This is a genomic window from Sphingomonas crocodyli (genome assembly GCF_004005865.1).
In the GTDB taxonomy this organism is placed as follows: domain Bacteria; phylum Pseudomonadota; class Alphaproteobacteria; order Sphingomonadales; family Sphingomonadaceae; genus Rhizorhabdus; species Rhizorhabdus crocodyli.
The window spans coordinates 224,645-334,834 of sequence record NZ_SACN01000001.1 but is presented as its reverse complement, the minus strand read 5'-3'; the positions used below and the strand labels follow the sequence as shown (position 1 = coordinate 334,834).

116 protein-coding genes, 1 pseudogene and 1 riboswitch (2 of these 118 only partly in view) are annotated in these 110,190 nt (G+C 65.9%); of the genes and pseudogenes, 56 read left to right on the top strand and 61 right to left on the bottom strand.

All coding sequences use genetic code 11. From position 1 onward, the window contains the following. Positions 1-1,301: the 5' portion of a DNA mismatch repair protein MutS gene (gene mutS, locus EOD43_RS01715; RefSeq protein ID WP_206363472.1), read on the bottom strand. The gene continues 1,282 nt to the left of window position 1, outside the view; 1,301 of the gene's 2,583 nt are visible here — the first part of the coding sequence; it begins with the start codon at positions 1,299-1,301; its stop codon lies off the left edge, out of view. Positions 1,302-1,448: 147 nt separating this feature from the next. On the opposite strand from mutS, the gene EOD43_RS01710 reads away from it, so the two are divergent. Next, the gene (locus EOD43_RS01710) at positions 1,449-3,710 is read left to right on the top strand and encodes an NADP-dependent malic enzyme (RefSeq protein ID WP_127740490.1); all 2,262 of its coding nucleotides are present in this window, start codon (positions 1,449-1,451) and stop codon (positions 3,708-3,710) included. A gap of 7 nt (positions 3,711-3,717) precedes the next feature. On the opposite strand, the gene EOD43_RS01705 is transcribed toward EOD43_RS01710, so the two are convergent. Further along, positions 3,718-4,161: an acetyltransferase gene (locus EOD43_RS01705; RefSeq protein ID WP_127740488.1), complete on the bottom strand. Its 444-nt coding sequence runs from the start codon at positions 4,159-4,161 to the stop codon at positions 3,718-3,720. Further along, positions 4,158-4,877, bottom strand: coding sequence for a hypothetical protein (locus EOD43_RS01700; protein ID WP_240653042.1), 720 nt, complete (start codon positions 4,875-4,877; stop codon positions 4,158-4,160). The genes EOD43_RS01705 and EOD43_RS01700 overlap by 4 nt, the downstream gene beginning before the upstream one ends. Positions 4,878-4,940: 63 nt before the next feature. On the opposite strand from EOD43_RS01700, the gene recF reads away from it, so the two are divergent. The 3 genes from recF to EOD43_RS01685 all read left to right on the top strand — a co-directional run bounded on the left by recF (position 4,941) and on the right by EOD43_RS01685 (position 9,130). After that, positions 4,941-5,993: a DNA replication/repair protein RecF gene (gene recF, locus EOD43_RS01695; protein WP_127740486.1), complete on the top strand. Its 1,053-nt coding sequence runs from the start codon at positions 4,941-4,943 to the stop codon at positions 5,991-5,993. 46 nt (positions 5,994-6,039) lie between these two features. Then, positions 6,040-8,520, top strand: a complete 2,481-nt coding sequence (gene gyrB / locus EOD43_RS01690; protein ID WP_127740484.1) for a DNA topoisomerase (ATP-hydrolyzing) subunit B — start codon at positions 6,040-6,042, stop codon at positions 8,518-8,520. Between the two features lie 154 nt (positions 8,521-8,674). Continuing rightward, entirely contained in the window at positions 8,675-9,130 is a 456-nt protein-coding gene (locus EOD43_RS01685; protein WP_127744574.1) for a YaiI/YqxD family protein, read from the top strand. Here the strand turns inward: EOD43_RS01685 and EOD43_RS01680 are convergent. Next, entirely contained in the window at positions 9,108-9,638 is a 531-nt protein-coding gene (locus EOD43_RS01680; RefSeq protein WP_127740482.1) for a DUF1993 domain-containing protein, read from the bottom strand. The genes EOD43_RS01685 and EOD43_RS01680 overlap by 23 nt on opposite strands. Positions 9,639-9,766: 128 nt before the next feature. Here EOD43_RS01680 and EOD43_RS01675 point away from each other — a divergent pair, with 128 nt between their 5' ends. Further along, the gene (locus EOD43_RS01675) at positions 9,767-10,363 is read left to right on the top strand and encodes a DedA family protein (RefSeq protein ID WP_127740480.1); all 597 of its coding nucleotides are present in this window, start codon (positions 9,767-9,769) and stop codon (positions 10,361-10,363) included. Here EOD43_RS01675 and EOD43_RS01670 read toward each other — a convergent pair. Then, the gene (locus EOD43_RS01670; protein ID WP_127740478.1) at positions 10,343-11,125 is read right to left on the bottom strand and encodes a DODA-type extradiol aromatic ring-opening family dioxygenase; all 783 of its coding nucleotides are present in this window, start codon (positions 11,123-11,125) and stop codon (positions 10,343-10,345) included. The two genes, EOD43_RS01675 and EOD43_RS01670, sit on opposite strands and share 21 nt — an antisense overlap. Positions 11,126-11,174: 49 nt before the next feature. After that, a complete protein-coding gene (locus tag EOD43_RS01665) occupies positions 11,175-11,780 on the bottom strand; it encodes a TlpA family protein disulfide reductase (RefSeq protein WP_240653041.1) in 606 nt (201 codons plus the stop codon). On the opposite strand from EOD43_RS01665, the gene argH reads away from it, so the two are divergent. From argH to galU, 4 genes are read left to right on the top strand one after another with little or no spacing between them, the layout of a single operon-like run. Continuing rightward, positions 11,740-13,116, top strand: coding sequence for an argininosuccinate lyase (argH, locus tag EOD43_RS01660; RefSeq protein ID WP_127740474.1), 1,377 nt, complete (start codon positions 11,740-11,742; stop codon positions 13,114-13,116). The genes EOD43_RS01665 and argH overlap by 41 nt on opposite strands. Next, positions 13,113-13,355 carry a lipoprotein gene (locus EOD43_RS01655; RefSeq protein ID WP_127740472.1) on the top strand — a complete coding sequence of 81 codons (243 nt, stop codon included), beginning with the start codon at positions 13,113-13,115 and terminating at the stop codon, positions 13,353-13,355. Before argH ends, EOD43_RS01655 begins: the two co-directional genes overlap by 4 nt. A gap of 9 nt (positions 13,356-13,364) precedes the next feature. Beyond that, positions 13,365-14,636, top strand: coding sequence for a diaminopimelate decarboxylase (gene lysA, locus EOD43_RS01650; RefSeq protein WP_127740470.1), 1,272 nt, complete (start codon positions 13,365-13,367; stop codon positions 14,634-14,636). Positions 14,637-14,644: 8 nt separating this feature from the next. Continuing rightward, positions 14,645-15,511 carry a UTP--glucose-1-phosphate uridylyltransferase GalU gene (gene galU, locus EOD43_RS01645; RefSeq protein ID WP_127740468.1) on the top strand — a complete coding sequence of 289 codons (867 nt, stop codon included), beginning with the start codon at positions 14,645-14,647 and terminating at the stop codon, positions 15,509-15,511. A gap of 57 nt (positions 15,512-15,568) precedes the next feature. Here the strand turns inward: galU and EOD43_RS01640 are convergent, their stop codons facing one another. Then, positions 15,569-16,561, bottom strand: a complete 993-nt coding sequence (locus EOD43_RS01640; RefSeq protein ID WP_127740466.1) for an aldo/keto reductase — start codon at positions 16,559-16,561, stop codon at positions 15,569-15,571. 83 nt (positions 16,562-16,644) lie between these two features. On the opposite strand from EOD43_RS01640, the gene EOD43_RS01635 reads away from it, so the two are divergent. Then, positions 16,645-17,388, top strand: coding sequence for a precorrin-2 dehydrogenase/sirohydrochlorin ferrochelatase family protein (locus tag EOD43_RS01635; protein WP_127740464.1), 744 nt, complete (start codon positions 16,645-16,647; stop codon positions 17,386-17,388). Continuing rightward, positions 17,388-18,296 (top strand): zinc transporter ZntB, encoded by a 909-nt coding sequence (locus EOD43_RS01630; RefSeq protein ID WP_240653040.1) that lies wholly within the window; start codon positions 17,388-17,390, stop codon positions 18,294-18,296. Before EOD43_RS01635 ends, EOD43_RS01630 begins: the two co-directional genes overlap by 1 nt. 133 nt (positions 18,297-18,429) lie before the next feature. On the opposite strand, the gene EOD43_RS01625 is transcribed toward EOD43_RS01630, so the two are convergent. Beyond that, positions 18,430-19,473, bottom strand: a complete 1,044-nt coding sequence (locus EOD43_RS01625; RefSeq protein ID WP_127740460.1) for an enoyl-CoA hydratase/isomerase family protein — start codon at positions 19,471-19,473, stop codon at positions 18,430-18,432. Continuing rightward, positions 19,470-20,129, bottom strand: coding sequence for a YggS family pyridoxal phosphate-dependent enzyme (locus EOD43_RS01620; protein WP_127740458.1), 660 nt, complete (start codon positions 20,127-20,129; stop codon positions 19,470-19,472). The genes EOD43_RS01625 and EOD43_RS01620 overlap by 4 nt, the downstream gene beginning before the upstream one ends. A 21-nt stretch (positions 20,130-20,150) precedes the next feature. Between EOD43_RS01620 and EOD43_RS01615 the strand changes: the two genes are divergently transcribed. Beyond that, positions 20,151-20,684 (top strand): thiamine phosphate synthase, encoded by a 534-nt coding sequence (locus tag EOD43_RS01615; RefSeq protein ID WP_127740456.1) that lies wholly within the window; start codon positions 20,151-20,153, stop codon positions 20,682-20,684. Here EOD43_RS01615 and EOD43_RS01610 read toward each other — a convergent pair whose 3' ends face one another. Then, on the bottom strand, positions 20,685-21,398 hold the full coding sequence (locus EOD43_RS01610) for a porin (RefSeq protein ID WP_240653039.1): 714 nt from the start codon (positions 21,396-21,398) through the stop codon (positions 20,685-20,687). It lies immediately after the preceding gene. 228 nt (positions 21,399-21,626) lie between these two features. On the opposite strand from EOD43_RS01610, the gene EOD43_RS01605 reads away from it, so the two are divergent. Genes EOD43_RS01605 through holA form a run of 4 tightly spaced genes read left to right on the top strand, consistent with a single transcriptional unit; the run spans position 21,627 to position 26,192 of the window. After that, complete coding sequence (locus EOD43_RS01605) at positions 21,627-22,067, top strand: DUF3576 domain-containing protein (RefSeq protein ID WP_127740454.1); 441 nt, start codon at positions 21,627-21,629, stop codon at positions 22,065-22,067. A 37-nt stretch (positions 22,068-22,104) separates the two neighbouring features. Beyond that, positions 22,105-24,636, top strand: a complete 2,532-nt coding sequence (gene leuS, locus EOD43_RS01600) for a leucine--tRNA ligase (protein WP_127740452.1) — start codon at positions 22,105-22,107, stop codon at positions 24,634-24,636. After that, a complete protein-coding gene (lptE, locus tag EOD43_RS01595) occupies positions 24,633-25,163 on the top strand; it encodes an LPS assembly lipoprotein LptE (RefSeq protein WP_127740450.1) in 531 nt (176 codons plus the stop codon). The genes leuS and lptE overlap by 4 nt, the downstream gene beginning before the upstream one ends. A gap of 9 nt (positions 25,164-25,172) precedes the next feature. Further along, positions 25,173-26,192 carry a DNA polymerase III subunit delta gene (gene holA / locus EOD43_RS01590; protein ID WP_127740448.1) on the top strand — a complete coding sequence of 340 codons (1,020 nt, stop codon included), beginning with the start codon at positions 25,173-25,175 and terminating at the stop codon, positions 26,190-26,192. Positions 26,193-26,198: 6 nt separating this feature from the next. Here the strand turns inward: holA and EOD43_RS01585 are convergent, their stop codons facing one another. From EOD43_RS01585 to EOD43_RS01560, 6 genes are read right to left on the bottom strand one after another with little or no spacing between them, the layout of a single operon-like run. After that, positions 26,199-27,089 carry a ParB/RepB/Spo0J family partition protein gene (locus tag EOD43_RS01585; protein ID WP_127740446.1) on the bottom strand — a complete coding sequence of 297 codons (891 nt, stop codon included), beginning with the start codon at positions 27,087-27,089 and terminating at the stop codon, positions 26,199-26,201. 43 nt (positions 27,090-27,132) lie between these two features. Beyond that, entirely contained in the window at positions 27,133-27,912 is a 780-nt protein-coding gene (locus EOD43_RS01580; RefSeq protein WP_127740444.1) for a ParA family protein, read from the bottom strand. Then, entirely contained in the window at positions 27,909-28,538 is a 630-nt protein-coding gene (gene rsmG / locus EOD43_RS01575; protein ID WP_127740442.1) for a 16S rRNA (guanine(527)-N(7))-methyltransferase RsmG, read from the bottom strand. The genes EOD43_RS01580 and rsmG overlap by 4 nt, the downstream gene beginning before the upstream one ends. After that, positions 28,535-30,382, bottom strand: a complete 1,848-nt coding sequence (mnmG, locus tag EOD43_RS01570) for a tRNA uridine-5-carboxymethylaminomethyl(34) synthesis enzyme MnmG (RefSeq protein WP_127740440.1) — start codon at positions 30,380-30,382, stop codon at positions 28,535-28,537. The genes rsmG and mnmG overlap by 4 nt, the downstream gene beginning before the upstream one ends. 52 nt (positions 30,383-30,434) lie before the next feature. After that, positions 30,435-31,709, bottom strand: a complete 1,275-nt coding sequence (gene mnmE, locus EOD43_RS01565) for a tRNA uridine-5-carboxymethylaminomethyl(34) synthesis GTPase MnmE (protein ID WP_127744572.1) — start codon at positions 31,707-31,709, stop codon at positions 30,435-30,437. A 19-nt stretch (positions 31,710-31,728) separates the two neighbouring features. Further along, entirely contained in the window at positions 31,729-31,971 is a 243-nt protein-coding gene (locus EOD43_RS01560) for a DUF6489 family protein (RefSeq protein ID WP_127740438.1), read from the bottom strand. A 122-nt stretch (positions 31,972-32,093) separates the two neighbouring features. Between EOD43_RS01560 and EOD43_RS01555 the strand changes: the two genes are divergently transcribed. Together EOD43_RS01555 and EOD43_RS01550 are read left to right on the top strand one after the other, a co-directional pair. Further along, positions 32,094-32,789: a dienelactone hydrolase family protein gene (locus EOD43_RS01555; RefSeq protein WP_127740436.1), complete on the top strand. Its 696-nt coding sequence runs from the start codon at positions 32,094-32,096 to the stop codon at positions 32,787-32,789. After that, positions 32,786-33,763: a quinone oxidoreductase family protein gene (locus EOD43_RS01550; protein WP_127740434.1), complete on the top strand. Its 978-nt coding sequence runs from the start codon at positions 32,786-32,788 to the stop codon at positions 33,761-33,763. The genes EOD43_RS01555 and EOD43_RS01550 overlap by 4 nt, the downstream gene beginning before the upstream one ends. 50 nt (positions 33,764-33,813) lie before the next feature. Here EOD43_RS01550 and EOD43_RS01545 read toward each other — a convergent pair whose 3' ends face one another. The 5 genes from EOD43_RS01545 to hemE all read right to left on the bottom strand — a co-directional run bounded on the left by EOD43_RS01545 (position 33,814) and on the right by hemE (position 38,821). Then, on the bottom strand, positions 33,814-34,845 hold the full coding sequence (locus EOD43_RS01545) for a collagen-binding domain-containing protein (RefSeq protein WP_164857054.1): 1,032 nt from the start codon (positions 34,843-34,845) through the stop codon (positions 33,814-33,816). A gap of 341 nt (positions 34,846-35,186) precedes the next feature. After that, positions 35,187-35,831: a TerC family protein gene (locus EOD43_RS01540; RefSeq protein ID WP_127740430.1), complete on the bottom strand. Its 645-nt coding sequence runs from the start codon at positions 35,829-35,831 to the stop codon at positions 35,187-35,189. Positions 35,832-35,902: 71 nt separating this feature from the next. Further along, complete coding sequence (gene rho, locus EOD43_RS01535; RefSeq protein ID WP_127740428.1) at positions 35,903-37,159, bottom strand: transcription termination factor Rho; 1,257 nt, start codon at positions 37,157-37,159, stop codon at positions 35,903-35,905. Positions 37,160-37,311: 152 nt separating this feature from the next. Next, on the bottom strand, positions 37,312-37,764 hold the full coding sequence (locus EOD43_RS01530; protein WP_127744571.1) for a CopD family protein: 453 nt from the start codon (positions 37,762-37,764) through the stop codon (positions 37,312-37,314). 7 nt (positions 37,765-37,771) lie between these two features. Beyond that, positions 37,772-38,821: a uroporphyrinogen decarboxylase gene (gene hemE, locus EOD43_RS01525; protein ID WP_127744570.1), complete on the bottom strand. Its 1,050-nt coding sequence runs from the start codon at positions 38,819-38,821 to the stop codon at positions 37,772-37,774. Between the two features lie 309 nt (positions 38,822-39,130). Between hemE and EOD43_RS01520 the strand changes: the two genes are divergently transcribed. The 10 genes from EOD43_RS01520 (at position 39,131) to EOD43_RS01475 (ending at position 45,318) form a co-directional block, all read left to right on the top strand. Continuing rightward, positions 39,131-39,958 carry a pyruvate, water dikinase regulatory protein gene (locus EOD43_RS01520; protein WP_127740426.1) on the top strand — a complete coding sequence of 276 codons (828 nt, stop codon included), beginning with the start codon at positions 39,131-39,133 and terminating at the stop codon, positions 39,956-39,958. A gap of 1 nt (position 39,959) precedes the next feature. Continuing rightward, entirely contained in the window at positions 39,960-40,556 is a 597-nt protein-coding gene (locus EOD43_RS01515; protein ID WP_127740424.1) for a nucleoside triphosphate pyrophosphatase, read from the top strand. Further along, positions 40,553-41,401 carry a shikimate dehydrogenase gene (gene aroE / locus EOD43_RS01510; RefSeq protein WP_127740422.1) on the top strand — a complete coding sequence of 283 codons (849 nt, stop codon included), beginning with the start codon at positions 40,553-40,555 and terminating at the stop codon, positions 41,399-41,401. Before EOD43_RS01515 ends, aroE begins: the two co-directional genes overlap by 4 nt. Next, positions 41,398-42,039 carry a dephospho-CoA kinase gene (gene coaE / locus EOD43_RS01505; protein WP_127740420.1) on the top strand — a complete coding sequence of 214 codons (642 nt, stop codon included), beginning with the start codon at positions 41,398-41,400 and terminating at the stop codon, positions 42,037-42,039. Before aroE ends, coaE begins: the two co-directional genes overlap by 4 nt. Beyond that, positions 42,000-42,707: a DNA polymerase III subunit epsilon gene (dnaQ, locus tag EOD43_RS01500; protein ID WP_127740418.1), complete on the top strand. Its 708-nt coding sequence runs from the start codon at positions 42,000-42,002 to the stop codon at positions 42,705-42,707. The genes coaE and dnaQ overlap by 40 nt, the downstream gene beginning before the upstream one ends. Positions 42,708-42,772: 65 nt before the next feature. Then, the gene (gene hpf / locus EOD43_RS01495; RefSeq protein WP_127740416.1) at positions 42,773-43,354 is read left to right on the top strand and encodes a ribosome hibernation-promoting factor, HPF/YfiA family; all 582 of its coding nucleotides are present in this window, start codon (positions 42,773-42,775) and stop codon (positions 43,352-43,354) included. 20 nt (positions 43,355-43,374) lie between these two features. Then, a complete protein-coding gene (locus EOD43_RS01490) occupies positions 43,375-43,860 on the top strand; it encodes a PTS sugar transporter subunit IIA (RefSeq protein WP_127740414.1) in 486 nt (161 codons plus the stop codon). Position 43,861: 1 nt separating this feature from the next. After that, a complete protein-coding gene (locus EOD43_RS01485; protein ID WP_127740412.1) occupies positions 43,862-44,341 on the top strand; it encodes a PaaI family thioesterase in 480 nt (159 codons plus the stop codon). Continuing rightward, positions 44,338-44,667 carry a DUF1491 family protein gene (locus tag EOD43_RS01480; RefSeq protein WP_127740410.1) on the top strand — a complete coding sequence of 110 codons (330 nt, stop codon included), beginning with the start codon at positions 44,338-44,340 and terminating at the stop codon, positions 44,665-44,667. The genes EOD43_RS01485 and EOD43_RS01480 overlap by 4 nt, the downstream gene beginning before the upstream one ends. A gap of 162 nt (positions 44,668-44,829) precedes the next feature. Next, entirely contained in the window at positions 44,830-45,318 is a 489-nt protein-coding gene (locus EOD43_RS01475) for an MmcB family DNA repair protein (RefSeq protein ID WP_127740408.1), read from the top strand. On the opposite strand, the gene EOD43_RS01470 is transcribed toward EOD43_RS01475, so the two are convergent. From EOD43_RS01470 to EOD43_RS01445, 6 genes are all read right to left on the bottom strand, one after another. After that, positions 45,315-47,378 (bottom strand): NAD(+) synthase, encoded by a 2,064-nt coding sequence (locus EOD43_RS01470; protein ID WP_127740406.1) that lies wholly within the window; start codon positions 47,376-47,378, stop codon positions 45,315-45,317. The genes EOD43_RS01475 and EOD43_RS01470 overlap by 4 nt on opposite strands. A 63-nt stretch (positions 47,379-47,441) precedes the next feature. Further along, positions 47,442-48,464, bottom strand: a complete 1,023-nt coding sequence (locus tag EOD43_RS01465; RefSeq protein ID WP_127740404.1) for a GGDEF domain-containing protein — start codon at positions 48,462-48,464, stop codon at positions 47,442-47,444. Positions 48,465-48,546: 82 nt separating this feature from the next. Further along, the gene (locus EOD43_RS01460) at positions 48,547-48,762 is read right to left on the bottom strand and encodes a DUF2842 domain-containing protein (protein ID WP_127740402.1); all 216 of its coding nucleotides are present in this window, start codon (positions 48,760-48,762) and stop codon (positions 48,547-48,549) included. Next, complete coding sequence (locus EOD43_RS01455; protein ID WP_127740400.1) at positions 48,762-49,340, bottom strand: 5-formyltetrahydrofolate cyclo-ligase; 579 nt, start codon at positions 49,338-49,340, stop codon at positions 48,762-48,764. The genes EOD43_RS01460 and EOD43_RS01455 overlap by 1 nt, the downstream gene beginning before the upstream one ends. A 203-nt stretch (positions 49,341-49,543) precedes the next feature. Next, positions 49,544-49,870 (bottom strand): cell division protein ZapA, encoded by a 327-nt coding sequence (locus EOD43_RS01450; protein ID WP_127740398.1) that lies wholly within the window; start codon positions 49,868-49,870, stop codon positions 49,544-49,546. Beyond that, positions 49,870-50,118 (bottom strand): hypothetical protein, encoded by a 249-nt coding sequence (locus EOD43_RS01445; RefSeq protein ID WP_127740396.1) that lies wholly within the window; start codon positions 50,116-50,118, stop codon positions 49,870-49,872. The genes EOD43_RS01450 and EOD43_RS01445 overlap by 1 nt, the downstream gene beginning before the upstream one ends. 115 nt (positions 50,119-50,233) lie before the next feature. Here EOD43_RS01445 and tkt point away from each other — a divergent pair, with 115 nt between their 5' ends. The 6 genes from tkt to thiE all read left to right on the top strand — a co-directional run bounded on the left by tkt (position 50,234) and on the right by thiE (position 56,601). Further along, the gene (gene tkt / locus EOD43_RS01440; protein WP_127740394.1) at positions 50,234-52,201 is read left to right on the top strand and encodes a transketolase; all 1,968 of its coding nucleotides are present in this window, start codon (positions 50,234-50,236) and stop codon (positions 52,199-52,201) included. A gap of 17 nt (positions 52,202-52,218) precedes the next feature. Then, on the top strand, positions 52,219-53,229 hold the full coding sequence (gap, locus tag EOD43_RS01435; RefSeq protein WP_127740392.1) for a type I glyceraldehyde-3-phosphate dehydrogenase: 1,011 nt from the start codon (positions 52,219-52,221) through the stop codon (positions 53,227-53,229). A gap of 58 nt (positions 53,230-53,287) precedes the next feature. Next, the gene (locus EOD43_RS01430) at positions 53,288-54,478 is read left to right on the top strand and encodes a phosphoglycerate kinase (RefSeq protein ID WP_127740390.1); all 1,191 of its coding nucleotides are present in this window, start codon (positions 53,288-53,290) and stop codon (positions 54,476-54,478) included. After that, complete coding sequence (locus EOD43_RS01425; protein ID WP_127740388.1) at positions 54,478-54,900, top strand: VOC family protein; 423 nt, start codon at positions 54,478-54,480, stop codon at positions 54,898-54,900. The genes EOD43_RS01430 and EOD43_RS01425 overlap by 1 nt, the downstream gene beginning before the upstream one ends. A gap of 28 nt (positions 54,901-54,928) precedes the next feature. Then, positions 54,929-55,828 carry a fructose bisphosphate aldolase gene (locus EOD43_RS01420; protein WP_127740386.1) on the top strand — a complete coding sequence of 300 codons (900 nt, stop codon included), beginning with the start codon at positions 54,929-54,931 and terminating at the stop codon, positions 55,826-55,828. Between the two features lie 71 nt (positions 55,829-55,899). Then, positions 55,900-56,601: a thiamine phosphate synthase gene (gene thiE, locus EOD43_RS01415; protein WP_127740384.1), complete on the top strand. Its 702-nt coding sequence runs from the start codon at positions 55,900-55,902 to the stop codon at positions 56,599-56,601. Between the two features lie 1,241 nt (positions 56,602-57,842). Here the strand turns inward: thiE and EOD43_RS23930 are convergent. After that, positions 57,843-58,901: pseudogene (locus EOD43_RS23930) on the bottom strand (S8 family peptidase); the annotation flags it as partial. A gap of 167 nt (positions 58,902-59,068) precedes the next feature. Here EOD43_RS23930 and EOD43_RS01405 point away from each other — a divergent pair. Together EOD43_RS01405 and dapD are read left to right on the top strand one after the other, a co-directional pair. Further along, entirely contained in the window at positions 59,069-59,740 is a 672-nt protein-coding gene (locus tag EOD43_RS01405; protein WP_127740382.1) for a pyrimidine 5'-nucleotidase, read from the top strand. Beyond that, complete coding sequence (gene dapD, locus EOD43_RS01400) at positions 59,737-60,558, top strand: 2,3,4,5-tetrahydropyridine-2,6-dicarboxylate N-succinyltransferase (RefSeq protein WP_127740380.1); 822 nt, start codon at positions 59,737-59,739, stop codon at positions 60,556-60,558. Before EOD43_RS01405 ends, dapD begins: the two co-directional genes overlap by 4 nt. A gap of 51 nt (positions 60,559-60,609) precedes the next feature. On the opposite strand, the gene EOD43_RS01395 is transcribed toward dapD, so the two are convergent. Further along, the gene (locus EOD43_RS01395) at positions 60,610-60,909 is read right to left on the bottom strand and encodes a hypothetical protein (RefSeq protein WP_127740378.1); all 300 of its coding nucleotides are present in this window, start codon (positions 60,907-60,909) and stop codon (positions 60,610-60,612) included. A 149-nt stretch (positions 60,910-61,058) separates the two neighbouring features. Here EOD43_RS01395 and EOD43_RS01390 point away from each other — a divergent pair, with 149 nt between their 5' ends. The 4 genes from EOD43_RS01390 (at position 61,059) to EOD43_RS01375 (ending at position 65,089) form a co-directional block, all read left to right on the top strand. Then, positions 61,059-61,325 carry a DUF3297 family protein gene (locus EOD43_RS01390; protein WP_127740376.1) on the top strand — a complete coding sequence of 89 codons (267 nt, stop codon included), beginning with the start codon at positions 61,059-61,061 and terminating at the stop codon, positions 61,323-61,325. Further along, complete coding sequence (locus EOD43_RS01385; protein WP_127740374.1) at positions 61,322-62,194, top strand: aldose 1-epimerase family protein; 873 nt, start codon at positions 61,322-61,324, stop codon at positions 62,192-62,194. Before EOD43_RS01390 ends, EOD43_RS01385 begins: the two co-directional genes overlap by 4 nt. A 299-nt stretch (positions 62,195-62,493) precedes the next feature. After that, positions 62,494-62,892, top strand: coding sequence for a peptide-methionine (R)-S-oxide reductase MsrB (gene msrB, locus EOD43_RS01380; RefSeq protein WP_127740372.1), 399 nt, complete (start codon positions 62,494-62,496; stop codon positions 62,890-62,892). Positions 62,893-63,037: 145 nt separating this feature from the next. Beyond that, a complete protein-coding gene (locus EOD43_RS01375) occupies positions 63,038-65,089 on the top strand; it encodes a transglycosylase domain-containing protein (protein WP_127740370.1) in 2,052 nt (683 codons plus the stop codon). Here the strand turns inward: EOD43_RS01375 and EOD43_RS01370 are convergent. Genes EOD43_RS01370 through EOD43_RS01360 form a run of 3 tightly spaced genes read right to left on the bottom strand, consistent with a single transcriptional unit; the run spans position 65,065 to position 66,804 of the window. After that, on the bottom strand, positions 65,065-65,766 hold the full coding sequence (locus EOD43_RS01370) for a M48 family metallopeptidase (RefSeq protein WP_240653038.1): 702 nt from the start codon (positions 65,764-65,766) through the stop codon (positions 65,065-65,067). The two genes, EOD43_RS01375 and EOD43_RS01370, sit on opposite strands and share 25 nt — an antisense overlap. Further along, entirely contained in the window at positions 65,756-66,154 is a 399-nt protein-coding gene (locus EOD43_RS01365) for a YcgN family cysteine cluster protein (protein WP_240653215.1), read from the bottom strand. The genes EOD43_RS01370 and EOD43_RS01365 overlap by 11 nt, the downstream gene beginning before the upstream one ends. A 41-nt stretch (positions 66,155-66,195) precedes the next feature. Further along, the gene (locus EOD43_RS01360) at positions 66,196-66,804 is read right to left on the bottom strand and encodes an SCO family protein (RefSeq protein ID WP_240653037.1); all 609 of its coding nucleotides are present in this window, start codon (positions 66,802-66,804) and stop codon (positions 66,196-66,198) included. A 70-nt stretch (positions 66,805-66,874) separates the two neighbouring features. Here EOD43_RS01360 and EOD43_RS01355 point away from each other — a divergent pair, with 70 nt between their 5' ends. After that, positions 66,875-67,504 carry an ankyrin repeat domain-containing protein gene (locus tag EOD43_RS01355; RefSeq protein ID WP_127740364.1) on the top strand — a complete coding sequence of 210 codons (630 nt, stop codon included), beginning with the start codon at positions 66,875-66,877 and terminating at the stop codon, positions 67,502-67,504. Here EOD43_RS01355 and EOD43_RS01350 read toward each other — a convergent pair. Beyond that, positions 67,501-67,866, bottom strand: a complete 366-nt coding sequence (locus tag EOD43_RS01350) for a hypothetical protein (protein ID WP_127740362.1) — start codon at positions 67,864-67,866, stop codon at positions 67,501-67,503. The two genes, EOD43_RS01355 and EOD43_RS01350, sit on opposite strands and share 4 nt — an antisense overlap. A 92-nt stretch (positions 67,867-67,958) precedes the next feature. Here EOD43_RS01350 and EOD43_RS01345 point away from each other — a divergent pair, with 92 nt between their 5' ends. Beyond that, on the top strand, positions 67,959-68,960 hold the full coding sequence (locus EOD43_RS01345) for an adenosine kinase (protein WP_127740360.1): 1,002 nt from the start codon (positions 67,959-67,961) through the stop codon (positions 68,958-68,960). A gap of 21 nt (positions 68,961-68,981) precedes the next feature. On the opposite strand, the gene EOD43_RS01340 is transcribed toward EOD43_RS01345, so the two are convergent. From EOD43_RS01340 to hisB, 8 genes are all read right to left on the bottom strand, one after another. After that, positions 68,982-70,520 carry an amino acid permease gene (locus tag EOD43_RS01340; protein WP_127740358.1) on the bottom strand — a complete coding sequence of 513 codons (1,539 nt, stop codon included), beginning with the start codon at positions 70,518-70,520 and terminating at the stop codon, positions 68,982-68,984. A gap of 113 nt (positions 70,521-70,633) precedes the next feature. Further along, on the bottom strand, positions 70,634-71,014 hold the full coding sequence (locus EOD43_RS01335; protein ID WP_127740356.1) for a histidine triad nucleotide-binding protein: 381 nt from the start codon (positions 71,012-71,014) through the stop codon (positions 70,634-70,636). 10 nt (positions 71,015-71,024) lie between these two features. Beyond that, positions 71,025-71,345, bottom strand: coding sequence for a phosphoribosyl-ATP diphosphatase (locus EOD43_RS01330; RefSeq protein WP_127740354.1), 321 nt, complete (start codon positions 71,343-71,345; stop codon positions 71,025-71,027). Positions 71,346-71,387: 42 nt separating this feature from the next. Beyond that, the gene (locus tag EOD43_RS01325; protein ID WP_127740352.1) at positions 71,388-71,600 is read right to left on the bottom strand and encodes a hypothetical protein; all 213 of its coding nucleotides are present in this window, start codon (positions 71,598-71,600) and stop codon (positions 71,388-71,390) included. Between the two features lie 129 nt (positions 71,601-71,729). Beyond that, a complete protein-coding gene (hisF, locus tag EOD43_RS01320; protein ID WP_127740350.1) occupies positions 71,730-72,491 on the bottom strand; it encodes an imidazole glycerol phosphate synthase subunit HisF in 762 nt (253 codons plus the stop codon). Then, on the bottom strand, positions 72,488-73,219 hold the full coding sequence (gene hisA, locus EOD43_RS01315; RefSeq protein WP_127740348.1) for a 1-(5-phosphoribosyl)-5-[(5-phosphoribosylamino)methylideneamino]imidazole-4-carboxamide isomerase: 732 nt from the start codon (positions 73,217-73,219) through the stop codon (positions 72,488-72,490). Before hisA ends, hisF begins: the two co-directional genes overlap by 4 nt. Further along, positions 73,220-73,831: an imidazole glycerol phosphate synthase subunit HisH gene (gene hisH, locus EOD43_RS01310; RefSeq protein ID WP_127740346.1), complete on the bottom strand. Its 612-nt coding sequence runs from the start codon at positions 73,829-73,831 to the stop codon at positions 73,220-73,222. Position 73,832: 1 nt separating this feature from the next. After that, positions 73,833-74,420: an imidazoleglycerol-phosphate dehydratase HisB gene (gene hisB / locus EOD43_RS01305; RefSeq protein WP_127740344.1), complete on the bottom strand. Its 588-nt coding sequence runs from the start codon at positions 74,418-74,420 to the stop codon at positions 73,833-73,835. A gap of 108 nt (positions 74,421-74,528) precedes the next feature. Here hisB and EOD43_RS01300 point away from each other — a divergent pair, with 108 nt between their 5' ends. After that, the gene (locus EOD43_RS01300; protein WP_127740342.1) at positions 74,529-75,011 is read left to right on the top strand and encodes an SspB family protein; all 483 of its coding nucleotides are present in this window, start codon (positions 74,529-74,531) and stop codon (positions 75,009-75,011) included. Positions 75,012-75,073: 62 nt separating this feature from the next. Further along, on the top strand, positions 75,074-76,462 hold the full coding sequence (gene fumC, locus EOD43_RS01295; RefSeq protein WP_127740340.1) for a class II fumarate hydratase: 1,389 nt from the start codon (positions 75,074-75,076) through the stop codon (positions 76,460-76,462). Between the two features lie 83 nt (positions 76,463-76,545). Here fumC and pepN read toward each other — a convergent pair whose 3' ends face one another. Beyond that, the gene (gene pepN, locus EOD43_RS01290) at positions 76,546-79,143 is read right to left on the bottom strand and encodes an aminopeptidase N (RefSeq protein ID WP_127740338.1); all 2,598 of its coding nucleotides are present in this window, start codon (positions 79,141-79,143) and stop codon (positions 76,546-76,548) included. A gap of 72 nt (positions 79,144-79,215) precedes the next feature. Here pepN and EOD43_RS01285 point away from each other — a divergent pair, with 72 nt between their 5' ends. Beyond that, complete coding sequence (locus tag EOD43_RS01285; protein WP_127740336.1) at positions 79,216-80,055, top strand: Rossmann-fold NAD(P)-binding domain-containing protein; 840 nt, start codon at positions 79,216-79,218, stop codon at positions 80,053-80,055. Here the strand turns inward: EOD43_RS01285 and EOD43_RS01280 are convergent. Genes EOD43_RS01280 through EOD43_RS01260 form a run of 5 tightly spaced genes read right to left on the bottom strand, consistent with a single transcriptional unit; the run spans position 79,965 to position 87,512 of the window. Continuing rightward, positions 79,965-80,912: a DMT family transporter gene (locus tag EOD43_RS01280; protein ID WP_127740334.1), complete on the bottom strand. Its 948-nt coding sequence runs from the start codon at positions 80,910-80,912 to the stop codon at positions 79,965-79,967. The two genes, EOD43_RS01285 and EOD43_RS01280, sit on opposite strands and share 91 nt — an antisense overlap. After that, positions 80,909-81,841 (bottom strand): DMT family transporter, encoded by a 933-nt coding sequence (locus EOD43_RS01275; protein WP_127740332.1) that lies wholly within the window; start codon positions 81,839-81,841, stop codon positions 80,909-80,911. The genes EOD43_RS01280 and EOD43_RS01275 overlap by 4 nt, the downstream gene beginning before the upstream one ends. Then, positions 81,838-82,839, bottom strand: coding sequence for a threonine aldolase family protein (locus EOD43_RS01270; protein WP_127740331.1), 1,002 nt, complete (start codon positions 82,837-82,839; stop codon positions 81,838-81,840). Before EOD43_RS01270 ends, EOD43_RS01275 begins: the two co-directional genes overlap by 4 nt. A 31-nt stretch (positions 82,840-82,870) precedes the next feature. Continuing rightward, the gene (locus EOD43_RS01265) at positions 82,871-84,172 is read right to left on the bottom strand and encodes a hypothetical protein (RefSeq protein WP_127740329.1); all 1,302 of its coding nucleotides are present in this window, start codon (positions 84,170-84,172) and stop codon (positions 82,871-82,873) included. Continuing rightward, positions 84,162-87,512, bottom strand: a complete 3,351-nt coding sequence (locus EOD43_RS01260) for a glycosyltransferase (protein ID WP_127740327.1) — start codon at positions 87,510-87,512, stop codon at positions 84,162-84,164. The genes EOD43_RS01265 and EOD43_RS01260 overlap by 11 nt, the downstream gene beginning before the upstream one ends. A gap of 95 nt (positions 87,513-87,607) precedes the next feature. Here EOD43_RS01260 and EOD43_RS01255 point away from each other — a divergent pair, with 95 nt between their 5' ends. Continuing rightward, a complete protein-coding gene (locus EOD43_RS01255; RefSeq protein WP_127744568.1) occupies positions 87,608-87,886 on the top strand; it encodes a hypothetical protein in 279 nt (92 codons plus the stop codon). Here EOD43_RS01255 and EOD43_RS01250 read toward each other — a convergent pair. From EOD43_RS01250 to EOD43_RS01210, 9 genes are all read right to left on the bottom strand, one after another. Continuing rightward, positions 87,853-89,148: a hypothetical protein gene (locus EOD43_RS01250; RefSeq protein ID WP_127740325.1), complete on the bottom strand. Its 1,296-nt coding sequence runs from the start codon at positions 89,146-89,148 to the stop codon at positions 87,853-87,855. The genes EOD43_RS01255 and EOD43_RS01250 overlap by 34 nt on opposite strands. Positions 89,149-89,318: 170 nt before the next feature. Continuing rightward, positions 89,319-91,418 (bottom strand): sodium-translocating pyrophosphatase, encoded by a 2,100-nt coding sequence (locus tag EOD43_RS01245; protein WP_127740323.1) that lies wholly within the window; start codon positions 91,416-91,418, stop codon positions 89,319-89,321. Between the two features lie 149 nt (positions 91,419-91,567). Then, positions 91,568-92,503 (bottom strand): thiamine-phosphate kinase, encoded by a 936-nt coding sequence (gene thiL, locus EOD43_RS01240; RefSeq protein WP_127740321.1) that lies wholly within the window; start codon positions 92,501-92,503, stop codon positions 91,568-91,570. Continuing rightward, positions 92,500-93,270, bottom strand: coding sequence for a sulfite exporter TauE/SafE family protein (locus EOD43_RS01235; RefSeq protein WP_240653036.1), 771 nt, complete (start codon positions 93,268-93,270; stop codon positions 92,500-92,502). Before EOD43_RS01235 ends, thiL begins: the two co-directional genes overlap by 4 nt. Continuing rightward, a complete protein-coding gene (gene nusB, locus EOD43_RS01230) occupies positions 93,267-93,722 on the bottom strand; it encodes a transcription antitermination factor NusB (protein ID WP_127740319.1) in 456 nt (151 codons plus the stop codon). Before nusB ends, EOD43_RS01235 begins: the two co-directional genes overlap by 4 nt. A 5-nt stretch (positions 93,723-93,727) precedes the next feature. Next, positions 93,728-95,017, bottom strand: coding sequence for a histidinol dehydrogenase (hisD, locus tag EOD43_RS01225; protein WP_127740317.1), 1,290 nt, complete (start codon positions 95,015-95,017; stop codon positions 93,728-93,730). Further along, a complete protein-coding gene (hisG, locus tag EOD43_RS01220; protein ID WP_127740316.1) occupies positions 95,001-95,672 on the bottom strand; it encodes an ATP phosphoribosyltransferase in 672 nt (223 codons plus the stop codon). Before hisG ends, hisD begins: the two co-directional genes overlap by 17 nt. A gap of 12 nt (positions 95,673-95,684) precedes the next feature. Continuing rightward, the gene (locus EOD43_RS01215) at positions 95,685-96,251 is read right to left on the bottom strand and encodes a TMEM165/GDT1 family protein (RefSeq protein ID WP_127740314.1); all 567 of its coding nucleotides are present in this window, start codon (positions 96,249-96,251) and stop codon (positions 95,685-95,687) included. A gap of 1 nt (position 96,252) precedes the next feature. Continuing rightward, positions 96,253-96,443, bottom strand: a riboswitch (yybP-ykoY riboswitch). Between the two features lie 38 nt (positions 96,444-96,481). After that, on the bottom strand, positions 96,482-96,982 hold the full coding sequence (locus EOD43_RS01210; protein WP_127740312.1) for a Dps family protein: 501 nt from the start codon (positions 96,980-96,982) through the stop codon (positions 96,482-96,484). Between the two features lie 246 nt (positions 96,983-97,228). Here EOD43_RS01210 and rpmG point away from each other — a divergent pair, with 246 nt between their 5' ends. Further along, the gene (gene rpmG, locus EOD43_RS01205; RefSeq protein WP_127740310.1) at positions 97,229-97,396 is read left to right on the top strand and encodes a 50S ribosomal protein L33; all 168 of its coding nucleotides are present in this window, start codon (positions 97,229-97,231) and stop codon (positions 97,394-97,396) included. 82 nt (positions 97,397-97,478) lie between these two features. Here rpmG and EOD43_RS01200 read toward each other — a convergent pair whose 3' ends face one another. Continuing rightward, positions 97,479-97,889 carry a response regulator gene (locus EOD43_RS01200; protein WP_127740308.1) on the bottom strand — a complete coding sequence of 137 codons (411 nt, stop codon included), beginning with the start codon at positions 97,887-97,889 and terminating at the stop codon, positions 97,479-97,481. Between the two features lie 89 nt (positions 97,890-97,978). Between EOD43_RS01200 and EOD43_RS01195 the strand changes: the two genes are divergently transcribed. Genes EOD43_RS01195 through EOD43_RS01175 form a run of 5 tightly spaced genes read left to right on the top strand, consistent with a single transcriptional unit; the run spans position 97,979 to position 101,206 of the window. Beyond that, entirely contained in the window at positions 97,979-98,233 is a 255-nt protein-coding gene (locus EOD43_RS01195; RefSeq protein ID WP_276318182.1) for a DUF3572 domain-containing protein, read from the top strand. Further along, positions 98,230-98,862, top strand: coding sequence for an HAD family hydrolase (locus EOD43_RS01190; protein WP_206363471.1), 633 nt, complete (start codon positions 98,230-98,232; stop codon positions 98,860-98,862). The genes EOD43_RS01195 and EOD43_RS01190 overlap by 4 nt, the downstream gene beginning before the upstream one ends. Positions 98,863-98,893: 31 nt before the next feature. After that, the gene (locus EOD43_RS01185) at positions 98,894-99,361 is read left to right on the top strand and encodes a RidA family protein (protein WP_127740302.1); all 468 of its coding nucleotides are present in this window, start codon (positions 98,894-98,896) and stop codon (positions 99,359-99,361) included. Then, complete coding sequence (locus tag EOD43_RS01180) at positions 99,339-100,079, top strand: glycerophosphodiester phosphodiesterase family protein (protein WP_127740300.1); 741 nt, start codon at positions 99,339-99,341, stop codon at positions 100,077-100,079. Before EOD43_RS01185 ends, EOD43_RS01180 begins: the two co-directional genes overlap by 23 nt. Next, positions 100,073-101,206 (top strand): GNAT family N-acetyltransferase, encoded by a 1,134-nt coding sequence (locus tag EOD43_RS01175; protein ID WP_127740298.1) that lies wholly within the window; start codon positions 100,073-100,075, stop codon positions 101,204-101,206. Before EOD43_RS01180 ends, EOD43_RS01175 begins: the two co-directional genes overlap by 7 nt. Positions 101,207-101,317: 111 nt before the next feature. Here the strand turns inward: EOD43_RS01175 and EOD43_RS01170 are convergent, their stop codons facing one another. Both EOD43_RS01170 and panC read right to left on the bottom strand, forming a co-directional pair. Beyond that, the gene (locus tag EOD43_RS01170; RefSeq protein ID WP_127740296.1) at positions 101,318-101,614 is read right to left on the bottom strand and encodes a hypothetical protein; all 297 of its coding nucleotides are present in this window, start codon (positions 101,612-101,614) and stop codon (positions 101,318-101,320) included. A gap of 144 nt (positions 101,615-101,758) precedes the next feature. Continuing rightward, complete coding sequence (gene panC, locus EOD43_RS01165) at positions 101,759-102,613, bottom strand: pantoate--beta-alanine ligase (protein WP_127740294.1); 855 nt, start codon at positions 102,611-102,613, stop codon at positions 101,759-101,761. Positions 102,614-102,714: 101 nt separating this feature from the next. Here panC and EOD43_RS01160 point away from each other — a divergent pair, with 101 nt between their 5' ends. From EOD43_RS01160 to EOD43_RS01145, 4 genes are all read left to right on the top strand, one after another. Beyond that, on the top strand, positions 102,715-103,506 hold the full coding sequence (locus tag EOD43_RS01160) for a division plane positioning ATPase MipZ (RefSeq protein ID WP_127740292.1): 792 nt from the start codon (positions 102,715-102,717) through the stop codon (positions 103,504-103,506). Continuing rightward, a complete protein-coding gene (locus EOD43_RS01155; protein ID WP_127744566.1) occupies positions 103,503-103,904 on the top strand; it encodes a J domain-containing protein in 402 nt (133 codons plus the stop codon). The genes EOD43_RS01160 and EOD43_RS01155 overlap by 4 nt, the downstream gene beginning before the upstream one ends. A 70-nt stretch (positions 103,905-103,974) precedes the next feature. Continuing rightward, the gene (gene pgmG / locus EOD43_RS01150; protein ID WP_127740290.1) at positions 103,975-105,360 is read left to right on the top strand and encodes a phosphoglucomutase/phosphomannomutase PgmG; all 1,386 of its coding nucleotides are present in this window, start codon (positions 103,975-103,977) and stop codon (positions 105,358-105,360) included. A gap of 135 nt (positions 105,361-105,495) precedes the next feature. Continuing rightward, positions 105,496-107,904 carry a ligase-associated DNA damage response DEXH box helicase gene (locus tag EOD43_RS01145; protein WP_127740288.1) on the top strand — a complete coding sequence of 803 codons (2,409 nt, stop codon included), beginning with the start codon at positions 105,496-105,498 and terminating at the stop codon, positions 107,902-107,904. A 95-nt stretch (positions 107,905-107,999) separates the two neighbouring features. On the opposite strand, the gene EOD43_RS01140 is transcribed toward EOD43_RS01145, so the two are convergent. Both EOD43_RS01140 and EOD43_RS01135 read right to left on the bottom strand, forming a co-directional pair. Next, a complete protein-coding gene (locus tag EOD43_RS01140) occupies positions 108,000-109,043 on the bottom strand; it encodes a helix-turn-helix transcriptional regulator (protein ID WP_127740286.1) in 1,044 nt (347 codons plus the stop codon). A gap of 85 nt (positions 109,044-109,128) precedes the next feature. After that, positions 109,129-110,190, bottom strand: partial view of an AMP-dependent synthetase/ligase gene (locus tag EOD43_RS01135; RefSeq protein WP_127740284.1) — the 3' portion only. Its footprint extends 708 nt past the window's final position; 1,062 of the gene's 1,770 nt are visible here — the last part of the coding sequence; the start codon falls outside the window, past its right edge; the stop codon is at positions 109,129-109,131.

Here is a 110,190-nt window from a genome sequence, read left to right as displayed (position 1 = left end):
TCCCCGCCCGCGCCGCGCAGCGCATCGAGCGCGGCGTCATAGCCTTCCGCAATATAGCCGCCCGACGCCGCATCGATCGGCGGCATCGGCACCAAAGCGCGCTTGAGATGATCGACCAGTGCGCCGTGGCCAAGGAATGCGGGGAGCAGTTGTACGAGCAAGGCCGGGCTCGGTTCGATCCGGCGTAGCAGTTCGTGAAGCGCATAGCCCTGATCGAGGCCGTCGCGCAGCTGGCCGAGGTCGCGCGGTGAACCGCGCCCCGCCACGATCCGGCCGAGCGCACGGCCGATATCGGGAAGCGCGCGCAGGGTGCCGCGCATCCGATCGCGCAACGCCCCGTCGCGTTCGAACAGTTCGACCAGATCGAGCCGGTCGATGATCGCTTGTGTATCCGTCAGCGGCGCCGACAGATCGGCCGCCAGCAACCGCGCACCCGCGCCCGTCACCGTGCGATCGACCGCGTCGAGCAGGCTGCCCTTGCGCGTGCCGGCCTGCGACTGGGTGATTTCCAGGCTTTCGCGCGTCGCGGCGTCGATCATCATATGATCGGCGATGACGCGGCGGCGCGGCGGCTGCAGGAAAGGCAGGCTCCCCTGCCCCGCGCGTTCGAGATAGGCGATCAGCGCGCCCGCCGCCGCCAGTTCAGGCCGCCCGAACGCGCCGAAACCATCGAGCGTCGCGACGCCCAGCAGGCTTTTCAGCCGCGTCTCGCCCTTCAGCGAATCGAAATTATCGCGCGGCCAGCCGATCGCCTCATCAGGGGCGCCCGCCATATCGTCGGGGACGAGCAGTTCGGCCGGATCGAGCCGGGCGAGTTCGGCGTCGAGCGCGCCTTCGGGCAGCGACACCACCTCGAACCGCCCCGTCGAGATATCGGCGGCGGCGATACCGTAAGCGCCGCCCACATTCGCCACCGCGACCAGCCAGTTGGCGGCGCGCGCATCGAGCAGGGATTCCTCGGTCAACGTGCCCGCCGTCACCACGCGCACGATCGCGCGGCCGACCAGCGCCTTCGATCCGGCGCGCTTCTTGGCCTCTGCCGGACTTTCGGTCTGTTCGGCCAGCGCGACGCGGTGCCCCGCCTTGATCAGCCGCGCGAGATACATTTCCGCCGCATGCACCGGCACGCCGCACATCGGGATCGGCGCGCCTTCATGTTCGCCGCGCGACGTGAGCGCGATATCGAGCGCGGCAGCGGCCGCCTTGGCATCTTCGAAGAACATTTCGAAGAAGTCGCCCATGCGGTAAAATAGCAGGCAATCGGGCGCGGACGCCTTCAACGCCAGATATTGCGCCATCATTGGGGTCGGCCCAGCCGCCCCTTCTTTCACATCACCCCGAGCCATTTTCCGGCTGATAGCGGCTTGTGGGCGGAGCGGCCATGCCCCAAAAGGCCATGCACGAACGCGATCGGCCGCAGCCGATCCAATAAGGGGCGGGAATATCCGATGAGCGACAGCAAGGTTCAGTTTTCGGATCGCGAGGCGCTGCACTTCCATTCGACCGGGCGCCCCGGCAAGATCGAGATCGTCGCATCCAAGCCGATGGCGACCCAGCGCGACCTGAGCCTGGCTTATTCGCCCGGCGTCGCGGTGCCCGTCCGCGCGATCGCCGAAGATCCCGCCACCGCCTACGACTATACCGCCAAGGGCAATCTGGTCGCCGTCATTTCGAACGGCACCGCGATCCTGGGCCTGGGCAATCTGGGCGCGCTGGCATCCAAGCCGGTGATGGAAGGCAAGGCCGTCCTGTTCAAGCGCTTCGCCGACGTCGATTCGATCGACATCGAACTGGCGACCGAAGATCCCGATGCGATCATCGAGGCGGTAGCGCTGATGGAGCCGAGCTTCGGCGGCATCAACCTTGAGGACATCAAGGCCCCCGAATGCTTCATCATCGAGCAGACTTTGCGCGAGCGGATGAACATTCCGATCATGCACGACGATCAGCACGGCACCGCGATCATAACCGCCGCCGGCCTGATCAACGCCGCGCATCTGACAGGCCGCAAGCTCGACGAGATGAAGGTGGTCGTGAACGGCGCCGGCGCCGCCGCGATCGCGTGCACCGCGCTGATCAAGTCGATGGGCGTGCGCGCCGACAACGTCATCATGTGCGATCGTACCGGCGTGATCTATCAGGGTCGCGAAGAGGGCATGGACCAGTGGAAGTCCGCCCACGCCGCCAAGACCGACAAGCGCACGCTGGCCGAAGCGCTGGTGGGTGCCGACGTGTTCCTGGGCCTGTCGGCCAAGGGCGCGCTCAAGCCCGAAATGGTCAAGGAGATGGCCGACCATCCGATCATCTTCGCGATGGCCAATCCCGATCCCGAAATCACCCCGCCCGACGCCAAGGCGGCCCGCCCTGACGCGATCATCGCGACCGGCCGTTCGGACTATCCGAACCAGGTCAACAACGTGCTGGGCTTCCCCTTCATCTTCCGCGGCGCGCTGGACGTGCGCGCGACCGCGATCAACGAGGAGATGAAGATCGCGGCTGCTCAAGCACTCGCCGAACTGGCGCGTGAGCAGGTGCCCGAGGAAGTGGCCGCAGCTTATGGCGGCGCCGCACCGCGCTTCGGCCGCGACTACATCATCCCCGCGCCGTTCGATCCGCGCCTGATGGAGGTGGTGCCCGCCGCCGTCGCGCAGGCCGCGATGGACACCGGCGTCGCGCGCAAGCCGATCCTCGACATGGACGCCTATCGCCAGGGGCTGAAGGCGCGGCTGAACCCGACCACGTCGGTGCTGACCAACGCCTATGAAAATGCGCGCGCCCACCCCAAGCGCGTCGTCTTCGCCGAGGCGGAGGAAGAGGTGGTGCTGCGCGCCGCCATCCAGTTCAAGAATCTGGGGTATGGCACCCCCGTCCTCGTCGGCCGCGACGACGTGCCCGAAAAGCTCAAGGCGCTGGGCGTCGAGGATCCCGAGAGCTTCGAGCTGCACAACAGCCGCATCTCGCCGATCGTCCCCAAGATGGTCGACTATCTCTACGATCGCCTGAAGCGCCGCGGCTATCTGCGCCGCGAGGTCGAGGTTCTGGTCAATCAGGATCGCCACATCTTCGGCGCGCTGCTGCTGGCACTGGGCGAAGCCGATGCGATGGTGACGGGCACGACCCGCTCCTACGGCCAGGTGTTCCGCCAGGTCCGCCGCGTGCTCGATCCGGCCTCCGGCCAGCGCCCGTGCGGTATCCACCTGTTCGTGAGCCAGAACCACACGACCTTCATCGCCGACACCACCGTCAGCGAGCGTCCGTCGGCGAGCGACCTGGCCGACATCGCCGAGCAGACGGCGGCGGTCGCGCGCAAGATGGGCCACGAACCGCGCGTTGCCTTCCTCAGCTATTCGACCTTCGGCAATCCCGAGGGCAGCTGGCTCGAATCGATCCGCGGTGCTGTGGCCCTGCTCAACGAGCGCGGCGCGAGCTTCGAATATGAAGGCGAAATGGCGCCCGACGCGGCGCTGAACCCCAAGGTGATGGAGCTTTATCCGTTCAATCGCCTGTCCGCGCCCGCCAATGTGCTGGTGATGCCGGGCCTGCAGTCGGCCAACATCTCGGCCAAGTTGCTGCGCGAACTGGGCAAGGGCACGATGATCGGCCCGATGCTGGTGGGGATGGAAAAGCCCGTCCAGATCATGACCATGTCGTCGAACGCGAGCGAGATCCTGACCCTCGCCGTGCTCGCGGCCTCGGGCATCGCCAGCTGATAATCGATCAGGGCACCGAGCGCAGATGGATCAGGGGATAAGGACGCCCCTGCCCGTCGCGCTCGGACCGGCCGGTCGGCACGAAGCCCAAATGCTCGTAGAAGCCGACCGCCTGCGCGTTCTGTTCGTTCACGTCGGTTGAAATCGTGCCGTGCTGCGCGAGCGCGTGCTGCACCAGGGTCCGCCCGACGCCTTTGCCCCGGCTGCCCGGATCGATGAACAGCGCCTCCATATGCGCATCGTCCATCAGCATGAAGCCGAGCGCACGATCGCCAGCATCGACCGCCAGCAGCAACGGCGCACCCGGCAGGAAATCGCGCAGTTCCTGTTCGATCGCATCACGATCCTCGGACGCGAGGAAATCGTGCGTCGCATCGACGGCATCGCGCCATATCCGCAGCACGATATCGCCATCGGCCACGGTCGACGGCCGGATACCGATGTTGCTCATCGATGCGCGTCCTCGGCCTGTTCTGCCTTCATAGAGGCGGCGAGCTGATCGACGGTCTGCGGCGTCGCGGGCAGCTTGAGGCGATTGGCGGGCACATCGACCGTCTCGACGCTGTCGAGCAGGAAGCGGCCGCCGACGTCGATCGGGGTGCCCAATGCGAAGATCGCACGCGTTTCGGCGATGATCGTCTTGACCGCAGGGCCGACCAGAGGCGCCGCCGGCACCAAAGCCGCATTCATGAAGCGTTCGAGCGCGCGGCCGACGGGGACGAGCGACGCTTCGCGGCTGATCACATAATCGACCGTCTTCGCCGGATCGGACGTGTCGATGCCCTTCACATGATAGATCGTGCCGGTGCGCCCGCCGACCGTGCGCCCGCCATCGGGCGTGAGCGTGAGGCTGGTCGCGATCGCGGTGGCATCGGGCGTGCGCAGCATATCGCCGAAGATCGGCGGCACGATCCGGTCGATCGCCGCGCCCACATCGGCGATGTCGGCAACCATCGGCACGCCTTCCTTGTCGCCGATCACATAGAATCGATCGCCGATCATCAGGCCGTAATCATTGCTGTCCGCCTCGCTGATCCGCGCGTCGCCATTGTCGGCGACCTCGATCACCAATGCGCGCGTCTTGCCCGCGTCGAAATAGGTCGCGCGCAGCCCGGCTTGGGCGGGCGCCGCCAGCGCAAGCATCAAAACCAACAACGTCGCGCGCATAGCATCCCTTTACGATTTTCAGCCCGACTTCCCCCAAAGCCCGAAATCGCGCAAGGGGCAGTGATGGCCGTCACCCGTCTCGCGCTGACCGATTTCCGATCGCACGGGCGTCTTCTGATCGAGCCCGGCCCCGGCCTGGTCGTGTTGACCGGCGAAAATGGCGCGGGAAAGACCAACCTGCTCGAGGCCTTGTCGCTGCTCGCCCCCGGCCGCGGCCTGCGCGGCGCGGCGCTGTCGGAAATGGCGCGCACCGGCGGGCCGGGCGGCTTCGCGGTCGCGGCGCGGCTCGACGCCGGCAGCGGCGAACCCATCGACATCGGCACGGGCACCGAAGCGCAGGCGCCCGAACGCCGCGTGGTGCGGATCAACAGCGCGCCCGCCGCCGCCAACACTTTGGCCGAATGGCTGTCGCTCGTCTGGCTGACCCCCGCGATGGACCGGCTGTTCGTCGACACGCCCGGCGGGCGGCGGCGCTTTCTCGACCGGCTCGTCCTCGCGCTCGACCCCGCCCATGCCGCGCACGCCACGCGCTACGAAGCCGCGGTGCGCGATCGCAACCGGCTGTTGAGCGAGGAGACGCCGCCCGACCCCGTCTGGCTCGACGCGCTGGAGGCGGCGATGGCCGAGCATGGCGATGCCGTGGCGCAGGCGCGCGCACGGCTGGTCGCGGCGCTGAACGATCGGATCGCCGCCGAACCCGAAGGGCCGTTCGCGCGGCCCACGCTGGACATCGGCGGGTGGAACGGCAGCGATCTGGCGGTCGAGCTGCGGCAGGGCCGCGGACGCGATCGCGCGGCGGGACGGACGCTCAGCGGCCCGCATCGCAGCGACCTGATCGTCACCCACGCCACCAAGGGCCAGCCTGCCGCGCGCAGCTCGACCGGCGAACAGAAGGCGCTGCTCCTCAGCCTGATCCTCGCCCATGCCGATCTGGTCGCCGAGCGGAAAGGCGCGCGGCCGATCCTGCTGCTCGACGAGGTTGCCGCCCATCTCGATCCCGGCCGTCGCGCGGCCTTATTCGAGCGGCTGGCAGCAGGCGGCGGGCAGATCTGGATGACGGGAACCGAACCGGCATTGTTCGAAGGCGCCGACGCGTGGCGAATGCAGCTTCCCTGATGCCATTTCGCTTTAGTTTTGCGGCGTCTCTTCTTATATAATCGGCATGTCTGAGAACGAACCCCAGAAGACCGAAAACCCCAACAGCTATGGCGCGGACTCGATCAAGGTCCTCAAGGGGCTCGACGCGGTCCGCAAGCGCCCCGGAATGTATATCGGCGATACCGACGACGGATCGGGCCTGCACCACATGGTGTTCGAGGTTTCCGATAATGCGATCGACGAGGCGCTGGCCGGCCATTGCGACCGGATCGTCATCACGCTGAATCCGGACGGCTCGGTCTCCGTGGAAGATAATGGTCGCGGCATCCCGACCGGCATCCATCCTGAAGAAGGCGTTTCGGCGGCCGAGGTCATCATGACCCAGCTGCACGCCGGCGGTAAGTTCGACAACACCAATGATGCCAACGCCTATAAGGTGTCGGGCGGCCTGCACGGCGTGGGCGTGTCGGTGGTGAACGCGCTGAGCGACATCCTCGATCTCACGATATGGCGCGACGGCCAGGAGCATTACATGCAGTTCGCGCGCGGCGACGCGGTCGCACCGCTCAAGGTCGTCGGACCGGCGCCCGAGGGCAAGAAGGGGACCAAGGTCACCTTCCTGCCGAGCGCGGACACGTTCAAGATCACCGAGTTCGATTTCGAGAAGCTCGAGCATCGCTATCGCGAACTCGCCTTCCTCAATTCGGGCGTCCGCCTGTTCCTGACCGACGCGCGCCATGCCGAGCCGCATGAGGTGGAGCTGTTCTACGAAGGCGGCATCGCGGCATTCGTGAAGTGGCTCGATCGCGCCAAGACGGCGCTGATGCCCGATCCGGTCGCGATCACCGGGCAGCGCGACGATGTCGGCATCGACGTCGCGCTGGAATGGAACGACAGCTATTATGAGCAGGTTCTCTGCTTCACCAACAACATCCCGCAGCGCGACGGCGGCACGCACCTGGCGGCGTTCCGCGCGGCGCTGACCCGTACGATCAACAATTATGCGGAAAAGTCGGGCCTCCTGAAGAAGGAGAAGGTGACGCTGACCGGCGACGACATGCGCGAAGGGCTGACCGCGATCGTCTCGGTCAAGTTGCCCGATCCGAAGTTCTCGTCGCAGACCAAGGACAAGCTCGTCTCGTCCGAGGTGCGCCAGCCGCTCGAAAGCCTGATGGCCGACAAGCTGGCCGAATGGCTCGAGGAAAATCCGGCGCATGGCCGGTCGATCGTCCAGAAGGTGATCGACGCTGCCGCCGCGCGCGAAGCCGCCAAGAAGGCGCGCGAACTGACGCGACGCAAAGGCGTGATGGATATCGCCTCGCTGCCCGGCAAGCTGGCCGATTGTCAGGAGCGCGATCCCAGCAAGTGCGAACTCTATCTGGTCGAGGGTGATTCGGCCGGCGGATCCGCCAAGCAGGGCCGCAACCGCGAAAATCAGGCGATCCTGCCGCTGAAGGGCAAGATCCTGAACGTCGAGCGCGCGCGCTTCGATCGCATGCTGTCGTCCAAGGAAGTCGGCACGCTGATCCAGGCGATGGGCACCGGCATCGGCCGCGACGACTTCAACCTGGAAAAGCTGCGCTACCACAAGATCGTCATCATGACGGACGCCGACGTCGACGGCGCGCATATCCGTACCCTGCTGCTGACCTTCTTCTATCGCCACATGCGGCCGATCATCGAGGCGGGGCATCTCTACATCGCCCAGCCGCCGCTGTTCAAAGTCGCCAAGGGCCGGTCCGAAGTGTACCTGAAGGATGCGGCGGCGATGGACGCCTATCTGATCGATGCGGGCCTGGGCGCGATGGTGCTCGAAAGCCCGGCCGGCGCGCGATCGGGCGAGGATCTGCGCGGGCTGGTCGATCATGCCCGCCGCATGGCGACGCTCTTCGCTTATGTGCCGCGCCGTTACAATTTTGCTGTGGTCGAGGCGCTGGCGCTGACCGGTGCGCTCGATCCGGCGCTGCCGGTCGATCAGCGCGCCGCCGTCGCAACGCGCGCCGCCGAATGGCAGGGCCGCGCCGACACCGAGGCGCAGTGGAGTGGCGAAGCGACGACCGAGGGCGGTTACCACTTCAAGCGGCTGTGGCGCGGCGTAACCGATCACCACATCGTCGATGCGGCCTTCGTGGGTTCGACCGAGGCGCGCAAGCTCCACACGCTCGCCGGGGAACAGGCCGAAGCTTATTCCGTGATCGCACGCCTCGTTTCGTCCAAGTCGGCCGAAGTCGCATCGGACGATGACGAGCCGGTCGCGCCCACCAAGGGCACCGTGGTCACGCGCCCGTCCGAACTGCTCGAGGCGATCTTCGCTGCGGGCCGCAAGGGCCTGTCGATCGCGCGCTACAAGGGTCTGGGCGAAATGAACGCCGAACAGCTCTGGGAAACCACGCTCGATCCCGCCAACCGTTCGATGCTGAAGGTCGAAGTCGCGCAGGCCGACATGGCCGACGAGATCTTCACCCGGCTGATGGGCGACGTGGTCGAACCGCGCCGCGAGTTCATCCAGCAGAACGCGCTGTCGGTCGCCAATCTGGACGTTTGATCGTGTCCCCTGAACAATCCTCCCCCGGAGGGGGAGGGGGACCGGCGCAGCCGGTGGAGGGGTATTGGCCGGCAGCGAGGCGCGTGGGGCGAGTACCCCTCTACCACGCCTTCGGCGCGGTCCCCCTCCCCCTCCGGGGGAGGATCTGATGTCGATCCGCATCCTGGTCGATGCCGACGCCTGTCCGGTGAAGGACGAGATCTACAAGGTCGCGTGGCGGCACGAGGTGCCGGTGACGATCGTGAGCAACCAGCATCTGCGCATCCCCGCCCACCCGCTGATCGGGCGGCAGGTGGTGAGCGATGGGTTCGACGCGGCCGACGACTGGATCGCCGAGCAGGCGGACCGAAAAGCCATCGTCGTCACCGCCGACATATTGCTGGCCGATCGGTGCCTGAAGGCGGAGGCGACCGTGCTGTCGCCTGCCGGCAAGCCCTTCACGTTGCAATCGATCGGCGCGCAGGTGGCGACGCGCGCGATCATGGCCGATCTGCGCGCAGGCGCGGTGGGCGATGCGATCGGCGGGCCGGCGCCCTTTTCCAAGGCCGATCGATCGCGCTTCCTGTCCGCGCTGGACGAGGCGATAATCAGGCTGCGGCGGGCGTCCTGACGATCACGTCCTGCAGCTGTAGATAATCCATCTTGCCCAGCGGCACGCCCTTCATCCGCATGATCGCGTAAGCCATTGATGCGTGGAAGAAGAAGTTCGGGAAGACGAAGCTGGCGAGGAAATCCTCGGCCGCGAAGCGCAGTTCGGCCCCCGGCAGCTTGACCAGCACTTCGGTGCCGGCCTTCGCATCGACGGTGGCCGGATCGACCGTGTCGAGATAGTCGATCGTGCGCTGGACGCGCCCGCGCAGTTCGGCGAAGCTCGCTTCGGTGTCCACCATCGACGGCGGCTCACCACCCGTCAGCCGCCCGCCTGCCCCCTTCGCCGCGTCGCTCGCGATCTGATATTGGCGGGTCAGCGGGTGCATGTCGGGCGCCAGCCGCGCATCGAGCAGCTCGCTTTCGGGCAGCCCCTTTTCCGCGCACCAGGCAACGCCCTTGTCGAGACAGGCGATCATGTTGACGAGGCCCCGGCGCAGGACCGGGATCGAGAGAGCGTAGAGCGACATGGAAAGCACCCCTCCGGTGATCTGGATCGGGCGCCATCGGCCACTTCCGGCAGCCTGCTGTCAAGCGTTGAAACCCGTGGCGAATGCGGCCCGTATCCCTATGTTGGGGGCGACACATCAGGAATCTCATGGCCGGCTTCGACCATCTTCTGGAATATGGCGCCTGGGCGATTGCGCTGGGCGCGGGATTCGAGGGCGAAACCGCCGCGATCGCCGGCGGGGTGATGGCGCATCGCGGCGTGCTGACCCCGGTCGAGGCGTGGCTGGCGATCGCGTTCGGCGCGCTTGTGGCCGACGAACTCTTCTTCCTGCTCGGCCGCCGCTTCCGCGACCGCCCCTTCGTTCAGCGCGCACGACAAAAGCCCGCCTTCGCCAAGGCGATCGGCTTCGTCGAACGTTATCCCAACGCCTATGTCCTGCTGTTCCGCTTCCTCTACGGATTGCGGATGGTCAGCCCCATCGCGATCGGCCTCACGCGGATGCGCTGGCGACGGTTCGCGACGCTGAACGTCATCGCGGCCCTGATCTGGTCGGCGATCTTCGTGACGATCGGCTATCTGTTCGGCCCGGCGGTCGATCGGTTGCTCGCCAGCCTTGCGCCCTACAAGACCGAATTGATGATCGCCTTCCCGATTCCGGGCACCTGCTTCCTGATCTGGCTGTGGTGGCGGAAACGACGCGAGAAACGCCGCGCCGCTCTCGTCTCAATCGAAGCGGAAGCCTGAGATCGAGGCTTCGAGCACGCGCTCGCCATAGATATGCGTGCCCGCGCCCGATGCGGCGCCGGCGGCGACCATCATCGGCAGCAGATGCTCCTCACGCGGATGCGCGACGCGGGCGGCGGGGGCGCGACTCCACGCGATCAGGCGGTCGCGACGTTCGGCAGGATTGGCGGCGGTTTCGACCAGCCAGTCGTCGAACAGCTTCGACGGATCGTTCGCCTGCGCGCGGCCATAGAGACGCAGGTCGTGAAAGCTCATCCCCGCACCGATGATCAGCACGCCTTCGTCGCGCAGGGGCGCAAGCGCCGCACCCGCATCGAAGGCCAAGGCGGGATCGAGATCGCGGTCGAGCGACATTTCGACCACCGGTACGTCCGCATCGGGGAAAGCCACCTTCAACGGCACGAACACGCCATGATCGATGCCACGTTCGGGATCGACGCCCGCATCGAACCCCGCCGCGTTCAGCAACGCCGCCGCGCGCGCCGCCAGATCGGGATCGCCGGGCGCGGGATAGGTCAGCTGATAGGTGTGCGGCGGAAAATTGTAATAATCGAAGATCAAGGGCGGCTGCGCAGCGCCCGTGAACTGGAACCCGCGCGTTTCCCAATGGCCCGACACGATCAGGATCGCGCGCGGCCGTTCGGCCAGCGTGCCCGGCAGGTCGCGCAGGAACGCCTCCATCCCCGTCCAGACGCCCTTGGGATCGTCCATGAAGAAACAGGGGCCGCCGCCATGCGGGATGTAGAAAGTGGGCTGTCGCATGACGTTTAGATCGTGACGGGGCCGACTGCTTTCAAGCGTGTCAATTGACTCAGGCGGCCGGCCCGATCGCCCCGTCGATCAGCGTTTTCGCCTTGTCCCCGCTCCAGTCCATCGCACCCAGCACGCGCCACTGCTCCTTGCCCGCCGCGTCGAAGAACACCGTGGTGGGCAGAGTTTCGGTCTGGAACGCCTGCATCAGCACGTTCTGCGGATCGAGATAGGGCTTGAGCGTCCTGAGCTTTTCCTTGGCGAAGAAGGGGCCGACCATCTTCTGCCCCTCCAGATCCTGGCTGACGACGATCAGCTGGAAACGATCGTCGCTGCCCGCCAGTTTTTCCAGCGTCGGCATCTCGGCGATGCACGGGCCGCACCATGTCGCCCACAGATTGACCATCAGCGGCTTGCCGCGGAAAGCGGTCAGCGTGGCGGGGCCACCGCCGGGCGCGACGAACGGAATGGCGGGCATATCCTGCCCACGCTTCGAAATATCGACCTTGCCGACCTGTTCGGGCGGGATGGCTGCTTGCGACTGTTCGGCGGGCTTAGTATCGCAAGCCGCCAGCGAAAGCGCGAGGAGACAGGCGATTACCGGCCGCACCGACGATGCGAATACCATGTGGGGCGGGCGTTTCGCCGAAGGCCCGGCTGCGATCATGCGCGAAATCAACGCCTCTATCCCTTTCGACAAGCGGCTGTGGCGGCAGGACATAGCGGGTTCGAAAGCCCATGTCGCCATGCTGGGGAAACAGGGAATCGTGAGCGCGGCGGATGCCGAGACGATCACCGGCGGCCTCACCACGATCGAGGGCGAATATGCCGAAAAGGGCGTTCCGGTCGATCTGGCGCTCGAAGACATCCACATGGTCACCGAGACGCGGCTAGCCGAGCTGATCGGCCCCGCGGCCGGCCGGCTGCACACCGCGCGCAGCCGCAACGATCAGGTTGCGACCGATTTCAAGCTGTGGGTGCGTGACGCGATCGATTCGGTCGAGGCGGGCCTGAAGGCGCTGCAGACCGCGCTCGTCACCCGCGCGGGCGAACATGCCGCGAGCGTGATGCCGGGCTTCACCCATCTGCAGGTCGCCCAGCCGGTGACGCTCGGCCATCACCTGATGGCCTATTATGAGATGATCGGGCGCGACCGCAGCCGCTTTGCGGACGCGCGCGCGCGGCTGAATCGCTGCCCGCTGGGTTCGGCGGCGCTGGCGGGCACCGGCTTCCCGATCGATCGGGCGATGACGGCGGCGGCGCTTGGCTTCGACGCGCCGACCGACAATTCGCTCGATTCGGTCAGCGACCGCGATTTCGCGCTCGATTATCTGATGGCGGCGACGCAGGCGTCGCTCCACCTGTCGCGGCTGGCCGAGGAATTCATCATCTGGGCGAGCCAGCCTTATGCCTTCGTCTCGCTGCCCGACAGCTATTCGACCGGCAGTTCGATCATGCCGCAGAAGCGCAATCCCGACGCGGCCGAGCTGGTGCGTGGCCATTCGGGGCGGATCGCGGGCTGCATGATGGCGCTGACCATGACGATGAAGGGCCTGCCGCTCGCTTATTCGAAGGACATGCAGGACGATAAGCCGCCGGTGTTCGAGGCGCACGATCTGCTCGCTTTGTCGATCGCGGCGATGACCGGGATGGTCGAAAAGGTCACGTTCAACGCGCCCCGCCTGCGCCAGGCGGCCGAAGCCGGCTTCTCCACCGCGACCGATCTGGCCGACTGGCTGGTCCGCGTGGCCGACGTGCCCTTCCGCGAAGCGCACCACATTACGGGAACGGCCGTTAAGCTTGCGGAGCGCGAAGGGCTGGCCCTCGACAAGCTGCCGATCGAGGCGTTGAAGGCGATCGACGCACGGATCGACGATCGCGTCTATGATGCTTTGTCGGTCGATGCTTCGGTGGCCAGCCGCCGCAGCCACGGCGGCACCGCGCCCGATCAGGTGCGGGCACGAATCGCGGAGGCGAAAGCCGCATTGGGGATCGACGCATGAAGACACGCATCGCCCTGCTGGCCCTGACGGTCGCGCTTGCCGGTTGCGGCCAGCGCGAGGCGCTGAAGCCCGCCGCCGGCCAAAGCCTGCCGCAGAAACCGGCGACGGCCGCCGTTCAGCCGACCGTTCCACAATTGCTGACGCCCAATGTCGACACGCGGCCGCGCCGCACCGACGATCTGCTGACCCGGTCCGAGGAACGCCCCGACGACCGGTTCGATCTGCCCCCTCCCGGCTGAGTTTTCACGATGGACCATTTCGATATCAAGGACGGCGTCCTCCACGCCGAGGATGTGGCGCTGCCCGAAATCGCGGCTGCGGTGGGCACGCCCGTCTATGTCTATTCGACCGCAACGATCGAGCGGCATGCGCGCGTCTTTTTGGACGCGGTGGCCGACGTCGAATCGACGCCCGAAAAGCCGCTGGTCGCCTTTGCGGTGAAATCGAACCCCAATCGCGCGGTTCTGGCGATCCTGACCAAGCTGGGCCTTGGCGCCGACGTGGTGTCGGGTGGCGAGCTGCTGCGCGCACGCGCGGCCGGAATCCCGGCCGATCGCATCGTCTTTTCGGGGGTCGGCAAGACCGCCGACGAGATGAAGCTGGCGCTGCGCGAAGGCATCTACCAGTTCAACGTCGAATCCGAGCCGGAAGCCGAGATGCTGAGCACGGTGGCGATCGAACTGGGAACCACCGCCCCGATCGCCTTCCGCATCAATCCGAACGTCGTCGCCGGCACCCACGCGAAGATTTCGACCGGCGGATCCGAAGACAAATTCGGCGTCGCTTATGATCGGGCGATGGCCGCTTATGCCCGCGCGGCCGAACTGCCCGGCCTGAACGTGCGCGGCGTCGCGGTGCATATCGGCAGCCAGCTGACCAACCTCGATCCCTCACGCGCGGCATTCGAAAAGGTCGGCGCGCTGATCGCGGATCTGCGGGCGGCGGGCCATGATATCGTCACCGCCGATCTGGGCGGCGGCCTAGGCGTCCCCTATGATCCCGCCAAGCCCACGCCCCCCCTGCCCGACGTCTATGGCGCGATGGTGCGCGAAGTGACGGCGGGCTGGAACGTGCGCCTGTTGTTCGAACCGGGCCGGGTGATCGTGGGCAATGCCGGCGTGCTGCTGTCGAAGGTGATCCGCGTGAAGCCGGGCGTCACCGATCCGTTCGTGATCGTCGATGCGGCGATGAACGATCTGATGCGGCCCAGCCTGTACGACGCCTATCACGAGGTACGGAACGTCGAACCCGACGGCAGCCGGATGACCGCGCACATCGTCGGCCCCATTTGCGAATCGGGCGATACCTTCGCCAAGAATCGCGAAATGGACGCAGTGGAGGCCGACGATCTCGTCACCTTCATGACGGCAGGCGCCTATGGCGCAACGATGGCAAATACTTATAATTCCCGCGCATTGACGCCCGAAGTTCTCGTCTCCGGTAACAATTGGGCGCTAGTCCGGGAGAGGCAGCCGATCGAAAGCCTGATCGCGGCAGATAAGCTGCCGCCCTGGTTGTAGGAGTGAGCATGAAGCCCGTTCGCAAGGCCATCTTCCCCGTCGCCGGTTTCGGCACCCGCTTTCTTCCCGCCACAAAAGCCGTTCCCAAGGAAATGCTGCCCGTCGTCGACCGGCCGCTGATCCAATATGCGGTCGACGAGGCGAAGGCCGCGGGGATCGAGCAGATGATCTTCGTGACCGGACGCAACAAGGGCGCGATCGAGGATTATTTCGACCGCGCGTTCGAGATCGAGACCGACCTTGCCGCCAAGGGCAAGCAGAGCTTCATCGACCTGCTCGAAACCACCCGCCTCGCCCCCGGCAAGGCCGCCTTCGTCCGGCAGCAGCAGATGCTGGGCCTGGGCCACGCGGTCGCCTGCGCGCGGTCTTTGGTCGGTGACGAGCCGTTCGCGGTGCTGCTGCCCGACGAGCTTCTGTGGAATCCGGCCTCGCCCTGCCTGACGCAGATGACCGAGACCTATGAGAAGAAGGGCGGCAATGTCGTCGCGGTGCTCGAAGTGCCCGCCGACCAGACCCACAAATATGGCATCGTCGATCCGGGAGCGCAGGATGGCCGCGCGACCGAGATCAAGCGGATGGTGGAAAAGCCCGCGCAGGGCGCCGCGCCGTCCAACCTCGCGCTTGTAGGCCGTTATATCCTGCAGCCCGAAATCTTCGACCTGCTCGACAAGGGCGAGCGTGGCGCGGGCGGCGAGATCCAGCTGACCGACGCGATGGAAAAGCTGATCGGCGTCCAGCCGTTCCACGCCCAGACTTTCGACGGCACCCGCCACGATTGCGGCGACAATGCCGGCTTCATCCAGGCGAACATCGCGCTGGCGCTCGAACGGCCCGAAATCGCCGGTTCGATCCGGGCGTTCATCGCGAACATCTGACGCCGCCTACAAAGTGCGGAAAGTTTCCTATGGGAAACTTTCCGCACTTCAGGATGCTCAGGCGAACTCTTCGGTCGACACCATCGACTGCATCGCCGGCGTGTAGCGGCTGCCCGAGACGGTCGTCTGGTTGATCAGCGCATCGAGTTCGGCGATCCGCGCGGGCGACAAAGCGACGTCCTGCGCGCCCATATTCTCGTCCATATGCGCCGCATTGGTCGTGCCGGGGATGGTGACGATCGCGGGATCGCGCGCCAGCACCCAGGCGATGGCGAGTTGCGCGATCGTGCAGCCCTGATCGGCGGCGACGGCACGGAAGGCATCGAGCAGCGCCAGATTGGCGGCGAGGTTCGGCGCATTGAAGCGCGGCATCGGTCCGCGCATGTCACCCTGTTCATAGGTCGTCGTCGCATCGACAGCGCCCGCCAGGAAGCCACGCCCGACCGGTGAGAAGGACACGAAGGTCACGCCCAGCTCGCGACACGTATCGAGCAGGGCGATCTCCGGATTGCGCGTCCATAGCGAATATTCGGTCTGGATCGCGGCGATCGGATGCGTCGCATGCGCACGGCGCAGCAGGTCCGACGAAATCTCCGACACGCCGATCGAGCGGATCTTGCCCGCCTCGACCCCGCGCGCGAGCGCGCCGATCGACTCCTCGATCGGCACGTTGGGATCGCGCCGGTGGAGATAATAGAGATCGATGTGATCGACACCGAGTCGTTCGAGCGACTGATCGAGCGTCAGGGCGATTCCTTCAGGGGTGCCGTCGATCGCGCGGCCGCCTTCGCGGGTGGCGCCCAGCGCGCATTTGGAGGCCAAAGTGAACTCGTCGCGGCGATGGCGCAGCGCCTTGCCCACCAGCCGTTCGTTCGCGCCCATGCCGTAGGCTGCGGCGGTATCGAGGAAATCATAGCCGATATCGATCGCGTGATTGAGCGCGGCGATCGCGGTCGCTTCATCGGGGCGGCCGCCATAGCCGTGGCTGAAACCCATGCAGCCGAGGCCGATCGGGTTGATCTCGAACTGCCCGATTTTGCGTTTAGCCATTCTCGACTCCGTCGCTAGACAAACCCTGCCCTCCCCTCCTGCACCGCTTGGCAAAATCTGTCACGCGCGTAACAAGGCGATCGATGCACAGCCTGCCGATCTTCGTCGCGCTGAAGGGCCGCCCGGTGATCCTGATCGGCGCCGGCCCGGCCGCCGACGCCAAACGCCGCCTGCTCGAACGCGCGGGCGCCGATATCGTCGATGAAAGCGCCACGGCGGCGCTGGCGATCGTTGCGGATGGCGATGAGGCTGCGGCGGCACGGCTGCGCGCGCGCGGCGTTCTGATCAACGTGACCGACCGGCCGGATCTGTGCGACTTCACTTTGCCCGCGATTGTCGATCGTGATCCGGTGCTGATCGCGATCGGTACCGGCGGAACATCGGCGGGGCTCGCGAAAGTCCTGCGTCAACGGATCGAGGCACTGTTGCCCGCGACATTGGGCAAGCTCGCGACCGCGCTCTACGCCGCCCAGCCCCGCATCCGCGACCGCTGGCCCCAAGCCGACGATCGCCGCCACGCGATCGATGCCGCGCTCGCCGGGCCGCTCGATCCGATCCACGGTAAGGGCGATGTCGATGCATGGCTCGATGCCTCCAAAACGCCCGCCGAAACCGGCCTCATCCGATTGCATCTGCGATCGGACGATCCCGACGATCTGACGTTGCGTGAGGCGCGGCTGCTGGGGCGTGCGGACCGCATCTATCACCGGCCCGAAGCGCCGGCCGCCATCCTGAACCGCGCGCGCGCCGATGCCGAACGCATCGCATGCGCCGCGCCCCCGGACGCGCTTCCGCCGGGCCTGTCGATCGATCTGGAGACTGCATAGTGGGAACCGGCACCTGGCATATCGGCAATCCCCCCAATCTGTGCTGGACCCATCTCGACGGGCGCGATCCGGAATCGGTGACGTGGCTCGACGCGCAGGATCTGCCGCTGACGGCGCGGATGGCGCTGACCGCAGTCGAGACGCGCCCGCGTTGCCAGCCGTTGGAAGAAGGCACGCTGATCAACCTGCGGGGCTTGCGCAAGGTGCAGGACGAGGAGGGCGATGCGCTCGTCTCGATCCGCATCTGGGCCGAGCCGGGGCGCGTCATTTCGGTCAGCTTCCGCCAGCTCGCGGGCCTCGACGAACTGTGTGAGCATGCTCACAAACATGAGTATAAGGATCCGGGCGACCTGATCGCCGCGATCGCGATCATGATCACTAAACAACTCGATCCTGTGGTCGCCGAACTGGGCGACAAGGTCGACGATTGCGAACTCGCCCTCGACGCCGATCGCGTCCACGAGCAGCGCCGCGAGATCACGAAGGCGCGATCCGAGGCGATCAGCTTCCGCCGCTTCATCGTGCCGCAGCGTCAGGCGCTGGAGACGATGAGCACGCTGCAGACCGCCTGGATCGAGGATGACGACCGCATCCACATCCGCGAAGCCGCCGATCGCTTCGCGCGCATGGCCGAGGAACTGGAGGCGGTGCGCGAACGATCGGCGCTGCTCCACGAACAGATCACCGATCTGCGCGCCGAAAAGATCGATCGCCGGTCGCTGGCCATCGCGGTGGTCGCGATGATCTTCCTGCCGCTGACCTTCGTCACCGGGCTGCTGGGCATGAATGTCGACGGCATACCCTATGCCCACCACCCCTACAGTTTCTGGGTGGTGACGGCCTTCTGCGCCTTGGTGGGCATCAGCGTGACCGCCTATTTCGTGATCCGGAACTGGTTCAAGAGCTGATCGGTCCTCCCCCGGAGGGGGAGGTGGCAGTCCGCAGGACTGACGGAGGGGTATTGGCCGGCAGCAATGCGCTTGCGGAGAGCTACCCCTCCACCGGCTGCGCCGGTCCCCCTCCCCCTCCGGGGGAGGATTTTCAGAGCGGCTGCGGGCTCCAGCCCTGCCCTTCGGGAAGCGGCGCGAAGACGGCGTCGAGCATTTCGTCGGTCACCGCCTCGGGCGTCGGCGGGCGCCATTTGGGCTCGCCCGTCTTGTCGATCAGCAGCGCGCGCACGCCTTCGTGGAAATCCTGCGCGACCGCGACACGCGCGGCGAGCGTGTATTCGAGCGCCATTTCGGCCGCGAAATCGGGCACCGCCTTCGCTTCTTTCAGCAGGCGCAGGCTGATCTTGCACGATGACGGCGACTTGTGGCTGAGCGTCGCCAGCTCCTTCGCCGCCCAAGCGGATGAATCATCGGCGAGCGCAGCGAGAATATCCTCGTAACGCGGCAGGCCGAACAGCCGATCGATTCGGTCTCGATTGCCCAATATGCGCGCCGCGGGCGGCTCGACCGAGGCGGCCGCCAGAATCGCGTCGATATCGCCCGGATTGGCGGCGATCGCGGCCTTCACGTCGGCCAACGAGTCCGACGGCAGATAATGGGTCGCGAGGCCGAGCGCCAAACACTCCGCACCGTCCAGCCGCGCGCCGGTGAGTGCGAGGAAGGCGCCGACAGCGCCCGGAAGCTGCGCCAGATACCAGCCACCGCCGACATCGGGGAACAGGCCGATCGTCGTCTCGGGCATCGCAAGCCCAGTATTCTCGGTCGCGATCCGATAGCGTGCGGGGGCGGAAATGCCGACGCCGCCGCCCATCGTCACCCCGTCCATGAACGCCACGATCGGCTTGGGATAGGTGAACATCAGATGGTTCAGCCGATATTCGGTGTGGAAGAAGGCGCGTGCATCGTCCTCGCTGCCTTCGGCCACCAGCCAGCGCACGTCGCCGCCGGCGCAGAAGCCACGGCCTTCGCCATGATCGACGATCACGGTCGTCACCTGAACATCGCCGATCCATTCGACCAGCTGATCGAGCATGGCCTGGCACATTTCGAGGTTGAGCGCGTGGATCGCCTTGGGGCGGGTCAGGCTGATGCGGCCAACGCCGCCTTCGACCGCGAAGCGCACCAGATCGGTCATGCCCTGTCCCCAAAAAGCGCGGTGCCGACGCGGATATGCGTTGCGCCCACCATGATCGCGGTTTCGAAATCGCCCGACATGCCCATGCTGAGCCCGGTCAGCTCATGCCGCTTCGCCAGCTTGGCGAGCAGAGCGAAATAGGGCGCGGGTTCGGTATCGAGCGGCGGCACCGCCATCAGGCCGATCACCGGCAGCCCGGCATCGCGCGCGCGGGCGAGGATGACCGGCAGATCGTCGATCGCGCAGCCGCCCTTCTGATCCTCCGCGCCGATATTGACCTGAATGAAGCAATCGGGGCGCTTGCCCGCCGCATCCATCGCCTTGGCCAGCGCCTCGATCAGCGAAGGGCGGTCGACCGAATGGATCGCATCGAACATCGCCACGGCTTCGCGCGCCTTGTTCGACTGAAGCTGGCCGATCAGGTGCAAGCGCACATTTTCACGCGGCAGGCCGGGCCATTTCTCCTCCGCCTCCTGCACGCGATTTTCGCCGAAGCTCAACTGGCCTTCGTCGATCAGCGGGCGGATCGCCGTGGCGGGCTTCGTCTTCGAAACGGCGATGAGTTCGATGTCGGACGCTTTGCGCCCGGCTATGTCGGCGGTGTGCGCGATGCGCGCGCGGATATCGGCCAACGGGCTGGTGTCGATCGCGATCATGTCGCTGCTATAGGGGGGGTGATGAAGCGCCGCCACCCTTACCCGCAGCTGTGGATGATGACCGACGAGCGGCAGGGCGACGCATTGTTCGCCGCCGTCACGAGAATGCCGCGCGGCGCGGGCGTGATTTTCCGGCATCATGCGACACCGGCCGCAGAGAGGCGTGCGCTGTTCGATCGGCTTCGTACTGTGTGCCGGCGGCGCGGGCTGGTGCTGTTCATCGCGGGCGACGAGGCGTCGGCACGACAGTGGCGCGCCGACGGGAGCCATCACCGCCGCCCCGGACCGCCCCGTCCCGGTACTGCGCCGGCCCATGATCTGCGCGAACTGCGTGCGGCCGAACGATCGGGCGCGGCTTTGATCCTGCTATCCCCGGTTCACGCGACGCGATCGCACCCCGGCGCACCGGCGTTGGGCCCGATGCGGTTCGCAGCGCTTATGCAAGCGACGCGGACGCCAGTGCTGGGCTTAGGCGGCATGAACGCCAAGCGCGGGCGGATCGCGATGCGGCTCGGCGCTTATGGATGGGCGGCGATCGACGCCTGGACCCACTGATCAGAAGCGGAAGGCAGTGCCGATATAGAGCGCCTGGCTGTCGAGGCGCTGATCATTGCCCAGGTCGAGCCGCTCACGCTGCGACTTGTAGCGCAGGCCGCCGGTGACCTCGAGATTCTTGGTCACCGAATAAGAGCCGCCCAGATCGACCGACAGGCTCTGATCGACGCCAGCGATCCGCGTCTGATCGTTCGAAGCGCGTTCGGCGCCGAACAGCAGGCGGGTGCTCCACTTGTTGCCGGTATAGCTGAGGCCCAGATCGGCGATCTCGCGGCTTTCGGCGATCAGGCCGCCATCGACCCGTGCGACATCGCCGGCGAGCGCGAAACGCTTCCAGCCGACCGAAGCGCCCAGGCTGTAGGCCGAGGGTTCGAGGCCCGCGACCGTCGCACTGAGCGGCGCACCGTTGCGCGTGGGGGTGAACTTGGTGTTGCGCGCACGCACCGCGACAGTGACGGCGCGGCGATTGCCGCTGCCCGACGGGGTGAAGCGGAAACCGGCATCGCCCATGTCGAGACCCGCCTGCGCGAGCGAGGCGGCGCGGGCCGGGTTCGATGCGGCGGGGGTGAAGAAGCCGATATTGGCGCGCTTGCGGACGATCTTGACCTTGGCGTCGGCCTGCTTGGACAGGGCCGGCGTAACAGGCGCGAGCAGGAACAGCGACGCAGCCGCAGCGGCGCCAGCCAGTCTTGCTATGATCCCCCTGTTCGTCATCGTCTTAAAAGACTCGCCTGTACGGAAATCGGCTTATCGTTCCGCCGCGCTTAGCACGCGTTTCCGCGCGAATGCCAGCCGCCCGAGTCCGAATTCCGCACCCTGTTGCACATATTCCACAACCCGCGTCCGCGCGCATGGTTGCAGCGTGCAAACGCCCGCGCTCTTGCGGGGGCGGGCGGACCAACTATAACGGCGCGACATCGAGATCCCGAGGACGTTCCGCGCATGAAAATCCAAGCCCGCACCGCGATTGCCATCGCGCTCATCGCTGCCCTTGCCGGCTGCGGCGGCGGCAACAAGAAGGCGCGGGTCGCGTCCGACATCGCGGCGTCGAAGGTCACCACGATCGGCGTCAACGCCTATTTGTGGAAGGCCGCGCTCGAAACCCTGTCGTTCATGCCCATGCTGCAGACCGATTCGAACGGCGGCGTGATCGTGACCGACTGGTATGTGAACCCCAATCAGCCGGCCGAGCGCATGAAGCTGACCGTCACGATCCTCGACGCCGATCTGCGCGCCGATGCGGTGCGCGTGTCGCCGATCCGCCAGGTGCTGCAGAACGGCAACTGGGTCGATGCTTCGGTGCAGGCGGCGACCGCGCAGAAGCTTGAAGACATCATCCTCACCAAGGCGCGCGATCTGCGCCGCGTGACGATCGGGGGCTGATCGCCGCCCCTTCTCTGACGGATTTTCGGAAATATTGATGAACGCGCGTTTCAACCATGTGAAGGCGGACGCGCACTGGCAGCGCGTGTGGGAAGAGCAAGGCAGCTTCCACGCCGACGATACCAGTGCGAAGCCCCGCGCCTATGTGCTCGAGATGTTCCCCTATCCGTCGGGGCGCATCCATATGGGCCACGTCCGCAACTATACGATGGGCGACGTCCTGGCCCGTTTCCGCCGGATGCAGGGGCATGAAGTGCTGCACCCGATGGGGTGGGACGCGTTCGGCATGCCCGCCGAAAATGCGGCGATGGAAAAGAAGGTGCATCCGGGCGACTGGACCCGCGCCAATATCGCGGCGATGCGCGAGCAGCTGAAGCGCCTCGGCTTCGCGCTCGACTGGAGCCGCGAACTGGCGACCTGCGAACCCGATTATTACGGGCAGGAACAGGCGCTGTTCCTCGATCTCTATGCCGCCGGCCTCGTCTATCGCAAGGAATCGGCGGTCAACTGGGATCCGGTCGATATGACCGTGCTGGCCAACGAACAGGTGATCGACGGGCGCGGATGGCGTTCGGGCGCGCTGGTCGAACGGCGCAAGCTGAGCCAGTGGTTCCTCAAGATCACCGATTTCGCCGAAGATCTGCTCGACGGTCTCAAGACACTCGACCAGTGGCCTGAAAAGGTCCGGACGATGCAGGAGAACTGGATCGGCAAGTCGCAGGGCATGCGCTTCCGCTTCGCGCTCGATAAGCCCGTTGGCGACATCGACGGGTTCGAAGTGTTCACCACGCGCCCCGACACGATGTTCGGCGCAAGCTTCTCCGCGATCGCCGCCGATCATCCGATCGCGCAGGCGCTGGCGGCGAACAATCCCGAACTCGCCGCCTTCATCGAGGATTGCAAGCGCACCGGCACCGCCGCTGCCGAGATCGAGACCGCCGAGAAGAAGGGTTTCGACACCGGCCTTTCGGTGACGCATCCGCTCGATCCGACGTGGAAGCTGCCGCTGTTCGTCGCGAACTTCGTGTTGATGGAATATGGCACCGGCGCGGTCTTCGGCTGCCCGGCGCACGACCAGCGCGATCTGGATTTCGCGCGCAAATATGCGCTGCCCGTCACCCGCGTCGTCGCCCCCTCGCCTGAGGAAGCCGACGCGCCGATCCATGACGAGGCCTATGTCGGCCCCGGCAGGATCGTGAACTCGCGCTTCCTGGACGGCCTGTCGGTCGACGAGGCGAAGGCGGCGGTGATTGCGCGCGGCGAAGGCGAAGGCTGGGGCACGGGCACCACCGTGTGTCGCCTGCGCGACTGGGGCGTCTCACGCCAGCGTTACTGGGGCACGCCGATCCCGATCATCCATTGCGAGGCGTGCGGCCCGGTCGCGGTGCCCAAGGCGCAGCTGCCCGTCGTCCTGCCCGAGGATGTCAGCTTCGACATTCCCGGCAACCCGCTGGATCGCCATCCAACGTGGAAGCATGTTGCCTGCCCGTCCTGCAACGCCCCGGCAGTGCGCGAAACCGACACGCTCGACACCTTCGTCGATTCGAGCTGGTATTTCATCCGCTTCGCCAGCCAGCCCGACGATCAGCCGTTCGATCGCGCGATCGCCGAAAAGTGGCTGCCGGTCGGCCAGTATATCGGCGGGGTCGAGCATGCGATCCTCCACCTGCTCTACGCCCGTTTCTGGACGCGCGCGCTGGAGCGGATCGGCAAGATCAGCGTCAAGGAGCCGTTCACCGGCCTGTTCACGCAGGGCATGGTGACGCACCAGAGCTATTTCACCACCGATCCGGCCGGCCATGTCACCTGGTACGAGCCATCGCAGGTCGTGATCGACGGATCGACGGCGACTGAGCGTGACACCGGCATCCCGATCAAGATCGGCCGCATCGAAAAGATGTCGAAGTCGAAGAAGAACACGGTCGATCCGGGCCCGATCGTCGACCAATATGGCGCCGATGCGGTCCGCTGGTTCATGCTGTCCGACAGCCCGCCCGAGCGCGATCTGGAATGGACCGAGAGCGGGATCGAAGGCTGCTGGCGCTTCGTGAACCGGCTGTGGCGCATCACCGAGCCGGGCGAGGCCGCAGAGGGCGAGGACAAGGATCTCGACCGCAAGCTGCACCGCGCGATTGCGGGTATCGCCGCCGATATCGACGCGCTGGGCTTCAACCGGGCGGTCGCGAAGCTCCATGAACTCGCCAATGCGATCGAGAAGGCTTCGCCTTCCGCAAGCCGTGATGCCGCCGCACGCACGCTGATCCGCCTTGTCGCGCCGATGGTGCCGCATCTGGCCGAGGAAGCCTGGGCGCGTCTGGGCGAGAGCGGTCTTGTAGCCGACGCGGCGTGGCCCGAACATGACCCCGCCTTGCTGGTCGACGACGAGGTCACGATCGCGCTACAGGTGAACGGCAAGCTGCGCGATACTTTGGTCGCCCCCAAGGGCACCGATCGCGCCGCGCTGGAGGCGATGGCGATGGCATCGGAAAAGATCGTCCGTTCACTCGACGGGGCCAGCCCGAAGAAGGTGATCGTCGTGCCCGATCGTCTGGTGAATATCGTCGTATGAAGCCGCTTCGTCCGCTCCTGCTCGCCGCAACCCTGAGCACGGGGGCTCTGCTGCTCAGCGCATGCGGGCTGCGGCCGCTTTACGGCACCGGCGAAGCGGGTTCGACCGCATCGGCGCTGAACGCCGTCGAAGTCGGCCCGATCGAGGGGCAGCGCGGCTGGCTGGTGCGCACCGCGCTCAACGATCGGCTTCATCACCGCGATACGACCGCGCTCTACCGGCTCGAAGTCGAACTTGACGATTCGATCACCGGCTTCGGTATTCGGCAGGACAGCGCCGTCACCCGCGAACGGCGGCAGCTGCGCGCGCGCTATCGCCTCGTCGACGTCGGCACGGGCAGCGTGATGCTCGATCAGACCGCGTCGGCCGACGCAGGCATCGACGTCGTCAGCTCCGAATATGCGACGATCGCGGCCGAACAGACTGCGCTCGAACGGCTCAGCACGATGCTCGCCGATCAGATCGTAGCGCGCGTTGCCACCTATCTGCGCCGCCAGGGCGACCGCGCCGCCGCCAGCAGCCAATAAGGTCGCGGCGTGAAGGCCAACGCCGCGCAGATCGCACGCGCGCTCGACGGCGCCGATCCGGCCTATCGGCTGTTCCTGCTCTACGGCCCCGACGAGGCCGGTTCGCGCGATCTGGCCGCGCGCCTGCCAAAGAAACTGGGCGCCGACGCCGAACGCATTGATTTTACGGGCGCGCAGCTCAAGGCGGACCCTGCTCTGCTGGCCGACGAGGCCGCATCGATCTCCCTGTTCGGCGGCGCGCGCTATATCCGCGTCGAGCCTGCGGGCGACGAGATGATCGAGGCGGCCGAAGCCCTTCTGGAGGCGGCCTCCGCCGGCAATCCGGTGGTCGTGATCGCGGGCAATTTGCGCAAGGATTCCAAGCTGGTGAAGCTGGCTCTTGCGCACGATTCGGCGATGGCCTTCGCAAGCTACGCCCCCGAAGGCGTGAAGGCCGATCAGGCGGCGATCGAGATCGCCCGTCCGCTGGGTATCCAGCTGCATCCCGAGGCCGCCCGGCGTATCGCCGCCGCCACGGGTGCCGACCGCGCGCTGATGGCGCGTGAACTCGAAAAGATCGCTCTGTACGTCGATGCCACGCCCGAGGCCCCTCGCCCCGTAGAGCCGCAGGTTCTCGACGCGATCGGCGCTGCGATCGACGAAAGCGACATGTCAGCGGTGATCGACGCCGCACTATCGGGGCAAATCGCCCGCGCAAGCGAGGAACTCGCGCAGATCGGCGATGCGGAGGGCATTCCGCTGATCCGCGGCCTGCTGCGCCGTCTCGCCCAGATTCAGCCGCTGCGCGCCGAGGTTGACAGCGGCAAGACCGTCCAGGCCGCGATGGCATCGGCCGGGCGCGCAATCTTCTGGAAGGATCAGGATCTGCTGGCGGGCATGACGGCGCGCTGGTCCTCCGACGCGATCGCCACCGCCACCCTGCGCCTCGCCGCCGCCGAGCGCGAGCTGAAGCGCAGCGGCACGGCCGGCTTCGCGGCTGTCGGTGAAGAAGTCATCGCGATCGCACGGGCGGCGGCCGCGCGGCGTTAAGACCGCTTAGATCGGTTCGCCGCTAAGCCGCTGACAGACCAGGTCGAGCTGATCGAGCGTCGAATAGCCGATCGTCACGCGACCGCCCTTCCCCTGATGCTCGATCTGGACCTTGAGGCCAAGAATATCGCCCAGATGGCGTTCGAGCGCGCCGATATCGGCGTCCATGCTCTTATATTCGATCGGCGCTTCGGCCGAACCGCCGCGCTTGGCCGGCGGACGGCCGCCGCGCGCGAGCTTTTCGGTCTCGCGCACCGACAGGCCACGATCGACCACCTCACGGGCAAGGGCTTCGGGATCGGGCGCAGTGATCAGCGCGCGGGCATGGCCCATGTCGATCGTGCCGCTCGCCACCATCACCCGAACGCTCTCGGGAAGTTCGAGCAGACGGAGCAGATTGGCGACATGGCTGCGCGATTTGTTGACGAGCTTGCCCAGCGCCTCCTGCGTATGGCCGAATTGCTTAGTAAGTCTTTGATAAGCCTCAGCTTCTTCGATCGCATTGAGATCCTGTCGCTGGATGTTCTCAATGATTGCGAGCTCGAGCGTCTGAACGTCGTCCAGTTCACGCACGATGACAGGAACTTCGTGCAAGCGCGCGCGCTGGGCCGCGCGCCAGCGGCGTTCGCCGGCGACGATCTGATAACCGTGCCCGCGCGGGCGGACGACGATCGGCTGAATCAATCCGCGCGACGCGAGCGAGGCGGCAAGTTCGTCCAGCGCTTCATCATCGAAATGGCGGCGCGGCTGATCGGGGTTCGGGCTGATGGAGGCGATCGACAGCATCTGCACGCCGGCCGGGCGATGCGCGTCGGGCGCCAGCGGCTGTTCGCGCTGAACCTCGCCGAGCAATGCGGAGAGCCCGCGTCCCAATCCGCGCTTGGGCGCCTCGCTCATCGAATATCTTCCTTCCCGAACTTCATAGAGGGTGCGAGGCGCTTCATGCGGCCTGTGCAGTCTTGGTCAACCGCGTGATGCATTCGCGGGCGAGCGCGATATAGGCTTCCGACCCCGGGCAGCGATGATCGTAGATCAGGGCCGGCACGCCGTGGCTGGGCGCTTCGGACAGGCGCACGTTGCGCGGGATCACCGTGTCGAACACGACGTCGCCCAGCACCGCACGGACATCGGCCGCGACCTGCTCCGACAGGCGATTGCGACGATCGTACATCGTCAGCGCCACACCCAGGATCGACAGCTGCGGATTGAAGCGCGCGCGCACCCGCTCGATCGTCTGGAGCAGCTGGCTCAAACCTTCGAGCGCGAAGAACTCACACTGGAGCGGCACGATCATCATGTTCGCGGCCACCAGCGCGTTGACCGTGAGCAGGCCGAGCGACGGCGGGCAATCGATCAGGCAGACGTCCCACTGCCCTTCCGATGCGGCAAGCGCCTCGTGCAGACGGTGCGTGCGGCGTTCGACCTCGATCAGTTCAATCTCGGCGCCCGACAGATCGACGGTGGCCGGAACGATATCGAGCCGCGGCACACGCGTCGCGACCACGGCCTCGGCCAGCGTCGCGTCACCGCGCAGCAGCTCATAACTCGAACGCTCACGATCGGTCTTCTCGACGCCAAGGCCGGTCGATGCATTGCCCTGCGGATCGAAATCGATCAGCAGCACGCGCCATCCAGTAGCGGCGAGCGCGGTCGCGAGATTGATTGCGGTGGTGGTCTTCCCCACCCCGCCCTTCTGGTTCGCGATCGCAATGCGGATCATCGACGTCCCTTCGGCTGAACATGGTCGGCGACGATGATCGCCGCTTCCGGATCGGTCACACTCGGCACGATCCGGAACTTACCTTGCCACGAAGTCTGAACTGCTTCCAGTTCATTGGCAGCTCCGCGCCCTTTCGGCAGCACCCAGACCGTGTCCGGTTTCGAGAATCGATGCGCGAGCGGCAGCAGACGATCGAGCGGGGCGAAGGCGCGCGCGCTGATCGCGTCGAAGGGCTCGCTTGGCACCGTCTCAAGCCGCGCACCGGCCACGCTGACATTGGCGAGATTGAGCCGCTTGGCGACATGGAGAAGGAAGTCGACGCGACGACGACGCGATTCGACGAGCAGGACGGGAATCGCCGGCCGCATGATCGCTATCACCAGACCGGGAAAGCCCGGCCCCGAACCCAGGTCGATCCAGTTCTTTGGCGTCCCTGCGTGATCGAGCAGCTGAACCGAATCGACGATGTGGCGTGCGAAGAACTGATCGAGCGTCGACCGGGCGATCAGGTTCTGGTTCTCATTTTCCGTGGCAACGAGATCGCGCAATGTGTGAAGCGCGACGAGTGTTTCACGTGAAACATCACCCCGCGCGTCGAGCCAGTCGAGCGCTTCCTGCTCGGTCATGCGGCGCGCCGGGCATGAAGCATGATCGCAGTCAGGGCCGCCGGCGTTACGCCACGCACCTGAGATGCACGCCCAAGATCGGTGGGCATCGCCTTGTTCAAACGCTCGATCATCTCGTTCGAAAGCCCCCCCACCGCGCGATAGTCCGCGATCCGATCGAGCCGCAGCGCACTGTCGGCGCGAAGCCTCGCCAGTTCCTGCTCCTGCCGCTCGACATAAGGGGCATAGCGCGCATCCTGTGCCAGTTCCGCGACAATATCGTTCGCGACCGGTGCACTGCCCTCGATCGATGCGGCGATGTGCGAAGGCCCGACTTCGGGGAATCGAAGCCAGTCCCAACCGCTGCGCCGCACGCCGCTATCGTCATTGACCTCGGCACCGATGGCGCGAAGCTCGCGCGATGAAATGGTAGCATCCTGCCATGCCGTGCGAAGCTGTTCGCGCGCCGTCTCACGTTCCACGTGGAACATATATCGGGCGTTCGAAACAAGCCCCTGCTCCGCTGCCCAACCTGTCAGGCGTGTACCGGCATTGTCCGCCCGCAAGCGCAACCGATACTCCGCCCGCGCGGTAAGCATTCGATAGGGTTCGGTCACACCCTGCAACGTGAGATCGTCGATCATCACGCCGATATAGCTGGTCGCCCGATCCCAGAGGATCGGCGCGCGACCGAGCGCGAAGGCTGCGGCATTGGCCCCGGCGACGAGGCCCTGCGCAGCCGCCTCCTCATAGCCGGTCGTGCCGTTGAGCTGGCCGGCGCAATAGACACCCTCCATCGCGCGGAGCCGCAGATCGGGATCGAGCGCGCGCGGATCGATATGATCATACTCGACCGCATAGCCGGGACGGACGATTTCCACCGCCTCCAACCCCTCCATCGATCGCAGCATCGCATGCTGGACATCGAGCGGCAGCGAGGTCGAGATGCCGTTGGGATAGATCAGATGATCGTCAAGCCCCTCGGGTTCGAGGAAGATCTGATGCCCATCGCGATCGCCGAAGCGCAGCACCTTGTCCTCGATCGACGGACAGTAACGCGGACCCGACCCCTCGATCGCTCCCGAAAAGAGCGGCGATCGATCGAGACCCTTGCGGATCACGTCGTGCGTCTCGCTGTTCGTCCGCGTGATGAAGCAGGCGAGCTGCGGCAGAACGCGCTGCGGCGTCATCGCCGAGAAGGTCCAGGCATCATCGTCCGATGGCTGGCGCGCGAGACGCGACCAGTCGATCGTGCGACCATCGAGGCGCGGCGGCGTTCCCGTCTTCAGACGCGCCATCGGCCGGTCGAGATCGCGAAGCTGAACCGCCATCGCCGTCGCGGCCCGCTCCTCGATCCGACCACCCTCGACCGAATCCAGACCGAAGTGGAGCCGCGCACCGAGGAAGGTGCCGGTGGCGAGGACGACGGCGCGTGCCGTCAGTCGCCGACCATCTTCGAGTTCGACGCCCTCCGCCCGCTCACCCTTGACGATCAAACGCGCAGCCATCCCCTCGACGATTTCGAGATTGGATTCGGCCGCAAGCATCGCCTGGACGGCGTCGCGATAAAGTCGCCGGTCGGCCTGCACGCGCGGCCCCTGCACCGCAGCGCCCTTCGAACTGTTGAGCATGCGATGGTGGATCGCCGCGGCATCGGCGGCACGCGCCATGATTCCGTCGCAAGCATCGACCTCGCGAACGAGATGCCCCTTCCCCAATCCGCCGATCGCCGGGTTGCACGACATCACGCCGATCTGGCGGCGGTCCATGCTGAGCAGCGCCACCCGCGCACCCATACGCGCGGCAGCGGCAGCGGCTTCGCTTCCGGCATGGCCGCCGCCGACAATGATCACATCGAAGTCCATGCGGCCCGCTATCGCAGCGGGGGGATTCGGTCAAAGCGTTCCACGTGGAACATCACTTTCCGATGCAGAATGCTCCGAACAACGCATCGAGCATGGCCTCCGCCCCTGCCCGTCCCGTCAGCGCATCGAACGCCTGACGCGACGCACGAAGTGACTCTGCCTGAAGCAAGGGATCCGATTCAGATCCAGCGAGCGCAATGGCATCGCGCGCCTCGCTGATCAGCACCGCCTGCCGCGCGTTCAATCCCGCCTCGTCGGCGCGTGGCGAAAGCTCGGCCGCCCTCGCGACGAGCCACGCGATAAGCTCCTCGAGTCCTTCGCCTGTATGTGCCGACAGACGGAGATCAATATCGCTCCCATGCGAAATTCGGTCCGATTGCGCACCAATCCGCAATGCGCCCTCCGGCGCCTCGCCCGGATCGCCGAGCCAGAGGACGACATCGGCGGCCGCCACCGCACGGCGCGCGCGGTCGATCCCGATCGCCTCGATCACGTCGCCGCTGTCATCGCGCAGCCCAGCGACATCAATCAGGACGAAGGCATGACCGCCCAGCTGGACAGGCGCCTCGATCATGTCGCGCGTCGTGCCGGCAATGTCGGACACGATCGCCGCGTCACGGCCGAGCAGCGCGTTGAACAGCGACGACTTGCCCGCATTGGGCGGCCCGGCCAGCACGACGCGCAGGCCGTCCTTCAGCCGCTCGGCGCGCGGCCGGTTGAGCCAGGTGTCGAGTTCGGTCCGCAATACCCGGAGGTCGCCACCGATATCGACGCCATCCCCCACATCGTCCTCGTCAGAGAAATCGAGGACGGCCTCGAGCCGGGCCGACAGCGCAAGCAGGGTCGCCTGCCACCTCTCGACCGCGCGGCTCAGCGCGCCGTCGTGCATCATCAGCGCATGGCGCCGCTGCGCCTCGGTCTCGGCGCCCAGCAGATCGCCCAGCGCCTCGGCCTCGATCAGGTCGATACGGCCATTGAGCAGCGCGCGCCGCGTGAACTCGCCGGCCTCCGCCGCGCGCAGGCCGGGTTGCCGGGCAAGGCAATCGAGGACCGCCGCAATCACCGCGCGGCCGCCGTGCACGTGGAACTCGGCCAGATCTTCGCCGGTCGCGGTCGCCGGCCCCGGAAACCACAGGACCAGCGCCTCATCCAGCAACCGCCCGTCGCGCGGATCGATCAACGGACGCAGCGTAGCGCGGCGCGGCTGCGGTAGCGGTCGGGCGGTGAGCGCCGCGATCACGTCGCCCGCCTGCGGTCCGCTGATCCGCACCACGCCGATCCCTGCCGGCGGCATCCCGCTCGACAGGGCGAAGATCGTGGGGGTCAGGACAGGCCCGGCGTCGGGATTATTTGGAGGACGTTCCGGCACGGCCGATCTGGTCGAGCAGCGAGCGCCACATGGACATGCCGGCTTCGCCCATCGGCATCCACTGGCCGATCATGCTCTGCAGCGCATCGGGGGTGATCCCCTCTTCCATCATCCGCTTCATCTTGTCGGTATAGGCGTCGTGGATCGCCGTCATGTCGGGCAGGCCCATCAGCCGGCGCGCTTCTTCCGGCGTGCAATCAACGTCCACAGATACCTTCATCGCCGCTCCGATCATAAGACATTGAAACGACGCAAGGCCGCGTTAGGCTTATCGCAGGCATGCCGCTTGCGCACAAGCGAACCGACTCATCCTGGCGCTTGTGCCCTCAAGGAGAGATTTTCATGGGAAAGATGATTGATATCAAAGCCTTGGATGGCAGCACCTTTCCCTGTTACCTCGCCGAGCCCGCAGGCGCTCCGCGCGGCGCGATCATCGTCATCCAGGAGATTTTCGGCGTGAATCCCGGCATCCGCGCCAAAGCGGACGAATGGGCTTCGCAAGGCTATGTCGCGCTCGCCCCCGACCTGTTCTGGCGGATCGAGCCTGGCATCCAGCTTGATCCCGATGTCGAACCCGAGCTGCAGCGCGCGTTCGAACTGTTCGGCCAGTTCGATCAGATGAAGGGCATCGAGGATATCGAAGCGACGATCCATGCGGCACGCGAGCAAGCCAAGGGCGGCAAGGTCGGCGCGGTCGGATACTGCATGGGCGGGCGCCTCGCCTATATGACCGCCGCGCGGACCGATATCGACGCGAGCGTCGGCTATTATGGCGTCGGCATCGACGGGCTTCTCCATGAATCGCACGCGATCGCCCACCCGCTGATGCTCCACATCCCGACCGCCGATCATTTCGTCGGCCCCGATGCGCAGAAGGCGATGCACGACGGGCTGGATAGCCATCCCAAGGTCACGCTCCACGATTATCCCGGCCTCGATCACGGCTTTGCGACCACGATGGGCAATCGGCGTGACGACGCGGGCGCCAAGCTGGCCGACGGGCGCACGGCCGCCTTCTTCGCCGAGCATATCGGATGAGCGACTGGCGCCTTTCGGTCGCGGCCTATGGCGGGCCTGAGGCGATCGCACGCGAGGATCTCGGCACGCTGCGGCCGGGACCGGGCGAAGTCGTCGTCCGGCACCGTGCGATCGGGATCAACTTCATCGACACCTATCACCGCACCGGCCTCTATCCGGTGCCATTGCCGGCGGGGCTCGGCGTCGAGGCCGCGGGTATTGTCGAGGCGCTGGGTGAGGGCGTGGACGGGTTCAGCGTCGGGGAACGGGTCGCCTATGTCACCCGCACTCCCGGCAGCTATGCCACCGCACGGACGATCGCCGCTGCCGAGCTGATCAGCTTGCCCGACGATGTCGACGACGATCTGGCGGCCGCCGCCCTGCTCAAGGGTCTCACCGCCGAGGCACTGATCTTCCGTTGTGCGCGTATCGAGAAGGGCGCCACCGCGCTCGTCCATGCCGCTGCGGGCGGCGTCGGCCAGATTCTCGTCCAATGGCTTCACGCGGCGGGAGTCACCGTGATCGCGCATGCCGGATCGGCGGAGAAGGCCGAGATCGCGCGCAAGATGGGCGCCGATCATGTGCTGCATGGTGGGTTCAACACGCTTGCGGAGGATGTCCGCGCGCTCACCGACGGGCGCGGAGTCCATGTCAGCTTCGACGGCGTGGGCGCGGCAAGCTGGACCGCGTCGCTCGATGCGCTCGCGCGGCGGGGCATGATGGTCACGTTCGGCAATGCCTCGGGGCCGGTACCGCCCTTCTCCCCGCTCGAATTATCGCGGCGCGGATCGCTGTTCGTGACCCGGCCGACCCTGTTCGACTATATCGTCACGCCCGAGGAGCGGCAGGCGGCGGCCGATCGGCTGTTCGCCGCACTTGCCGACGGCACGGTGAAGATCACGATCGGCCAGCGTTTCGCGCTGGGCGACGCTGCCGACGCGCACCGCGCGCTTGAGGCCCGGCAGACCACCGGATCGACTTTGCTGATCCCCTGAATGAAAAAGGGGGCCTTGCGGCCCCCTTCCCGTTCGATTGCCCTGCCCGATCAGGCGCGGGCGAGAGCCGGTCCACGCTGGCGGCGCATCACGCTGCCGACCATGCCGAAGCCGAGGATCAGCATCGCCCAGGTGGTCGGCTCGGGCATTGCCGAGACGCTGCCACCGACCGACGAGAGATCGCCCTGGAAGTTCAGCGCATGGACTTCGCCGTAGAGCGAGACGTTGTTGGCGATCAAATTGCCTTCAAGGTTGCCGCGGCTGTCCTTCACGAAGGTCGCCTTGGGCGCCAGGACGGTGCCCTGCCAGTCGCCCAGCGTCAGGTCGGTCGCTTCGTAGAAGTTCCAGATGATGTTCTGCGCCGATCCCGTGTTCGCCATGTTGGCGTTGATCGACCCGCTGCTCAGATTGCCGGCGACGTTGATGATCGTCGTCTTGCCGGTGCCCGAGGTGATGCTGATCTGATCGCCGATGCTCTTGAGCTGGTCGACCGTGGTGTTGATCACGTTGAACGAACCGGTGGCGTTATAGGTGAACTTGTTGTTCGCCGTGCTCGCCGTGCCGGTGCTGGCCAGCGCCTTCAGATTGTCCGACAGGCTGGTCATGTTGTTGATCAGCGACGCCTTCTGGGCGTTCAACGCGGCGGTGAAGTTCGGGTTGCTCTGCGCCAGGCCCGTCGTCGGCGACAGATTGTTCTGCAGGCCGGCGCTGTTGGTGCCGCCGACATAGACGGTCGTCCCGTTGGTCTGGCGCTCCAGCTGGTAGGTACCCTGATTGCCGCCGACCACGAGGTCGCCCTGCTTGAAGTCGATCTTCTGGCCCGCCGTGTTGCCCACGACGGTCAGCGCGCCGGTGCCGTTGGCCGAAGCCGAGGTCGCCGTGAAGTTATACTGGCCGTTGGTCGCCTGGATGTTACCGCCGACGAAGGTACGACCCTCGATCTCGCTGTTCATCTGAACGATGTTGTTGAACGCGATGAGGTTCCATTCCTTGAGCTGGGCGGCCGTGTTCGTCACCGGCGTCGCGATCATCGCGGCCTGGGCCGAGCCCGCTGCGGCGAATGCCAGCAGGGCAACACTCATGTTCCGAACCATCTGCGTCCAGCGCATCGTCATATTCCCTGTTCGCGCCGGTATTGCCCACCCGCGCCTCGTCCCCTCCGCGCTTATCCAAAACGGAGGCAAAGAAACAGTGAATTCGCCGAAGGGCTGACAACAGAATATGTAAAAAAATCCGACATTATGTCCGCTTGAAGAACAGATTCAGTATCGTTCAAGCTTAGGATGATCGGAATCGCGCTTGTCCGTGTAAAAAGCGCCGACAAGGCTTTGCGAATTTTTTACAATTGAGATGCGCAGCGGGGCTCCGGAATGCGCACATCCGGAGCGCCAAGCCAGCAAATCGACGAATCAGCGGTGACGAATCAGCCGAACAACGGGACGAGCTGATGCCCGCCTTCGTAGATCATCTTGATCGCGACATAGACGATCACGATCAGACCGACATAGCCGATCCAGCGATACCGCTCGATATAGCGCGCGATCAGATTGGCGGCGACGCCCATCAGCGCGACCGACAGCAGCAGGCCGACGACAAGGATGCCCGGATGCTCACGCGCTGCGCCAGCGACCGCCAGCACATTGTCCAGACTCATCGACACGTCGGCCAAGGCGACCGACCAGGCGGCGCCCAAGAAGGTCTTGGACTGCGGCACGCCGTCATGATCCTCGGGCGCGCCCTCGCCCGTATGGATGCGCAATTCGCGGAACATCTTCCACGCGACCCACAACAGCAACAGACCGCCGGCGAAGACCAACCCGACGATGTTCATCAGCGCGCTGACGCCCAGCGCGAAGACGATGCGCAGCACCAATGCCGCGACGATGCCGATCAGGATGACCTTCTTGCGCTGCGCCGGCGGCAGGCCCGCCGCGAGCGCGCCGACGACGATCGCATTGTCGCCCGCCAGCATCACATCGATCATCAGCACCTGGACGAAGGCGGCCAACGCGGACGGAGAGCCGATATTGGAGAAATCGGCGACGATGTGGTTCCAGAGGTCGATCATAGACCGCTGTTAGGATGCCAGCGCGCGGCTGTCGATGGCCCCCTGAGAGCTATCTAGAGCTATCCGCCGCCTTACTGGTTCATCGAGTCGAAGAAGTCTTCGTTGGTCTTCGAATCCTTCATCTTGTCGAGCAGGAACTCCATCGCATCGATGGTGCCCATCTGCATGAGGATGCGGCGCAGCACCCACATCTTGCTGAGCTTGCCCTTGTCGACCAGCAGCTCTTCCTTGCGGGTGCCGGACTTGCCGACGTCCATCGCCGGGAAGATGCGCTTGTCGGCCACCTTGCGGTCGAGGACGATTTCGGAGTTACCGGTGCCCTTGAACTCTTCGAAGATGACTTCGTCCATGCGGCTGCCGGTGTCGATCAGCGCGGTCGCGATGATCGAAAGCGAACCGCCCTCCTCGATATTGCGCGCGGCGCCGAAGAAGCGCTTCGGGCGCTGCAGCGCGTTGGCATCGACACCGCCGGTCAGCACCTTGCCCGACGAGGGAACGACGGTGTTGTAGGCACGGCCGAGACGGGTGATCGAGTCGAGCAGGATCACGACGTCCTTCTTGTGCTCGACAAGGCGCTTGGCCTTTTCGATCACCATTTCGGCAACCTGGACGTGGCGCTGTGCAGGCTCGTCGAAGGTCGAGCTGATGACCTCGCCCTTCACGCTGCGCTGCATGTCGGTGACTTCTTCGGGCCGCTCGTCGATCAGCAGCACGATCAGGAAGACTTCTGGATGGTTGTCGGTGATCGCCTTGGCGATGTTCTGCAGCAATACCGTCTTACCCACGCGCGGCGGCGCGACGATCAGCGCGCGCTGGCCCTTGCCCTGCGGCGCGACGATGTCGATCACGCGCGCCGACTTGTCCTTCACGGTCGGATCGAGCGTGTCGAGGATCAGCTTCTGCTCAGGATAGAGCGGGGTGAGATTGTCGAAATTGACGCGGTGGCGGACCGCATCAGGATCATCGAAATTGACCGAGATCAGCTTGGTCAGCGCGAAATAACGCTCGCCATCCTTCGGCCCGCGGACTTCGCCTTCGACCGTGTCGCCGGTGCGCAGGCCGAATTTGCGGACCTGATTGGGCGAAACGTAGATGTCGTCGGGGCCGGCGAGATAGTTCGCCTCCGGGCTGCGCAGGAAGCCGAATCCGTCGGGCAGCACCTCGATCGTGCCCAGCCCCATGATCTGCTCGCCATTCTCGGCCTCGACCTTCAGGATCGCGAACATCAGATCCTGCTTGCGCATGGTCGATGCGCCTTCGACGCCCAGCTCCTCGGCCATGCTGACCAGTTCGGCGGGGGTCTTTTTCTTGAGGTCTTTCAGATGCATGCGAGTCGGAGTCCTGGGGGCTTCGGGAGGATCGGTAGCGGCAATCTGCGCGCGTAAAACCAATGCTGTCAGTCGGGAAGAGGGCCTTGCTCGAACGGAAGGCCTTGTTCTGACGCGCAGCTAAGCAGCGTGGGCGCCTAAGTCAAGGAGACTCAGAACGGCCGGACGATCACCAGGATGACGATGATCGCGGTCGCGATACCCGGAATCTCGTTCATGAAGCGCAGCGATTTGTCCGACGGCGCGCGATAGCCCGAGGCCATCCGCTTGCCATAACCGACCGCCCAGCCATGAAAACCCGAAAGCGCGAAGACGGTCGCGAACTTGGCGAGGAACCAGGGCGTCGTCCACAGCCCCTGATCGAAGGCCAGAGTCAGCCCGAAGATCCACACCATCGCCATCGACGGCACCATGATGATCGATCGCAGCCGACGCTCGCGCTCGATCCACGCCTTGTCCTCGGCCGATCCGGGGGCGGACGCCCAGTGGTAGATGTAGAATCGCGGCAGCATGAACAGCCCCGCCATCCAGAAGATGACGAAGATCAGGTGCCCGGCCTTCACCCAGGGATAAGCATTGCCCAGGAATCCGATGTAGGCGTCCATCAAAGCCTCAACCCCGCAGCCGGCCCAGAAGTTGCTCGACATGCGCGATCGGCACGTCGGGCGTGATGCCGTGGCCAAGGTTGAACACATGCGGCCGCGTCGGGAAAGCCCCCCTGATCGTGTCGATCGCCGCGTCGAGCGCGTCGCCGCCGATCAACAGCGCCATCGGATCGAGATTGCCCTGCACGGGCAGATTTTCGGGCAGGCTGGCATTCGCCCAGACCGGATCGACCGTCTCGTCGAGCCCAACCGCGCTGACGCCGGTTTCGCGGGCATAGGCCGGCAGTTTGCCGCCCGCGCCCTTCGGAAAGCCGATGATCGGCGTATCGGGATGGCGACGACGCAGTTCGGCGACCATCTTCGCGGTCGGCGCGATCACCCAGCGTTCGAACTCGCGCGGCGCCAGACTGCCCGACCAGCTGTCGAACAGCTGCACCGCATCGACGCCCGCTTGAATCTGCTTCGACAGATAATCGACCGTGGCATCGACCAGCGTATCGATGATTGCCCCGAAGGCCGCGGGATCGCGATAGGCCATGCGCCGCGTCTCGGCCTGCTCGCGGCTCCCTTGCCCTGCGACCATGTAGGTCGCGACCGTCCAGGGGCTGCCCGCAAAGCCGAGAAACGTCGTCTGCTCGGGCAAACTCGCACGAACCTTACGCACCGTGTCGTAGATCGGATCGAGCCGATCGGCGACGGGCTCGAGCACCGACAGCGCATGATCCACCAGAGTCGGCGACAGGCGAGGCCCTTCGCCGGCCTCGAAGCGCAGATCCTGACCCAGAGCGTGGGGAATCACGAGGATGTCGGAAAAGAGGATCGCGCCGTCGAATCCGAACCGGCGGATCGGCTGCAGCGTGATCTCGGCCGCCGCGTCGCTGTCATACGCCATCGCCAGGAATCCGCCCTTCTCGGCCCTGAGCGCGCGATATTCGGGCAGGTAACGCCCCGCCTGCCGCATGAGCCACACTGGCGGCGGATCGCGACGCTCACCCCGGAGCACGGCAAGCAAGGGACGATCGATCACCTGGCCGGCATTTTCATGACGCGTCGCCATCATCTTCATGACTCTCTTAAGGAACTAAAGAAGGGAAGTAGGAGTTTGTAGGGGTTCGGGAAGCGGGGTTTATTCACAAGCCGCCCGATTGCCAACAGCTTGACTCCTGCCGCGCTGCGATCCGCCGCCGAGTCCCTGACGTCATTCCCGTTATCCACAGCCCTGTCGGTTTCGTGCATCACCTGTGGACGAATCGATGAAGTGAGTCAGCGTCAGCGGGGAGCGATGCAGCGCTTGAAACGATACCCGCCGTTCGGCTAGCGCGATCCCCATGTTTTTCCACAGGCTTGTCCAGCAGGCACGACGCCTATGATCCGCCTCCACCTCCATCTGCTGTCGGATTCGACCGGCGAGACGCTGGAAAATATCGCCAAGGCCGGTCTCGCCCAGTTCGAGAATGTCGAGACGATCAAGCATTTCTGGCCGATGGTCCGATCGGTCGGCCATCTCGACCGGATCATGCTCGAAATTGCGCAGCGCCCCGGCCTCGTCATCTTCACGCTGGTGAACAACGAGGTGCGGCGGCGGCTGGAGACTCGGTGTCATGCACTCGGGCTGCCGATCGTCTCGGCGCTCGATCCGGTGATCGAGGCGCTGTCGCGGCTGCTGGGACAGGAGGCGATCGCGCGGCCGGGGCGTCAGCACAGCCTCGATGCGGCCTATTTCGCCCGCGTCGACGCGATTCAATATACGATCGCGCATGATGACGGGATCGCCGCGGAAGATTGGGAGGAGGCCGATATCGTCCTCGCCGGCGTTTCGCGATCGTCGAAAACGCCGACGTCGATCTATCTCGCCAATCGCGGATATAAGGTAGCGAACATTCCCCTGGTGGTCGAATCCCCGCCGCCGCAAAGCCTGTTCACGCTCGTCCATCCGGTCGTCGTCGGGCTGACGACCAGCCCCGAACGGCTGATCCAGATCCGCCGCAACCGGCTGCTCTCGCTCAATCAGACGCCGGAGACCGCTTATGTCGATCAGGAGGCTGTCGCGCGCGAACTCGCTTTCGCGCGGCGGATGTTCTCGGATCAGGGATGGCCGGTGATCGACGTCACCCGCCGCTCGATCGAGGAAACGGCGGCGGCGATCATCAATCTGGTCAACGAAAAGTCCGGCGGCGCGGGCGGGGGAGTTTGAAGTGCGACTGATCCTGGCCTCGCAATCCGCTTCGCGCCGCGCGATGCTCGATGCCGCAGGCGTGCCGTTCGAAGCGATGGCGGCGGCGGTCGACGAGGAATCGGCCAAGGCGTCGTTGCGGGCCGAAGGCCGCGATGCCCGCGCGCTCGCCGATGCGCTCGCCGAACTCAAGGCGACCAAGCTGTCGCGTAAATATCCGCAGGATCTGGTGCTTGGCTGTGATTCCACGGTCGCGCTCGACGATGGCGAGATGATCGACAAGGCGCCTAGCCGCGCGGCGGCGGCCGATCTGCTCCGCCGCATGGCCGGCACGCGCCACCGCCTGTTCAGCGCGGCGGTGATCTGCGAGGGCGGCGTGCCCGTCTGGCGCTTCGTCGATGTCGCCAAGATGCACATGCGCGCGATGAGCGACGAATTTGTCGACTCCTATCTCGATGCCGAATGGCCGGCGATTTCGGGCTGCGTCGGCGGCTATCGGATCGAGGGGCCGGGCGTGCAATTGTTCGACAGGATCGAAGGCAATCAGTTCACGATCATGGGCCTGCCGCTGCTCCAGCTGCTCACCTATTTGCGCGATCGGGGGGTGATGCCGCGATGAAAGCCTATGCCGAGGTGATCGGCGATCCGATCGCCCATTCGAAATCGCCGCTGATTCACCGCCACTGGCTGGCCGCCGCCGGCATCGATGCCGATTATTTCGCAACCCACGTCAAACCCGACGAACTGGCCGGCTTCCTCGCCAGCCGCCGCGCCGATCCGCAATGGCGCGGATGCAATGTCACGATCCCGCACAAGCAGGCGATCATGCCACTGCTCGACCGGATCGATCCGGCGGCCGCGCGGATCGGTGCGGTCAACTGTGTCGTGCCGGAGGGGGACGAACTGGTCGGCTACAACACCGACTATGCCGGTTTCCTCGAGCCGCTTCAGCCGATGCTGGCCGAGACGCACCTGTTCCGCATGGCGCGGATCTTAGGTGCGGGGGGCGCGGCCAAGGCGGTCGCGCTCGCGCTGCACGATCAGGGATTCACGATCGTCGTCGGCGCGCGCAATCTCGATCAGGCGCGGGCGCTGCGCGCCAATTTCGCGCCGGATGAGAAACTGATCGCCCCGCTCGATCATTTCGCGACCCCGATCGCCTTTGACTGGGACAATCGCGACGGGATTCTCGACGTCGTCGTCAATACGACGAGTCTGGGCATGAAGGGCTATCCGCCGCTGCCGCTGGATTTCAGCCATGTTCCGCCGAACGCGATCATCTACGACATCGTCTATGCGCCGCTCGAAACGCCGTTGCTGGCGGAGGCGAAGCAGCGCGGGCTGCGCGCGATCAACGGCCTCGCGATGCTGATCGGCCAGGCCGCCGACGCCTTCCGCCGATTCTACGGGGTCGATGCGCCGCGCCAGGATGACGAGGCGCTTCAGGCCAAATTGCTCGCATGATCATATTGGGCCTCACCGGATCGATCGGCATGGGCAAATCGACCGTGTCGAAAATGGCACGGCGGCTGGGCGTGCCCGTTTATGACGCCGATGCCGAGGTGCATCGGCTGCAGGGGCCGGGCGGAAAGCTGGTCGAGGCGATCGATGCGCTCTTTCCGGGCGTCGGCGGTGAAGCGGGCGTGGATCGCGTCGCGCTCGGCCGGCACGTGCTGGGGGACAAGGGGGCGCTCGCGCGACTCGAACGACTCATCCATCCCGTCCTCGTCGAGTCGCGCCGTGACTTCCTGCGCCGGCACCGTTCGCGCCGAGTCGTGATCCTCGACGTGCCGTTGCTGTTCGAAAAAGGCGGGTGGCGTTCGGTCGATGCGTCGGTGGTCGTATCGGCCCCGGCGTGGAAGCAGGCGCGCCGCGTGCTCGCGCGGCCAAACATGAACCCGTTGAAATTGCGCAATATCCGTCGACTGCAAATGCCTGATCATATCAAACGGCAACGCGCCGACTTCGTGATCGACAATGGCGGCTCGGTTCACCGCACCATGTCACAGCTTCGTCATCTGCTGGCTTGCGTGTCGGCTCACGGAGTCCGATATTGTCGCTCATGCGGGAAATCGTCTTCGACACCGAAACGACCGGCCTGAACCCTCTCACCGGGGATCGGCTGGTGGAGATCGGCTGTGTTGAAATCATCAACCGGGTCGAAACCGGCAACAGCTTCCACTGCTATTTCAACCCCGAACGGTTCATGCCGGCGGAGGCGGAAGCGGTGCACGGCCTGTCGGACCGATTCCTGTCGGACAAGCCCTTGTTCGCCAGCCAGGCGGCGGCTTTGCTCGACTTTCTGGGCGATGCGCCGCTCGTCGCGCACAATGCGACCTTCGACTTCGGATTCCTGAATGCGGAGCTGAGCGCGGCCGGTTTGGAGCCGATCGCGATGACCCGGATGGTCGATACGCTCGCCATCGCGCGCAAGGCGCATCCGGGCGCCAAGCACAGCCTCGATGCGCTCTGCAGCCGTTACGGCATCGATCGCAGCCACCGCGTCAAGCATGGTGCGCTGCTCGATGCGCAGCTGCTCGCCCAGCTCTATGTCGAATTGACCGGCGGCCGCCAGATCGGCCTCGGCCTCAAGGTGGATACGATCGTCGCGACCCCGGAAGCGGTCGTCGCGGCGAGCGTCCGCGTGGCACCCGTGGTTTTGCGGGAGCCGCGTCCCCATAAAGCAAGTGAGGAGGAACTCGAAAGGCATCACGCGTTTATTCAAGGGCTTACGTCGGCCCTCTGGTTGGAGGACGCCGCCGCAAGCTGACCCAAGGCAGGCACCGGCATCATCGGGTCTGCCCAATGACTGCCAAAGCAGACTGGAGGTTGGATATGGACATCCGTGTTTCGGGACATCAGGTCGAAACTGGTGAGGCTCTGCGAACCCATGTCGAGGATCGGCTACAGGCCATCGCCGACAAATATTTCTCCCGCAGTATCTCGGCGCACGTGACCTTCGGTCGCGGCCAGCATGGAAATGGCTTTGGCTGCGACATCGTCGCCCATGTGATGCAGGGCGTGATCCTGAAGGGACATGGCAGCGCGATGGACGCGCACCCCGCCTTCGATCAGGCCGCCGATCGCATCGAAACCCAGCTGCGCCGCTATATGAAGCGGCTGAAGGACCGGCACAGCGCGCAGCCGGCAGGCGCCCTCAACGGCTATGACGACAATGCCGGTTATACGGTGTTCGAATCCCCGGTGGAGGAAGAGGTCGAGACCGACAATCCGCTGATCATCGCCGAAACCCGCGTCGACGTGCCCGATGCCAGCGTCTCCGACGCGGTGATGATGCTCGATCTTCGCAACACCAATGCGCTGCTGTTCAAAAATAGCGGTACGGGAACCTTTAATATGGTGTATCGGCGCACCGACGGATCGATCGGCTGGGTGGAGCCCGCCCGAACGGCCTGAAGGAAGTTGCAGCACCACGAATGACCATTGCCCGATCGACGGATGATCTGAGCGACCTGCTCGTGCCGCAGGCCGTGCAGCAGGGGCTCGTCGTCCCCAACAAGAAAGCGTTGTTCCAGCAGCTTGGCGGTGTCGCCGCCAAGCTGATCGGAATCGACGCGCGCGTGATCGTCGATCGGCTGTCCGAACGCGAACGGCTGGGGCCGACCGGCTTCGGCGATGGCGTCGCGATCCCCCACGGCAAGCTCGACGGGCTCGATCGGGTCGTGGGGCTGTTCGCGCGGCTCGCCTCGCCGATCGACTTCGCCGCGATCGACGATCTGCCGGTCGATCTGGTCTTCGTGCTGCTGTCCCCGGTCGATGCGGGTGTCGAGCATCTGAAGGCGCTCGCCCGCGTCAGCCGGCGGATGCGCGACAAGAGCTTCGTCGCCAAGCTGCGCGGCGCCGGATCGGACGACGCGCTCTACGCGCTGTTCGCGAGCGGCGAAGCGCGCGACGCGGCCTGATATGGCCCAGGGTTCTGCTGGGACTACGCCGCCGCCTTCGGGCGCCGAAGCCCATTATCGCGCGCTGGAATCGCTCTACGCCGCCGCGCCGATCAACCAATTGTTCAAATCGCGCCTCGAAATCGTCGAGGAAGGCTTTGCGCGGATCCATTTCGTCGTGGACGAGACGGTCTATCACGCCGCCGGCGCGGTTCACGGCACCACCTATTTCAAGATGCTCGATGACGCGGCCTTCTATGCGGCGAACAGCCTGGTCAGCGATTATTTCCTGCTGACGACCGCGTTCAATCTGCTGCTCACCCGCCCGATTCACGCCGGGCCGCTGGTGGCCGAGGGGCGCTGGGTCAGCGGCAAGCGCCGCGTGTTCGTCGCCGACGCGCGACTGGTCGATGCGGAGGGTGAGGAGGTCGCGCGCGGCACCGGCACCTTCATGCGTTCGCGCATCGCGCTCGCCGGGCTGCCGGGTTACCGCCAGAAGTGACCGAGACGCGGCCCGCCTCGGCGCTGCTCGTCTCCGCATTGATCCGCAAGATTCAGGATGAGGGCGGATCGGCGATGGTGCTGGCGCGCGGCGATGAGGTCGCGGGGTCGATCATCGTCGCACTCGCCGATCGCGGACAATCGCAAGGGCTGGTCGAGCGCGTCTGGCGATTCGAGGGCGGATTCGGCCTCGACAGCGTCGGCCCGGCCGATCCGATCGAGCAGACCGACTATATCGCCCGCCGCCGCCGCACCGATCCCGATCTCTGGGTGATCGAGGCCGATCATCGCGATGCGCGGGCGATCGTCGAGGCGTTGCTGGCTTAAAACCAGATTCGTCATTGCGAGCGTAGCGAAGCAATCCAGGCCCGCATGGGAGAGGCTCGCGACCTAACTCTAGTGCGGGCCTGGATTGCCGCGTCGCCTTCGGCTCCTCGCAATGACGAGGAGAAGGTGGCAAAAGTTCCACAAATGTTCTAATCGGTGGCGATGGCCAGCCTTCCTGCCGACATCGATTCGACTCTCGCGCCGCTCGTCGCCATCGATGTCGCGCGCGGCGTGGCGAAGCTGTTTCTGCGCGCTGAATTGATGCCGATGCCCGAAGTGCCGCTGGGCAATGGCCGCCGCGCCGATCTGATGGCGATCGATCCCAAAGGGTGCATCACGATCGTCGAGATCAAGGTGTCGCGCGCCGACTTGCTCGGCGATGCGAAATGGCCGGATTATCTCGACTTTTGCGATCGCTATTTCTGGGCGGTGCCGGCCGGGTTCGATCTCAGCCCGTTCGACGATCCCGCCTTCCGTCCCGACATCGCCGGTCTGATCGTCGCCGATCGCTATGACGCCGCGGTGTTGCGCGAACCGGCGTTGCGCCCGCTTTCGGGATCACGCCGCAAGGCCGAAACGCTCCGCTTCGCCCGTCGGGCCGCGCGGCGGCTGTGGGGCGATCTCGATTGCGCGGGGGATGGCCTGGGTTAGAGGTCGACCCCGTCGAGCGCGGCGCGCAGTTCGTCGAGCCACACCTTGGCATTGCCGTCCGACGGCGCGCGCCAGTCGCCACGCGGGGACAGCGCCCCTGCCCCCGACACCTTCGGCCCGTTCGGGATCGCCGACCGCTTGAACTGGCTGGTCGTGAAGAAGCGCCACAGGAAGCTTTCGAGCCAGCGGTGGATCGTCGCCATGTCATATCCGTTGCGCTTGTCCGCCGGGAAACCGATCGGCCACAGCCCGGCATCGGCATCATGCCACGCATGCCAGGCGAGGAAGGCGACCTTCGACGGTGGCAGGCCGAGCCGCGCGATATGATGCAGGAAGAAATCGTGCAGCTCGTACGGGCCGATCTTCGCTTCGGTGCTCTGGATCGCGCCATCGGCGTCGGCGGGCACCAGTTCGGGCGATATTTCGGTCGCGAGGATCGCGGTCAACAGGTCGCCCGTCGCGGTATCGAACTGCCCACTCGTCACGCTCCAGCGAATCAGGAACTGAATCAGTGTCTTGGGCACGCCGGCGTTGACGGCATAATGGCTCATCTGATCGCCGACGCCATAGGTGCACCAGCCAAGCGCAAGCTCGCTCAGGTCGCCCGTGCCGACGACGAAGCCGTCGCGCTGGTTGGCGAGGCGGAACAGATAATCGGTGCGCAGCCCCGCCTGCACATTTTCGAAGGTGATGTCATAGGTCGGCTCGCCGCTGGCGAAGGGATGGCCCATGTCGGTCAGCATCTGGCGCGCGGCCGGGCGGATATCGATCTCGTCGGCCGTCGCACCCAGCGCCTTCATCAGCGCCCAGGCATTGGCCTTGGTCGCCTCGCCGGTCGCGAAGCCTGGCATGGTGAAGGCCAGGATCGCCGATCGCGGCAGGCCCAGCCGGTCGCACGCCTTGGCTGCGACCACCATCGCATGCGTCGAATCGAGCCCGCCCGACACGCCGATCACCATCGTCTTGGCACCCGACGCCTCGACCCGCTTGGCGAGCCCCGCGACCTGGATGTTGAACGCCTCGTAGCAATCGAGATCGAGCTTCTCGGCATCGTCGGGCACGAAGGGGAAGCGAGCGACGGGGCGCTTCAGCCCGATATCGGCGAAGCCGGGCTTGTGATCGAAGGTGACGCGGCGGAATGCGGTCTCGGGATGGCCGACCGCCATCGCATTGTCGTTGAACGTCCCCGTCCGCATCCGTTCGAGCCGCAGGCGGCCGACATCGACATCGGCAATGATCAGCTCGGATTCGGTGTCGAAGCGCCCCGATTCGGCAAGGGTTTCGCCGAGTTCGTGAATCATCGCCTGCCCGTCCCACGCGAGGTCGGTCGTGCTCTCGCCGGGGCCGCTCGCCGAATAGGCATAGGCGGCGATCGCGCGCACCGATTGCGAGGCGCTGAGCAACGCCCGCTCGCGCGCCTTGCCGATGATGATGTTAGATGCGGACAGATTGGCCAAGATCAGCGCGCCCGCCATCGCGCCCATCGTCGACGGCGGCAGCGGCGCCCAATAATCCTCGCAAATCTCGATGTGGAAAACGAAGTCGCGCAGGTCGTTCGCGGCGAAGATCTGATCGGGGCCGAAGGGCACCTCCTGCCCGCACAGATCGATCGTCAGGCCGACAAGATCATAGCCGAGCGCGAACCAGCGCTTTTCATAATATTCGCGATAATTGGGCAGGTAAGACTTCGGAACCACGCCCAGAATCCGGCCCTGCGATATGGCGATGGCCGTATTGTAGAGCCGCCCGCTGCGCCGGATCGGGGTGCCCACCAGCAATACGGGCTTCAGCTTCGCGCTCGCAGTGACGATCTTGCCCAGTTCGGTCTCGACCCGATCGAGCAGGGCGTCCTGCAGATGCAGATCGTCGATCGCGTAGGAGGACAGGCACAGTTCGGGCAGGACGAGCAGGTCGACGCCCTCGGCATCGGCGCGCTGCGCCAGATCGAGGATCGCGGCGGCGTTCGCGCCGACATCGCCGACGGTCGCGACGGGCGTGCCTGCGCCTACACGGACAAAACCGTGGCTGTGAATCGATGCGAAGTCGTTACGGGCGCTCATAAGCACGCGCTTACAGCGTGCTGAAGATAAAGGCCAATATCGGTCAATCAGGCGTTGAAGATATCAGGCGTCGAGCATCACCCGGTTACGCCCGCTCTCCTTGGCGCGATACAAAGCGGTGTCGGCACGGCGCAGCAACGTGCCCGGCGAATCCGCATCCTCCAGCATCGCGATGCCGCCCGAAAAGCTCAGGCGGCCAAGCGACTGGCCGGTGTTCGTGACCTTCAATTCGCGCGACGCGATCACGGTTCGAACCTTGTCGAGCATTGCGCGCGCGGCTTCGGGATCGGCGCGTTCGAAGATCAGCACGAATTCCTCGCCGCCATACCGCGCGCAGAATCCGTCATTGGTCGCGCGCGCCAGCGAGCTTCCGACGAACTTGATCACCTCGTCGCCGATCTGATGGCCGTGCGTGTCGTTGAATTGCTTGAAATGATCGATGTCGCAGATCGCGAGCGCGAGCGGGGTCTTCTGCCGCCGCGCATTTTCCAGCGCGATGCGCAGCTGATGATCGAAAGCACGGCGATTCGGCAGGCCGGTCAGCGGATCGCTGTTGGCGGTGCGGTGCGCGGCGGCCAGATCGTCGTGCAGCGACTTGATCTGCGCTTCGGTGCGGCGAAGCTCGTCCTCCGCTGCGCGGGTCTTGTCGATCATCGCCTTGGTCAGCCCGACCAAGGTGTCGACCGTCATCCCCGGATCTTCCACCGACAGGCCGGCGGCGCCGCTTTCCAGGTCGGCGGCATAATCGCGCGCTTCGTCGCCCGATCGGGTGACGACCGCGCTCACCTGCTCCAGCAGCCCGCGCGCGCTTTCGGCCATGTCGGACAGATTGCCGCTGTCGAGGCCCGAGCGAACCTGCGCGTTGATTGCGGTCATCGCGGCGGCGGTGATCCGGCCATCCTTGCGGACAGCCTTGTCGATCAGGCCCACGATGGTGCTGTCACCGCTCAGATAGCGGTGGCAAAGCTCGAAATTCTCAGGAGTCGGCTCGATATCGTTCGAAAAAAGCAGCTCGCCAATACGGTCGTAGAGGCGACGCCACTCGCCTCTCTGTGCGGACGATTCGATGATCTTGTCCTGATGCACGCCGTCGGGGTTCCTGTTTTATCTCCCGACCTGACTAGAGCCCGCTTTGATTATATCCGGTTAATGACGCGGCGATCCTGTCCTAAAATTTGCGCCAGTGTCCGGTCTCCATCCACGACAGAAGCGGCTTCAGCGGCAGGATCCAGACGATCCCCAGGAATGTATAGACCACGGCCTGAACCAGCGCGGGAAGCCGCTCGATCAACGGCGACGCCAGCAGGACCAGAACCGACCAGATCACGATCAGTGCCAAAATGAGGAACATTCCGAAGGGTTTGCGCCAACTTGGTTCGCTCATTACTTAAAGCCCTGATGCAATAGTTTGCGTTCGGTGCAGATCAGGTCGAGCGGCTGGTCCCACGGATCGCATGGCACCACATCCACCTGCTGCACGCTCCAGGCGATGCCAAGCCGCCTCGCGGTGCGATTAGCCGCGAATGCGCGATCATAGAAGCCCGCCCCCTGCCCGATTCGCATGAAACGCGAATCGAATCCCAGCAGCGGGGTCAGGATCAGATCGGGCGTCACTTCGGGCGCGTCGGCCGGGGGCTGCAGCAGGTTGAACCAGCCGCGCTCCAGCGGATCGCCCGGCGCCCAGCGCAGGAAGCGCATCGGCCGGTCGCGGCCGTCGACATAAGCCAGCGCCGTCGTCGCCCCATTGGCGGCCCCGCGCGCGAGCATCGCCATGCAGGAGATTTCGGATCCAAGGCCGATATAGCCGGCGATGATCTTGGCGGCGGCGATCGTTTCGCCCGCGCGATCGGCGAGCGCCGCTTCGGCCGCTTCGCGTTCGCCGGGCGCCATCGCGATCACGAAGGCGTCGCGTTTCGCGCGCAGTTCGGCACGCAGCGCCGCCTTTTCCTCAGGCTTCGTCATATATGGTGCGGGTGGCGGGACCGCCGTGGTCGTTTGCTGGAATATCCTCTGACGCCGTTAACGTCAGGTGGGGACCATGTGCTTCGGACCAGGATCCTAACAGGGACAGCCCCCTTTGGATGTGAATCGCCTCAGGGATGTTCGCTGCAGCTCGTGCCGGGCAGTACCCGCCGTCCCCTATGTAGGATGCCGCGCCCGCAGGCTCAAGCGTCGCTGTTAAGACGATCCGCAAGTCGCTCCATCCGTTCGGCAATCCGTTCGATCGCCTGCGCATAGCCCGGATCGAGTTCGGCGGGCTGGGGCGCCGCGGCAGGTGCCGTCTGGTGCGACTTGGCGTCGTTCAGCTCGTCGGCGAGCAGGATCGCGCTCATCAGCAGCACGCGCGCCTCGGTCATGTCGCCGATCGCGCGGGTGATGTCGCCTGCCTTGCGATCGACCATGCTGGCCAGCGCGCGCAGCTGATCCTCTTCGCCATCCCGGCAGGCGAGCTTGTAGCGGCGGCCCCCGACCGCAACGTCGACTTCGGCCATCAGCCGTTCCCCAGCAGGCGATCGATGCGCTCGATCGCGGTCTCGGTGGTTTCGCGCAAGGTACGGTGCCGTTCGGCAAGACGAAACAGCGCCTCGCTCTCGTCATGCGACAAAGTTCGCGGGCCGGAATCGAGTCCCTGCTCCACGCGCACAAGCGCTCGTTCGAGGCGGCCCAGCGCCAGCATCAGGCTTCGATCGTCCATCATCGACCGAAATAGCAGGCTGATCGTCGCCCGCAAGCCGCCCAAAGGCCCATCCTTGGTTGACGATAGGGCCGCGACAGGACAAAGGGTCGCGCGGTTGGGGGTCGCGATCGCGCGGCACTTTGCCATTTCAGTGTCCGCTCCCGCGCAAGGTCTTCAGATGAGTGTAACGCCACGCCAGCTCGCCAACGCCATCCGGGCGCTGTCGATGGATGCCGTGCAGGCCGCCAATTCGGGTCATCCCGGCATGCCGATGGGCATGGCCGACGTCGCGACCGAATTGTTCACCAATCATCTGAAGTTCGATCCGCTTCAGCCCAAATGGGCCGATCGCGACCGTTTCGTGCTGTCGGCCGGGCATGGATCGATGCTGATCTATTCGCTGCTGCACCTGACCGGCTATGCGCGCCCGACGATCGAGGACATCGCCAATTTCCGCCAGCTGCACAGCCCGTGCGCCGGCCACCCCGAGAATTTCGAACTGGCGGGCGTCGAGGCGACCACCGGGCCGCTGGGTTCGGGCCTGGCCACCGCCGTCGGCATGGCGATCGCCGAACGCCACCTGAACGCCACCTTCGGCAACGACGTCGTCGATCACCGTACCTGGGTTCTGGCCGGCGACGGCTGCCTGATGGAAGGCGTGAACCATGAGGCGATCGGCCTCGCCGGGCATCTCAAGCTCGGCAAGCTGATCGTGCTGTGGGACGATAATCGCATCACCATCGACGGCGCGGTGTCGCTGTCGTCGTCCGAAGACGTGATGGCGCGCTATGCCGCGACCGGCTGGCACACCGTCGCCTGCGACGGGCATGACGCCGCGTCGATCGCCAAGGCGCTGGAAGCGGCGAAGGCCGATCCGCGCCCGTCGATCGTTCAATGCACCACGATCATCGGCTTTGGCGCGCCCAACAAGCAGGGCACGTCGGCCACGCACGGTTCGGCGCTGGGCAATGATGAAGTCGCCGCGACCCGCAAGGAACTGGGCTGGACCTCCGAACCGTTCGTCATCCCGACCGACATCGCCGAGGCCTGGCGCGCCGCCGGTCATCGCGGCACCGCGGTCCGCTCGGCATGGGAAGCGCGCCTCGTCGCACATCCCGATCGCGCCGAGTTCGAACGGCGCATGGCGGGCAAGTTGCCTGCCGACTTCTCGCTCCAGCCCTATCTCGAAGGGCTGATCGCGAATCCGCAGAAGGTCGCGACCCGCAAGGCATCCGAAATGGTGCTCGGCCCGATCAACGATCAGCTGGCCGAGACGATCGGCGGTTCGGCCGATCTTACCGGTTCGAACAATACCAAGACCAAGGGGCAGGCGCCGCTGACCGCCGATGATTATAGCGGTCGCTATATTTATTACGGCATCCGCGAATTCGGCATGGCCTGCGCGATGAACGGCCTTGCGCTCCACGGCGGTGTGATTCCCTATGGCGGCACCTTCCTGGTCTTCTCCGACTATTGCCGCGCCGCGATCCGCCTGTCGGCGCTCCAGCAGCAGCGCGTCGTCTATGTGATGACGCATGACTCGATCGGTCTGGGCGAAGACGGCCCGACCCACCAGCCGGTCGAGCATCTGATGAGCCTGCGCGTGATGCCGAACATCGACGTCTATCGCCCGTGCGACGTGATCGAGACGGCCGAATGCTGGCAGCTCAGCCTCGAAAAGGCCGACGGCCCCTCGCTGCTCGCTCTGTCGCGCGAAGGCCTGCCGCAGCTGCGCACAGACATTTCGAAGAACTTCTCGGCGCTCGGCGCCTATCGCCTCAAGCCCGCCGCCGCCGCGCGCAAGGTGGTGCTGATCGCCAGCGGTTCGGAGGTCGAAATCGCGGTCGCGACGGCGGCGAAGCTTGAAGAAGCCGGCATCGGTGCCGATGTCGTGTCGATGCCCAGCTGGGAACGCTTCGACGCGCAGGACGAAGATTATAAGGACGGCATCCTGCCGGCCGACGCGCTGCTCGTCTCGATCGAGGCCGGCACGACGATCGGCTGGGAACGCTATGTCGGCCGCAAGGGCCTGCGCTTCGGCCTCGACGGCTTCGGCGCCTCGGCTCCCGTTAAGGCCCTCTATGACCATTTCGGCCTGACCGCCGACAAGATCGCCCCGCAGATCATCGGGGCTCTCACGCACTGAGCAAGGAGTAAGCGAGTATGGCCGTGAAGGTTGCGATCAACGGATTCGGGCGCATCGGTCGCCTGGTGGCACGCGCTATTCTCTCGCGTACCGACCATGACCTCGAACTGGTCGCGATCAACGATCTGGGCGACGCCAAGGCCAATGCTCTGCTTTTCAAGCGCGACTCGGTCCACGGCAACTGGGCCGGCGACGTCGGCGTTGATGGCGACAGCCTCGTCATCGACGGCAAGAAGATCAAGGTGACGGCGGAGCGCGATCCCGCCAATCTGCCGCACGCGGCGCTGGGCGTCGACATCGCGCTCGAATGCACCGGCATCTTCACCGACAAGGCGAAGGCGAGCGCGCACCTGACCGCCGGCGCCAAGCGCGTCGTGATCTCGGCCCCCGGCACCAATGTCGACAAGACGATCGTGTTCGGCGTCAACCACGACAAGCTGACCGCCGACGACATCGTCATTTCGAACGCCAGCTGCACCACCAACTGCCTGGCGCCGCTCGCCAAGGTGCTGAACGATGCGCTGGGCATCGAAAGCGGCTTCATGACGACGATCCACAGCTACACCAACGATCAGAACACGCTGGATCAGCTGCACAAGGATATGCGCCGCGCCCGCGCCGCTGCCCTGTCGATGATCCCGACCACCACCGGCGCCGCCCGCGCGGTGGGCGACGTTCTGCCCGAACTGAAGGGCAAGCTGGATGGTTCGTCGGTGCGCGTGCCGACCCCGAACGTCTCGGTCGTCGACCTGAAGTTCATCGCCAAGAAGGACACCACGGTCGCCGAAGTGAACGGCCTGCTCAAGGCGGCGTCGGAAGCCGGCCCGCTCAAGGGCGTGCTGGGCTATTCGGACGAGCCGCTGGTCTCGATCGACTATAATGGCGATCCGCGCAGCTCGACCGTCGACAGCCTCGAAACCGCCGTCGTCGATGGCAAGCTGGTCCGCGTGCTCAGCTGGTACGACAATGAATGGGGCTTCTCGAACCGCATGATCGATACCACCGGTATCGTGGCGAAGTTCCTCTAAGAACCATCGGGGCGGCCCCAAGGGCCGCCCCTTTCTTTTCCTCGATCAAGGTGCCGGCATGACCTTCAAGAGCCTCGACGACATCGGCGATATCAAGGGCAAGCGCGTCCTGGTCCGTGAGGACCTCAACGTGCCGATGGACGACGGCAAGGTCACCGACGATACCCGCCTGCGCGCCGCCGCGCCGACGATCGCCGAACTGGCGGACAAGGGCGCGATCGTGCTGATCCTCGCCCATTTCGGCCGCCCCAAGGGCGAGCGTAACCCCGACATGAGCCTGGCGATGGTCACGACGCCGCTGCGCGACGTTCTGGGCCGCGACGTGCGCTTCATCGGCGATTGCGTGGGCGAACAGGCTGAGGAAGCGGTCGCGCAGCTCCAGCCCGGCGACATCGCGATCCTCGAGAACACCCGCTTCCACAAGGGCGAGGAGAAGAACGACCCCGCACTCGCCAAGGCGATGGCGAAGCTGGGCGATCTCTACGTCAACGACGCCTTCTCGGCCGCGCATCGCGCGCATGTCTCGACCGAAGGGCTCGCGCATATCCTGCCCGCTTATGCTGGTCGCTCGATGCAGGCCGAACTCGAGGCGCTCGAAAAGGCACTCGGCAAGCCCGAACATCCGGTGATGGCGGTCGTCGGCGGCGCCAAGGTTTCGACCAAGCTCGACGTGCTCAAGCAGATGGTGACCAAGGTCGATCATCTCGTGATCGGCGGCGGCATGGCGAACACCTTCCTCGCCGCGCGCGGGATCAATGTCGGCAAGTCGCTGTGCGAACATGACCTGAAGGACACCGCGCTCGAAATCCTCGACGCGGCGGATAAGGCCGATTGCACCGTCCACCTGCCCTATGACGTGGTGGTGTCGAAGGAATTCCGCGCCAATCCGCCGGTCCGCACGGTCAACGTCCACGAAGTCGCGGATGACGAGATGATCCTCGATTGCGGTCCGTCCGCCAGCGAGCAGATCGCCGACGCGCTCAAGACCTGCAAGACGCTGGTGTGGAACGGCCCGCTCGGCGCGTTCGAAATGGCGCCGTTCGATACCGCGACGATGGCACTGGCGAAGATCACCGCCGCGCTCACCAAGTCGGGCTCGCTCATCTCGGTCGCGGGCGGCGGCGATACGGTCGCGGCGGTCAACGTCGCCGGTGTCGCCGACGATCTGACCTTCGTGTCGACCGCGGGCGGCGCCTTCCTTGAATGGATGGAAGGCCGCGAACTGCCGGGGGTCGCCGCTCTCGGCTGATGATCACGATCCGCGCCATCGACCATGTCGTGTTCCGGGTCGTCGACCTCGAACGGATGGCGCGATTCTACACCGACGTGCTCGGCGCGCGCTTCGAGAAGCATCAGGAGGCGATCGGCCTCTATCAGCTTCGGGTAGGCGACGCGCTGATCGATCTGATACCGGTCGACGGCCAATTGGGCGCCAAGGGCGGCGCGGCGCCGGGGATCGAGGGCCGCAACGTCGACCATATCTGCTTCCGCGTCCTGCCCTGGGATGGCGAAGCCATTTTGAGAGAGCTGGAGGGGCATGGAATCGCGGCCGAAATCGCCTCGCGCTACGGCGCAGAAGGCGAAGGGCCGTCGATCTACCTCACCGATCCTGAAGGCAATATGCTGGAGCTCAAGGGGCCACCCTGGGCGCCGGTGCCGAAACCGAACTGAACCACCACTATCCACCGGAGGCCAGCCGATGACGATTGACCAGAAGACGAGCGAAAAGGTTGCGAAGGGCGACGGCTTCATCGCCGCGCTCGACCAGAGCGGCGGTTCGACCCCGAAGGCTCTCAAGGGCTATGGCATCGACGAGAGCGCCTGGTCCGACGAAGCCGGCATGTATGCGCTGATCCACGACATGCGCAGCCGCATCATCACCTCGCCCGTCTTCACGGGTGACAAGGTGCTGGGCGCGATCCTGTTCGAACGCACGATGGACGGCCAGGTCGATGGCAAGCCGACCCCGCAGGCCCTGCTCGATCGCGGCGTCATCCCCTTCATCAAGATCGACAAGGGTCTTGAGGACGAAAAGAACGGCGTCCAGCTGATGAAGCCGATGCCTGAACTCGACGCTTTGCTCGCCAAGTCGAAGGCGCTGGGCGTTTACGGCACGAAGGAGCGTTCGGTGATCAACCTCGCCAATCGCGAGGGTATCGCCGCTGTCGTCAAGCAGCAGTTCGAAATCGGCCAGCAGGTGCTCGCCGGCGGCCTCGTGCCGATCATCGAGCCCGAAGTGAACATCAAGAGCGCCGAGCGCGCCGAAGCCGACCAGATCCTGCTCGAAGAGCTGGTGAAGGCGCTCGACGCAATGACCGGTGACGACAAGGTGATGCTCAAGCTGTCGCTGCCGACCAAGCCGGGCCTGTTCCAGCCGCTGGTCGATCATCCGCGCGTGCTGCGCGTCGTCGCGCTTTCGGGCGGCTTCGAACGCCCCGAGGCCTGCGTCGAACTCGCCAAGAATCCGGGCATCATCGCCAGCTTCAGCCGCGCTCTGCTCAACGATCTGCGCCACAGCATGACCGATGACGAGTTCAACGCGTCGCTGGGTCAGGCGATCGACGACATCTACACCGCTTCGGTCAAGAAGACGGTCTGATTTGCGGGCGGGCGGATGGTGATCCATCCGCCCGCTTCGCCCGGGCGCCATTCTGCGCTAGGGGCGTCGGCATGACCGACGAAGATTTCGACGATGAACTCCGCCTCGATCCCGGCTTTGCCGATCGGTTCGAACGCGATGAGAAGAAGCCCGCCTGCCAGCTCTATCTGATCTCGCCCCCGCGCATCGATGCGGGTTTTGCTGAGGTGCTGAAGGCCGCGCTCGATGCGGGGCCGGTCGCGGCGTTCCAGCTGCGGCTCAAGGGGATCGACGAACATGCGATCGCCGATCTCGCCAGGCCGCTGCAGGCGATCTGCGCGGACAAGGGGGTCGCCTTCATCGTCAACGATTCGATCGGGCTGGCGAAGCGGCTCAATGCCGACGGCGTCCATCTGGGGCAGGAGGATGGCGACGCGCGCGAGGCGCGGCAGATTCTCGGGCCGCAGGCGCAGATTGGCGTGACCTGCCACGACAGCCGGCACCTTGCGATGGAAGCGGGTGAGGCTGGGGCCGACTATGTCGCCTTCGGCGCCTTCTACCCAACCGAGACCAAGGAAACGAAGCACCGGCCGGAACTCTCGATCCTCGGCTGGTGGTCGACCCTGTTCGAAGTGCCGTGCGTCGCGATCGGCGGGGTCACGCCGGACAATGCCGCGCCGCTCGTCGCGGCGGGCGCCGATTTCCTCGCAGTCAGCGGTTCGGTGTGGAACGCGCCCGACGGTCCGGCGGCGGCGGTGAAACGCTTCGCCGCCGTGCCGGGAATGGGGGCGTAAGGCAGGATCAGCTCCGCTGATCCTGCGGCGGGCGCGGCTGACGCGAAATGGTCCGGCTGGCGGCGGACGAAGGCGTTGGCGTCGAGCCAGCCATTGCCCAGCGCCAGGCCATAATTCGCCTCGATATCGATCTCACGCCCCTTGGGCGCGAGGTTGAGCGTCGAGCGGCCATAGCCGACGGTGCCGGTGTCATAATCGTAGCTGGTCGGCAGGTTGAGCTTCAGCCCGCCCGACGCCACGCGCAGCGGCTGCGAGACGCGCAGGCCGAAGCGGCGGGTGGCGCCGAAATGGCTCAGGTCGATCGCGAAAGCGTTGCTCGCGATGCGGCCGCCGCTCAGCGGGCCGACCCGATCGACCATCGTCCAGCCCTGTCGTGCGGCAAGCGCCGCCTGCCAGCCCCGGCCCAGATCATAAGCCGCGCGCAGGTCGATCGTCGCGGTCGAGGCACCCCCGCCGCCCAGCGCCGCGCCGAAGCGCGCGCCGAGGACCGAGCTGTCCTCGCGCATTATGCCCACGCCCGCCGCCAGCGACAGCGCGCCGAAGCGGCGATCGAGCCGGGCGCTCGCCGCGGTGAAGTTCGCGACGTTGCGGTTGCGCGCGATGCGCAGCGGCGCGGTCGATCCGCTTTCGCCCGCCAGCGTCAGGCCGGCAAAGCCGAGGTCACGACGTAGCGCGAGCGACGGCCCGCGCACGCTCGCCATGCCGAAGGTCGATGTCGCATCGCGTGCGACGATGAAGGGCAGCTCGGCGCGCCCGTCGAGCATCGCCGAAAGGTGTGCGGCGCCCTCGCGGAAGCCGAACAAAGCCTGCGCGCGATCGCCGACGCGGGCCAGAACGCGCGCCGACAGCATCCGCGCCGCGCGGGCCGAATTGGGATCGAGGCCCAGCGCCTGCACGTCGGCCGGCACGAAATTGCGATCGGCGCCGACGTTGATCGACACCGCGATCGGGCCGGAGGACAGGCCGGTCGAACGCATCCCGCCGACCAGCGCATTGCCCAGCGGCCGCGCGCCGGGGCTTGCCGCCAGAGTGCGGCCGAGATCGAGATCATAAGCGCGGCCATAGCCGTCGAGGATTACTGCGCGCGCGCCGTTCGAAGCCCCGCTCTGCGCCGCATCGCCCATCGCGGGTGCGGTGACGCCGTTGGTCGACGTGGTCGAGACGGGGACAGAGCTGCCCGCCAGGCTCGACTGGCCCTGCGGCTGGAAAGCCTTGGCGAGGTTCAGCACGCCGCGCCCGAAGACGCTGTCGACGCCGCTGTCGCCCGCATCGGTGGCGGTGGCGTAGAGCAGGTCGACGATCTGCTTGCCGGTCAGCGTCGGGAAAGCCTGCGCCAGCACCGCGACCGCACCCGCGATCGTCGGCGCCGAATAGGATGTGCCGCTGTAGAAGAAGTCCTTGCCTTCCTGGTTGAAGGCACGGACGGCGTCGCCCAACGCGGTCAGATACACGCTGCCATAGCTGCCCGCCTTGTTCGAAAAGCTGGAGATCGTGCCGTCGGCGCCGCGCGAACCGGCGATAATCACCATGCCGTTCATGCCGCTGGCGGCCGCCATCTGCGCGAAGGCGTCGGGATCGGCCGCACCTTCATTGCCGGCCGAGATCACAACGACGATGCCCGCCTGCGCGGCCTGGCGCACCGCGCTGATCAACGTATTGCTGGCCGCATAGCCGCCCAGCGAAATGTTGATGACGCGCGCGCCGTTGGTGCGGGCGAGATCGACGCCGCGGGCGATCGCCGAATCGGGGTGGCTGCAGCCCTTGTCCGACGTGCAGCTGCCGACGGCGTCGGTGCGCGCGACGAGCAGGGTCGCATCGAACGCGACGCCCATGATGTTGCTGCCCTGGCGCCCTGCCGCGGCGACGGCGGCGACCGAGGTGCCGTGCCCGCCCTCGTCGCCGATGCCGCGGCCGCCGACCATGTCCGCGCTCGCCGCGTCGATGCGGCCGCTGAACTGACCCAGCGTGTCGGTCAGGCCGCTGTCGACGACGGCGATCTTCACGCCCTTGCCGGTCGCGCCATTCTGATAGGCGGTGATCGCGCCGGACGATGTCACCGCGTTGGAACGGCGATATTCGGCGTCGTCATAATTGACCGACGATTTCTGGGTCGCGGGAGTCGGCAACGTCGTGGTCGACGTGCTGCTGTTGGTCGTCGTGCTCGTCGTCGGCGCGGTGGTGACGTTGGTCGACGGCGTCGTCGAATCGGTCGTCGTCGATCCGGTGCTGGTGCTCGTGGTCGGTGCGGGTGTCGAACTGACGCCGCCGCCCCCGCCGCCGCACGCAGACAACAGGATCATGGGCAGGGTGGCCGCGCACAGGCGGACCCCGAACTCATTACGCATACAACGCTCCGCGAACTGGAAATCGGAAGCGATCATCGCGCAATCGTTTAAAGATAGGCTTAACGCCGCCTTCACCATGATCGCTTGCGGCTTTCACGAGCAGCGCCTAGTCGCCGCAGCGCATGATCCCCGCGCTCTCACATGTCGATTGCTGGATCTTCGATCTGGACAATACGCTCTACCCGGCGTCGGCCGACCTGTTCGGCCATATCGACGTGCGCATGGGCCTCTACATCCAGCGGTTGCTGGGCGTGGACCCTGACGAGGCGCATCGGATCCAGAAGGGCCTGTTCCGCGATCACGGCACGACCCTGTCGGGGCTGATGACGACGCACGACATCGATCCGCACGAGTTCCTGGCCTTCGTCCACGACATCGAAATGGATTCGCTGGCCGAGGATCGCCGGTTGATCGAGGGCATCGCCGAACTGCCCGGCCGCAAGCTGATCTTCACCAATGGCGATCGCGATTATGCGGGCCGGGTGCTGGGCAAGCTGGGCCTGTCGACCACGTTCGAAGCGATCCATGACATCCACGCCTGCGCCTATCAGCCGAAACCCCACGCCGCGAGCTATGCCAGCATGGTCGATGCGCTGCGGGTGAATCCGACGAGCGCATTGTTCGTCGATGATATGGCGCGCAACCTGAAGCCCGCCAAGGCGATCGGGCTGACGACGGTGTGGGTGAACAACGGATCGGATCATGGCGATCACGGCCATGAACCCGACCATATCGATTTCGAGATCAACGATGTCGGCCACTGGCTCGACGAGATTTTAGGGAAGATCAAATGAGCGGATTGCAGGCGACGATCGAGCAGGCGTGGGAAGATCGTGACGGTATCGGTTTCGATACCAAGGGCGCGGTGCGCGATGCGGTCGAAGAGGCGCTGCTGGCGCTCGACGCGGGCACGATGCGCGTCGCCGAAAAAGGCGCGGACGGCTGGGTCGTCAATCAGTGGCTCAAGAAGGCGGTCCTCCTCTCCTTCCGCCTGAACGACATGGAACTGATCCCCGGCGCGCCGGGCGGCGCCAGCTGGTGGGACAAGGTGCCGTCGAAGTTTGCGGGCTGGGGCGAGGCTGAATATCGCGCCGCCGGCTTCCGTGCGGTTCCCGGTTCGATCGTCCGCCGTGGCGCACACATCGCCAAGGGCGCGGTGCTGATGCCCAGCTTCGTCAATCTGGGTGCGTATGTCGGTGAAGGCACGATGGTCGATACCTGGACGACCGTCGGCAGCTGCGCGCAGATCGGCAAGAACGTCCATCTGTCGGGCGGCGTCGGCATCGGCGGCGTGCTGGAGCCACTGCAGGCCGGCCCGGTCGTGATCGAGGACAATTGCTTCATCGGCGCGCGTTCGGAAGTCGCCGAAGGCGTCATCGTCGAAGAAGGCGCGGTGCTGTCGATGGGCGTCTATCTGGGCGCGTCGACCAAGATCGTCGATCGCGCATCGGGCGAGATCTTCGTCGGCCGCGTGCCGTCTTATTCGGTGGTCGTGCCGGGCACGCTGCCGGGCAAGGATGGCGGTCCTGGCCTCTATTGCGCGGTGATTGTGAAGCGCGTCGATGCGCAGACCCGTAGCAAGACCGGCATCAACGAACTGCTGCGGGATTAAGGCCCGATGCCGTCATCCCCGTGTTGGGCGGGGATGACGGCGGGGGAAAGCTTATCGCGCGATCTGCGCGAGCGCGGCGACCTGGCGCGCGCTGTAACCGAATTCCTGCAGGCGCGCGGTCATGTCGGCGATGTCGGCGCGGGCGCGGACCTTGCAGACGAAACGGCGCAAAGTTTCCAGACGCGGATCGGCCAGCGGCATCTTGGGTGCGAGGCCGGTCATCGTCTGGAACAGGCGGCTCAGCCAGCCCTTGGGCTCGCCGCGATCGTTCGCCTCGCGCATCGCGAGCGACACGACCTTCCATTCGAGCGCCGAAAACAGGTTGGTGGTCCGCTTGCCGTCGATCGCCATGATCGGTCTCCGTTGAACTGTTAACCAATGTAATGCCGATTCGCGCCTGAACGCGCTGTGACGGACGCCACAATCTACGGTTCATCTTCGACTTTCGGTTGCAACGCGATTAAGGGCGGCGGCAATTCGGATAAGCAGGACCAAACACCATGAGCGACACGCCCCCCGACCACCTCTCGATCAACCCGGCCAGCCCGTATTATGACGGCGCGCTGCTCGAACGCGGCGTCGGCATCCGCTTCAAGGGCGTCGAGAAAACCAATGTCGAGGAATATTGCGTGTCCGAAGGCTGGATCCGCGTCGCCGTCGGCAACACCCGCGATCGCAAGGGCAATCCGCTGACGATCAAGCTCAACGGTCCAGTCGAACCCTATTTCCGCGACGACGCCGCACCTGAGGCGACCGACGCCGAATGACCGCAGTTCGGATCGCATCGGACGGCATAGCGGCGGAGATTGCGCCGCTGGGTGCCGAACTGGTGCGGCTGACCGACGCTGACGGGCGCGACTGGCAATGGGGCGGCGATCCCGCCGTCTGGGCCGGTCGCGCGCCGATCCTCTTCCCGATCGTCGGCACGCTGCGCGATGATTCCTTCCGCTGGCAGGGCACGCGCTACAATCTGCCCCGCCACGGCTTTGCGCGCCGATCGACCTTCGCACTGGTCGATCATGCGGCCGATCGCGTCACCTTCCGACTCGAATCGGATGCGGCGACGCTGGCCGTGTGGCCCTTCGCCTTCCAGCTCGACATGGATTATGCGGTCGCCGGCTCGACGCTGACGATGACCGCGAGCGTCCGAAACCCATCGGCCGATCCGATGCCCGCTTCGTTCGGCTATCACCCTGCCCTACTGTGGCCGTTGCCCGGTGGCGCACCGCGCGATGCGCACGAAATCCTGTTCGACAAACCCGAATCGGCGCCGGTCCGCCGGCTCGATGCCGATGGCCTGGTCGATCCCGCGCCGCGGCCTTCACCGGTCGATGGCAACAGTCTCGCGCTGTCCGATTCGCTGTTCGCAGCGGATGCGCTGATCCTCGATCGGCCCGCATCCGACCGACTCATCTATGGCGCGCCGGACGGTGGCCGGGTCGCGGTCGGCTATCCGGGCATGCCCCAGATCGCCTTCTGGCAGAAGCCGGGCGCCGGCTATCTCTGCATCGAGCCGTGGCACGGATTGTCCGATCCAGCAGGGTTCGACGGCGATATCTTCGAAAAGCCGGGGATGGCGATCATCGACGGCGGCGGCGAACGGCGCTTCACCATGACGATCGAGCTATTGCCCTGAAATGGATCGGCCCGGCGTCTCCAGGGTCGAGACGTCGGGCCGCTACCAAGTTCCGATCGGGTGCGTCGCCGTTACGCAACGGGGCGGCGCAAACCGAATACGGGATACAACGCTTACGCAACTGCACTCTACGCCGTGCAACTTACTCGTCATCTAAGGCGGCATCCCCGCGCCCGAAGTGACGAGGATCACAATGCCCGCCGATTCGACAAAAATTCGCGACTGGAACTGGTTAATCGCTGGAAACCACGATTTTTCCGCCGCTTGACGGGGGAAGGCGCCAGACCCACATTCCGGGCATGGAAAAGCCCAAGCTCACCGAGGCCGAATGGCGCGAGCGCCTGTCGCCGATGCAATATCATGTGCTGCGCGAAGCGGGGACGGAGCGCGCCTTCACTGGCGAATATTGGAATAACCATGACAGCGGCGACTATGTCTGCGCGGGTTGTGGCGCCCCCCTGTTCGAAAGCGACGGCAAATATGATTCGGGCTGCGGCTGGCCGAGCTTCGTCGAACCTTCGGTGGGCGAAAACGTCACCGAACATCGCGACGTCAGCCACGGCATGATCCGCACCGAGGTCCGCTGCGCGAATTGCGAGGGGCATCTGGGCCATGTCTTCCCCGATGGCCCGCGCGATCGGGGTGGCCTGCGCTACTGCATCAATTCGGCGTCGATCGACTTCAAGAAGGCCGAATGACCGAAAACGGCCGTTCACCCGGCCGCAAGCTGTCTTAGTCTAGCGATACGGTTCGGCGCGACGATGCTTGTGGCGCGGGGGTTAAGGCGATAGGGGCGCGTTCGGTGACATCTGGTGTCATTTCCTTGGCCGATCGGGTTCCTTCATGGGCTGGCTGAAGACCGCCGCCAAATATTTGCTGCTGCTGATGCTCGCGGGGCTGGGTGCGCTCGTGATCGCGGTTCTGATCGCGATGGCGTCGCTGCCGGGCTTCGACGAGCTGAAGTCGAGCCCCAACGGCCAGATGGTCCGCGTCCGCGCCGCCGATGGTTCGGTGATCGTCTCGCTCGGGCCGAGCTATGGCGACTGGCTGACCGGCGATCAGATCCCCGAATCGATGAAGACCGCGATCGTCGCGGTCGAGGATCGCCGCTTCTACATGCACCCCGGCATCGATCCGGTCGGCATTGCGCGCACCATTTGGGTCGCCAAGCGGCTGCATGACGAAGGCCGCCGCCTGCAGGGCGCATCGACGATCACCCAGCAGCTGGCCCGCAACCTGTTCCTCACCAACGCCTATAGCGCCGGCCGCAAGCTGCGTGAGGTGGTGCTGGCGCTCGCGATGGAGCGCAAATTCTCCAAGGCGCAGATCCTCGAACTCTATCTGAACCGGGTCTATTTCGGTGGCGGCGCTTATGGCGTCGATGCCGCGAGCCGCAAATTCTTCGGCCATCCGGGCAGCAAGATGAGCATGGGCGAGGCGGCGATCGTCGCAGGCCTCGTCAAGGCGCCGTCCAATTACTCGCCCACCGCCGATCGCGACGCCGCCGTCGGCCGCGCCAAGGTGGTGCTGGAGGTTATGCAGGATGCCGGCGCGATCACCGCGTCTGAGGCCGAGTCCGCCGATCCCGAAAAGGTTCGCCTTGCGCCCGAGACCGATCAGAATGCGGTCCGCTATTTCACCGACTGGGCGCTCGCGCAGCTCGATGATCTGGTCGACGAACGCACCCAGCCGATCGACGTGTGGACCACGATCGATCCGGCGATGCAGGTCGCGGCCGACAAGGCGATCCGTGCCGATACGCCCGAAGGCGCACAGGGCGCGCTGATCGCGCTCGATCGCGACGGTGCGGTGCGTGCAATGGTTGGCGGGCGCGACTATGTCTCGTCGATCTACAACCGCGCCACGGCGGCGCAGCGCCAGCCGGGGTCTGCGTTCAAGCTGTTCGTCTATCTGACCGCGATGGAAGCCGGGATGAAGCCCGATACGCCGGTGGTCGACGAACCGGTGACGATCGACGGCTGGAGCCCGCGCAACTCGAACCGCGAATATGCCGGGCCAATCGACATCCGCACCGCCTTCGCCTTCTCGATCAACACGGTCGCGGCCAAGCTGGGGTCCGAAGTCGGCTTCTCCGCGATTGCGGACATGGCGCACCGCTTCGGTGTGGGGACCGAGATCAACACGCACCCCTCGATGGTGCTGGGCACGTCCGACGTCCGCCTGATCGACATGACCCGCGCCTTCGCCGCCGTCGCGCGCAAGGGCGTGGCCGTCACGCCCTATGGCATCGTCAAGGTGACGACCGCCAAGGGCGACATGCTGTACGAGCATAAATCCGACGACAATCGCGTCCTCGTCGCCCCCTGGGTCGCGGCGGAAGTGACCGATCTGCTCCAGACCGCGGTCAACACCGGCACGGCGCGCGCCGCGCAGATCGGCCGTCCGGTCGCGGGCAAGACAGGCACGACATCGTCGAACAAGGACGGCTGGTTCCTCGGTTTCTCCAGCGGGATCACCACCGGCGTGTGGATGGGCCGCGACGATGCCAAGCCGATTCCCGGCCTGCAGGGCGGCCGCGCGCCCGCGCGCGCGTTCGCCGATTTCATGCGCGTCGCCGTCGCCAAGCGCCCGGTCGAACAGTTCGAAACGCAGGTGACATTGCCCGAATGGCAGCTCGAGCCCGACGAGGAAGCCTATTTCGGCGAACCCGATGAAGGGATGACGCAAAGCCCCGATTCGGTGATGGATCAGGCGCTCGACGCCGCGGGCGTGCCCGACGATCAGCCGGCGCCCGCCGCACCGCAGCCGTCAGCGGCCCCGCCACCGCAGGCGCGCCAGCCGCGCACCGAACTTGACGGTCAGTTTCTCGACGGCATCGTCGGGCGCGGGGGCGAACGCCCCGCCCAGCGTCAGGGATCGCGCCCCAACCAGTGAAGCGAGGCGCCGTTGGCGCGCAGCCACGAGCGCTCGGGTGAAGGATCGCGGCCCAGCAGGCGTTTCACGGCGGCGTGGAAGGCGGGGCTGTGATCCATGTGCAGCCGGTGCGCCACCTCATGCGCCGCCGTCGCCTCCAGCACTTCGTAAGGCGCGAGGATCAGCCGCCAGCTATAGCGTATGTCGCCGCGCGCCGAACAACTGCCCCAGCGCGATCGCGGATCGCCCACCGCGACTCCGGTGACGGTAATGCCCGCCAGCGCGGCGAATCGGTCGGTCTCGGCTTGTAGCCGCGCCAGCGCCTCTTTCTTGAGCCAGCGGACCAGCCGGGTCGCCAGCATGTCCTGCGGCCCCGCGACGAGCAGCCGATCGCCGTCGCGCTTCACGCCGCGCCCGCTTACCAGTGTGACGGTCAGCGGCTCGCCCGCGACCTCGATCACCGTTCCGTCGGTCAGTGCCCGTGTCGGCGGCAGCGCGCCCAGCTGATGCTCGATCCAGTCGCGCTTCGCCTCGGCCCAGCGCAGCGCCTCGCGCATCGATCCGCGCTTGGGTAGCACCAGCCGCACGCCCCCGTCGCGCGGATCGACCGACAGCCGCATCCGCCGCGCCAGCGGGGATCGCAGGATCTGCAACGTCCGCGTCCGCCCGCCGCCGTGGAAAATAAGATCAGAGCTCACGATCGATGAGGTGATATTCGAGATCGTCGCCCACATCGCTTTCGGACACCGTCCAGCCGCGCACCGACACCTTCGCGGTGTGAACCGCCTCGCGATCGCCGCACACCAGATAATGCCAGTCGGCCAGCGGCTTGCCCTCGTCGATCAGGCGATAGGCGCAGGTGGAGGGCAGCCAGTCGATCTCGCGCAGCTTGCGCGGGGTCAGGCGCACGCATTCGGGGACGAAGGCGTGGCGATGCTTGTAATTGCTGCACTGGCCGCTGCGCCGATCGAGCAATTTGCAGGCGACGTTGGTCGCCATCAGCTCGCCGGTCTCCTCATCCTCCAGCTTGTGCAGGCAGCATTTGCCGCACCCGTCGCACAGGGATTCCCATTCGGCCCGGCTCATCTCGTCGAGCCTCTTGGTCTCCCAAAAGGGCTTCTGGTCGGTCACTTCACCCAGCGTTTCATCTCCGCCGCCATTTCTTCGGGCGACTTGTCCTGCGGGATCAGCGCCAGCGGCGCGCCGGTAGGATCGAACAGCACCATCTGGGTCGAATGGTTCATCAGATAATTGTCGCTGCCATCCTTGGTAGGCACCTTGGCGTGGAAGACGGCGAACTCCTTCGCCACCGCGTCGATCTCGGCCTGCGTGCCGGTCAGCCCGATCAGGCGGGGGTGGAAGGCGGGAACATAGGCCTTGAGGACGGCCGGCGTATCGCGCGCGGGATCGATGCTGATGAAGATCGGCTGGATCTTCGCGGCGGCGGCGGCATCCTCCTTTTCCAGCGCGCGCATCCCCTGCCCCATCTTCTGCAGATCGGTGGGGCAGATGTCGGGGCAGAAGGTGTAGCCGAAATAGACCAGCCGATATTTGCCGGCGAAGGCCGTGTCGCTCACGCGCTTGCCGTCCTGATCGGTCAGCGTGAAGGGGCCGCCGATTCGCGCGCCCGCCAGCGGGGGCGTCTCGCTGCCGCCGCTGCACCCGATCGGGCCGCCCAGGGCGAGCGCTGCGGCAATGGCGATGAGGGCGAAACGGTTGCGATACGGTTTGTTCATGGCGGCGCCAGCCATGCTTTGCTATGCGCCCCCTTTCAAGAGCGACGAGCCTCAGGGACCAGACAGTCAGATGAAATATGCGACATCGAAGGCGGCGCGGGTGATCGGCAAGGCGGCGATCGTCGCGGCGGCCACGCTGATGGCAACCGGCCCGGCGATGGCGCAGTTTTCCGACAGTTATAATTTCCTGAAGGGCGTGCGCGACGCCGACGGCACCGAAGTGACCAAGGCGCTCGACAAGAGCGCGAACGGCATCATCAACACGCGCGATTATTCGACGGGCGAATCCGCGCTCCACATCACGGTGAAGCGTCGCGACATGACGTGGACCACCTTCATGCTCGCCAAGGGCGCGAACCCGAACGTGAAGGACCAGCAGGGTGAAACCCCGCTGATGGCCGCCACCCGCGTCGGCTTCATCGAAGGCGCGAACCTGCTGATCGAACGCGGCGCGCAGGTCGATCTGGCCAACGGCAATGGCGAAACCCCGCTGATCGTCGCGACGCAGGCGCGCAACGTGCCGATGGTGCGCATCCTGCTCACCGCCGGCGCCGATCCGAAGAAGGGCGATCGCATTTCGGGCAAGTCCGCGCTCGATTATGCGACCAGCGATCCGCGCGCGGCCGCCGTCCTCAAGGTGCTGCAGGAAGCGCCTGCCGCTGCGAAGCCCAAGCCGAAGATCGCCGGCCCTGGCCTCTAGCGCGCAGCCTTCCGCCGGCTGAGGGCGGCAATGCACGAGGCGCGGTCGATATCGTCGCCGGCGGGCGATCGCGCATCGATGTGGGTGACGACCGGCTCGCGGCCCGCTGCTGGCGGATAGAGATAGGCGTCCAGCACGCACACCGTGCTAGCATATTGCAGCTTGCGCGCGGGCGGTTCGCGCATGTCCTGATCTGGATTGCCAAACAGGGCGATCAGCGCGCGGGCATCGTGCCCCATCACGCGATCCAGCCCCATGTCGACGCGCACGGGTGGCGGCGGGGCGCTGACCACCGGAACACCGGTTCCGCCACAGGCGGTAAGCATCAGGCTGAGGACGAGCAGGGGGATCGAACGCTTCATGCCGCCTGACAGCATTTTTCCGGCACGGTTCGCAAGCAGAGATGCGCCGGGCCGCTTTGCCCGCGCGCCGCAAATCGGCTAGCGGCACGAACATGACCGCGCCCCAGTTCGATATCGTCGCGATCGGCAATGCGCTGGTCGACGTGCTCAGCCACCAGGAAGACGAATTCGTCGTCGTGCGCGGCATCACCAAGGGGCTGATGGCGCCGATCGCGCCGCAGCGTGCCGTCGTCCTCCACCGCGAGATGGGGATTTGCGAGGAGGTGAGCGGAGGTTCCGCCGCCAACACGCTTGCCGCCCTTGCCGGGGCCGGTGCGCGCTGCGCCTTCGTCGGCCAGGTCGGCGACGATCGGCTGGGCAAGCTGTTCGCGGACGATCTGCATCGCCATCATATCGGCTTCGACGTTGCCCCCTTGCCCGACGTGCCGACGGGCCGCTGCCTGATCATCGTCCATCCGGATGGCCACCGGACGATGAACACCGCGATCGGCGCGTCCGAATATCTGCCGCCCGAATCGCTCGATGCGGCGCTGATCGCGAACAGCGGGATCCTCTACGTCGAAGGCTATATGTTCCGCACAGAACAGCCCCGCGCCCGCGCGATCGAGGCGATCGGGGTGGCGCGCGAAGCGGGGCGCAAGGTGGCCTTCACCCTCTCGTCCGAATTCTGCATTTCGCAGCATGGCGACGAATTCCGCGAGCTTATCGCCGATGGGCTGATCGACATCCTCTTCGCCAATGACGGCGAATTGCGTGCGATCACCGGCATCGCCGATTTCGATGCGGCGCTGGCGCATCTGGGGCGCCAAGTGCCGCTGCTGATCGTCACCTGCGGGCCGGATGGCGCCGTCGGCATGACGGGGGGCGAGCGGGTCGATGTTCCCGCCGAGCCCGCCGGGCCGGTGGTCGACACGACGGGGGCAGGCGATGCCTTTGCGGCGGGCGTGTTCGCCGGGCTGATCCGGGGCGAGACGTTGCCCGTCGCTCTGCGGATGGGATCGATCGTCGCGGGGGAAGTCATCACTCGCATCGGCCCCCGCTTCCGTGAGGGCGAGGACGTCGCCGCTTTGATCGCGGAGCGGATGGGGCGCTAACCCCACCCGCTCGCGCGATTATCAGTTCACCGGCGGAACCGGCGGCGGCGGGATGCCGGCATCGTCTTCGTGCGTCTCGATCACGCCGCGGCCGACATGGCTGCGCGAACGGCTGTAGCCGAAATAGACGCCCAGGCCGATCACCGCCCAGATCACGAAGAGAATGATGCTCTTATGATCGAGGCTGACGAACAGATAGACGCAGCCCAGGATCGAGATCGGCGCGGTGATGTTCACCAGCGGCGTGCGGAACGGGCGATGGCGGCCCGGATCGGTCCGGCGCAGCACCATCACCGCGATCGACACCGCCGCGAAGGCGAACAATGTGCCGGAGTTGGAGATGTTGGCCAGCTGCCCGACCGGGAAGAAGGCCGAGAACAGCACCACAAACACGCCGGTGATGATCGTGATGACGTGCGGCGTGTGGAAGGTCGGGTGAATCTTCGAGAAGGCACGCGGCAGCAGGCCGTCGCGGCTCATCACGAAGAAGATGCGGGTCTGGCCGAACATCATCATCAGGATGACCGAAGGCAGCGCCAGACCGGCGGCGAGGCCGAGCAGGTTGCCGATCTGCGGCCAGCCGATTTCACGCAGCGTGAAGGCCAGCGCCTCCTTCGAACAGACGACGTCCTTGAAGCCTTCGGCCGCACGCGCGGCACATTGCTGCGCCAGTTCGCGGCTGCCGGGTTCCAGCACCGCGCCGGCGGCATCGACTACCGGCTGGGTGCTCAGCCCTGGCGCGCCGATCACGCCGGCGGCGACCAGCATGTAGAAGATCGTGCAAATGGCGAGCGAGCCGATCAGGCCGATCGGCATGTTGCGCTGCGGATTCTTGGTTTCCTCGGCCGCGGTCGAAACCGCGTCGAAGCCGACATAAGCGAAGAAGATCGACGCCGCCGCCATCGAAATGCCGACGAAGCCGGTCGGCGCGAAGGGCGAGAATTGCGGCGTGTTCATCACCGGCACGGCCAGTACGATGAACAGGGTCAGCGCGGTCACCTTGATCGCGACCAGCACGGCGTTGACGGTCGCGCTCTCCTTGGTGCCGATCACCAGCAGCCAGGTGACGAGCGAGGCGATCGCCATTGCGGGCAGGTTGATCAGCCCGCCGTCGAACGGCCCCAGCACCAGCGAGTCAGGTATATGGATACCGAAGCTGTGCTGGATCAGGCCGACCACATAGCCCGACCAGCCGACCGAAACGGCGCCCGCGGCCACCGCATATTCGAGGATCAGCGCCCAGCCGACCAGCCAGGCGATCAGTTCGCCCATCACGGCATAGCTGTAGGTGTAGGCGGAACCGGACACCGGCACCATCGACGCCATTTCGGCGTAGCAGAGCGCGGCGAAGGCGCAGACCACGCCGGCGATGATGAACGATACCATCATGCCGGGGCCGGCCTTCTGTGCGGCTTCGGCGGTCAGCACGAAGATGCCGGTGCCGATGACGGCGCCGATGCCCAGCATCGTCAGCTGGAAGGCGCCGAGAGAGCGATGGAGCGATTTCTTCGCTGCGGTTTCAAGAATGGCGTCGAGAGGCTTTACGCGCCCGAAAATCATACGGAGTATCCCCGGTCGCCGGCGTCCCTAAGCGCCGACGGTCATGGGGTGGGGAGCCTAGCCGTCTTTTCGTGACGCGCAATAGCGCGCGGTGTCACGAAAGGCCGAGTCGTTCAGGCGTCGGGTATCATCATCGTGAACTGGCGCCCGCCGAAGATGTGGACGTGCAGGTGCGGCACCTCCTGATGGCCGTGCCCGCCGATATTGGCGAGCAGGCGATAGCCGGGCTCCACCAGCCCCGCCTCGCGCGCGACATGGCCCACCGCGCGAACGAATCCGGCAATCTCCGCCTCGCTGCCCTTCGCGCTGAAATCGTCCCACGAAACATACGGCCCCTTGGGGATCACCAGGATGTGAACGGGCGCCTGCGGGCGGATATCGTGAAAGGCGAGCGAGAAATCGTCCTCATAGACCTTCTTGCACGGCAGTTCGCCACGCAGGATCTTCGCGAAGACATTGCCGTCGTCATAGGGCTGGGTGGCGTCGATCGGCATGGCGGCTCCTTCAATCCTTGGGGCGGCTGTTCTTTTCAGCGATGCCGGATACGCCTTCGCGGCGATCGAGTTCGGCCATCACGTCGGCGATCGGCACGCCCGATGCGCCGAGCAGCACCATCAGGTGGAACAGCAGGTCGGCGGCCTCGCCGGTCAGTTCGGCCTTGTCGCCGCGCATCGCGGCGATCACCGTCTCGACGGCTTCTTCGCCCAGCTTCTGCGCGATCTTGGGCATGCCGCGCGCGTTGAGCTTTGCGACATAGGAGGATTCGGGGTCGGCGCCGCGGCGGGCGGCGATGGTCGATTCGAGCCGGTCGAGGGTCGCGGTCATGCGCTCCCCAAAGCGCATGGCGCCGTTTCGGTCAATCGCGACTTACTTGTTGCCCTTGCGGCGGCTGGCGATCGCGAAGCGGCCGATGATCAGGCCGGCGGTGCCGATCATCAGCATCACGATCGCGCTCGGCTCGGCCAGCATGTCGGCGAACGAGTTCTTCGGATTGGCCAGTGCGGCCCAGGCGGGGGTCGCCAGCGCGTTTACATAAGCGATCAACGCCAGTCGCGCCGTGATCTTTTCGAGAACCATCATCTTCCCCCCAACACGCCTTGCAGATGTTAACGCAAGCGTCATGCCAGAGCGGAAAAAGGGCGGATTTGCGGGCTTGTTTCGAAAGCCCAATATTAACCATGTAAGATATTCCGACAGCTTGGCTGCGGATCAGCTGCGGACGGGCAGCCCCGCCTGCCGCAAAGCATTGCGCGCCTCGGCCACGCTATGCTTGCCGAAATGGAAGATCGAGGCGGCCAGGACTGCGCTTGCATGGCCTTCGGTGACGCCCGCGACCAGATGGTCGAGATTGCCGACGCCGCCGCTCGCGATCACCGGCACGTCGACCGCATCGGCGATCGCGCGGGTCAGCGCGAGGTCATATCCGTCGCGCGTGCCGTCGCGGTCCATCGAGGTCAGCAGGATTTCGCCCGCGCCCAGCGAGGCGAGGCGTTTCGCATGTTCCACGGCATCGATGCCGGTCGGCTTGCGCCCGCCATGCGTGTAGATTTCCCAGCGGCCGGGGCCGACATTGCGCGCATCGACCGCGCCGACCACGCATTGCGCGCCGAACCGCTCGGCCATCTCCGCACACAGTTCGGGCCGGGCGACCGCCGCCGAATTGACCGCGACCTTGTCCGCGCCCGCCAACAGCAGCGCGCGCGCATCGTCGACGGTGCGCACGCCCCCGCCCACAGTCAGTGGCATGAAACAGACCGCCGCCGTGCGCGCGACCACGTCGATGATCGTGCCGCGCCCCTCATGGCTGGCGGTGATGTCGAGGAAGCAGAGTTCGTCGGCCTGCGCCGCATCATAGACCTTCGCCTGTTCGACCGGATCGCCCGCATCGGCCAGATCTACGAAGTTGACCCCCTTCACCACGCGGCCGCCCGCGACATCGAGGCAGGGAATGATGCGGACGCGGACGGTCATCCCTTCGCTACCCGGATCGCCTCGGCCAGATCGAGCCGCCCGTCATAGAGCGCGCGGCCGGTGATGACGCCTTCGATCCCGTCGATCGCGTGTGGTGTCAGCGCCTCGATATCGGCGATCGATGCGACCCCGCCGCTCGCGATCACCGGGATCGATGCATGGCGCGCAAGCGCAACGGTCGCCTCGACATTGCAGCCCTTCAGCAGCCCGTCGCGACCGACATCGGTGAACAACAGCGACGCGACCCCCGCGTCGGCGAAGCGATCGGCAAGGTCGTAGATGCTGACGGTCGAGACGTCGGCCCAGCCATGCGTCGCGACGAAACCGTCGCGCGCATCGACGCCGACGACGATCTTGCCCGGCAGCGCGCGCGCGGCCTCCTTCACCAGATCGGGATTCTCGAGCGCGGCGGTGCCGATGATCACCCGCTCGACCCCCAGATCGAGCCAGCGATCGATCGCGGCGCGGTCACGAATGCCGCCGCCCAGCTCGACCTTGCCCGGAAAGGCATCGAGGATCGCTTCCACCGCCTCGGCATTCACCGCGCGGCCGGCGAACGCGCCGTCGAGATCGACGACATGGAGCCAGTCGGCCCCCGCTTCGGCGAACTTGCGCGCCTGATCGGCGGGATCGTCGCCATAGACGGTCGCGCGCGCCATATCGCCTTCGGCCAGGCGCACGACCTGCCCGCCCTTGAGGTCGATCGCGGGAAAGACGGTGATGCTCATTCAGGGTTTCCAGGCAAGGAAGCGGGCAAGGAAAGCCAGACCATAAGCCTGGCTCTTTTCCGGGTGGAACTGCGCGCCAACGATATTGTCGCGGCCGACTGCGGCGGTCAGCGTCGCGCCATGCGTCGTGGTCGCGAGGGCGTGTGCGGGATCGGCCACGTCATAGGCGTAGCTGTGGAGGAAATAGGCCTCGCCGGGGACGATCAGCGGATGTGCCTCGGCCGGCACCACGTCGTTCCAGCCCATATGCGGCACCTTGATCGCGGGCTCGGTCGGCTCGATCAGCCGCACGTCGCCGCCGATCCAGCCCAGACCAGGGGTCGATCCATATTCGTGGCCTGCGTCCGCCAGCAGCTGCATTCCCACGCACACGCCCAGGAACGGCGCGCCACGCGTCAGCACCGCCTCGCGCAGCGCCTCGACCATGCCTGGGATTGCCTCGAGTCCCCCCATGCACGCGGCGAAGGCGCCGACGCCGGGCAGGATGATGCGATCGGCGGTGCGGACCAGATCGGCGTCGGCGGTGACGGTGGGATCGCCCCCCGCCGCCCGCAACGCATTCTCCACCGACCGCAAATTGCCCGCGCCATAATCGATCAGCGCGATCGTCACGTCAGAGCGTGCCCTTGGTCGACGGGATCGAGTCGGCCTTACGCGGATCGATCTCGGTCGCGACGCGCAGAGCACGCGCCAGCCCCTTGAAGCAGCTTTCGACGATGTGGTGGTTGTTCGAACCGTAAAGATTTTCGACGTGCAGCGTGATGCCCGCCGACTGCACGAAGCTGTGGAACCAGTGTTCGATCAACTCGGTATCCCATTCGCCCAGGCGCGGCATGTTCAGCGCCACCTTCCACACCATCCACGGACGGCCCGAAATATCGAGCGCGACGCGCGTCAGCGTCTCGTCCATCGGCGCATAGGCATGGCCATAGCGGGTGATGCCGCGCTTCTCGCCCAGCGCCTTGGCCAGCGCCTCGCCGATCGCGATCGCGCAATCCTCGGTCGTGTGGTGCTGATCGATGTGCAGATCGCCGTTCACCTTCACGTCGAGGTCGATCAGCGAGTGGCGCGACAGCTGTTCGATCATATGATCGAGGAAGCCGATTCCGGTCGACACCGTATAGGTGCCGGTCCCATCGAGGTTGAGTGCCACCGAAATATCGGTTTCGCTGGTCTTTCGCGTGATCGTCGCGGTGCGCATCGCGTGCCTGTCCCCCGGGCGTGTCTGGCGCCGCCGCCTATAACGGGTCGACGCCGCACTGCAACGCACGACTTGACCCGGCGGGCGGGGGCGTTCACCTAAAGCGCCATGAGCGACCAAGCGCCCGACAGCCTGATTCCCTATGACGAGATCGTCCAGGAGGCGCTGCGCGCCGTTGTGGGCCGCGTGCTGGGCGAGGTCGAAAGCGCGGGCGGGCTGCCCGGCGAGCACCATTTCTACATCACGTTCAAGACAGGCGCGCCGGGAGTCGACATCCCCAAGCACCTCGTCGAACGTTTCCCGGACGAGATGACGATCGTCATCCAGAATCGCTTCTGGGATCTGAAGGTGAAGCCCGACGGGTTCGAAGTCGGCCTGTCGTTCAATCAGGTTCCGGCCAAGCTGATCATCCCGTTCGGCGCGGTGACGGGCTTCGTCGATCCGGCGGTCAACTTCGCGCTGCAGTTCCAGGCGCAGGCCGACGATGAAGACGAGCCCGAGCATGAGACCGCGGGTAACGACGCGCCGATCGCGACCCCGGTCGAGGACGGATCGAACGTCGTTTCGATCGATTTCACCCGCAAGAAGTAATCGCTTGGCCTGACGGCTGATCGTCCTATGTTGCGATCGATTCGCAAGTAGGAGATTCCCACATGGCTGATACGCGCACCGAAACCGACAGCTTCGGCCCGATCGAGGTGCCGGCCTCGGCCTATTGGGGCGCGCAGACCCAGCGATCGATCGGCAATTTTCCCTTTGGCGAGCGCGAACGGATGCCGATCGCGATCCCGCATGCGCTCGCGATCGTGAAGCAGGCGGCGGCGCGGGTGAATCGCCGGCATGGCCTCGACGCCAAGGTCGCCGACGCGATCGAGGCGGCGGCGGCCGAGGTGGTCGCGGGCAAGCTCGACGATCAATTCCCCCTCGTCATCTGGCAGACGGGTTCGGGCACGCAGACCAACATGAACGTCAACGAAGTGATCGCCGGCCGCGCGAACGAGGCGCTGGCGGGCAAGCGCGGCGGCAAGGCGCCCGTTCATCCCAATGATCACGTCAATATGGCGCAATCATCAAACGACAGCTTCCCGACCGCGCTACACATCGCGGCGGCGCGGACGGTGCAGGACCGCCTCTATCCGGCGCTCCAGCGGCTGACCGACGCGATCGAGGCGAAAGTGAAGGCGTGGGACGGCATCGTGAAAATCGGCCGCACCCATTTGCAGGATGCGACTCCGCTGACGCTGGGGCAGGAATTTTCGGGCTATGCCGCGCAACTGGTGGCTGGGCGCGAGCGGATCGAGGCGGCTGCGGCGGGCGTGCTGCTGCTCGCGCAGGGTGGCACGGCGGTCGGCACGGGGCTGAATACGTCGCCGGGTTTCGATGTCGCGGTCGCGGCCGAGATCGCCGATCTGACCGGCCTGCCGTTCGTAACCGCGCCCAACAAGTTCGAGGCGCTGGCGTCGAACGATGCGCTCGTCCATCTGTCGGCTGCGCTTTCAACGCTGGCGGTTTCGCTCACCAAGATCGCGAACGATATCCGCCTGCTGGGATCGGGGCCGCGCTCGGGCCTCGCCGAACTGATGCTGCCGGAAAATGAGCCGGGCAGCTCGATCATGCCGGGCAAGGTGAACCCCACCCAGTGCGAGATGCTGACGATGGTGGCCGCGCAGGTGATTGGAAACCATCAGGCGGTGACGATCGGCGGGCTTCAGGGCCATCTCGAACTCAACGTGTTCAAGCCGTTGATCGGCGCCGCGGTGCTGCGCTCGATCGATCTGCTCGCAACGGGCATGGAAAGCTTTGCCGAGCGCGCCGTCGACGGGATGGAGGCCGATGAGCGTCGGATCGGCGAACTGGTGGGTCGCTCGCTGATGCTTGTCACCGCGCTCGCGCCCGAAATCGGCTATGACAACGCCGCCAAGATCGCCAAGCATGCCCACCACGAGGGGCTGACCCTCAAGGAAGCGGGCCTGGCGCTGGGTCTGATCGACGAAGCGACGTTCGATCGCGTGGTGCGGCCGGAGGATATGATCGGGCGCTGATCGTCATCCCGGCGGAGGCCGGGATCTCAGGAGAATAGCGCGCTCACCTGCCCGCTGAGATCCCGGCCTCCGCCGGGATGACGTTATACCAGACTCTTCGAAACCTGTTCGAACACGTCCTTCGACAGGCCCGGCGTTGCGACGATGCGTTCCAGTTCGGCGCGCATCGCGGTCTGCGCGGCCTCGCCGAAGCGGCGCCAGCGGCCGAGCGGGGGGACAAGCTTCGCGGCGGTCTGCGGGTTGAGCTTGTCGACCGCCAGCACCATGTCGGCCAGGAAGCGATAGCCGCGCCCCGACGGATCATGGAACACCAGCTGGTTGGCCGACAGCGCGCCGACCAGCGATCGCAGGCGATTCGGGTTGTTCAGCGTGAAATCGGGATGATCGGCCAGGTCGATCACCTGATCCATCGTGTCGGGCCGCACCGACAGCGCCTGGGTGGTGAACCATTTGTCGAGCACCAGCCCATTGTCGCGATAGCGCGCGTAGAAATCGGAGAAGGCTGCGTCGCGTTCGGGCGCATAGACGTTCGAAAGGATGCCCAGCGCACCCTGCCGGTCGGTCATATTGTCGGCGGCGTCAAACTGCGCCTTGGCGATGCCGGGCACGTCGGTCGCCTTGCTGGCCATCATGAAGCCCAGCGAGACGTTGCGCAGCCGCCGCGCGCCCTTGGCCTGCGGGGTCTGTTCGAAGCGGTTCGCGCGGCTGCGGTCGTAAGCGTCGCGCCATGCGTCGGCCAGCGTGGTGCCCAGATCGCGGCGCAAAGCCTCACGCGCCTGGTGGATCGCCTGCGGATCGACAATCAGCATCTGATCGCCGATGAACCCTTCGGACGGCAGCAGCACCGCTTCGCCGATGAAGGCGCTGTCGAGCATCGGATCGGTCAACGTGCGCTGCACCGCCTCGATCACCGGGCCGTGATCGGCCTTGCCGTTGGCGACGCTGCCGACCAGCGTATCGAGCATCAGCTGCTGCATCGCTTCGTACCGCGCGAACGGATCGTCGTCATGTGCGGACAGGAAAGCGAGATCCGCAGCCGAACGATCCGATTCAATGATGACGGGCGCCGAAAAGCCGCGGTTGATCGACAGGACCGGCCGCTCGCCCACGCCCTCGAAGGTCACATCGAGCCGCTCATCCTCGAGCATCACGAGCCGTTCGCCGCCGAAGCTGCGCTGGGTCTTTTCGCCGAAGAGGTCGAGCCGCAGCGGGATCGGCATCGGCGCCTTGTCGGGCTGGCCCGGCGTCGCCGGCACGCTCTGCTCCAAGGTCAGGTGTGCCCGCCCGCTCGCGGCCTCGTGCGTCAGCGTCGCTTTCACGCGCGGGGTGCCGGCTTGCGAATACCACAAGCGGAAGCGCGACAGATCGACTCCGCTCGCCTCCTCCATCGCCAGCACGAAATCCTCGCATGTCGCGGCGGTGCCGTCATGGCGGGTGAAATAGAGGTCGGTGCCGGCGCGGAATCGCTGCGGCCCCAGCATCGTGTGGAGCATCCGGATGACTTCTGCGCCCTTATTATAGACGGTCGCGGTGTAGAAATTGCTGATCTCGATATAGCTTTCGGGCCGGATCGGATGGGCGAGCGGCCCCGAATCTTCGGGGAACTGCGCGGCACGCAGGCCCCGCACATCCTCGATCCGCTTGACCGCGGGCGATCCCTGATCGGCCGAGAACGCCTGATCGCGGAAGACCGTGAAGCCTTCCTTGAGGCTCAGCTGGAACCAGTCGCGGCAGGTGACGCGATTGCCCGACCAGTTGTGGAAATATTCGTGCGCGACGACGCCGGCGACCGCGTCGAAATCAGCGTCGGTCGCCGTTTCGGGATCGGCGAGGACGTAGCGCGAATTGAAGATGTTGAGGCTCTTGTTCTCCATCGCGCCGAAGTTGAAATCGGCGACGGCGACGATGTTGAATTCGCCCAGATCATATTCGCGGCCATAGACCTTTTCGTCCCACGCCATCGACGCCTTGAGCGCCGCCATCGCGTGGCCGGTCTTGGGCAGGTCGGCCTCGGCTACCCAGATGGCGAGCTTGACCTCGCGGCCGCTCATCGTCGCGAAATGATCGACATTGGCCTTCAGGTCGGCGGCGACCAGTGCGAAGAGGTAGGTCGGCTTGGGGAAGGGATCGACCCAGCGCGCAAAATGCCGTCCGCCTTCCAGATCGCCCGATTCTTCCAGATCGCCGTTCGACAGCAGCACCGGGAAGCGCACCTTGTTCGCCTCCAGCCGCACCGCGTAGCGGCTGAGGATGTCGGGCCGATCGGGGAAGAAGGTGATGCGGCGGAAGCCCTCGGGCTCGCACTGGGTGCACAGCATGCCGGTGGAGGCATAAAGGCCCATAAGCTGGGTGTTCGCCTGCGGGCTGATCTCGACGACGGTTTCGATCACATGGGTCGCGCCGGTCAGGTCGATCATCAGATCGCCGCCCGCCATCCGCCAGGCTTCGTCATCGTCCGCACCGTCGATCGTGACCGAAAGCGCCGTCAGCCCATCGCCGTTCAGGCGCAGCGGGCGGTGGTGCGTGCCATTGCGGGTGACGTGCAGCCGCGCCGTCACGCGGGTCGCGGCGGGATCGAGCGCGAAGTCGAGTTCCACTTCGGGCACCAGCCAGTCGGGCGCGCGATATTCCTCGCGGCGGATCACGGGCGGGGCGGCGGTGGCGGATTGGGCGTCGAGCATGGTGCTGATCTAATCCTGGGTTGGGGCCGAAACAATGGTTTCGGCACAGGCTCAACGCGCTAAGGGGACGCGATGTCCTCGATCCTGATCTTCGGCCCCGGCTATACGGCGAGCCGCATCGCCGCTGCGTTGAACGCGCGCGGCTGGCGCGTGACCACGGTGGGGCGTTCGACGATCGACGACGATGCGGCGGTCGCCTCGGCCATCGCACAGGCGACGCATATCCTCTCCTCGGTGCCGCCCGACAGTGCGGGCGATCCCGTACTCGCGCGGCATGGATCGGCGATCGCGGCATCGGATGCGCGCTGGATCGGCTATCTGTCGTCCAGCGGAGTCTATGGCGACACCGGCGGCGCGTGGGTCGATGAGAGCGCGCCGGTCGGTGGAGGTCGGCGCAGCGCGCGCACCGAGGCCGATCTGGCGTGGCAGGCGCTCCACCGGCAAGTGCGCGTCTTCCGCCTGCCGGGCATTTACGGCCCAGGTCGTTCGCCGCTCGATCGGGTGCGGGAGGGGAAGGCGCATCGCATCGATCTGCCCGGCCAGGTGTTCAGCCGCATCCATGTCGACGATATCGTCGGCGGCGTGCTGGCCAGCGTGGATCGCGGTCCAGCGGGCGTGTTCAACATTGCCGACGATCGGCCCGTGCCGCAGAATGAAGTGATCGCCTGTGCCAGCGCGCTGCTGGGCGTCGCGCCGCCGCCGCTTCTGACGCTGGCCGAAGCGAAGCTGTCGCCCGCCGCTGCCGCCTTCTATGCAGAGAATCGCCGCGTCTCGGCAGGCAAGGCGCATCGCCTGCTCGGCTGGCGACCGCTCTATCCCGATTATCGCGCGGGCTTGGCGGCCCTTAACGCGATGACCAGCCCGACCAGCGCCAGCGCCGATCCCGCGACCGCCGGCAGCGACCATCGATAGCCTTCGAGGATCGTCGACAGGATCATCGCCACGATCGGCACCGTCACCCCCGAATAGGCGGCGCGCGCCGGGCCGATCTGCCGGATCAGGAAGAAATAGAGCGGGAAGGTCAGCGCCGATCCGAACAGGCCCAGATAGGCGGTCGACAGCGCGAAGGCGGGGGTGAAGGCCGAGGGCGGCAGCATCCCCGACCGGACAAAGCCCAGCGTCATCGCGGCCGTCGACGCGATCATCATCGCCCAGACCAGCACCGCGATCGGCGGCAGCGATCGGGCATAGCGGCTCGCCTGCGCGACATTGGCGCCCGATGAGAAAAGCAGGCCGATGATGGTCAGCGTGACGCCGATGATAGCGTCATCGGCATTGCCCTTCGCCACCGCCGCGATCTCGTTGGTGAACAGCATCGCCATGCCGACGATCGCGACGGCCGACCCGATCAGGAATTCGCGCCCCATCGGCATCTTCAGGAAGATGCGCGCCAGAATCGCATTGGGCACGATCAGCAGCGCGAAGAACATCGCGACCACCCCCGACGTCACATGCCGTTCGGCCTCGTAGATGAACAGGAAGCTCAGGAAGAACTGCAGCCCGCCGATGGCGGCGGCATAGGCGATGCCGCGCGGCGGCAGGCCCAAAGGTGCGCGGATCAGCAGCGACCAGCCGACCATCGCGATCGCGCCGATCAGCCCGCGCAGCCCCATCGCCCAGAACATGTCGACCCCGGCGCCGATCTGGTACCGGATCGCCGTCCATGTCGATCCGCCGCTCAACGTCACGATGACGAAGGGCAGGATGACGCGGCTCGGCACGATGCCGGGCGGCGCGGCCAGCGTGGGGGGCGGGGAAATGCTGTTCATGCGGCGGGCTTGCGCGCCCGAAGCGCGATCACGAGCCCGCCGAGTGCGAGCAGCGATCCGAACGCGGCTGGGATCGACCAGCGATAGCCCTCGAGCAATGTTGACAGGATCATCGCGATCACGGGTACGGCCACCCCTGAATAGGCTGCGCGGGCGGGGCCGATCTGGCGGATCATGAAGAAGTAGAGCGGGAAGGTGAGCGCCGATCCCAGCAGGCCCAGATAGAGGGTCGAGCCGATATAGAGCGGGGTTAGCGGCGTATCGGGCAGGCCGCCGCGCGCGAGCGCCGTCAGTATCGCGAAGCTCCCGCCCGCCGTCATGCCCCAGGCGAGCACCGCGACCGGCGGCAGCGCACGCACCCGCTCCGCCGCCTGCGAGACGTTGGCGGCCGAGGCGAACAGCAGGCTGATCATCACGAAGCCGATGCCCAACGCGGTTCGCCCCGATCCTTCGCGCGCAACCACCTCGATCTCGTGCGCGAAGAGGAGCGCCATGCCCGCGACCGCGATAGCCGATCCGATCAGGAATTCGCGCCCGATCGGCATCTTTAGGAAGATGCGGCCGAGTACGGCGTTGGGCACGATCAGCAGCGCGAAGAACATCGCGACCACGCCCGAGGTGATGTAGCGCTGCGCCTGATAGACGAAGACGAAGTTGAGGAAGAACTGGAAGCTGCCGAACACCACCGCATAGGTATAGCCGGCGGGCGGCAGGCGCAGTGGCTGGCGCAGGAAGGCGCCATAAGCGAACATCGCGATCGCGGCGGTGCCGAAGCGCAGCCCGATCGACCAGAAGGGATCGACCCCCGCCTCGATCTGATATCGGATCGCCGTCCACGTCGAACCCCAGATCAACGTTACGATGATGAAGGGCAGGATGACACGCGTCGGGACGACGCCGACGGGGGCGGGCGGGGCGATGCTGCTCATAGGGCCGCGATCGCCTGCGCAAGCGCCTCGATCTCGGCGGGCGGCTGATCCCAGCTCGTCACCAATCGTATCTCCCCCGGCGCCCAGTCGTAGAAATCGAAGCCCTGCGCACGTAGTCTTGCCGCTTCTTCGGGCGACATGCGGACGAACAATTCGTTTGCCTGCACCGGATGGACGAGGCGTCCTTCGGCTGCGCCTGCGATCCGCGCGGCGGCGGCGTTGGCGGCGCGGGCGTTGCGCAGCCAGACGTCGTTGTCGATCATCGCCAGGATCTGCGCAGCGGCGAAGCGGCCCTTGGAAAAGAGATGCCCGCCGCGCTTGCGGCGATAGCGCGCCTGTATCGCGAGTTCGGGGCGGAAGAAGATCAAAGCCTCGGCCGACATGCCGCCATTCTTGACGAAGCCGAAGCTGAGCACGTCGACCCCGCCGCGCCACGTGAGATCGGCGGGCGACGCACCGGTCGAAACCACCGCATTGGCGAAGCGCGCGCCGTCCATGTGGAAGCCCCAGCTGCGCGCCTTCGCGACCTCGCCGAGCGCCGCGACCTCTGTAGGTGAGTAGGCCAGCCCATATTCGGTCGCGTTGGTGATCGAAAGCGCGGCGGGCTGGGTCTGGTGGACGTCGTTACGAATCCCCGCGACCCGCGCGGTGACGGCGTCGGGCGTCAGCTTCGCGCCCTCGCCGCCGACCAGCAGCAGCTTCGCCCCGCCGGTATAGAACTCAGGCGCGCCGCATTCGTCCTCCTGAATGTGCGCCTGTTCGTGGGTGACGATCCCCTGATAGGGTTGGACGAGCGATGCGAGCGCCAGCGAATTGGCGGCGGTGCCCGTCGCGATCCAGAGCGCCGCAACCTCTGTTTCGAACAGATCGGAAAAGGCGCCGTCGAGCCGCTTGCTCAGCGCATCGCCATCATAAGCGGTGTCGACCGCATTGGCGCGGGCCAGGGCATCGAAGACTTCGGGGCAGACGCCGGCGGCATTGTCGGAAAAGAAGCGCATCGCCCCGCATCGCTTGGCGGCCGCAGCCAAGTCAATCGGGCTGCGTGCGACTCCGAAACCCCGTAGCGACCGCCACGACCAGGGCGATCTGCGCCGCCAGCATCGTCCACAGATGGTAACGCAGGTCCGAAGCCACGCTAAACACCGTATATCCAAGCCCGTAGCAGAGTGCCGAGGCGGCGAGCGCGGTCACGAAGCGCCGTTCGGCGAGCCACGGTGACAGGGCGAGCAGGACGGCCGCGCAAATAATCCAGACGAATGGTCGGCCGAGCGGCGACTGCGCCATCGCCCATCCGGCGTCTGAAACCGCCTTTGCCGAGGGGCGGACCGTGAAGGACAGGCCCAGATCGTTCGGCGCGCTCATCACATAGACCGCGTCGTTGGGGATGACCGGCGGCGCGACCCGCCAGTTGCGGTTGAGATGCGCGATGCGGTGCGCGGCATAGGCGCCGGGCGAGGTCAGGAACGCGTTGAGCCAGACGCCGACCCCGCTTTCGTCGGGCCGCGCGGTCCAGCGGACTAGGCTCTCCTCGGGCGCGGCGCAGGTCTCCTGATCCTGAAGGCCGTAAAGGCTGGGGTCGTAGCAATGCGCGGTGTAGCGTTTCGCCTCCTCGTCGCTGAGCAGCGGATAACCGTTGGTGCCACCATGCGCGACGATTCCCGCCAGATCGAAATTGACGAGGCTCAGGAAGGGTTGCGATCGGTGGGGCTTCAATGCCCGTACGTTGATCAGGTTGCTCGTGATCGCGAGACCGCCCAGCGCGGCGACCAGCAGGCTCAGGATGATCCACGGCCGTCGTGTCCAGCGTGTCGGCAAGGCGAGCAGCAGCAGGGGTGCGGCGGCGAACAAGGCGTTGAAGCGGGTGGCGGCGGCGATGACGATCAGCACGACGGCGCCGATTCGCCCGGCGGTCCACCCACGCCACAGCAGGGCCGCCGCCATCGTCAGCAGGCAGGCGAGCAACGTATCCTTCAGCAGCGCGCCGACCTGCCCAAACGAGATCGGCAGGAGGCCCACAAGCAACAGCGCGATGCCGGCCGCCAGCCCCGTCTTGCGCCGCAGCCGATCGGCGATCAGCGCGATGCCGCCCCAATAGAGCGCGGCGTCGAACAGCAGATAGCCGGCACCACCCGGCGCCACGCGTAGCAATTGTCGCCACAGCCAGGCCGTGACCGGCGGATGCCAGTCGTCATATCGGCCGGTCAGCGCCTGCCCATATTGCAGGACTCCATCGGGAGTGACGACACCCCAGCGGAAGATCGCGATCTGGACGATGGCGAAGATCGCCGCCAACGCCGGGACGACGAACGGGGCGGCTTTGTCAGGCCGCATCCACCCGGCCCGATCGTTCGAGCTTGCCCCAGCCCACCTTCGGTCCGCGCATCGCCTGCGCAATCGCCTTCAACACGACATAATACATGATCTGGCGATAGCCGATCCGCTGCGGAATCAGCAGCCACAGCAGCCGCCACTTCTCGCGCCGTTCGAGCGCGAAGGCGATGAAAGCGGCCAGCAGATCGATCGCGGTGAAGACGAGCCAATAGGTCAGCATCTTGTCGATATCGGTCTTGGTCTGCGCCCAGCCATGCTGCTCGACCGAGATCCACGTGCCCGCGATGCTGACGATCAGCGCCAGATCGATCACCGGCGATATGGCGGCGAGCAGGATCTGGAAGATGATCGCCTGCGGCAGACCGATCCGCGCCAGCCCCTTGGGCTTGCCGCTGCGGATCGCGTCGCGATGCTTGAACAGGCATTGCAGCGTGCCATAGGCCCAGCGGAAACGCTGTTTGGCGAGCGCAGCGAAGCTTTCGGGCGCCTCGGTCCATGCGACCGCGAACTGATCATAATCGACGCGCCATCCCGCGCGCTGGATCGCGATCGTCAGATCCTGATCCTCGGCCAGCGTATCGGGCGGATAGCCGCCTACCTCGCGGATCGCCGCCAGCCGCCACGCGCCGACCGCGCCGGGCACCACCGTGATCGCATCGAGCCGCGCCAGCGCGCGCCGCTCCAGATTCTGTGCGGTGATATATTCCAGCGCCTGCCAGCGGGTGACGAGGTTGACGCGATTGCCCACCTTCGCATTGCCCGCCACCGCGCCCAGCTTCGGATCGTCGAACCAGCGCGCGAGGCGCGCGATCGTCGTCGGCTCGAACTGGGTATCGGCGTCGAGCGCGATGACGAGGTCGGAGCGGACCAGTTCCAACCCCTTGTTGAGCGCGCGCGCCTTGCCGCCATTTTCGAGGGTGAGCAGGCGGACGCGATCGTCGCCCGCGAACGTCTCCGCGACGATTGCGGAGGTGCGGTCCTTCGATCCGTCGTCGATCACGATCACCTCGATCTTCACCTCGCGGCTGTCGAGCACGCGGCGCACCGATCGTTCGATCACGCGCTCCTCGTTGAAGGCGGGGATCAGCACGGTGACGAAGCGATCGGGGTCGATTGGCGGGAACACCGTCTTCTGCTCCCGCCGCGCCTGCCACAAAGCGAGGCCCGACAATGCGATGGCGCGCACTATGCCGACGGTGATCGCCACCCCAAAGATCCATTTGAGCGCGATGACGATCCCGCCCAGTGCGCTGAACATCGCCAGATCGGCCTCGGCCGCGAAGCGATCGCCCTTGGAGATCGGCGGATTGACTGCGGCGTGGCTCAGCCCCGCCAGCGTCGAGACCGGAACGAAGCGATAGCCGCGCGCGCGCAACTCGCGGATGATGATCGGCAGCGCCTCCACCGTCTGCGCGCGATCGCCGCCGGCATCGTGGAGCAGGACGACATTGGCGCTGTAATCGTCGCGTGCGCCCTCCACCCCGTCGATCGTGCGCTGGACGATCTGATCGACGCCGGGGCGCATCCAGTCGTCGGGGTCGACGTGCAGGCCCACCGAGAGGTAGCCGCGATTCTGCGCCTCCTCGATCGGCACGATTTCGTCGGCGGTGGTCGGCTCGGCATCGCCGAAATAGGGCGCGCGAAACAGGCGCAGCGACCGGCCGGTATAGGCCTGAAACAGCCGCTGGTTGGCGTTCAGCTCCAGCGCGGTTTCGCGCGGGGTGGCATTGGCCAGATTGGGGTGGGTGTAGGTGTGGCTCCCCACCTCATGCCCCTCGCGGATCACCCGTTCGATCAACGGGCGCTGCGTCAGCGCATTTTCGCCGACCATGAAGAAGGTGCCGGGAACGCGATTGGCCTTCAGGATGTCGAGCACCTTGGGCGTCCACACCGGATCGGGCCCGTCGTCGAAGGTGAGCGCGATCATGCCGGGGCGGTGGCCGGTCCGCTCGATCTGATAGGGGCTGGGCAGCCGATCGAAGCGAACGTCGGTGATTGCCCCTGCCTTGTCGGTGGTGACGATACGATGACCGGGCACGGGCACCGCCCCGATCCGCAATATCTCGCCCGTCCCCTCGATATCGACATTGGTGCCGGCGGGAATATTCTCGATTGCGGTCGCGGGGGGCACGCGCCCTTTGCCGCGCCCGAACATCGTCCAGATCGACGGATCTTCGGTCCCCAGCCGCCACAAAGCGGTGGCGTTGAGGCCGAGGCGCTGGAGCGCGGTCAGCTGCGCGCGCATCGCGGCGGCATCGAGCAGCCAGATGTCGTGGCGGGCATTGCCTTCCTGATAGGCGAAGCCGCTGTTCGCGCTGGCTTTGTCGAAGCGGACGTCCACGCCCGATTCACGCGCCGTCAGCCACACATCCTCGACCGAATGGGCGACGACATCGCCGCCCTTCTGCCAATCATAGGCATAGGAGCCGAGCGCCACGACCACCTTGGCCGGCGGCAGCCCGCGCACTGCGCGCGCGACCGAATTGGCGAACCACGGCGTGCTCGCGATCGGGCCGGGATCGCCGACTTCGGAATGCTCGTCATAGGCCATCAGGAACAGCCGGTCGGTGACCTTCGCATAGGCCTTCAGATCCCACGCCTCGTCGGCGACGGGCGCCGCGATCGATACGATCATGTTGCGCGGGGCAAGGCGGGCATGCGCCTCGGCCAGGAAGGCGCGATAATCGGCGTGGGCACTGTCGGGCAGTTCCTCGAAATCGAAGAAGACGCCGCGCGCCTGATTGTCGATCAGCAGCCTTTCGACCCGATCGAGCGTCCGCGTGCGGGCGGCGGGATCGTGGAGCAAGGCCGCGATCCCGCCGCCGTCCCATCCGCCGTCGAGCGCGTTCTGCACCATCGGCATCAGTTTCGGCCGATGATGCGCGCGGCTCAGCACCGCCTTGCCACGCGTGTCGGGGAAGCTCGTCACCTTGTGATCCGGCCCGGTGATCGAAATCCAGCCGGGGATCACCCAGTCGACATCGTCGACATGCCGCGCGAGCGAGGCCGAGGATGCATCGTCCCACGGCGCGTGGAAGGCATAGCTTTCGGGGGGCAGGCCGGTGGCGGGACGCGTGCCAGTCAGCGATCGTTCGAAATCGCGCCACAGATGACGGATGCGCCGCCCGCCGTCGCGGACCACAGTGTCCTTGCCTGAAGTCGGCTTGATCGGCGGGCTGTCGACCGCGAAGGGCAATGGGGGCTGTGGCTGCACCTCGACGATCGATCCGAAGAAGATGCCTGCCGACAGCACCACCAGCCCGACGAACGCCGCGATGGCCAGCGCGAAGCGACGGCGGCGGCGGCCCGAGGCATCGTAGAATATCGGCCGATCGTCCATTCCGCGCCCGTCATATGTCAACGCAACCCGCGAGGTTAGAGGCGCGTTGGACGGCTTAATCAAGAGGATGAAGAGAGGGGCCGAACATGGGCCATATGGTGATCACCGGGCTGCAATATTATGGCGCGGTGGCGGGCGCGATCGCGGCGCTGATCGTGTCGCTCGATCTGGGGCGGCGCTGGACCGGGATCGGCTTCGTCATCTTCGTCACATCGTCGATCGCGCTGATCCTGTGGGGCTTTCTGGGGCCAGAGGCGAAGGGGATCGGGGTGCAGAATATCGTCCTGTTCGCGATCAACCTGATCGGCGTCTATCGCTACCTGATCCGCAAGTCGGGCGATCAGGACCAGGGGCCGTCCTTGACCACGATATAGCCTGCATTGGCGATCGCCAGCGCCGCCAGGATGATGCGGTCTGCGCCCGTCCAGCCACCACCCACGCGCTTTGCCTGCACCAGGGCGATGGCGGCGAGCGCGACCAGCGGCGGGATCGCGGGATAGGCCAGCCGGGGCGACTGGAAGCCGACGAAGATGAAGAAGCCCAGCGACAGCCCGCTGGCGAGCAAAGGCGCCGCGAGTAAAGGCCGCAGCCCCGCCCACCACTTGTCAAAGGCCGCGCGCCCATGCCGCGCCGCATGGGCTGCCGCGAACAGGACGAAGATCAAGGGGGGAATCGTGTAGAGCAAAGCGTGGCGGATGAAGAACCACGACATGGTCCACACCGCCGTCACGAAGGTCGCTGGGCCAGCCATTGCAGCGTTCAGAACCCAGACGAACTCGTCATATTTCTGCGCTTCGATGACGTAATAGGATCCGACCAGCAGGCGCACCAACGCTCCCCAGCCCAGCGTCGGCACGGCGAACAGCAAGGCATAGGCGACTACCATGCCGATATTGTGGATCGGGGTTTTCGCCGGGCGCTTGAACAGCGCGATCAGCAGCGCGCCGAACAGGATCATCGCATTGGCGTATATCAGCATCGCTACACCCGCGACGGCCGCGATCGCCAGCCCCATCCGCATCGCGGGCGGCCGGGCGATGATGATGCAGGCGACCATCGGCACCAGGATGTTGAGCATCTGCGTATGCGGGGACCAGAGGAACGCCTTGCTCACGTCGTTCGCGAACAGGATCGTGCCGGCGCAGATCACCGCGAAGCCGGCGGCTCGAACCGATCCCGGCGCCGTCAGCCGCACGAGCACCAGCCAGCTTGCCAGCACGCAGGCGACGTTGATCGTCAGATAGGCGAGGTAGGTGGCGAGCATGTTCTGCAGCCCGAACTCCACCTTGCCCGCGCCGCGCGGATTGGGGCCGCCATCGGTCGGCACCAGCGGCTGGAGCAATGCAGCGACCGGCTTGAACACCCAGGACAGAGCATAAGCGCCCGCGACGAACAGGGGGCGCGACTGGCGGGCATTGCCAACCTCCATCAGCCCCGATGGCGCATAGCCCAGCCGCATGAACTCGGCCGAATCGCAGTTGAGGAGAAGGCGGACGTTGGGCGCGACCTGAATGTTGATGACGCACAGTTCGCGCTGGCGTTCGAGCGGCATCGGCGCGCGGATCAGCAGCAGGGCCATGAAGCCGAGGAGCAGCGCCGTGAACGGCGCCAGGATCCGGATATGACGGCGGATCACGCCCCTTTGGTGCGGGGCCGCGATGGTTTCAGGCTCGGCTGACAGGCGCGGATCCTTCCAGAGACGGAAGGCCAACTTGCTTCAGGACTTTGGAAAAGGCCAGCCCGGCGAGGATGCCCGCCCGCCGAAGCGGACGGGCATCCCGTGGCCGAACGTCAGCCGCTGTGCCGTCAGCCGGCGTGCGCGAGCGCGGCGAGCAGCAGCAGAGCGACGATGTTGGTGATCTTGATCATCGGGTTCACGGCGGGGCCCGCCGTGTCCTTGTACGGATCGCCCACGGTATCGCCGGTAACCGCGGCCTTATGGGCTTCGCTGCCCTTGCCGCCGTGATTGCCGTCTTCGATATACTTCTTCGCATTGTCCCATGCGCCGCCGCCCGAAGTCATCGACAGCGCGACGAACAGGCCGCTGACGATCACGCCGAGCAGCAGGGCACCCAGCGCCGCGAAGCCGTTCGCCTGTCCCGCAACCTGGCGGATCACGAAATAGACGGCGACGGGCGCCAGCACCGGCAGCAGTGACGGCACGATCATCTCGCGGATCGCGGCACGCGTCACCAGATCGACGGTGCGGGCATAATTGGGACGGCTGGTGCCCTCCATGATGCCCGGATTTTCGCGGAACTGGCCACGCACTTCCTCGACCACCGCACCCGCCGCACGGCCGACCGCGGTCATGCCGAATGCGCCGAAGATATACGGCAGCAGCGCGCCCAGCAGCAGCCCGACGATCACGTACGGGTTGCTGAGCGAGAAGTTCACCGCGAGATCGGGGAAATAATGCTGCAGATCGGTGGTGTAGGCGCCGAACAGCACCAGCGCGGCAAGCCCTGCCGAGCCGATCGCATAGCCCTTTGTCACCGCCTTGGTGGTGTTGCCGACCGCGTCGAGCGCGTCGGTCTTGACGCGGACGCTGTCGTCCAGCCCCGACATTTCGGCGATGCCGCCGGCATTGTCGGTGACGGGACCGTAGGCGTCGAGCGCCACGACCATGCCGGCCAGCGCCAGCATCGCGGTCGCGCCGAAGGCGATGCCGATCAGGCCGGCGAGCTGGTAGGCGACGATGATGCCGACGCAGATCACCAGCGTGGGCAGTGCGGTCGCCTCCAGGCTGATCGCCAGACCCTGGATCACGTTGGTGCCGTGGCCGGTTTCGGATGCCTTGGCGATCGACCGAACCGGGCGATAATTGGTGCCGGTATAATATTCCGTGATCCACACCAGCAGCCCGGTGACGGCCAGACCGACCATTGACGACCAGAACAGGTTGATCGCCGGGAAATCGACCCCGCCCACGCCGATCGGCGCGTTCATGTCGCCCACCGTCCACTGCGTCACCGCCCAGATGGCGGGGACAGAGAGGATCGCGGTGGTCCAGAAGCCCTTGTAGAGCGCGCCCATGATCGATTCGGTCTTGCCCAGGCGGACCATGTAGGTGCCGATGATCGACGTGATGATGCACACGCCACCGATGATCAGCGGCAGCGTCATCAGCGTGCCGATCCAGTGCGCGTCGCCGGTGACGAGAAGCGCGGTCAGCACCATCGTCGCGCCGACGGTTACGACATAGGTTTCGAACAGATCGGCGGCCATGCCCGCGCAGTCGCCGACATTGTCGCCGACATTGTCCGCGATCGTGGCGGGGTTGCGGGGATCGTCCTCGGGAATGCCGGCTTCGACCTTGCCGACCAGATCGGCGCCGACGTCGGCCGCCTTGGTGAAGATGCCGCCGCCCAGACGCGCGAAGATCGAGATCAGCGAGGCGCCGAAGGCGAGCGCGACAAGCGCGTCGATGACAAGGCGGTCATTGGGCGCATGGCCGGTCGGGCCGGTGAGGTACCAGAAGAAGACGGCGATCGCGAGCAAGGCAAGCCCGGCGACCAGCATGCCGGTGACCGCACCTGCGCGGAACGCGACGGTCAGGCCGCTCTGCAGGCTGACGCGGGCCGCCTCCGCCGTGCGGACGTTCGCGCGGACCGAGATGTTCATGCCGACATAACCGGCCGCGCCCGACAGGACCGCGCCCAGGATGAAGCCGATCGCGGAGGTCAGGCCCAGGAAATAGGTGACGAGCGCGGCGACGACGATGCCGACGATCGCGATCGTGCGATATTGGCGGCCCAGATAGGCGCCCGCGCCTTCCTGAATGGCGGCGGCGATATCCTGCATCGTCTGATTGCCGGCGGAAGAGGCCAGCACCTGGCGGCTTGTTATCAATCCGTACAAGATGGCGATCAGGCCGCAGCCGATCGCGACTTCCAAGATGAGCATCGCTTCTCCTTCCCTCTTTTTGAACCGTGCGGGGCGAGGATTGCCGTTTATTTTTTGGCGACCGCACGGATTACTGAAAGTCTGTCAGTCTTGACGCAGGGCCGCAAGCCCGGATTTTCGGGCGATTCGGAGGGCGTCGGAGGGCGCTGCTAAGCGCCGTGTTCCCAACCGAGCGAGGTCGGGAGAGCGACGGGGCCACCATTATCGACGATGGTAAGGCCCGAGCCCTGATCGAACCGGCCGACGCAGGCGATCGGCACGCGCTGTTCGGCGGCGATGCGCTCGATCTCGGCAGAGGATGACGCGAACAGGAGCTGGTAGTCGTCGCCCGCTGTGGCCGCCGTCAGCGGGGCAAGACCAAGGGTGCGGGCTTCGTCCGAAAGCGGGACGGTCGCGAGATCGATCGTGACGGCAAGGCCCGAGGCATCGGCGATGCGACGGGCGTCGATCAGCAGCCCGTCCGAGACATCGGCCATCGCCGAGACGTGCGGCGCGATCGTGCGACCGAAGGCCAGGCGCGGCATCGGCAGGCGATAGGCCTTGAGCAGGCGGCGCGGCCCCTCGATCTCGCCCAGGGCGATACGCAGGCCGAGGCCGGCATCGCCGATTGGGCCGGTGACCCAGAGGTGGTCGCCGGGCTTCGCGCCACGCCGATCGGGTGCGCCGCCGGCCAGAGCCTGGCCGATCGCGGTGAGGCCCAGCACGCGGGCATCGCCCTTGGGCTGCGCGACGGTGTCGCCGCCCAGCAGCGGCACGTCGAAATGCGCAAGCGCACGGGCGAGGCCGTCGACGAAGGCGGCATCCCATGCGGTATCGCCGGTCAGGCCATAGCCCATCAGCACCCCGATCGGGGTCGCGCCCTTGGCGGCGAGATCGGACAGGTTCACCGCCAACAGCTTCCACGCGACATCGCCGGCCGGACAATCGGGCAGGAAATGGACGCCCGCGACCAGCATGTCGTGAGTGAGGACGAGATCGCGGCCAAGCGGAGCGGGCAGGACGGCGGCGTCGTCGAGCAGGCTGCGCGCGGCCGGATGGGTGGCGAGGCCGCGCAGCCGCGCGATCAGATCGCCCTCGCCGCTCATCCCGCCACGGCGTTGCGCAGCAGCACCACGCCGACGAGCAGCAGCAATGCATAAGCGATGCGATAGAAACCCTCGGTCCGGATGCGGCGCACCAGCCGAACGCCGAGCAGGGTCGACAGGATCGCGACCGGCAGCAATGCGGCCGACGCGATCAGGTTGGACGGGGTGAACGCGCCCAGCGCGGCGTAAGCGGGCACCTTGATCCAGTTCATCGCGCCGAAGAAGATCGACGAGGTGCCGACATAGACGTCGCGCGGCATACGGCGCGGCATCGCCCAAAGCTGGAAAGGCGGCTGGCCCGCATGGGCGATTTGGCTCGAAAGCCCCGATGCGGTGCCGCACAGGAAGCCGGCCCAGGCCGGCCACTCGACGGCCGGCGCGGCGCGGCCGCCGCGTTCGATCCACAGGCGATAGGCGCCGAAGACGATCGACAAGATGCCCAGCGCGCCGAGAACCCAGCTATCGGGCAACGACGCGGCGAAGGTGTAGCCGATCGCGATGCCGACGATCCCGCCGGGCAGCATCACCTTCAGGACATAAGCGTCCCACGTCTTGCGGAAGGACCAGATGCCCACCGCATCCTGCACCAGCAAAAGCGGCAGGATGATCGCGGCGGCCTGCACCGGCGGGATCGCGAGCGCGAGCAACGGGGTGCCGAGAATGCCGAAGCCGATGAACCCGCCCTTGGCGAGCCCGATGATGGTGACGGCGATCAGCCCCAGCACCCAGAAGGCGGGCTGATGCAGCACCGCCACCTGTGCGATCAAGTGCGCGCCGCCTTGGCCACCGCGTCGAGCACGCCGTTGACGAAGCCCTTTTCGCGCTTGTCGTAAAAGGCGTCGGCGACGTCGACATATTCGCTGATCACGGTCGCGGTCGGCACGTCCTGCCGCGCCAGCAGCTCGTAGGTGCCCGCGCGCAGGATCTGGCGCATCGGCTTGTCGAGCCGCTCGATCTTCCAGTCGGCGGTCAGCTTGGCCGAAATCGCAGCGTCGATCTCATCACGGCGCGCGTCGACGCCCTTGACCAGATCGTCGAAGAAATCGGCCTCCGCATCGGCATAGGTCACGTCCTCGATCGTGGCGCCGAGGCGATGGCGGTGAAACTCGTCGAGCAGGCGGGGCAGTTCGGTGCCCTCCATCTCCTGCTGGTAAAGCGCCTGCACCGCGGCGAGGCGGGCGGCGCTGCGGGTGCGGCTGCGTTCGTTGCTCTTGGTCATATCTCTTATCCTAACCGCATTGCCACGGACGCGGCATGGGCGGGAAGCCCCTCGGCCTCGGCCAGCGCGACCGCGGCGGGGCCGATCGCGCGGATGGCGGTGTCGTCCAATGCGATGAAGCTGGTCCGCTTCATGAAGTCCAGTACGGAGAGGCCCGACGCGAAGCGCGCGCGCCGCCCGGTGGGCAGCACATGGTTCGGCCCCGCCACATAATCGCCGACCGCCTCGGGCGTGTGACGGCCCAGGAAGACCGAGCCGGCGTGGCGGATCCTGTCGAACAGCTTTTCGGGGTCGGCGACCGCGAGTTCGAGATGTTCGGGGGCGAGTCGATCGCAGAGCGCCGGGGCTTCGTCGAGCGAGCCGACCACGATGATCGCGCCATTGTCGGCCCAGCTGGTCGCGGCGGTGGCGGCGGTCGACAGCAAAGGAATTTGGCGATCGACTTCGGCGGCGACCTTGTCGGCGAAGGCGGCATCGTCGGTGAACAGGATCGACTGGCTGGTCGGATCATGTTCGGCCTGGCTCAGCAGATCGGCGGCGATCCAGGCGGGATCGTTGGCGGCATCGGCCACGACCACGATCTCGGACGGGCCGGCGACCATGTCGATCCCGACGACGCCGTAAAGTTGGCGCTTGGCCTCGGCGACCCAGGCATTGCCGGGGCCGACGATCACGTCGACCGGCTCGATACGATCGGTGCCATAGGCGAGCGCGGCGATCGCCTGCGCCCCGCCGACGCGCCACACTTCATCGACGCCCGCAATCGCGGCGGCAGCAAGGACGAGGGGGTTGGTCGCGCCCTTCGGCGTCGGCGTCACCATCGTCAGCCGCCCGACGCCCGCGACCTTGGCGGGGATCGCGTTCATCAGCACCGACGAGGGGTAGGCCGCGCGGCCGCCGGGAACATAGAGGCCGGCGGCGTCGACCGCGCTCCAGCGCGCGCCCATGCGGACGCCCGATGCGTCGACCGAGTCGCGATCGTCGGGCTTCTGCGCGGCGTGATAGGCGCGGATGCGTGTCGCCGCGAGTTCGAGCGCTTCGCGCAATTTCGGATCGAGCGCGGCGAGCGCCGCCTCGCATTCGGCGCGATCGACCTTCCAGCCGCCGGCATCCAGATCGTGGCCGTCGAAGCGCCGGGTATAATCGGCCAGCGCTGCGTCGCCATTCTTGCGGACCTCGGCGACGATAGCGGTCACATCGCGCGAAACATCCTCGTCCGCCTCGCGGCGGGCGTCGACCAGATCGGCGAAGGCGGCGGCGAAACCGGTGGTGCGGCTATCAAGCCGATGCGGCATCGCTGCCTCCCACCGCCTGGCGGAAGGCTTCGACCAAGGGCACGATATCGCCCGCGCGCGTCTTGAAGGCGGCGCGGTTAACGATCAGGCGCGACGAGACCTCGGCGATCGTCTCGACTTCGGCGAGGCCATTGTCCTTCAGCGTGCGTCCCGTGGAGACGAGATCGACGATCCGGCTGGACAGACCCAGTACCGGCGCGATCTCCATCGCGCCGTTCAGCTTGACGCATTCGGCCTGCACGCCGCGCGCCTCGAAATGGCGGCGGGTGATGTTGGGATATTTGGTTGCGACGCGCACATGGCTCCACTCGCGCGGGTCGTCGGTCGCGGCCATCGCCACCGGTTCGGCCACCGAGATGCGGCAATGGCCGATCCCCAGATCGATCGGGGCGTAGATCTCCGAATAATCGAACTCCATCAGCACGTCGGACCCGACGATGCCGATCTGCGCCGCGCCGTGCGCCACGAAGGTCGCGACGTCGAAGGCGCGCACGCGGATCAGGCCGATATCGGGCCGATTGGTCGCGAAACGGAGCAGCCGGCTGTCCTCGTCGCCGAACGCGGCCTCGGGGACGATGCCGACGGCTTCGAACAGCGGCAGCACTTCCTTGAGGATACGTCCCTTGGGGACGGCGATGATGATCTGATCGGCCATGACGGGCGGGCCTTAGACGAGCAGATCGCGAATCGCCAGTGCGCCCAGGATTGCGAAGATCAGCGCCGCGGCAATGCGCATCCACTTGAGCGGAACGATGCGGGTGATGCGGTCCCCCAGGAACACTGCCGGCACGTTGGCGATCATCATGCCCAGCGTCGTGCCGATCGCGACCAGCGAAACCGCGTGATAGCGCGCGCCCAGCGCGACGGTGGCGATCTGGGTCTTGTCGCCCATCTCGGCGGCGAAGAAGGCGATCGTAGTCGTCAGGAACACGCCGAATCGGGCGGGCTTGTCGTCCGCGTCATCGTCCATCGTGTCGGGAACAAGCGTCCAGGCGGCCATAGCGAGGAAGCCGATCGCCACGGCGAGGCGGAACCAATAGCCGTCGAGCAGGCCGGCAATCTCGGCCCCCGCCCACGCGGCCAGCGCATGATTGACGATGGTCGCGGCGAAGATGCCGGCAATGATCTGCCACGGCGCACGGAAACGCGCGGCCAATATGATCGCGAGCAGCATCGTCTTGTCGCCGATTTCGGCGAAGGCGACGAGCAGGGTGGAGGCGAGGATGACGTTCATCGGGCAATTCCGGGGCCGGGCAGGCGATTGACGGACGACACCGGCACCCTCCCGCCCGGCCTGAGCGGAAAGTCCCGGTGTCATCGGTCTTGCCTCAGCTAATTGCCGGATCGCGCCATGAGGTCTCCCCCAAGTATGTTGACGCGATCTCCCACGCGGAAGTGGGTGGGCTACTCCCCGGATGACGAGGCGCGCTCTAACGCCTCATCGCCGGAGGAGCAACAGCAAGGTCAGCCGTTGCGCGATGCTTCGAACAGGAACCAGGCGCGTTCCTCGGCCTGATCGGTCCAGTCGTCGAGGATGCCCGAGGTCGCATTGTCCTTGGCGGCGTCGACGATGTCCTTGGCCTCGCGCAGCTTGGCGACGAGCGCCAGATTGTCCTCGCGCAGTTCCTTCAGCATGTCGGCGGCCGACACGAAATCGGCGTCATTGTCCTTGATCGACTGGCGGCGCGCGATGTCGCCGATCGAGCGGATCGTGACGTTGCCGGTCTTGCGCACGCGCTCGGCGATCGCATCGGTGGTCCCGAGGATCTGGGTCGCCTGATCGTCGAGCATCAGGTGATAGTCGCGGAAATGCGGGCCCGACACGTGCCAGTGGAAGTTCTTCGTCTTGAAATAGATCGCATAGCTGTCGGCCAGGATGCCGTTCAGCGCGTCCGCCACGCTCATCGCGCTGTTGCTCTTCAGATCGGTCGGCGTCGCGAGCGGCGCCTTGGGCTTCTTCGCCATATTCTCTTCTCCCGGTGGATTCGATTCGGGTCGCTAACGAATGGTGTGCCAAATGGTGGCAGGAAAAGGGAGTTAATTTCGTCGCTTGCTGATATCGACCTATACGATAAGAGGGGTTCCGCTTGACTCTGCGTCCCTCACGCGGTTAAGGGCGCCTCCGATCAGCGGCGGCGACGCCGCTTTATTTTTTCGGGCGGGTCGCCTTTGGGTTTGGGCCGTCGCACCATTCGCTAGGGATTTAGGGTCATGGCCAAGCCGACCACCGTCAAGATTCGTCTCGTCAGCACCGCTGACACCGGCTTCTTCTACGTCACCAAGAAGAATCCGCGCACCCAGACCGAGAAGCTGAGCTTCCGCAAATATGACCCCGTCGTGCGCAAGCATGTCGAGTTCAAGGAAGCCAAGATCAAGTAAGCCATGCCGGCTCCTCACGGGGCCGTATCGCTGCTTGTTGAGCGCCCGCCCTCACCGGCGGGCGTTTGCGTTTGTGCCGATATCAGGCGCGGGCGAAGCCGAGGCCGTCGTTCATCCCGTCGCCCAGCGGGCCGATCAGATCCTCGACCGAGGCGACGAATCGCATCACCGTGATCGGCTTGGAGACATAAGCGTCGGCCCCCGCCTCGCGCACGCGGGCTTCGTCGCCCTTGCCGGCATAGGCCGTCACCGCCATCACCGGGATCTTTTCCAGCTCGGGCCGCGCGCGCAGCCGCTGGATCAGTTCGACCCCGCTGACATGCGGCAGGTGGATGTCCATGATGACGAGATCGGGGTGGAAGTCGGCGATCCGATCGACCGCAATGCGCGCGTCGCGCACGCCCTCCACATTGGCGCCATGCGCGCGCAACAGATCCTGAAAGAGCCGAAGGTTCAGCTCATTGTCCTCGACAATCAGGACTTTCTTCGTCACGCACCCTCACACACTTGTTCAAGCGTAAGCTAACCTATCCGAGTCCGGATACAAAATTGAGAAATCACGGAATTGACAGCGAAGAGGCGATGGGCATGGCGCTTTCTGCGCTGGGCTGGGTGCTGTCCGATTCCACGCGCGCCGAACGGTTGCTCGCGCTCAGCGGGCTGACGCCCGATGGGTTGCGGGGCGGGTTGGGCGATCCGGCATTGCTGGGTGCGGTGCTGACCTTCGTCGAAGCGCACGAGCCCGATCTGATCGCCTGCGCCGATGCGATCGGCGCCAGCCCGGAAAAGCTGGTCGCCGCGCGCCACATATTGTCACCGGAGGGGAATTGGGAATGAGCGGACGGCCGCTGCTGATCACCGATTGCGACGAGGTTCTGCTGCACATGGTGGGGCCGTTCAAGACGTGGCTCGAGAGCGATCACGCGATCGACTTCGATCTGGAAGGCGAGAATTTCGAAGGCGCGCTGGTCCGCCGGCACGATGCCAGCGTGGTCGAATCGGCCGAGATCTGGCCGCTGCTCGACGCCTTCTTCACCAACCAGATGCACAGCCAGACGCTGGTGCCCCACGCCGATCGCGCGCTCGCGACGATTGCGGAGGTCGCGGACATCGTCGTCCTCACCAACATCACCGAGCAGTTTCACGCCGGCCGGGTCGATCAACTCGCAGCACTCGACATCCGCCACCGGGTCCAGTGCAACCAGGGCGGCAAGGGCGAGCCGATCCGCCGGCTGGTCGAGGAGTTTCAGCCGTCGGTGACGGTGTTCGTCGACGACACGCCCTTCCATCATACATCGGTCGCCAAATATGCGCCCGACGTGTGGCGGCTCCACATGATCGCCGAGCCGCGCGTGGCCGCCCGTCGTGCCGCTGCGGCCGACGCGCATGCGCGGATCGACGACTGGACCGACGCGCTGCCGTGGATCCTCGGCCGATTCGGCGAGGGTGCCAAAGCGGCGGCTTGACGACGCACGGAGCGGTGGCGACAAGGCGCGCATGACCATCGAAGCCCGCCTTTCCGAACTGGGGATCGCCATCCCCGCCCCCGCCGCCCCCGTCGCCGCTTATGTGCCGACGGTCGAAGTGAACGGGTTGCTCCACATCTCCGGTCAGCTGCCCTTCCGTGAGGATGGCAGTTTCCAGAAGGGCCATCTGGGCAAGGATGTCAGCCTGGAGGAAGGCCAGGAGGCGGCGAAGCGTTGCGCGATCATGCTGATCGCCCAGATCAAGGCGGCGTTGGGCGGCGATCTGGAACGGGTCGAGCGGATCGTGAAGCTTGGCGCCTTCATCTCCTCGACTTCGGATTTCACCGATCAGCCCAAGGTCGCCAATGGCGCATCCGAACTGATGCTCGCGGTGTTCGGCGATGCCGGGCGCCATGCGCGCAGCGCGGTCGGCGTGCCGGTGCTGCCGCTGGGTGCGGCGGTCGAGATCGACGCGATTGTCGCTGTTCGGCCTGCTTGATCGGATCCGCTATTCGCGGTCCGAGGCGCGCCGGATCGGCTGGCTCGCCAAGGTGCCCTATGCCCATCGCGGCCTCCACGGCACCCAGAATGTCGAAAATAGCCGCGCGGCCGTCCGCGCCGCGGTCGAGGCGGGCTATGGGGTCGAAGTCGACGCCCGGCTCAGCCTCGATGGCATGGCCTATGTCTTCCACGATTCGACGCTCGATCGGCTGACCGATCGCAGTGGGGAGCTTCGCCGGATGGCGGGGCATGATCTGTCGCAGACGAAGCTGAAAGGCAGCGACGAGACGATCCCGCGCCTGTCCGAAATTCTCGAAATCGTTGCCGGGCGCGTGCCGATCCTGATCGAGATCAAGGCCGAAGGGCCGGTCGCGCAGACCTGCGTCGCGGTGCGCCATGCGCTCGCCGGCTATCGCGGCAATGCGGCGGTGATGAGCTTTTCGGGCGATGTGGTGCACTGGTTCGCCGAACATGGCGAACATATCACCCGCGGGCTGGTCCTGTCGTCGAAGGAGAAGGATCAGCGTCGCGACGGCCATTTTCGGACGCGCGCCGAATTCGTGGCGGTCGACATTCGCGATCTGCCCAGCGGTTTCACCCGGCGGCTGCGGTCGCGCCGTATCCCGGTGCTGACGTGGACGGTGCGCGACGCGGCCGCGCAGGCGATCGCCAAGGACGCGGCCGACCAGATCATCTTCGAGGCGCCGGGATGGTAAGCGATGCCGTTGCCCGCATGGGCGAGGGGGTCGTAAACTTCGACGCGGCCGAATGGGATGCGTGCGCGGGGGTCGACAATCCCTTCGTCAGCCACGCTTTCCTGTCGGCGCTGGAGGAATCGGGCAGCGCGGTCGCGCGCACCGGCTGGCAGCCGATCCCGATCGTGGTCGACGATGCAGACGGCCGCCCCGCCGCGATCCTGCCGGCCTATGCCAAGAGCCACAGCCAGGGCGAATATGTGTTCGATCATGGCTGGGCCGATGCGTGGGAGCGGGCGGGCGGGCGCTATTATCCCAAGCTGCAGATCGCGGTGCCGTTCAGCCCGGTGCCGGGGCCGCGCCTGTTGTTGCGCGATCCCGATTGCGCGCCTTTGCTGATCGCGGCAGCGGAGGAGGTGGTGCGGCGGCACGATCTGTCGTCTGCGCACGCGACCTTCGTGGAGGAGAGCCAGATCCCGCTGTTCGAGGCGGCGGGCTGGCTGATCCGCACCGATCGCCAGTTCCACTGGGCCAATCGCGATTATGACTGCTTCGACGATTTTCTGGGCGCGCTGGCATCGCGCAAGCGCAAGGCGATCCGCAAGGAACGCGCGGCGGCGGTCGAGGGGCTGGAGATCGTGCGGCTGACCGACGATGCGCTGCGCGAGGAGCATTGGGACGCCTTCTGGCATTTCTATCAGGATACGGGCGCGCGCAAATGGGGGCGGCCCTATCTCACGCGCACCTTCTTCACCTTGCTGGGCGAACGGATGGCCGACCGGATCATCTTGGTGCTGGCGCTGCGCGACGGCGTGCCGATCGCGGGGGCGCTCAACCTGATCGGCGGCGACACGCTTTACGGACGTTATTGGGGATGCACGGAGGAGGTGCCCTTCCTCCATTTCGAGCTGTGCTATTATCAGGCGATCGACATCGCGATCGAACGCGGATTGGCCCGCGTCGAGGCGGGGGCGCAGGGCGAGCACAAGCTTGCGCGGGGGTACGAGCCGACACCGACCTGGTCGGCGCACTATATTCCCGATCCGAATTTTCGGCGGGCGGTGGCGGATTACCTCGACCACGAACGCCGCGCGATCGCGAACAATATCGAAGATCTGAACGACTATACGCCGTTCCGCAAAAGCTAGAGCCGATCGCCGGAGCCGCAGGCTCCGCAAGGCCGAACGGCCGCCCGAGCTTATGCGAGGAAGCCAAGGGCAGCGGATGCTGCCCGCCCGGCGTCTGAGGGCTAAAACAAATTACGCCGCGAGGCGCTGACCCATGCCGAGAAAAGCGCGCGCCTGGCGCTGGGCTTCGATGATCTCGCGGGCCGACATGTCTTCCGAAATCTCGGTGCGATATTCGGCGGCAAGCATATTGCCCTTCACGGCGGCGATGTTGAACCACTTGTGCGCTTCGATCAGGTCGAGATCGCAACCGTCGGTTCCGGCCGAATAGGACACGCCCAGTTCGAAACAGGCATCGCCATCACCGCGCATCGCATCGCGCATACGGCTTTCGGTCAGGAAGATCTGCGTCTTGATGCTGTGGCCCATGATCATCACTCCTCAAGTTGGGAGCGACGATCCTCGTCAAAACCTCTTCCGTCGGTCCCTGCGAGGGTTAACGGCCTGTGCACCTTAACGTTTAGTAACCGCGTCCAAGTCCTCATTCCAAAGTCTATTCGAGGAGCGTCGATTTTACATCGATTTGACATTCCCGACCGCAAGATTGTCGATCAGGCGGGTTCTTCCCAACTTGGCGGCGGCGATCAGGCGGGCCGGCGACTCGATCGATTCGGTCGGCTCGAGGCTGTCGGCATCGACCAGGGCGACATAATCGATCGGCGTGAAGCCCGCCTCGGTCAGCCGGGCCTTGGCGGCGTCGATCGTCGCGGCGACCGGCGCGCCGCGCTCGATCGAGGCGGCGGCGTCCCCCAGTGCGCGTGGCAAGGCACGCGCGGCGATCCGCTCCTCGGGTGAGAGGTATGCGTTGCGTGAGGAGAGGGCGAGGCCGTCATCGTCGCGCTGGGTCGGCACGCCGACGATTTCGATCCCGACATCGAGATCGCGAACCATCCGCCGGATGACGGCGAGCTGCTGAAAATCCTTCTCGCCGAAAAACGCCATGTCGGGCCGCGTCTGGAGCAACAGCTTGGCGACGACGGTGGCGACGCCGGCGAAATGGCCGGGCCGCGCCTCGCCCTCCCAGCGCGCCGTCACGCCGCTCACCTCGATCGAGCTGGCGAAGCCCGCCGGATACATTTCCGCGACATCGGGCGCCCACAGGACCGCGGCGCCCGCCGCCTCCAGCATCGCGGCGTCGGCGGCCTCGCGGCGCGGATAGGCGTCCAGATCCTCGGTCGGCGCGAACTGGGTCGGATTGACGAAGATCGATACGACCACCTGGCATCCGCGCGCGCGCGCCGCATCGACCAAAGCGATATGGCCGGCATGCAGCGCGCCCATCGTGGGGACGAGGGCAACCGGCGCACCAGTGTTCACCAGCGCACGCACGGCGGCGCGCAAATCGGCTAGATGACGAATGATTTGCACGGCTGCACGGCCTCGGATAATCGCGGTTCCGGGCTTCTTTGGTTGACCGGGGGGCATGAATCAAGCCCGGCCCACAACAGGCAGAAACAGGAAAAATCGCCTTGGGCAACGGCCATCTAATTGTTTTCGCAAATGAAAAGGGCGGATCGGGGAAATCGACCACCTCGGTTCACGTCGCCGTCGCGCTCAGCGTCGCGGGCAAGCGTGTCGCCGCGGTCGATATGGATACACGCCAGCGCACGCTGGGCCGCTACCTCGAAAACCGCGCGGCGACCGTCCGCCGGACCGGACAGACGCTGCCCGTGCCCCATTTCGAAACCTTCGATCCCGCAATCGATGCCGATGCAGGGGCGCAGATCGACCGGCTGCTGAGCGAATATGAGATCGTCGTGGTCGATACGCCGGGCCGCGACGATATCTATGCACGCGCCGCGATCGAACGCGCGGACACGCTCGTCACGCCGATCAACGACAGCTTCATCGATCTCGACCTGATCGGGCAGGTCGATCCCGAAACCTTCAAGATCAAGAAGCCCAGCTTCTATGCCGAAGTGGTGTGGGATGCGCGCAAGGCCCGCGCCCGCGCCGATGGCGGCACGGTCGACTGGGTCGTCCTGCGCAACCGGCTCCAGCATCTGGAGGCGCGCAACATGCGCCGCGTGGCCGAGGCGATGGGCGATCTGGCCAAGCGCGTCGGCTTCCGCGTGATTCCCGGCCTGTCCGAACGCGTCATCTATCGCGAACTCTTCCCCAAGGGACTGACCCTGCTCGACATGGGCGCGCTGGGCGCCGAGGCGGGGCTTGCCCATATCGCCGCGCGGCAGGAACTGCGCGAGATGATCGCGGGCCTCGCGCTGTCGCAATGGCCCCAGCATCAGGCGGCTGCGCGGTGATCCTCGCGCTGCTGGCGGCACTGGGCGTCGGCTGGTGGATGTGGAAGAAGGGCGAACTGGGCCGGTTCGACATCAATGATCTCGCGATTGCGGGCTTCGCGATCGTCGGCCTGATCCTGACGGTGAAGGGCAATGAGGTTGCCGGCCCGACGATGCTGATCGGCGCCGCCATCTGGTTCGCGCGGACCTATGCGCCCGGCGGATCGAAACGCCCGCACCCGATGGGCCGCGATGAGGCGCTGCGCATCCTCGAACTCGGCCCGAATCCCGATGCCGCGGCGATCCGCGATGCGCATCGGCGGCTCGTGGCGCGGGTCCATCCCGATCGCGGCGGTTCGGCCGAGCTTGCGGCGCAGGTCAATCGGGCGCGCGATATACTCCTTTCGCGCGCGAACTGACCTGCCGCAGTTGACGACGTAACAAAGCCGCACCAATCCTTTGTGCGTTGCTTCAGTATTGGAGGTTTTCTTGACCCATCGTTTCGATCCGACGTCTTTGCGCGAATATGACATCCGCGGCATCGTCGGTAAGACGCTCGGGCCGGCGGACGCTTATGCGATCGGCCGTGGCTTCGGCACCCATATCCGCCGCGCGGGCGGCACGCGGGTCGCGGTGGGCTGGGACGGGCGCGTTTCTTCGGAATCGCTGCGCGACGAGCTGATCCGCGGCTTCGTTGAAACCGGCGTCGATGTCGTGCGCATTGGTCTCGGGCCAACGCCGATGCTCTACTTCGCCGAAGCGACGCTGGAGGTCGATGCCGGCGTGATGATCACGGGCAGCCACAATCCGGCCGAATATAACGGCTTCAAGATGGTGCTCCAGCACAAGCCCTTCTTCGGGGAACAGATCCAGGCGATCGGCAAGCTGGCGGCCGAGGGCGATTGGGAATCGGGTGAAGGCACCGTCAGCGACGCCTTCGTCGAGGATCTCTACGTCGATCGCATGGTCGAGGATTTCGGCGGCACGCTGGCGCACAAGATCGGCTGGGATAATGGCAACGGATCGGGCGGCCGCATCCTCGAAAAGCTGGTCAAGCGTCTGCCGGGTGAGCATCACCTGCTCTACCCCGAAATCGACGGCACCTTCCCGAACCACCACCCCGATCCCACGGTCGAGGATAACCTCGTCGATCTGAAGAAGCTGGTCGCCGACAAGGGGCTCGATTTCGGCATCGCCTTTGATGGTGATGCCGATCGTATCGGCGCGATCGACGGGCAGGGGCGCGTCGTTTGGGGCGACCAGATTTTGTCGATCCTCGCCGCGCCTGTCCTGAAGGAGAAGCCCGGCGCGACGATCATCGCCGACGTGAAGGCCAGCCAGGCGCTCTACGATCGGATCGCCGAACTGGGCGGCACGCCGGTGATGTGGAAGACCGGCCACAGCCTGATCAAGGTCAAGATGGCGGAGACGGACAGCCCGCTGGCGGGCGAAATGTCGGGCCACATCTTCTTCGCGTGGCGCTGGTATGGCTGCGACGACGCGCTTTATGCCGCCGTGCGCCTGATCGAGGCGATCGATGGCCTCGGCGGTTCGCTCACCGATCTCAAGTCTGCGATGCCCGAACTGGTCAACACCCCCGAAATGCGCTTCCAAGTCGATGAAAGCCGCAAGTTCGCAGTCGTCACCGAAGTTCTCGACCGGCTCGAAGCCGACGGCGCCGAGGTCAACCGCACCGATGGCGCGCGCGTGAACACCCCCGATGGCTGGTGGCTGCTCCGCGCGTCGAACACACAGGACGTCCTCGTCGCCCGCGCCGAGGCGAAGGACCAGGCGGGTCTTGATCGCCTGCTCGCGCAGATCGACGACCAGCTCGCCAAATCCGGCCTCGTCCGCGGCCCGCAGGCGGCGCACTGAGGCAGTTGACCTAACGCTACTGTCATCCCCGCGAAGGCGGGGACCCATCCAGACTCTCCGCGAGAGATGACACTGGATAGGCCCCCGCCTTTGCGGGGGTGACGGTTAGGGTAGGGCGTGCCTATCTTCCTGGAGATGCCTGCCCTTCCCCCCGCCCTTACCGATTGGTTCGCCGCCAAGGGCTGGGAGGTGCGGCGGCATCAGCGCGAGATGCTGGATGCTGCGCGTGACGGGCGCGATGCGTTGCTCGTCGCGCCGACGGGATCGGGCAAGACGCTGGCGGGGTTCCTGCCGACACTCGTCGACCTGATCGAGAACCCCCAAGACGGGTTGCACACGCTCTATGTCTCGCCACTCAAGGCGCTGGCGGTCGACATTCAGCGTAATCTGACCGGGCCGATCGAGGCGATGGGGCTCGATATCAGGGTCGAGACGCGCACCGGCGATACGCCCGCCGATCGCAAGGCGCGGCAGCGGGTGAAGCCGCCGCAGATATTGCTGACCACGCCCGAATCGCTGAGCCTTCTGCTCTCCTATCCCGAAAGCGCGACCCTGTTCGCGACGCTCAAGACCGTGGTGATCGACGAGGTTCACGCCTTCGCGACCACCAAGCGGGGCGATCTGCTCGCGCTCTCGCTCGCGCGGGTCGCCAGCCTTGCGCCCGACATGCGGCGCGTGGCTTTGTCGGCGACGATCGCCGATCCGGATGCCTATCGCGGCTGGCTGTCGGGCGACGGCGATTATGGGGCGGTCGCTCTGGTGAAGGGCGATGTCGGCGCGCGGCCGCAGATCGACATTCTCATCCCCGAAGATCGCATCCCCTGGGCCGGCCATTCGGGCCGCTATGCCGCGCAGCAGGTGATGGCGGAGATCGAGACGCACCGCACCACGATCATCTTCTGCAACACACGCAGCCTGGCCGAACTGATCTTCCAGGATCTGTGGAAGGCCAATGTGATGGGCCTGCCGATCGGCATCCACCACGGTTCGCTGTCGAAGGAGGCGCGGGCGAAGGTGGAGGGCGCGATGGCCGAGGGGCGGCTGCGGGCTTTGGTCGCGACCGCCAGCCTCGATCTGGGCGTCGACTGGGGCGATGTCGATCTGGTGATCCAGATGGGCGCGCCGAAGGGAGCGTCGCGGCTGCTCCAGCGGATCGGGCGCGCCAATCATCGGCTCGACGAGCCGAGCATGGCCGTGCTCGTCCCCGGCAATCGCTTCGAATATCTGGAAGGACGCGCGGCGCTCGATGCGATCGAGGCGGGGGAGCTGGACAATGATCCCTTCCGCCCTGGATCGATCGACGTGCTGGCCCAGCATGTCATGGCGCTCGCCTGCGCGGGGCCGTTTTTCGCCGCGGATATGCTGGCGGAGATCAACCGCGCCGCGCCTTATGCGACCTTCTCGGCCGAACAGTTCGATCGCGTGCTGAGCTATATCGCGAACGGTGGCTATGCCCTGCGCGCTTATGATCGGTTCAAGCGGCTGACGCGTGATCCCGACGGACGCTGGCGGATCAGCCACCCGCAATTTATCGCGCAGCACCGGCTCAATGCCGGGATCATCGTCGAGGCGCCGATGCTCGACGTGCGCTTCAAGAACGGGCGCAAGCTGGGCAAGGTCGAGGAGGGGTTCGCCGCGACGCTCAGCCCCGGCGACGCCTTCTTCTTCATGGGGCTGGCGCTGGAGGTCGAGAAGGTCGACGTGACCGATCTGGTCGTCCGCGCGACCGCCAAGCCCGCGCGCATCCCCACCTATGGCGGCGCGCGCATGCCGATTTCGACCCACCTTGCCGATCGCGTCCGCCATTATCTGCATGAGCCGGAGCAATGGCCACGTTTCCCGGAGGATGTGCGCGAATGGCTGGAGATGCAGGCGCGCCGATCGCGCCTGCCCGCGCCCGACGAGCTGCTGGTCGAAACCTTTCCGCATCAGGGGCGGCATTATTGGGTGATCTACAGCTTCGAAGGGTGGAATGCGCACCAGTCGCTCGGCATGTTGCTCACCCGGCGGATGGAGAGCGCGGGGCTGCTCCCCTTGGGTTTCGTCGCGTCCGACTACGCCCTCGCCTGCTATTCATTGAAGCCGGTCGAGGATCCGCGCGCCTTGTTCAATGCCGAGATTCTCGAGGACGAGTTCGTTGCCTGGGTCGAAGGATCGGCCCTGCTCAAGCGCGCTTTCCGCGAGGTGGCGGTGATCGGCGGGCTCGTCGAACGGCAGCATCCGGGTAAGAAGAAATCGGGGCGGCAGGTCACCTTCTCGACCGACCTGATCTACGATGTGCTGCGCCGTTATGAGCCCGATCATCTGCTGCTCGACGCCGCCTGGGCCGATGCGCGCGCGAAGATGACCGACGTGGGCCGGCTGGGCGCGTTGATCGAGCGTGCGGGCGCATCGATGATTCACGTGAAACTCGATCGTGTCTCCCCGCTCGCGGTGCCCGTGCTGGTGCTGATCGGTCGCGAGACGGTGGCGACCGGGCTCGCCGACGATGCGCTGCTGATCGAGGCCGAAGCGCTTGCGGCGGAGGCGATGCGCGAAAGCTGAATCATCCGTTCGTGTCGAGCGAAGTCGAGACACGTTGGCTGGGCGCGTGGGACCGTGTCTCGACTACGCTCGACACGAACGGTAGTTTTTTGGACTTAGCCGCGCATCGCGGCGAGGGCGGAGACGACCTCGGCCTGTCGCGTGACGCCCATCTTGGCCATCAGGCTTTTCAGGTGCGATCGGGTGGTCGAGATCATCGTGCCCGCCAGATCGGCGTGATCCTGCAGCGAAAGCCCGCCGAGCAGGCTGGCGCACAGCCGTTCCTCGGCCGCGGTCAGCCCGAAATGGGTCGCGGCGTCGCGCACGCGCCGCGCGGCCTCGGCGGCGGTATCGCGCACGCGGATCATCGCCAGCGGGCGGCGGCTGGGCGGATCGCGGACCGGATCGACTTCGATCGCCCAGCGGCCGACGCGCAGCAGGCTGCTCTGCCCGGCCCCGCCCTGCGTCGCGCTGCGGATCGCTGCGCCCAGGCCGTGGCCGGCGTCGATGCGCTGTTGTCCGCCGCTTTCGGTCATCCGCACCGGCGCGTCCCTCGGTGGCGCGCGGTTGAGCCAGACCACGCCGAAGCCGCGATCGGCAAGGATCGTCAGCGGTGCGCTTTCCTGCGCCAGTTCGAGGCGGGCGATATGATCGGCCTGCTGCTGCAGCCGCGCATTGGTCAGGAAGGCGCGGCGCAGCGAGGGGAGCAGCGAGTCGAGCTGCGCCTCGGCATCCTCCTCGAACGGGCCGACGCTTTGCGCGCGCTGGAAGGACAAGGCATAAGCCTGCCCCTCCAGAAAGAAATGCGCGCCCATGCAATGCACATAGTCGGCGCGCTGGCGCATATAATCGGTGTAGAATTCGCCGTTCAGGAAGCTCTTGATCGGAATGTGCGCGTCCAGGCTGTGCGCCTTGCCGGGCGACAAGGTCATGCCTTTGCCCAGCCACGGATCGATCGCGTAGAAGCGCTCGGTATAAAGCTGCTCGCTGCCCATGTCGAAACCGTAGGCGGTCATCACCTCGCCGTAGGACGGGTTCACGCGCTGGATCCAGCAGCCCTGCGTGTTCAGCACCGCCGACAGTTGCGGGCCAAGCTCCGCCATCGCCTCGGCATGCAGCCCGGCGTCGAAAATCGCGTCGTCAATCGCAGACGAAAGCATACCCCAATTCCCCGGGCGCAATCGTTGCCGATCTGGTCGCTTTCGTCCAACGAAAACTTGTAAACTCGCTGAAAACTAACGCAGATCAGTTTTTGTAGAGCGCATCGAGCCGTTCACCGTAAACCTGACGTATCGCATGACGACGCGCCTTGAGCGAGGGCGTCATCTGCTCATTTTCGATCGAGAAGGGTTCGTCGGCGATCAGGATGCGGCGCACCTTTTCGATCACCGAAAGCCCGCCATTGACCTTGTCGACCGAGGCCATCAGCGCGCGGTGGAAGGCGGGATCGGCCTTCAGCGTGTCGAGATCCTTCGGCTTCTCGTTTTCCGCCGCCCATTCGGCCATCCATTCGGGATCGGGCACGATCAGGCCGACGATATAGGGCCGCCGATCGCCCGAAACGACCGCCTGCGCGATTTCGGGCTGCAGCGTCAGCATCCCCTCGATCCGCTGCGGGGCGACATTGTCGCCCTTGTCGTTGATGATGATGTCCTTCTTGCGATCGGTGATGACGAGGCGTCCGGCCGCGTCGAGATGCCCGATATCGCCGGTGTAGAGCCAGCCATCCTTCAGCACGCGCGCCGTTTCGGCCTCGTTGCGCCAATATCCGGCCATGACGAGTTCGCCCTGTACCAATATCTCGCCATCCTCGGCGATCTTCACGGTGACGTGCTTCATCGGCGGGCCGACCGTGGACGAATCGATCCCGGCCGCCGGACGGTTGCACGAGATGACCGGCCCCGCCTCGGTCTGGCCATAGCCCTGCAGGACGGTGACGCCGAGGGCGGCGAAGAAATTGCCGACTTCGGGGTTGAGCGGCGCGCCGCCCGAAACCAGCGCCTTCACCCGCCCGCCGAACCGCTTCGACACTTTGGGCTTGAGCAGCAGGTCGATCGCGAGCTTTGCGGGGCGATCGGCGAGGCGAACGGGGCCGGTGCCCAGCGCGATCGCCTTGTTGAGCAGTTTGAGGCCCAGCCCGCCTTGCTTCTCCACCGCCTTGATCAGCCGCGCGCGGATCAGTTCGAACAGGCGGGGGACGACGACCATGATCGTCGGGCGCACCTCCTCGATATTGGCGGTCAGCTTCTCTAGGCCTTCGGCATAATAGATCTGCCCGCCCAGCCCGATCGGCAGGAATTGCCCGCC

What these genes read in the sequence shown, in the direction of transcription:
- fumC (WP_127740340.1), top strand. Translation starts at nt 75,074, where the DNA reads ATGGCTGATACGCGCACCGAAACCGACAGCTTCGGCCCGATCGAGGTG.
- pepN (WP_127740338.1), bottom strand. Translation starts at nt 79,143, where the DNA reads ATGCTCGACGCCCAATCCGCCACCGCCGCCCCGCCCGTGATCCGCCGC.
- hisG (WP_127740316.1), bottom strand. Translation starts at nt 95,672, where the DNA reads ATGGCCGATCAGATCATCATCGCCGTCCCCAAGGGACGTATCCTCAAG.
- hisD (WP_127740317.1), bottom strand. Translation starts at nt 95,017, where the DNA reads ATGCCGCATCGGCTTGATAGCCGCACCACCGGTTTCGCCGCCGCCTTC.
- rsmG (WP_127740442.1), bottom strand. Translation starts at nt 28,538, where the DNA reads ATGACCGAGCAGGAAGCGCTCGACTGGCTCGACGCGCGGGGTGATGTT.
- EOD43_RS01485 (WP_127740412.1), top strand. Translation starts at nt 43,862, where the DNA reads ATGGCCCAGGGTTCTGCTGGGACTACGCCGCCGCCTTCGGGCGCCGAA.
- galU (WP_127740468.1), top strand. Translation starts at nt 14,645, where the DNA reads ATGAAGCCCGTTCGCAAGGCCATCTTCCCCGTCGCCGGTTTCGGCACC.
- EOD43_RS01355 (WP_127740364.1), top strand. Translation starts at nt 66,875, where the DNA reads ATGAAATATGCGACATCGAAGGCGGCGCGGGTGATCGGCAAGGCGGCG.
- dnaQ (WP_127740418.1), top strand. Translation starts at nt 42,000, where the DNA reads ATGCGGGAAATCGTCTTCGACACCGAAACGACCGGCCTGAACCCTCTC.
- recF (WP_127740486.1), top strand. Translation starts at nt 4,941, where the DNA reads ATGGCCGTCACCCGTCTCGCGCTGACCGATTTCCGATCGCACGGGCGT.
- lysA (WP_127740470.1), top strand. Translation starts at nt 13,365, where the DNA reads ATGGACCATTTCGATATCAAGGACGGCGTCCTCCACGCCGAGGATGTG.
- EOD43_RS01390 (WP_127740376.1), top strand. Translation starts at nt 61,059, where the DNA reads ATGAGCGACACGCCCCCCGACCACCTCTCGATCAACCCGGCCAGCCCG.
- EOD43_RS01285 (WP_127740336.1), top strand. Translation starts at nt 79,216, where the DNA reads ATGTCCTCGATCCTGATCTTCGGCCCCGGCTATACGGCGAGCCGCATC.
- EOD43_RS01330 (WP_127740354.1), bottom strand. Translation starts at nt 71,345, where the DNA reads ATGACCGCGACCCTCGACCGGCTCGAATCGACCATCGCCGCCCGCCGC.
- EOD43_RS01335 (WP_127740356.1), bottom strand. Translation starts at nt 71,014, where the DNA reads ATGCCGATCGACGCCACCCAGCCCTATGACGACGGCAATGTCTTCGCG.
- EOD43_RS01545 (WP_164857054.1), bottom strand. Translation starts at nt 34,845, where the DNA reads ATGAGTGTTGCCCTGCTGGCATTCGCCGCAGCGGGCTCGGCCCAGGCC.
- EOD43_RS01190 (WP_206363471.1), top strand. Translation starts at nt 98,230, where the DNA reads ATGAGCGGACGGCCGCTGCTGATCACCGATTGCGACGAGGTTCTGCTG.
- nusB (WP_127740319.1), bottom strand. Translation starts at nt 93,722, where the DNA reads ATGACCAAGAGCAACGAACGCAGCCGCACCCGCAGCGCCGCCCGCCTC.
- EOD43_RS01580 (WP_127740444.1), bottom strand. Translation starts at nt 27,912, where the DNA reads ATGATCCGCATTGCGATCGCGAACCAGAAGGGCGGGGTGGGGAAGACC.
- EOD43_RS01520 (WP_127740426.1), top strand. Translation starts at nt 39,131, where the DNA reads ATGATCCGCCTCCACCTCCATCTGCTGTCGGATTCGACCGGCGAGACG.
- EOD43_RS01175 (WP_127740298.1), top strand. Translation starts at nt 100,073, where the DNA reads ATGGTAAGCGATGCCGTTGCCCGCATGGGCGAGGGGGTCGTAAACTTC.
- EOD43_RS01670 (WP_127740478.1), bottom strand. Translation starts at nt 11,125, where the DNA reads ATGCGACAGCCCACTTTCTACATCCCGCATGGCGGCGGCCCCTGTTTC.
- hisA (WP_127740348.1), bottom strand. Translation starts at nt 73,219, where the DNA reads ATGAGCATCACCGTCTTTCCCGCGATCGACCTCAAGGGCGGGCAGGTC.
- thiL (WP_127740321.1), bottom strand. Translation starts at nt 92,503, where the DNA reads ATGAGCGGCGAGGGCGATCTGATCGCGCGGCTGCGCGGCCTCGCCACC.
- EOD43_RS01655 (WP_127740472.1), top strand. Translation starts at nt 13,113, where the DNA reads ATGAAGACACGCATCGCCCTGCTGGCCCTGACGGTCGCGCTTGCCGGT.
- EOD43_RS01210 (WP_127740312.1), bottom strand. Translation starts at nt 96,982, where the DNA reads ATGGCGAAGAAGCCCAAGGCGCCGCTCGCGACGCCGACCGATCTGAAG.
- dapD (WP_127740380.1), top strand. Translation starts at nt 59,737, where the DNA reads ATGAGCGGATTGCAGGCGACGATCGAGCAGGCGTGGGAAGATCGTGAC.
- EOD43_RS01255 (WP_127744568.1), top strand. Translation starts at nt 87,608, where the DNA reads ATGGTGATCACCGGGCTGCAATATTATGGCGCGGTGGCGGGCGCGATC.
- EOD43_RS01420 (WP_127740386.1), top strand. Translation starts at nt 54,929, where the DNA reads ATGACGATTGACCAGAAGACGAGCGAAAAGGTTGCGAAGGGCGACGGC.
- EOD43_RS01460 (WP_127740402.1), bottom strand. Translation starts at nt 48,762, where the DNA reads ATGAGCGAACCAAGTTGGCGCAAACCCTTCGGAATGTTCCTCATTTTG.
- EOD43_RS01555 (WP_127740436.1), top strand. Translation starts at nt 32,094, where the DNA reads ATGGGAAAGATGATTGATATCAAAGCCTTGGATGGCAGCACCTTTCCC.
- EOD43_RS01345 (WP_127740360.1), top strand. Translation starts at nt 67,959, where the DNA reads ATGACCGCGCCCCAGTTCGATATCGTCGCGATCGGCAATGCGCTGGTC.
- EOD43_RS01550 (WP_127740434.1), top strand. Translation starts at nt 32,786, where the DNA reads ATGAGCGACTGGCGCCTTTCGGTCGCGGCCTATGGCGGGCCTGAGGCG.
- EOD43_RS01605 (WP_127740454.1), top strand. Translation starts at nt 21,627, where the DNA reads ATGAAAATCCAAGCCCGCACCGCGATTGCCATCGCGCTCATCGCTGCC.
- EOD43_RS01640 (WP_127740466.1), bottom strand. Translation starts at nt 16,561, where the DNA reads ATGGCTAAACGCAAAATCGGGCAGTTCGAGATCAACCCGATCGGCCTC.
- EOD43_RS01140 (WP_127740286.1), bottom strand. Translation starts at nt 109,043, where the DNA reads ATGCTTTCGTCTGCGATTGACGACGCGATTTTCGACGCCGGGCTGCAT.
- EOD43_RS01385 (WP_127740374.1), top strand. Translation starts at nt 61,322, where the DNA reads ATGACCGCAGTTCGGATCGCATCGGACGGCATAGCGGCGGAGATTGCG.
- EOD43_RS01560 (WP_127740438.1), bottom strand. Translation starts at nt 31,971, where the DNA reads ATGAAGGTATCTGTGGACGTTGATTGCACGCCGGAAGAAGCGCGCCGG.
- gap (WP_127740392.1), top strand. Translation starts at nt 52,219, where the DNA reads ATGGCCGTGAAGGTTGCGATCAACGGATTCGGGCGCATCGGTCGCCTG.
- EOD43_RS01280 (WP_127740334.1), bottom strand. Translation starts at nt 80,912, where the DNA reads ATGAACAGCATTTCCCCGCCCCCCACGCTGGCCGCGCCGCCCGGCATC.
- EOD43_RS01635 (WP_127740464.1), top strand. Translation starts at nt 16,645, where the DNA reads ATGCACAGCCTGCCGATCTTCGTCGCGCTGAAGGGCCGCCCGGTGATC.
- EOD43_RS01540 (WP_127740430.1), bottom strand. Translation starts at nt 35,831, where the DNA reads ATGATCGACCTCTGGAACCACATCGTCGCCGATTTCTCCAATATCGGC.
- EOD43_RS01665 (WP_240653041.1), bottom strand. Translation starts at nt 11,780, where the DNA reads ATGATCGCAGCCGGGCCTTCGGCGAAACGCCCGCCCCACATGGTATTC.
- EOD43_RS01455 (WP_127740400.1), bottom strand. Translation starts at nt 49,340, where the DNA reads ATGACGAAGCCTGAGGAAAAGGCGGCGCTGCGTGCCGAACTGCGCGCG.
- EOD43_RS01360 (WP_240653037.1), bottom strand. Translation starts at nt 66,804, where the DNA reads ATGAACAAACCGTATCGCAACCGTTTCGCCCTCATCGCCATTGCCGCA.
- EOD43_RS01680 (WP_127740482.1), bottom strand. Translation starts at nt 9,638, where the DNA reads ATGTCGCTCTACGCTCTCTCGATCCCGGTCCTGCGCCGGGGCCTCGTC.
- EOD43_RS01245 (WP_127740323.1), bottom strand. Translation starts at nt 91,418, where the DNA reads ATGCTCATCTTGGAAGTCGCGATCGGCTGCGGCCTGATCGCCATCTTG.
- EOD43_RS01195 (WP_276318182.1), top strand. Translation starts at nt 97,979, where the DNA reads ATGGGCATGGCGCTTTCTGCGCTGGGCTGGGTGCTGTCCGATTCCACG.
- EOD43_RS01300 (WP_127740342.1), top strand. Translation starts at nt 74,529, where the DNA reads ATGAGCGACCAAGCGCCCGACAGCCTGATTCCCTATGACGAGATCGTC.
- EOD43_RS01610 (WP_240653039.1), bottom strand. Translation starts at nt 21,398, where the DNA reads ATGACGAACAGGGGGATCATAGCAAGACTGGCTGGCGCCGCTGCGGCT.
- EOD43_RS01215 (WP_127740314.1), bottom strand. Translation starts at nt 96,251, where the DNA reads ATGAACGTCATCCTCGCCTCCACCCTGCTCGTCGCCTTCGCCGAAATC.
- EOD43_RS01430 (WP_127740390.1), top strand. Translation starts at nt 53,288, where the DNA reads ATGACCTTCAAGAGCCTCGACGACATCGGCGATATCAAGGGCAAGCGC.
- argH (WP_127740474.1), top strand. Translation starts at nt 11,740, where the DNA reads ATGTGGGGCGGGCGTTTCGCCGAAGGCCCGGCTGCGATCATGCGCGAA.
- coaE (WP_127740420.1), top strand. Translation starts at nt 41,398, where the DNA reads ATGATCATATTGGGCCTCACCGGATCGATCGGCATGGGCAAATCGACC.
- EOD43_RS01475 (WP_127740408.1), top strand. Translation starts at nt 44,830, where the DNA reads ATGGCCAGCCTTCCTGCCGACATCGATTCGACTCTCGCGCCGCTCGTC.
- EOD43_RS01270 (WP_127740331.1), bottom strand. Translation starts at nt 82,839, where the DNA reads ATGCGCTTCTTTTCCGACAATGCCGCCGGCGTCTGCCCCGAAGTCTTC.
- EOD43_RS01350 (WP_127740362.1), bottom strand. Translation starts at nt 67,866, where the DNA reads ATGAAGCGTTCGATCCCCCTGCTCGTCCTCAGCCTGATGCTTACCGCC.
- EOD43_RS01145 (WP_127740288.1), top strand. Translation starts at nt 105,496, where the DNA reads ATGCCTGCCCTTCCCCCCGCCCTTACCGATTGGTTCGCCGCCAAGGGC.
- EOD43_RS01325 (WP_127740352.1), bottom strand. Translation starts at nt 71,600, where the DNA reads ATGATGGTTCTCGAAAAGATCACGGCGCGACTGGCGTTGATCGCTTAT.
- EOD43_RS01620 (WP_127740458.1), bottom strand. Translation starts at nt 20,129, where the DNA reads ATGATCGCGATCGACACCAGCCCGTTGGCCGATATCCGCGCGCGCATC.
- EOD43_RS01705 (WP_127740488.1), bottom strand. Translation starts at nt 4,161, where the DNA reads ATGAGCAACATCGGTATCCGGCCGTCGACCGTGGCCGATGGCGATATC.
- EOD43_RS01585 (WP_127740446.1), bottom strand. Translation starts at nt 27,089, where the DNA reads ATGAGCGAGGCGCCCAAGCGCGGATTGGGACGCGGGCTCTCCGCATTG.
- EOD43_RS01450 (WP_127740398.1), bottom strand. Translation starts at nt 49,870, where the DNA reads ATGGCCGAAGTCGACGTTGCGGTCGGGGGCCGCCGCTACAAGCTCGCC.
- hisF (WP_127740350.1), bottom strand. Translation starts at nt 72,491, where the DNA reads ATGACCGTCCGCGTCCGCATCATTCCCTGCCTCGATGTCGCGGGCGGC.
- leuS (WP_127740452.1), top strand. Translation starts at nt 22,105, where the DNA reads ATGAACGCGCGTTTCAACCATGTGAAGGCGGACGCGCACTGGCAGCGC.
- EOD43_RS01170 (WP_127740296.1), bottom strand. Translation starts at nt 101,614, where the DNA reads ATGGGCCACAGCATCAAGACGCAGATCTTCCTGACCGAAAGCCGTATG.
- EOD43_RS01675 (WP_127740480.1), top strand. Translation starts at nt 9,767, where the DNA reads ATGGCCGGCTTCGACCATCTTCTGGAATATGGCGCCTGGGCGATTGCG.
- msrB (WP_127740372.1), top strand. Translation starts at nt 62,494, where the DNA reads ATGGAAAAGCCCAAGCTCACCGAGGCCGAATGGCGCGAGCGCCTGTCG.
- EOD43_RS01470 (WP_127740406.1), bottom strand. Translation starts at nt 47,378, where the DNA reads ATGAGCGCCCGTAACGACTTCGCATCGATTCACAGCCACGGTTTTGTC.
- EOD43_RS01425 (WP_127740388.1), top strand. Translation starts at nt 54,478, where the DNA reads ATGATCACGATCCGCGCCATCGACCATGTCGTGTTCCGGGTCGTCGAC.
- rho (WP_127740428.1), bottom strand. Translation starts at nt 37,159, where the DNA reads ATGCATCTGAAAGACCTCAAGAAAAAGACCCCCGCCGAACTGGTCAGC.
- tkt (WP_127740394.1), top strand. Translation starts at nt 50,234, where the DNA reads ATGAGTGTAACGCCACGCCAGCTCGCCAACGCCATCCGGGCGCTGTCG.
- EOD43_RS01625 (WP_127740460.1), bottom strand. Translation starts at nt 19,473, where the DNA reads ATGACCGATCTGGTGCGCTTCGCGGTCGAAGGCGGCGTTGGCCGCATC.
- hpf (WP_127740416.1), top strand. Translation starts at nt 42,773, where the DNA reads ATGGACATCCGTGTTTCGGGACATCAGGTCGAAACTGGTGAGGCTCTG.
- EOD43_RS01375 (WP_127740370.1), top strand. Translation starts at nt 63,038, where the DNA reads ATGGGCTGGCTGAAGACCGCCGCCAAATATTTGCTGCTGCTGATGCTC.
- EOD43_RS01700 (WP_240653042.1), bottom strand. Translation starts at nt 4,877, where the DNA reads ATGCGCGCGACGTTGTTGGTTTTGATGCTTGCGCTGGCGGCGCCCGCC.
- EOD43_RS01275 (WP_127740332.1), bottom strand. Translation starts at nt 81,841, where the DNA reads ATGAGCAGCATCGCCCCGCCCGCCCCCGTCGGCGTCGTCCCGACGCGT.
- EOD43_RS01395 (WP_127740378.1), bottom strand. Translation starts at nt 60,909, where the DNA reads ATGGCGATCGACGGCAAGCGGACCACCAACCTGTTTTCGGCGCTCGAA.
- EOD43_RS01265 (WP_127740329.1), bottom strand. Translation starts at nt 84,172, where the DNA reads ATGCGGCCTGACAAAGCCGCCCCGTTCGTCGTCCCGGCGTTGGCGGCG.
- EOD43_RS01185 (WP_127740302.1), top strand. Translation starts at nt 98,894, where the DNA reads ATGACCATCGAAGCCCGCCTTTCCGAACTGGGGATCGCCATCCCCGCC.
- EOD43_RS01615 (WP_127740456.1), top strand. Translation starts at nt 20,151, where the DNA reads ATGAAGCGCCGCCACCCTTACCCGCAGCTGTGGATGATGACCGACGAG.
- hisB (WP_127740344.1), bottom strand. Translation starts at nt 74,420, where the DNA reads ATGCGCACCGCGACGATCACGCGAAAGACCAGCGAAACCGATATTTCG.
- EOD43_RS01260 (WP_127740327.1), bottom strand. Translation starts at nt 87,512, where the DNA reads ATGGACGATCGGCCGATATTCTACGATGCCTCGGGCCGCCGCCGCCGT.
- EOD43_RS01490 (WP_127740414.1), top strand. Translation starts at nt 43,375, where the DNA reads ATGACCATTGCCCGATCGACGGATGATCTGAGCGACCTGCTCGTGCCG.
- EOD43_RS01405 (WP_127740382.1), top strand. Translation starts at nt 59,069, where the DNA reads ATGATCCCCGCGCTCTCACATGTCGATTGCTGGATCTTCGATCTGGAC.
- aroE (WP_127740422.1), top strand. Translation starts at nt 40,553, where the DNA reads ATGAAAGCCTATGCCGAGGTGATCGGCGATCCGATCGCCCATTCGAAA.
- EOD43_RS01530 (WP_127744571.1), bottom strand. Translation starts at nt 37,764, where the DNA reads ATGGACGCCTACATCGGATTCCTGGGCAATGCTTATCCCTGGGTGAAG.
- EOD43_RS01365 (WP_240653215.1), bottom strand. Translation starts at nt 66,154, where the DNA reads ATGAGCCGGGCCGAATGGGAATCCCTGTGCGACGGGTGCGGCAAATGC.
- EOD43_RS01340 (WP_127740358.1), bottom strand. Translation starts at nt 70,520, where the DNA reads ATGATTTTCGGGCGCGTAAAGCCTCTCGACGCCATTCTTGAAACCGCA.
- hemE (WP_127744570.1), bottom strand. Translation starts at nt 38,821, where the DNA reads ATGGCGACGCGTCATGAAAATGCCGGCCAGGTGATCGATCGTCCCTTG.
- thiE (WP_127740384.1), top strand. Translation starts at nt 55,900, where the DNA reads ATGACCGACGAAGATTTCGACGATGAACTCCGCCTCGATCCCGGCTTT.
- gyrB (WP_127740484.1), top strand. Translation starts at nt 6,040, where the DNA reads ATGTCTGAGAACGAACCCCAGAAGACCGAAAACCCCAACAGCTATGGC.
- rpmG (WP_127740310.1), top strand. Translation starts at nt 97,229, where the DNA reads ATGGCCAAGCCGACCACCGTCAAGATTCGTCTCGTCAGCACCGCTGAC.
- lptE (WP_127740450.1), top strand. Translation starts at nt 24,633, where the DNA reads ATGAAGCCGCTTCGTCCGCTCCTGCTCGCCGCAACCCTGAGCACGGGG.
- EOD43_RS01710 (WP_127740490.1), top strand. Translation starts at nt 1,449, where the DNA reads ATGAGCGACAGCAAGGTTCAGTTTTCGGATCGCGAGGCGCTGCACTTC.
- mnmG (WP_127740440.1), bottom strand. Translation starts at nt 30,382, where the DNA reads ATGGACTTCGATGTGATCATTGTCGGCGGCGGCCATGCCGGAAGCGAA.